The organism is Priestia sp. YIM B13551, assembly GCF_042787905.1.
Taxonomy (GTDB): domain Bacteria; phylum Bacillota; class Bacilli; order Bacillales; family Bacillaceae_H; genus Priestia.
On the sequence record NZ_JBHZOX010000003.1, the window covers coordinates 1 to 115343 of the forward strand.

Consider the following 115343-nt stretch of genomic DNA (forward strand, 5'->3'; position numbering starts at 1 on the left):
CCCGTGGTGTAGCGGTTAACATGCCTGCCTGTCACGCAGGAGATCGCGGGTTCGATTCCCGTCGGGACCGCCATTTTAAGAAAACGTGCGGGTGTAGTTTAATGGTAAAACCTCAGCCTTCCAAGCTGATGTCGTGAGTTCGATTCTCATCACCCGCTCCAAATGAAGGGCCTATAGCTCAGCTGGTTAGAGCGCACGCCTGATAAGCGTGAGGTCGGTGGTTCGAGTCCACTTAGGCCCACCATATTCCACAGTAGCTCAGTGGTAGAGCTATCGGCTGTTAACCGATCGGTCGTAGGTTCGAGTCCTACCTGTGGAGCCATACTGGCCCGTTGGTCAAGCGGTTAAGACACCGCCCTTTCACGGCGGTAACACGGGTTCGAATCCCGTACGGGTCATCTTAAAAGCAGTTTGCATATGCAAACTGCTTTTTTTGTTTGGAAACAGAGTTTATTCTTTTGTCTAAACTCTATTTTTCGTTTTTCTATGATTTCCTCGCCCTAAATTGCATTTCTTATAGCACATCTATAAACGCTTGTTCTAAATTTCGAAAAAAAACCTACAATAGTAATAACGGCATACTGTTTGTACAAAAGGAGGGGAATGCGTGAAAAAAATTGTTTGGTGGTCCATCGGAGTTTTTCTTGTGTATGGAGCGTGTATTTGGGTGTATTTATTCTATATAAGCGATACCTCTATTCCACAATCATTAAAAGGCACCAGCGTAGACCCGGCTACGTTTATGAATGCACGAGAACTTATGTTAACCGAAAAATATTCAAAAATTAGAGATGCGCTCTTTTTTATCCGAATTCCATATGAGTGGCTAGGGTTTATTTTAATTTTAGTGTTAGGTGTGTCTAAGAAAGTTAATAAGTGGTCTAAAGACGTCAGCCGTTTCAGTCTTCTCCAAACTGCTATTTATGTATTTTGGTTATCCGTTCTGCTGCTGATCTATTCTTTTCCTATGGACTGGATTAGCTATAAGCTTTCAAAGGCTTACCATATTACGACGCAACCTTTCCAAGGATGGATGAAAGATCTTTTTACAGATTTTTGGGTGAACTATGCCACCATGTTTTTAGTGATTGCTGTGTTATATGCATTCATTCGTAAGTTTTCAAAAAGATGGTGGCTGTATGCGTGGCTAGTATCTATTCCATTTACGCTATTTTTGACGTTTATTCAACCAGTGGTTATCGATCCGTTATATAACGATTTTTATCCATTAAAGAATAAAGAGCTGGAGACGAAAATTTTACATTTAGCAGACGAAGCTCACATACCTGCTAAGCATGTATATGAAGTAAACATGTCTGAAAAAACGAACTCCCTTAATGCATATGTGACGGGAATAGGTTCTAATTCAAGAATTGTGTTATGGGATACTACTCTTAATAAATTAACGGAACGTGAAATTTTGTTTATCATGGCGCATGAAATGGGTCATTATGTAAAGAAACATATTTATGTGGGGATTGCTTCAGCATTAGTTTTATCGATCGTAGGCTTATGGCTAACGAAACATTTAGCTCGCTTTGTGATTAAGAGATGGGGGAAAGCATTAAAAATTACTTCTCTTAGTGATTTAAATTCTTTACCGCTTATTCTACTTATTTTTTCTATTCTTACATTTGCTGTGAGTCCGTTAACAAATATGCAGTCGCGTCATCATGAACTTCAATCTGACACGTACGCCATGGACCTAACAGGAGATAAGCAAGCTGCTATTAAAACGTTTCAGGACTTAACGAAATCAGGACTGTCTCAGGTAAATCCGCCGTATTTAGTGAAGATTTTTCGATATGGTCACCCAACAATACTGGAAAGAATTTCATTTGTTGAGAAGTATGAAAGAAATGAATAAGTGATATAAGAAAAAGTAAAGGATATATGAAGCCTTTTATACGTAGGTATTAATAGAAAAGCCTCCTTGCGAGTAGGAAAAAAATTCTAAAAGGAGGTTTCATTTTCGAAAGTACTGTTATATAATAACGTATGTAAAATAAAAACTGTTTTATAACAATAGGGAGGAATAGTTATTTGTGATTGAAAAGATAGCAGCCTAAATTCTCAGCGTATATTCACCTCAGCTAAGTCTTACTACATGTCCTTCAACTACTTACTTATTTCATCTACGTTCTTGCTAATATTATGGCAAGCTGCTAATTTACTTCATCATGAAACAGACATATTCTAACTGCTGCGTTTTATATTTTTATGAATATAGAATTTTAAATTCATTAGGGGGTATAAAGAATGAAAGACATTCGTGTAAAAAACCTTGAAGAGAACTGGAAAAGCGATGAGCGTTGGAAAGGAATTGAACGTCCATATTCTGCAGAAAAAGTCATTGGGCTAAGAGGGTCCATTGATATTGAACATACGCTTGCTAGAAGAGGAGCCGAAAAGTTCTGGAACTTATTAAAAACAGAGCCATACGTTCATGCCTTAGGAGCTTTAACAGGAAATCAAGCAGTACAACAGGTAAAAGCAGGGTTAAAAGCAATTTACTTAAGCGGGTGGCAAGTAGCTGCAGATGCAAATCTTTCAGGAAACATGTATCCTGATCAAAGTTTATACCCGGCAAACAGCGTGCCGCATGTTGTGAAACGAATCAATCAAGCGCTGCAGCGTGCCGATCAAATTCAGCATTTAGAAGGAGAAGGGAATATCGATTACTTTGCTCCAATTGTAGCAGATGCAGAAGCAGGGTTTGGAGGACAGTTAAACGTATTTGAACTCATGAAAGGAATGATTGAGTCGGGAGCATCTGCCGTACACTTTGAAGATCAATTATCCTCTGAGAAAAAGTGTGGTCATCTCGGCGGCAAGGTATTGCTTCCAACTCAAACCGCTGTGAAAAACTTGATTGCTGCTCGTTTAGCTGCTGATGTAATGGGTGTTCCAACACTTCTGATTGCTCGTACCGATGCTGATGCTGCTGATTTAATTACAAGTGATGTTGATCCTGTAGATCGCCAGTTTATTACAGGTGAACGCACTGCTGAAGGTTTTTATCGCACGAGAGCCGGAATCGATCAAGCTATTGCTCGCGGCTTAGCATATGCGCCATATGCGGATCTAGTATGGTGTGAGACGTCTGAACCAAACTTGGAACAAGCACAAAAATTTGCAGATGCTATTCATGAAAAATTCCCAGGTAAAATGCTTGCTTATAACTGTTCACCATCTTTCAACTGGAAGAAAAAATTAGATAAGAAAACGATTGAAAAATTCCAAAGAGAAATCGCAAAAATGGGCTACAAATTCCAATTCGTTACGCTTGCTGGCTTCCACGCTTTAAATCACAGCATGTTTGAGCTGGCACGAGGATATAAAACAAGAGGAATGGCAGCTTATTCAGAGTTACAAGAAAGAGAGTTTGCTAGTGAAATAAATGGATATACTGCTACAAGACATCAGCGTGAAGTAGGCACGGGTTATTTTGATGAAGTGGCGCAAGTAGTTTCTGGTGGGACTTCCTCTACAACAGCTTTAAAAGGTTCAACGGAAGAAGAGCAGTTTCAAGCCCATAAATAACAAAAAACCTATGAGTGGAACGGTTGGTTACTTCCACTCATAGGAAAAATCCTAACAAAAAAGATTCTTACAGATGTAAGAATCTTTTTTTATGTAGTAAACACGATTTAACAGACAGCTGTTCTTCCTGAGAAGAAAGGATCTGCCTGTTAAACGTACATATAAATCATTAACATGAATTAAGTTCTTAAAATATTAAGTAGATGTTTGAAGCAGGGATTGGTACTGGGCTGATAGCTCATAAAAAGCAATTTCATCACGTTGATCTAATGCCGTGTTAATGTTTGTTTCTAACAGTTCTTTTTGACGCTTAAAAAGCGATTCATCAATTACCATTTCGATATAAACATCCAACATACTCACAGTATCAATTACTTTTTTCTTGCGAGCGAGGGACTTCATCATTTCCGTGTACGATTTTTCATTGTTCATACCTCATCACCTCTGCACCCTTTTTATTATTATATAGATTAAAAGAAGAAAAAACAACTAATTTTCTAAATTTTTAGATTTTTATTTTTGGAAATGATAAAGTAAGAGGGAAACACTACTTTCGTTTTTATCGATTGACTATTTGATTTAAAAATGAATCCTTGGGGGCGAAGAAATTGAATGATTTAAAAAAGCGTACGGTAATGATAGAGGATTTGTATGAATTGAAGTCTGTTTATAATCCTCAGATTTCTCCAGATAGAAAAAGTGTAGTTTATACGGTTCGAGAAACGAAGAAAATAGAAAACGCGTATGAAACGCAGCTGTTTATGTTAGATCTTGAAACGAAAGAAACTAAGCAATTAACGTACTACAAAGGAAATAATCATTCTCCAGTATGGTCTCCTGATGGCAAGTGGATTGCTTTTTTATCCGATCGCAGTCAAGCCGTTCAGCTCTACCTATTAGCAGCGACAGGCGGGGAAGCAGAAGCACTCACAGATCTTGAAAAAGGCGTTAGTAATCCGGTGTGGTCTCCTTATAGTGACGAAATTATGTTTTCTACAAAAGTAGGAGAAAAAGCTGTAAGAGTTGAACAAAATCATGAACATCCCCAGCCGTATGAAGTGGAACGTTTACTTTACAAATCCGATGTTAGCGGTTATTTAAAAGGTGAATATACTCACGTTGCTGTCGTTAAACTTAAAAATAAAGAAGTGACGTTTTTAACGGATGGACCTTATCATCACTCTGTTGGGTGCTGGTCCCCTGATGCAAACTCAATTGTATTTTGCAGCAGCCGAGGAGAGAATCCGGATTTATCATTAACTATGGACGTGTTTATTTTGCATCGCGATACTAAAAAAGTAACATCTATTACAGCAGAAACAGGATATTTTCATCAAGTTTCGTGGTCACCGGATGGGTCATACATAGCATACATTGGAAATGAACGTACATATGGATCAGCTTCAATGAATGACATATACATTTATCAGATCTCTAACCAAAAAACAGCTTGTATCACTGCTGGCATAGACTTAGAAGTAGGAGATATGGTAGCAGGAGATTTTCACTTTGGCAGAACCGCAGCGGGAATTATGTGGGGCAGTAATGAAGAATTTTATTTTGTCGTAAGTGAAAAGGGGTCTGTAGGCATATATAAAGGAAATGTGAATGGAAAGTTAGACCCTGTATTTATGGATAATGCTCACGTATACGGGGTATCTGTTCTTCCAAATTGTGAGAAAGCTATCGTGGCAATCAGTACATTTACACATCCCGGAGATCTTTATTCTCTAAATTTAAAAACAGAGGAATTAGTGAAGCTGACAAACGTTAATGACTCATTTTTAAAGCATGTGCAGCTCACACAAGCAGAATCTTTTTACGCGACTTCTACGGACGGTATACATATCCACAGTTGGGTAGTAAAAGCTGCTGCCACAAACCATGGATCTCCAACCATTTTAGAAATCCACGGAGGTCCGCATCTTATGTATGGTCATACATTTATGCTTGAATTCCAAGTACTTGCATCAAAAGGGTTCAATATCCTCTTTTCTAATCCAAGAGGCGGCAGAGGATATGGTCAAGTATTTACAGATGCGGTTCGAGGGGATTACGGAGGCATGGATTATACGGATTTGATGGCAGTGACCGACGAAGCAGTTAAGCGCTACTCTTATATTAATGAAGATAAGCTTGGCGTAACAGGAGGAAGCTACGGAGGGTTTATGACAAACTGGATTGTAGGAAGTACAAATCGATTTAAAGCAGCGGTAACGCAACGGTCTATTTCAAATTGGACAAGTTTTTACGGCGTTAGTGATATTGGCTATTATTTTACCGAATGGGAATTAAAAGCTGATATTTATGAAAATCCGGAAAAACTTTGGAACCACTCGCCGCTTCGTTTAGCGGAGAACGTTAAAACACCGCTGTTAATCTTGCATAGCGAACAGGATTATAGATGTCCAATTGAACAAGCTGAACAGCTTTATGTGGCACTGAAAAGAAAAAATAAGGAAGTAGAATTTATTCGTTTTCCCCAGTCTAATCATGAACTTTCTAGAAGCGGTAAGCCTAATTTACGAACGGCAAGACTAAAATATTTAACAAGCTGGTTTAAACGTTATTTAAAACAGTCTCAGTAAAAAGTGCATGGCTGTTCAACCAAATATGTGTGCGTAAATAAAGGCTGTATGACAAACGTAAAAGGACAGGAAAGGTAAAACGCTGTAAAACTTTTGTTTGGTAAAGGAAAGTAGTACAATAAGTGAAAAGTAGCACAGTTGTTTAAATAAGGAGAACATTCGATGGATTTTGAAACATTAAAGCATTATTTGACATTAGACGGCGTCCTCGAGTTATTAAAACAATATCAATCATTTGGAATCATTCCAGGGCTGCTGTTTCCTATTTTAGAAGCGTTCATCCCCATCTTGCCGCTTTTTGCGTTTGTAATGGCCAATGCTGCCGCTTTTGGCTTATGGTTAGGTTTTTTAATTTCATGGGTTGGCAGCTGCGTTGGATCACTGCTTGTCTTTTTGATTTTTAGAAAATATGGACAGGCGAGGTTTTTACATTTCATCAGCCGGCATGCGCAAATTCGAAAGATTATGATTTGGGTAGAAAGACACGGGTTCGGACCGCTGTTTATTATGCTTTGTTTCCCTTTTACCCCGTCTTCGGCGATTAATGTAGTAGCAGGGCTATCACGTGTTAGTATGGCTCAGTTTATGCTTGCTGTATTAGCCGGTAAAATGGTGATGATATTTATGATGAGCTTTATTGGGGCCGATTTTGTTTCATTTGTGAAACAGCCTCTAAAAGCAGTACTTGTTTTAGTCATCATTTTTGTTCTATGGCTTGTTGGAAAACAAATTGAACGAAGATTAAATGAAAAATCTAAAGTGAAACAGTATGACAAATAGTTTGTTTATATATAACAAATAGTGATGGAAGACTGCTTTTTAATAGGCAGTCTTTTGTTATACATACAGCCAAAAGGGGTATTGTAAACTATAGAAAAACCTTTTCTTATAGGGATACAACAGCATTTTTGAAAGGATCTTAAAATTTTTCTTAAAGAAGTTATTTGTCTGTTTATTCGGTTGGCAGAACAATGCACATGCAGAGTATCTGTCCAGTAATGAACAAGTTTTTTGTTTATCAATTATGAAAAATATGCTAAAATAAAAGAAAAAACTGGGAATAAATTAGACGTCTATTCCTAGTTGCACCTAAGTAATGAACCCTTTGTTTTCTAGAGATATACATGTTTTTTCTCAACATGTATTATCACCTCATGTATTTCAAAACGTTTTCTTAAAAATTATATGAATGATTTTTGAGCTTGACTACTAAGATGTAAGTAGAGGGATCATTACTAGAAAAGCACCGAATGATCATTAAGACGTGCTTGGCGTCGTTTTGAGGAGGGGAATGCGCTACTAAGATTCAAGCGACTTGCTGATTAATCGTTGTTAGTAAGCATCTTATAGCGCGGGTGACATGAGATTAAAAGATAAAGTGGCAATTATTACGGGTGCAGCAAATGGATTAGGGTTCGAAGCTTCTCGAATATTCGCACAAGAGGGTGCAAAGGTCGCTATGGTTGACTACGATGCAAAAACGGGAGAAGAACGAGCAGCTCAGCTAAAAGAAGAAGGCGGAGATGTAGCATTTTTTCAAGTGAACGTAGCGGATCGAGACAGTGTAGATGCAATGGTAGAAGAAGTAGTGAAACGCTACTCTAAAATAGATATTTTAATTAACAATGCAGGTATCACCAGAGATGGAATGCTAACCAAATTATCAGTTGAAAATTTTCAAGCAGTAATCAACGTAAACCTTACAGGCGTTTTTCACTGTACACAAGCAGTGGTACCGCATATGATTGCTCAAGGTAAAGGGAAAATTATTAGCACATCTTCGGTATCTGGCGTATATGGAAATGTTGGTCAAACAAACTATGCGGCGACAAAGGCAGGCGTAGTAGGAATGACAAAAACATGGGCTAAAGAGTTGGGGCGAAAAGGAATTAATGTAAACGCTGTAGCTCCCGGGTTTATTGAGACGGATATGGTGAAGGCGATGCCAGACAAAATCATTGATCAAATGAAATCCACTATTCCTTTACAAAGATTAGGTCAGCCTTCTGACATTGGTTATGCGTATCTGTATTTAGCATCTGATGAATCCAACTATATTAACGGTACAACACTTCATGTAGATGGTGGAATCATGATGTAAAAGTAGAAAATAATTCGCTTTTCTAAAACTTTTCAGTGGTCTTTTGACTACTGAAAAGTTTTTTTGTTGCATCCAGCATTTCACATATCGGCAAAGTGGAATTTTGTCTGCAAGTTCAGTAAAATAATAAGGAGAGAGATAGAGAGATTTAGATGATTATCACTATAAAATTTTGACGACTGCGTCACGTGTTTACGTGGCGTTTATCCATTTTGTACTTAAACAAATGAAAACATAGAGAAAAAAATGAAGGGGTGAAAACGTGGGGCTACAGTTTTTATTAGGACGTTCAGGAAGCGGGAAAACGGAATATCTTTTAAATAGCATGCGCCAAGAGCTGTTAAATGCTCCGCTTGGGCATCCACTTATTTATATTGTACCTGAACAGATGACATTTCAGTCGGAGTATGCGCTTGTTCAAACACCTGGGTTAGAAGGCATGATGCGTGCTCAAGTTTATAGTTTTACACGTCTTGCATGGCGTATCCTGCAAGAAGTGGGAGGTATTAGCCGCTATCATGTGGATCAAACAGGTATTCATATGATGCTTAAAAAAATTATCGAACATCAAAAAGAAGAGCTTCGACTGTTTGCGAATTCTTCAGAACAAGCAGGGTTTATTGAAGAACTAGAAAAAATGGTTAAAGAATTTAAACAGTACACAGTAGATGCCCCGTCTCTCGAAGAGATGAAGAAAAAGCTTCAAGCAGAAGATGAGAAAGTCCTTGCTGATAAATTACATGATTTACATCTCATTTACGGAGAATTAGAAAAACAGCTGATGACGAAATATGTAGATGGAGAAGATTATTTGAAGCTGCTGAGTGAAAAAGTAGCATCTTCTGCCTACCTTGCTCAAGCAATGATTTATGTAGATGGATTTCATCACTATACTCCTCAAGAATTAACCGTATTAGTAGAGCTGATGAAAGTTTGTAGAGAAGTAAAAATAGCGGTGACTTCTGATTATTCATATCAAGATTTTATTCCAAATGACTTGCACTTGTTTCGATTAACGAGCGAAACGTACCAAGAACTAATGGGCCTGGCGGCTGAAAACGGGATAGAGATTCAAGAGCCAATCGTATTTAACGAACAAAAAAGGCATCAAAACAGTCCAGAGCTTGCCTATTTAGAACGATATTATGATGAACGGCCAACGCCGGAATTTCAGTCAGAGCCCGAGAACATTCAGCTGCTGCCGGCTGTTAGCCGAAGAGCAGAAGTTGAAGGGATTGCAAGAGAAGTGCTTTCACTTGTGCGCGATCGCGGCTATCGCTACCGTGATATCGCCTTGATTGTTAGAAATGCAGAAGACTACCATGACTTGCTTCAAACCATTTTTCGAGATTATGAAATTCCGTACTTTATTGACCAAAAGCGAGCGATGTTTCACCATCCACTCGTTGAATTTGTTCGCTCAGTCTTAGAGGTGGTAAGCGGGTCATGGCGATATGAAACCATCTTTCGAGCAGTGAAAACAGATCTTTTATTTCCTTTGTCATCTGATGTGCACCAGCTTCGCGAAGAGATGGATGAATTAGAAAATTATGTACTTGCTTACGGTATTCAAGGATCTAAGTGGACGAGCAAGGAACCATTTACCTACAGAAAATATCGTTCACTTGAAGACATGAACCTTGGGAAAACGGACGAAGAGCTTGCTTTTGAGCAAAAAATAAATGAATTAAAAAATATGATTGTTCCTCCTATTTATTCGCTTCAGCAAAAATTAAAACAAGGGAAAATAGGAAAAGAAAAAGCAGAAGCGCTCTATCGTTTTTTAACGAATTTAGATATTCCACAAAAGATAGAAGCGCTGCGCAATCGATGTGAAGAAGAAGGAAAGCTTCAAGAAGCAAGAGAGCACGAGCAGGTATGGAAAGCAATTCTTCACTTATTTGATCAGTTTGTTGAAATGATGGGAGAAGAGAAAGTATCGATTTCTTTGTTCGCAGATCTATTTGAGACAGGGCTTGACAGCATGCAGTTTGCACTTGTTCCGCCTGCGCTGGATCAAGTGGTTGTGGCAAGTTTTGAGCGTTCGCGTTTATCCGATATCAAAGCAAGCTTTGTGTTAGGTGTAAATGACGGTGTGATTCCAGCTAAACCAAAAAGCGATGGCCTGTTATCTGAGAAGGAGAGAGAGCAACTGCTTGAATCAGGTTTATTACTTGCGCCAACCGGAAGACAAAAGCTGTTTGACGAACAATTTCTCATTTATTTAGCACTTTCCAGCTCTTCGGAAAAACTTTATGTTTCGTATCCTCTTGCCAATGAGGAAGGGAAGACCCTGCTGCCTTCACTCGTTATTAATCGAGTAAAAGAGCTATTTCCGCTCCTGCAGGAAAAGCTGTTAATGACGGAACCTACAGATTTAGAAGAAGAAAAGCAAGTTGATTATATAACAAATCCTTTAACGAGCATCGCGCATTTAGCCAGCCAGCTGCAAGGATGGAAACGCCATTATCCGATGAGTTCCGCTTGGTGGGATGTGTATAATTTTTATGTGAAAAATCCAGATTGGAACTCATACAGTGAGAAAGTACTAAGCAGCTTATTTTATCAAAATGAAGCAAAACGGTTAACAAAGAAAACTAGTCAGCGTCTGTATGGAAAGCATATTCAAGCAAGCGTATCCAGAATGGAAAAATTTGAAGCCTGTCCATATGCGCATTTTGCTTCTCACGGGCTCAAGCTTAAAGAACGAAAAGTTTTCAAATTGGCGGCTCCTGACATAGGCGAGTTATTTCACGCGGCGTTGAAAATGATTTCAGACGAACTTCGCGGCGGTCAAAAAGAATGGAAGAACTTAACGAGAAAAGACTGTCAGCAGCTTTCTACGGCTGCGGTGCATGAACTTGCTCCGCGCTTGCAAAATGAGATTTTATTGAGCTCGAATCGCCACCACTATTTAACACATAAGCTGCAGCAAATTATTGAACGTGCGTCGTTTGTGTTAAGTGAGCACGCTAAGATGAGCGGCTTTGTTCCTGTTGGATTGGAGCTTGGATTTGGACCTAGCGCAGAGCTGCCTTCTATGCAGTTCACACTGCCAAATGGCCATACGATGGAACTCGTTGGCCGAATTGACAGGGTAGATAAAGCGGAAAGCTCAAAAGGACTTTTACTGCGTATTGTCGACTATAAATCAAGCGATAAAGCATTAAACTTAGTGGAAGTGTACTACGGTTTATCTCTTCAAATTTTAGCTTATTTAGACATAGTCGTGACGTATGCTGAACAGCTTCTTCATGATAATAGAGGAGCATTGCCTGCTGGCGTTCTTTATTTCCACGTTCATAACCCAATGATCAACAGTACTAAAGCATTACAGCCTGATCAAATTGAAGCTGAAATCTTCAAGAAGTTTAAAATGAAAGGACTGCTTGTAGGAGACGAGGAAGCAGTAAGGTTAATGGACGAAACGTTAGAATCAGGGCACTCACAGGTTATATCAGCTGGCATTAAAAAGACAGGGGGCTTTTATTCCAATTCTTCGGTTGCGAGCGAAGAAGATTTTACACATCTCCGTCAGTATGTGCGAGGTAAATTTGTGGAGGCAGGTACAGAGATTACAAATGGGAAAATTGATATTTCGCCTTATAAACTAAAAGATAAAACACCATGTGCGTTTTGTGAATACCGCTCAATTTGTCAGTTCGATGAATCAATGGAAAACAACGAATATCGTCAGCTTAGTACAGAGAGTCAAAGTGTTATTTTAGATAAAATTCGAGAGGAGGCCAAACGAGATGAGTGAAGATATACACGTAAAACCGGCCGACTCCCAGTGGACGGATGATCAGTGGAACGCCATTGTTTCATCCGGTCAAGATATATTAGTAGCCGCGGCGGCTGGCTCAGGAAAAACAGCGGTTTTAGTTGAACGTATTATTAAAAAGATTACGATGGGTGATGAGCCAATCGATGTTGATAGATTACTCGTTGCTACGTTCACAAATGCTTCTGCAGCCGAAATGAGAAATCGAATTGGAGAAGCATTGGAAAAAGAGTTAAAAAAGAATCCATCTTCTTTGCACTTGCGCAGACAGCTTAATTTATTAAACCGTGCGTCGATTTCTACGCTCCATTCTTTTTGTTTAGAAGTCATTCGAACGTATTATTATTTGATCGATGTAGACCCTGGTTTTCGGATTGCAGATGATACGGAAGCGGATCTTCTGCGTGAAGAAGTATTAGAAGAATTGTTTGAAGAACAGTACAGTATTGAACAGAACGAGCGATTCTTTGATTTAATTGATCGTTATACAAGTGACAGAAATGACTTAGATATTCAGCTTATGGTAAGAAAGCTGTATGACTTTGCAAGATCTAACCCTGACCCAAACGGCTGGCTTGAAATGATCGTGAGTCAATATGATGTGACAGAAGACTCTTCTATTGATTCACTTCCGTTTCTATCTTTTCTTCTACAAGAAGTAACAACGCAGCTGATGGGCATTGAGTCGATTTTAAAACAGGGCTTAGAGTTAACAAAGCTGCCAGGAGGGCCTGCTCCTCGCGCCGTTAATGCAGAGGAAGACCTGGCTCAAATTCATCGGCTGATCAGCGCTTCTAAGCATTCTTTTGCTGATTTGCATGAGGAAATGCAGAATTTGAATTTTACTCGTTTAAAGCCATGTAAAGGAGAAGCATACGACTCGCAGCTTTTAGATGATTTCGGAGAGCTTCGCAAAAAAGCTAAAACAAGTCTTGAAAAACTTCATGCTGATTTGTTTTCTAGGCCTTTGCACGGCTACATGGCTGATTTTGAGAAAATGAAGCCCGTTATTGAAACGCTAATCTTTTTAGTTCAGCGCTTCGGTGAACGATATGAACATATGAAAAAAGAGAAAGGGTTAGTGGACTTTTCTGATTTAGAACATTATTGCCTGCAAATCTTGAGTGTAAAAGAAGATGGAGTGCTTAAGCCTTCGTCCATTGCCCAAAAATATCGCACTCAGTTTGAAGAGGTGCTTGTTGACGAATATCAAGATACAAATATGGTTCAAGAAACACTGATTAAATTAGTGACGAGAGATAGTGAAGAACAAGGGAATTTATTTATGGTTGGAGATGTAAAACAATCCATTTACCGCTTTCGTTTAGCGGAGCCATTTTTGTTTTTAACAAAGTACAAGCGCTTTACACAAGATGGTCGCCAGTTCGGAAAACGTATCGATTTGAATAAAAACTTCCGCAGTCGTTCTCAAGTGCTTGATGCTACAAACTTTATTTTTAATCAGCTGATGGATGAAGAAGTAGGAGAAATTGCATATGACGATGATGCTTCTTTAAAATTAGGAGCATCGTATCCAAAAGTGGAAGGAATGGAAACGGAGCTTCTGCTCATTGCAAAAGAAAATGCAGAAGAAGGAGGGGAAGAAGAATCGGATTCTTCTCTCGTCGCTTTTTCAGAAGCAGAGCTTGAAACGGCTCAGTTAGAGGCAAGAGCAATGGCGCGTAAAATCAAAGAACTCGTTCAAAACCGCTTTCAAATATATGATCGCAAGCTCGATATCATGAGAAATGTGACGTATCGTGACTTTGTTATTTTGCTTCGTTCCATGCCTTGGGCTGCGCAGATTATGGATGAATTTAAGCAAGAAGGCGTGCCCATTTATGCCAATTTATCAACAGGTTATTTTGATGCTACTGAAGTGATGATTATGATGTCTTTATTAAAAGTAGTAGATAACCCGCATCAAGACATTCCGTTAGCTTCTGTTCTTCGCTCACCGGTAGTAGGGCTTTCAGATGAAGAGTTAGCTACACTGAGAGCAGAGCAAAAGAAAGGAACGTATTACGATGCGTTAAAAACGTACTTAGCGGTTTCAGATGATGAAGAACTTCGCGATAAAGTAAAGTATTTCTATGAGCAGTTAAAAGCATGGAGAACACAAGCTAGACAAAGCTCTTTGTCAGAACTGGTATGGCAAATTTACCGCGATACGGGTTTCTTTGAATTTGTTGGCGGACTTCCTGGCGGGAAACAGCGTCAAGCCAATTTACGTGCTCTTTACGATCGCGCTCGCCAGTACGAGGCAACTTCATTTAGAGGTCTGTTTCGATTTTTACGCTTTATTGAACGCATGCAGGACCGAGGCAACGATTTAGGAGCTGCTCGAGCACTGGGAGAACAAGAAGATGTGGTGCGTTTGATGACGATCCACAGCAGTAAAGGTCTTGAGTTTCCTGTTGTTTTTGTAGCTGGTCTTGCTCGCCAGTTTAACTTAATGGACTTGAATAAAGCATATTTACTCGATAAAGAACTAGGTTTTGGATCTAAATATATTGATCCAAAACTGCGTATTACGTACCCTACTCTTCTTCAGCAGACCATGAAGAAAAAAATGAAAAAAGAAAGCATGGCAGAGGAAATGCGGGTATTATACGTAGCTTTGACGCGTGCGAAAGAAAAACTTATTTTAGTTGGAACAGTAAAAGATGCACCAGAAAAGCTCAGACAATGGAGCTCCGTTATGGCACATGAAGATTGGACGCTTCCAGCTCACGTGAGAAGAGATGCAAAATGTTATTTAGACTGGATTGGACCTTCTTTAATTCGTCACCAAAATGTTAGTCATATGGTTGAAGGAGAGGTCCAGCCGGCTGAGATGATTCATCAGCATGCTTCAAGCTGGAAACTTTCAACGTTATTAGCAGGTGATTTAGCCGAACAGCCTCTTGAAGAGCAGCAGCATCATGAAGAGCTTTTAAACGCTCTTCAAAAGCATGAGCCAGTTTCAGAATCGAGCGATTATAAAGACGAAGTGTATAGACGCTTAAATTGGTCTTATGATTATCGTGTAGCTTCCGTTCATCGTTCGAAGCAATCTGTTTCTGAATTAAAAAGGCAGCAGCAGCTGACGGATGCAGGTGGAAGCGACGATCTCGTTCGGGGATCTAAAGCACCTCTTGAAAATCGTCCGCTGTTTCTTCAAGAGAAATCTCTCACAGGAGCTGAAAGAGGAACAGCTACACATGCCGTTATGCAGCAGCTTCCATTAAATAAAGCTTATACCCTTGAAATGGTTCAAGACTTTATTCAATCAATGGTTACCAAAGAATTATTGACGCAAGAACAAGCGGATGCTGTTGATGCAAATGATGTAGCAGACTTTCTAGACAGTGACATTGCACAAGGTATTCGAACGGCTCGCACGGTTTATAGAGAGATGCCTTTTAGTTTAGGTGTCTCCGCTAAAGAAATCTATGATCACTGGGAGCAGGAAGACGAAACAATTTTAGTGCAAGGTATTATTGATTGTTTGTATGAAACGGAAGAAGGCCTCGTTTTACTTGATTTTAAAACGGATAATATTTCGGATCGTTTTCAAGGGGATTTTGAACGAGCAAAACCATTTCTAATTGACAGATACCGCAGTCAGTTAGAGCTTTACGCAAAGGCCATTGAGCGGATTGTAAAACAACCTGTGCAGCATCGCTATCTGTACTTTTTAGATGGTGGACATGCTGTTGAAATATAAAAAAAGAAGAAGGCCCTAGTCTTCTTCTTTTTCAACAATAAGGAGAGAGTAACATGCGTTTATTACATACAGCGGATTGGCATTTGGGGCGAACGTTAGAAGGGCGAAGCCGTCTGGCTGAGCAAGCACAGTTTTTAGATGAACTGGCAGACATTGTGGAAGAAGAAAAGATAGATGCTATTCTCATGGCGGGAGATGCCTTTGATACGGTTAACCCTCCAGCAGCGGCAGAGCAGCTTTTTTACGAAAGTATGTCTAGGTTGAGCAACAATGGAAGACGTCCGATTATTGTTATTGCAGGTAATCATGATAACCCAGATCGGCTGTCGGCGGCTTCTCCATTAGCTGTTCATCAAAATATTACGCTTCTTGGTTTGCCTACTACCGATGTAGAAAGCATTCACATTCCTACATCAGATGAAATGTTAAAGGTTGCGGCTCTTCCTTACCCATCTGAATCAAGGTTAAAGGAACTGTTAGCAGAAGAAAATGATGAGCAGGTTCTTCGAAACTCATATGATGCCAGAGTAAAAGGTATTTTCGATAAAATGAGTGAGCAGTTCACAACAGATAGCGTTAATATTGCCATGAGTCATATTTACGTAGCAGGCGGAAGTTCAACGGACTCAGAACGTCCAATTGAAGTAGGAGGAGCTTATACGGTGGCGGCAACTAGTTTACCTGCTAATGCTCAATATGTAGCTCTAGGACATTTGCATCGCCCGCAAATGATCAATCGCGCCAGCACCCTTGCAAGATATTCCGGTTCACCTCTTGCCTATAGTTTTTCAGAGTCAGGATATGCAAAGTCCGTTACCATTTTAGACGCTAAGCCAGGAAAAGAGATTGAGATGACTGAAATTCCATTATCTAGTGGAAAGCCTTTGGCACGTTGGAAAGCGAAAAACGGATTGGCAGAAGTATATACGTGGCTTGATGAGCAAAAAGATACGCAGGCATGGGTTGATTTAGAAGTTCACGTAGAAGATGCACTTTCACTAGAAGAAATCCATCGCCTTCGCAAGCTTCATCCAGGCTTTATTCATATTCGTCCGGTATTCAAAGCAGAAGAACTAGCACTTGAAACACGTTCACAGCGCGAAGTGCCGATCGAAGAACTGTTTACAAAGTTCTACAGCAGGCAAACCGGCGGAGGGGCACCAGATACTGAATTAGTCAAACTGTTTTTAACCTTGATTAACGATGAAGAAGTATCGGGAAAGGAGGATGAAAAATGAAACCTATTAACTTGACCGTTTCGGGGCTTCACAGTTTTAGAGAAAAACAAACTGTCGATTTTGAAGCGCTGTGTTCAGGCGGTGTGTTTGGAATATTTGGTCCTACAGGAAGCGGGAAATCTTCCATTTTGGATGCCATTACACTAGCTTTATACGGAAAAGTAGAGCGTGCAGCCAATAATACACAAGGAATTTTAAATCACGGGGAAAATGAACTGAAAGTATCGTTTACGTTCGAGCTGGAAAACGCTAGTCATAAAAAACGCTATACTGTTGAACGAAGCTTTAAACGGACGGATGAGCTTCGTGTAAAATCAGCTTCAAGTCGATTGATTGAAATCGAAGATGAAACGTACGTATTAGCAGATAAAACAAATGATGTAAACCAGCAGGTACAGGAGCTTCTTGGTTTAACAATTGATGATTTTACAAGAGCTGTTGTATTACCGCAAGGAAAATTTGCGGAGTTTTTATCGTTAAAAGGAACGGAGCGGCGTCAAATGCTGCAGCGTCTTTTTAATCTCGAGCAGTACGGAGATCAGCTTAGTAAGAAAATACGCTATCAAGTTCAGCAGCTAAAGACAGACCTAGATAAAATCACGGCAGAACAAACGGGATTAGGTGAAGCTTCAACAGAGAAAGTAACGGAAGCGGAGCAGCTTGTAAGTGATAGCATTGTACTTTTGGAAAAACGAGAAAAAGAAGCGTCTGATTTGCAGGAAAGATACGATCAGCAGGCGTCTCTTTGGAAAGCGCAGCAGGAAAAAGCACTGATAGAAGAAAAACTAGTGCATGCTTCTAAGCAGGAAGAGGAGATTAGACAAAAGCAAGATGTGCTGACGAAAGCTCAGCAGGCAGAACGTCTTTTTCCCTATTTAGAAACATTTGAACAAGCTGAAAAACAGCAGAAGCTTTACGAAGATAAAGTAGAAAAATTAAAAGCACAAATTGTTCAAAAAAGTGAGGAATATAAGCGATCGAATAGTTTATATGAGCAGGCTCGCTTACAAAAAAATGAACAGCAGCCCAAATTAGTTGTTCAAAAAGAACAGCTTCAACAAGCATCTGATCTTCAAAAACAAATTAAAGAAGGACAGCAAGAAATAAAAGAAGGGGAAGTTTCTCTTCAGCAAAAGCAACAGGCACTTCAAGCGAAAAATGATGAATTAATGGAAGCAGATAAGCGGTATCAGCAAGGCTTGACTCTTCAAAAAGAGTTAAAAGAAGCATTAACAAAAGTGGAGATTCAACCTGATTATCGGCAGGCTGTTCAGCAAGCATTTTACCGTTATCAAGTATGGAATAACGATAAAAAAAACCTAGATGAAGGTCAAAAAACGTATAAAGAAAAAGCCGAACAGCTTAAGCATTTGCACACACAAAAACAAACACACCAAGAGAGATATCAGCAAGCAGTAGAACAAAGTAAAGGGTTATTTTCAGATATTCAAGGCTTGTATCACACTGTATGTGAGCGGGAAAAAGAATTTCAGCAGCTTTTTCAACAAGCAGATCGTTTAATGAGCGATCTAAAAAGACGCAAAGAAAAAGAATGGTCACGCCGTCTGGCTCATCAATTAGCTGAGCAGCTGACCCAAGGTGAGCCTTGTCCAGTTTGTGGCTCTGAGCATCACCCTAACCCCGTGTTACACCAACAAGAAGATGACATCACAACTGAATCAGCGGATCAGTTCGAAGATCAAGTTAATCAATTGCGTGAACAGCGATTTAGTTATTCGTCGCTCAAAATGCAGCTTGAACAGCTAGCTAAACCTCTTGTTGAAAAAATACCTGAGTTAGCTGAGTTTATGAACGAAGCTGGCGAAGTTCCTGCTTTAGGAGAAATGGATACAGATGCCTTTGGCCATTATGCTAAGAAAATAGAAGTTGAAATCAAATCTCTTGAGCAGGATTATTTGCAGGTAAGTGAAAAACAGCGAGCAATTCTCGGGCAGATACAAAAGGTCCAGCAAAGTCTTGAAAAGATTGAATTAGAGCTTGCTCATTATCAAAAAGAACAAGCTGAATTAGAAGGAAAAGTAAATCAGCAAAAACAGGCGCTACAAGCGGGAAAAGAAGCTTTTCAACAAGACTATTCTTCCTTTGTATTTGAAGAGATGGAAAAAATTAATGAAAGGCTGACTGAAAGAGAAAAAGAAGAGCAGACAATAAAGGCTCGAATTGAAAAAAGCAGCGTATTTTTTGAAAATCAGCAAAAGAAAATCGAACGTCTAAAAGAAGAGAAATATGCGGGTGAAAAAGAATTTACAGAATTAAAAGCAATGCTGTCTCATAAACAATCTCTTGTTCACTCGCAAATTGAACGCTTGCGTACGCTTACAGGTCAAGAAGATATTGAACAGGCGCTGCAAAAAACAGTTCTTTTACTTGCGGAGTTAGAGACGAATGAACAGCAGGCATATCAACATTGGCAGACTGTTCAAAAAGCGTATCAAACGCTGCAAATGGATGAAAAAGCAGCGAGCGAATCTCTAGAAACAGCTCATATGCAGTATAAAAAAGCAGCTGAAAAATGGGAAGAAGCTATAGGGAATTCTTTATTCAGCGAAGGAAAAGAAGTTCAGCAAGCTTTGTTATCACATGATGAGATGAAATTGTTGGATGAAACTGTTCAGGCTTATTGGGACAACATAAAACAGATGAAGTCATCAATTGAACAGTTAAATATCCAGCTGAATCACCAGTCCATAGAAGAGCAGCAATTTGAAGAAACTCAGCAGCTGCTTCATGATATAAAAGCGGCTGTGAAAGAAGCCGTTCAGCTCAAGGGAGCAGCTGAGCAAACGTTAAAAAGCGTCAAAGAACGACATGAGCGATTTTTAGTGCTTGAACAAGACCGTGAAGAAAAACAAGCCTTATTTGAACAGTATCAAAAGCTTCAAACAGTATTTAAAGGAAATGCTTTCGTGGAATACATTGCTGAAGAACAGCTGATGTCCGTTAGCCGAGATGCTTCAGAGCGTCTGGGTATATTAACACGTCAGCGCTATGCGATTGAAGTTGATTCCCAAGGCGGCTTTATTATGAGAGATGATGCAAATGGAGGCGTAAAACGTCCGGTTTCAACTTTATCTGGTGGAGAGACGTTTTTAACTTCGCTGGCTTTAGCCCTTTCATTATCTGCACAAATTCAGCTAAGAGGAGAATATCCACTGCAGTTTTTCTTTTTAGATGAAGGATTTGGAACGCTTGATGGAGAGCTTCTTGATACGGTTGTTACAGCGCTTGAAAAGCTTCAATCAAATAATTTATCAATTGGAGTCATCAGTCACGTTCAAGAACTTCGCGCTCGTCTGCCAAAACGTTTGATTGTTGAGCCATCCGAGCCTTCTGGCAAAGGAACTAGTGTAAGAGTAGAAACTTTATAGGGAAGGAAATCTATATGAAGAAAAAAGACAGGCGGATAGGAACATGCGAATTATGCGGAAGGCAGGATGTCTTGACGACCGTACATCATTTAACGCCAAAGGAAATGGGCGGAGCGTTTGAATCAACGGCAAACTTATGTATTCCGTGTCATAAGCAAATTCATGCATTATACACAAATGATGAATTAGCCATTCGTCTTAACACGATTTCTTTATTACAAGCTGATTCTAAAATTAGCTCTTTTATTAAATGGATTCGTAAACAGCCTTCTTCTAAATTACCTAAAACCAAGAAATCAAACAGCCGAAAATCCAAGTGAATAAAAAACCCCTTATCCGCTTTAGTAGCAAAGATAAGGGGTTTTTTTAAGCATTTGCTGCTATATTTTGATCGAATAAATCTGGATCTAACGTATTTGTTCCGGAAATGCCGTTATTTGTATTAACAAAGTTACCTGTATTTAAAGAACCAGAGCCTGACGCTGTTTTAGCAGCGCTTTTTGGAGAAACATAAAACGTATCTCCAAACGTTACGACACCGCCTCCGACGCTCGTGATACTAACGGGTCCAATTATTGCTGGCATGAGATTCACACCCTTTTTTCGTGATATTAATTTAGTATATGAGCCGCTTTTTAAAAGGTTCACTCACTGCTGCTAGCTTGTGAAGAAGCACTACTTGATGTTCCTGCTTCAGCTTCCTTTGAAGGTTCATCGTTGATCAGTTCGCGAATATGCTTAATGCGAGCTTCTGCATAAACATTGCACGTTGAGCCAACATGAATAACTGATGAGAATGAGCATCCCTTTATATCAATTCTGTTAACACGGATCAAAGGTATTTCATTCCATGTTTGAACAGGAATAGGTTCGTAATCGCCATGAGGAATAGGCTCATTAAAGATAGCGTAATCATCAAAGTTTCCTTCTCGACCGTAGAAAAACGGATACTGTCTCCGATCAGCTAAAGCTTTATTAAGTAGATGAATTTCTGTTGAATCTCCAATTTGGCAAAAGGAGCTCGCCGACAAGGAATTAATTTCTATATAATTAACAGAAGATGTGCGTGAAAGCATAGGTAAGCTCCTTTATGATAACGATAATGGAACATAAGGGCCGATAATCAAAGATTCAGCCGGCGTATCAAATGTTGAGGATAGAGAGATGTAATTGGCATCACCAATTAAAAAAAGAGAAGAAGAAGATACGCCTGTAATACTAACGTCTCCAACAAGCAATTCGCGGTTTACAACGTTAAAGTTCATGAAGGGGGTCCACCTTTCTTTAAAGATTCAGGTAAATACGTTAAAAATGCGTCAATTCCTTTTTTCATATCTTCATAAAGTTTACCGATAATTTGAGGTTTGATTTGTTCAAAATTTCGTTCCATTTCTTCCGGCTGAACTTGCTGTATATAAAAAGTAATCCGCTGCTGCAGCTGCTTTTTAATATCTTCTAAAATAAACTCGTAGTACGATTCATCAATCATCATCGAGCGCTCATCAAGCACATGTTGAACCATAGAAAATCCATATTGATTAAGTTCAGCTAAAATCGTTTCGTGGATATCAGAGACCCACTGTTTTTCTAGCTGGCGGTCCAATGGTTTTAAGCTAGGATTTTGCGGTCCAGGACCTCCGGGTTGTCCCGGCTGCTCACCTTGAGGCTGCTGCCCTTGCGAAAACGTTACTTCTGGTTTCTCATTGATAATGATATCTTCTAAATTATCAGGCGTAAGAGGATTTAATCCAATATTTAATGTTCCATCTAATGAATCAATTTTTAACTGTTCAAATTTATATTCAATTTTATCAATTTTAATAGGTGGCTGTTCACCTAACTCTTTTATTTTTTGCTGAAGTTCTTGTACGTTTTTTTCAAGCTGAGCAATGCGTCCTTCTTGCTGTTGAATATACGAAGACATTTGCTGAACATACTGATGTACTTGCTGAATATAGTTCATGTTATCCACCTTCAATCACCTCGATTCCCTTATCTTCTGATAAAGAAAATAGTTATATATATACATATGGTGATGAAGGTTGTAACATGTCAGTCGTTGTCTCGAGCTGGAGGAGTTAACGACTGTGAAAAAGGAGCTGGGGCAGTGCCTGCGCCGGTTCCGGGAGTAAAGGTAGAAGGAGAAACAGATCCAAGAATGCCTTTTTTTGTTTCAGTAGGTGCGGCGCCTGTAAATCCTCCTGTATTAAAGAGATTTGAGTTTGGTTTAATGACACCGACGCTTCCAATTTGAAGTACCGAAGAGTTACTTACAGCACTGATTTTCATACTTTGAATACAGATACTTTGATTCACATAAAAGTTCATAAGCATCCTCCTGTATGAGCTTCATTTCTATTATAGATTTCCAGCGACATTTTGATCATTTACGTCATTGTCTGACGTATTGGTTGAGCTCTGCTGATTCACAACATATAATCCGTCACCTGTATTAAACGAACCTGCGCCAGCAAATGTTTTAGCAGTGGAAATAGGGGCTATTGTATAAACATCTCCAATATGAAAGACGCTGGCTGAACCAACACTGTTAAGATTAACAACACCAACAATGGCAGGCATAGGCAAACACCCTTTTAATTTAGTCTAGTAACAGCATATGAAGCCTAGACAAAAAGGTGATTAATGCTTTTTCTTTATCTATATGCCGAGAGTAAGCAAAACATTAAAGAGAGGAATGGAAATAGTAAACATTGAAGAAAAACTTTTGCGTTCGATATAATGTGAAAGCAATAATGAAATAATGTAAGGTGTGAAAGAATGAAACGTTTCAAAATGAACGCAGCTGATAAAGAACAGCGTATTGAGGCAGCGGATGTATTAAAAGGAATCGCGCTTATTGGTATTTTGCTCATGAACATGCCGAATTTTTATTCACCTGCTTCCTATTACGACCATAATTTGTTGGACGGTTCAAGAATGAATTATGTTGCTAATGGATTAGTTGATGTAGTTGTAGGGCAGACAGGCTACGCGCTGCTCGCTATTTTGTTTGGATTTGGTTTTATGAAAATGTTCCAGCGTACATACGAAAGGCAAGTAAGCTTTACTCCTTTTTATGTACGAAGAATCACGGCTTTGCTTCTCATTGGGGCTATTCATGCTTTATTTATTTGGCACGGTGATATGATTGTGATGTACAGCTTCTTTGCTTTGATCATGCTATTTTTTCAAGAAGCAAAGAAAGAAGTGTTATTAGCGTGGGGAACCGGAATATTTAGCATTTATGCTGTGATTATGATTGTTATTTTAACAGCAGCGGCTTTGGTTAATGAAGGAGATACAGCAGCGGGAATTCACCAGCCTATTATTGACCAAGCGCTTCAAGCATATGGACACGGAAGTTTTGCGTCAATCTTTCATCAGCGCTTGCTTGATTGGTACTACGCGTATAATTTAAATACGGTTCCTTTTCTGTTTTTATCGCTATTTCCACTGTTTTTATTAGGCGGTTTTATGGCAAAAAGCGAGTGGTTCGAAGAAATAGAAAAATATATAGTGGAGACAAAGTGGCTTTGTCTTATTTCATTCATCGTGTATGCAGCATCATCTGTATTGCCGTATGTTTTAGATCACAATGTAGCGACATCTTATATTCACGATACAATCGGAGGAACGGCAGGAGCAATTTTTATTGTAACGTTGGTCACATTAGCTATGCGAAGTGTATCTATTCAAAAAGTCATGCAGCCATTTGCCTTTTTGGGGAGAATGATTTTAACTAATTATATTGTCCAGTCCATTGTATGTACATTTCTTTTTTACTCATATGGGTTAGGATACTATGGACATATTTCAATTGTAGAAGGCTTGGCTATTGCGGGGATTATCATTTTTGTTCAACTGCTGGGAAGCTGGATATGGATGAGCCTATTTTCAGATGGACCCCTTGAAAAACTCATTCGGTATGCTACTTATGGACGCAGCCGCTAAAAATCCTTTTCCTTCCTTATATCATTGGTGAAGGAAAGGTTTTCATGATATGATATTTTCAGAAAGGACGTGAGATAAATGGCTCCACTACATATTCATGTAACGCTTTGGACATTATTAATTATCTCGTTTGTGGTTTCGTTGATTTTACATCGAGCAGGTAAAGCTAAAGGTCAAAAAATCCTACATATGGTGGCGAGACTCCTATACTTATTAGTATTAGTATCAGGTCTGCATATGTTAGCAGCTTGGTACCATTTTCAAGGCGCAGCGCTCATTAAAGGGATTGCAGGCGTGTTAGTGCTTGTGGGAATGGAAATGGTACTTGTTCGTACTGAAAAAAGAAAGCGTACAGGCGTTGCTTGGGCAGTTCTTGTAATTGCGCTTATCTTAGTATTCTATTACGGATATGTCGTACTAGGATAAGAAAAAAGCTATCTTGGATAAGATAGCTTTTTTCTTTTGCTTTAATCTAAAAAAAGATTCATTGAACGTTCTCCATCATTAACGGTATATTCAAATCGATCTAGGTGATGCGTGCCTCGTTCGAATAAATGCTGAACGGCACAAATTTTTTCCTCATTGTCATAAATGATAAAATTAGCACCTTTTGTATCACCGTCTGTCGGTAAAAAACATAATGTGTTGTGACAGTAAATACAATCATAAAGAGAGAATTTTAATGAATTTAAGTGCTGAGTGAATGATAAAAAGGTCTCTTTCGGTAGTGATTGAAGAAGCTGTTCGTATGCATAAGGTAGCTTTTTAGACAGTCTTAGCTTATCCCCATTTCGCAATAAATACGTTCCATCGTGAAGCTTTATTTGACGGTCATCAACCATAATGGCTTTTTCCCAGCGTGTATCAATAAGAAGTTCTAATGTATCATCCATTACTTCATGGAGCATGGAAGCTTCGTCACTTTCATCTTCAAAGAAAATCCACTGTGAATCAACACATTCAACCGTACCAATCACGAAGGAACGCGGCTGATTGTTCAGAGCTTGTTGTTTAGAATAATGATTCATAATCAAACCTCCGTGTGAAATTTATCCATATTTTTTTATTGCCTAAAAAAGCTCTCTTTATAACTCGAAAGTGAAAATAAAATATAAGGACAATTCAACTGTAACTATTGCGTGCATACAATGGCATTATTTCATTCATAAACAAGAGCGTGAAAGAAAGGATGATAAACGATGTGTGGTATAACGGGTTGGGTCGACTTAAAGCGATCGCTTTTAAATGAAACAGCAACAATAACAAAAATGGCTGACACTTTATCGAAAAGAGGTCCTGATGACACCAACGTATGGACACAGCAGCATGTTGCTTTTGGGCACAAACGCTTAGTTGTAGTAGATCCTCAAGGCGGAAGACAGCCGATGACAAGAGAAAAAAATGAACAGCGCTATACGCTTTGCTATAATGGAGAGCTTTACAACACGGAAGATATTCGGAAAGAATTACTAAAAAGAGGTTATCAATTTCAGGGACATTCAGATACGGAAGTACTTCTAACATCTTATATAGAATGGAAAGAATCATGCGTAGATCATTTTAACGGTATCTTTGCTTTTTCAATCTGGGACGAAGCCAATGAAAAGTTATTTATAGCACGCGACAGAATGGGAGTGAAGCCCTTATTCTATCGATCTTATGAAGGTGGAATTCAATTTGCATCGGAATTAAAAGCGATATTAGCTCATCCTGAGGTGAAAGCCGAAGTAGGATTAGATGGATTAGCAGAAGTGTTTGGCTTAGGACCTTCTCGTTCTCCCGGCCACGGCGTATTTAAAGAAATAAATGAATTGCGCCCGGCTCACGCCCTCACGCTTACGCGTAACGGGTTGAAGATTTGGCGATACTGGAACGTAAAAAGTGAGCAGCATACAGATGATTTAGGTGAAACTACAGAAAAAGTTAAATTTTTAGTGCAAGACGCGATTGTAAGACAGCTAGTGTCCGATGTCCCGGTTTGTACATTTTTATCAGGTGGAGTAGATTCAAGCGCCATTACAGCAATTGCTGCAAATGCGTTCAAAGAAAGCGGCAAGGGCTCTCTTCATACGTATTCTATCGATTATGAAGACAATGATAAATTTTTTAAAGCAAATGAGTTTCAGCCAAATTCTGATGGAACTTATATCAAGCTCATGTCGGATACGTTTCAAACAAATCATCACCGCTGCATTATTTCAACGGAGGACCTTGTGCAGCATTTAACAGAGGCTGTAGAGGTGAGAGACCTTCCTGGAATGGCTGATGTAGATTCATCGCTGCTTTGGTTTTGCCGTGAAATCAAACAAGATTTTGTTGTGAGCTTATCAGGAGAATGTGCGGATGAAATTTTTGGAGGATATCCGTGGTTTCACCGAAAACATGATTTGTCTTCGGATACCTTCCCATGGATGCGTTCATTAGATGCTCGAATTGATTTGCTGCAAAGTTCATGGAGAAAGAAATTACAGTTAGAAGATTATGTGCGTGCAAGATATGAAGAAACATTAAAGGAAGTGCCTGAATTAGAAGGTGAATCGTTAGAAGATGCGCAGCGAAGAAAGCTGTTTTATTTAAATCAGATTTGGTTTATGACAACTTTATTAGATCGTAAAGATCGTATGAGCATGGGCGCGAGCTTAGAAGTACGCGTACCTTTTGCAGATCATCGCCTTGTGGAATATGCATGGAATATTCCGTGGGAGATGAAAATGACGGGCAATAAAGAGAAGGGGATTTTACGAAAAGCGCTTGAAGGAATTTTGCCTCATGATGTTCTTTATCGCAAGAAAAGCCCTTATCCTAAAACGCATAACCCAGCTTATACAAAAGCTGTAACTGTATGGCTTCAATCTCTTTTACAAGATAAACAGTCACCTCTTCATGAATTTTTTGATAAGCAGCAGTTAAAGCATATTATTGATACAGGCGGAGAAGGATTTAAAGCACCTTGGTTTGGTCAATTAATGACAGGACCTCAGCTGCTAGCTCATCTAGCTCAAATTCACGTCTGGTTTACTCACAATAATATTCAAATTGTTGAATGACAGGACCCTCTCAGTACAGAGGGTTTTTTTTATGAAATAAGTCATCTGTTTCTCTTTTTTGTACGTTTAACTAGAGAAGAAGACCGCAGTCTATTTTTGTATAACTTTACATAGATATAAAATAAAAGCTTGAAAGCACCGAATAAAGGGAAAGTGTACTGAAACCCTGGAAAAATGGTACAAACGTCATGTTTTAATGGTTTAGTTATTGGTAATTTTATGATTCGAATAAAGACAAGCAGTTTATCGTTGTATTTAATAATAAAGATTTGTATAATGTTTGTATAACTATTGTATAGGATTAGGAGTGTATGTATGCAAAAAAACGTAATCGTGATTGGAGCAGGTCCAGGAGGACTAGCGGCAGCGATGCTGTTAGCAAGTCATGGCTATAAAGTAGATGTATATGAAAAGCAAGGATACGTGGGCGGGCGAAATTCAGCGATTAAAATGTCAGGTTATACGTTTGATATGGGTCCTACATTTTTGAGCATGCCACAGATTTTTGAAGAATTATTTCAAGCTGCTAATCGCAATGCGCATGATTATATGGACTTAAAACGTCTAAATCTCATGTATGAGCTTATTTTCGATGATGCGCAGATTCAGATGACGGATAACCATAAAAAGATGAAAGAAGAAATCGAACGTTTATACCCAGGAAACGGAGAAGGCTATGAGCGCTTTATGAAAGACACCGAAGCAAAGATGGCGGCTTTGCTGCCTTTATTGCAGGGCGAGATGGATCGTTTTCATCACTATTTAAAGCCTGAAGCAATTCGAGCACTGCCGCATTTATCCTTAGGTAAAACGCTCTATGATGTACTTGGCAAGTATTTCACTGATGAGAAATTGAAATTAGCTTTTACTTTTCAATCTAAGTACTTGGGAATGTCCCCTTGGGAATGTCCAGGAGCCTTTTCTATTTTATCGTTTATGGAACACGCTTACGGTATCTTCCATCCAATAGGAGGAGTAAACCAACTATCTCAAGCAATGGCAAAAGTAGTGGAAGAACATCAAGGGCACATCCACTTAAACCAAGGTGTCCAAAAACTATGGATTGAAAATAAGAGAGTAAAAGGAATTATTCTAGAAAATGGAGAGCGAATAGGGGCAGACGACGTCATTATCAATGGAGATTTTGCTCATGCCATGACGAATTTAATAGATGAAGGTACCCTTAAAAAATATGCAGTTAAAAAACTTGAAAAGAAAAAATACTCTTGTTCTACTTTCATGATTTATCTAGGCATAGACAAACAGTACAAAGATCTGCCTCATCACACGATTGTGTTCGCTGAAGATTATAAAAAAAATGTAGAAGAGATCACAAAAACGCTAGCTCTTTCAGAGGACCCTTCTATCTACATCCAAAACCCAGGTGTAACAGACCCAACTTTAGCACCAGAAGGAAAGTCTGCTCTTTATATTTTAGCGCCGGTTCCAAATAATTTCAGCGGTGTAAACTGGGATGAAAAACAAAAAGATTTTCGGGATGCAGTATTAAAAATTGTAGAAAAGAAAACGGGTTTCAAAGATTTAGAGAGTCATATTGAAGTTGAAAAAATCATTTCACCAAAGCAGTGGGAAGAAGACGTGCTGGTCTATAAAGGAGCGACATTTAACCTTGGACATCAGCTCACTCAAATGATGGTGCTGCGTCCGCATAATAAATTTGAAGAATTAGAAAACTGCTGGCTAGTTGGAGGAGGAACTCATCCAGGAAGCGGTCTACCAACTATTCTCGAATCATCTCGCATTACGACAAAGCTCATCTTAAAAAGAGACGGACAATTACTGAATGAGCCGTTTAAAACCATGAAGGAAATGGAGAGTGCATTATGAGAACAGCAATTGTTGGAGGCGGCATAGGCGGTTTAATTACCGCTTTGTTATTAAGCAAACGAGGATTTTCTGTTGATATTTTCGAAAAAGAAAACAAGCTTGGCGGCCGGTTGGCGTTTGTAGAAAAAGACGGTTATAAAATTGATGAAGGTCCCACGATTGTCTTACTGCCTTTAATGCTTGAACGTATTTTAGATGAAGCAGGCATTTCTGCTTCTCAATATGAACTAATACGCTGTGATCCACTTTATGATATTCATTTTCCAGACGGTACGACCTATACAAAAAAAGCGACTGAAAAAGATCAGTTAGAGGAGATTAGCCGTTTGTTTCCAGGCGAAGAGCAAAACTACCGGCGTTTTATGACTGAATTAAAAAAGCGATTTGAATTAGGAAGTAAGGCATTTTTGGAAAAAACATTTGTAAATAAACGAGATTTTTGGACATGGCAAAACATCAAGGCATTAAAAAAAATGAATGCAAATAAATCAATGAGAAAATTTGTTTCAACGTATTTCCATGATGAACGTCTAGTAGATGCCTATTCCCTGCAATCTCTCTATATTGGAGGAAATCCTTATTCGGCGCCAGCTATTTATTCCCTTGTTCCTTACAGTGAGCATGCTCATGGCATCTATTACGTAAAAGGCGGATACGCAAGTCTTGTGCCACTTCTTGAAAAGGCGCTGATAGAGCAAGGTGTAAACATTCATTTGAATAAGGCGGTTCAAGAGCTTTCTATATCAGGAGACAAGACGGAAGGGGTTATTGTTGACGAAAAACTTTATCCGTTTGATCAAGTTGTTTTAAATGGCGACTTTCCTAATATGGCGAAAATTGCTCAAAAAAAAGAAAAGAAGTATGTGCCTTCGTCCAGCTGTCTGCTGCTTTATCTTGGTTTGAAGAGAAAATATGATCATCACAATGTGCATCAATACTTTATGGGCAATGATTTAGCTAAACATATGGAAGCAGTGTTTAAGTATAAAACGATTCCTGAAGATCCCGCTATTTATACATTTAATCCCTCTGTTATTGATCCATCGTTAGCCCCTGAAGGGAAAAGTGTGCTATATGCACTTGTACCGGTTCCATCAGGTGGCCACATTGATTGGAGCAATCAGCAAGATTTTGTTGATGGAATCATTCGAACTTTAGAAGAAAAAGGGTTTGAAGAGCTTCGTAAAGAAATAGAGTGGGTAAAAGTACGCACGCCAAATGATGCTCAAGCATTTGGACTTTACGAAGGAGGAAGCTTTGGTATTGCTCCTGAGCTGTTTCAATCGGGCGTATTCAGACCCCAGTACCAGCCGTACGAATATAAAAATGTTTTTGCGATCGGAGCATCTATTCATCCAGGCGGAGGCGTGCCAATTGTTATGCAAGGAGCAAAAATGTTAGCTGATCATCTTATTGAACAATCATCTGTTCAAACGGTTGCAAAGCTTTCTTAAGATCTTGTAAGCCATAAGGAAATGATGGTTTATCCTTTAATAGAGAAAGGGGTCCTATATGATGAACATTTCGTTAGACAAAGCGTACAATCAGTGTGAAGAAATTATTAAAGAAAACTCAAAAACGTTTTACAAAGCTTTTTCCATGCTGCCGTCAAAACAAAGAAAGGCAGTATGGGCAGTATATGCATTTTGCCGTCAAGTCGATGATATTGTAGATGAAGGATGCAACCCTGAAATAGAGCTGCAGCAATTCGAATCAGAATTTGCCCGATTTAAAAATGGAGAACTATTAAACGAAAGCGCCATGTGGGTAGCTCTGCGCAATGTATTTGAACAATATGAGATGAATGTTCAAGCGTTTGATGATATGATTACCGGCCAGAGAATGGATTTAGTAAAAAAAGAATACGATACGCTTGATGAAGTGAAAACATACTCTTATCACGTAGCGAGTACGGTAGGGTTAATGCTTTTACCGATTTTAGCTCCAACTACTCATAAAGAATTAGAAGAAGAAGCAGTTGCATTAGGCATTGCGATGCAGCTGACCAACATTTTAAGAGACGTTGGGGAAGACTTAGAGCGAGGGCGCATTTATTTACCGAAAGACCTTATGAATTCTTACGGATATATGCGCATGCTATTAGAGAACCGGTGGGTCACTTCTGAATTCATAGAGATGTGGGAGCACCTGGCCAAAGAAGCGGAAATGTATTATATAAAAGGACTTCAGTCGATTCATAAATATCCGGTGGCTTCTCGTTTGCCTCTTACAGGAGCGGCGCATTTATACCGAGCGATTCTTGATAAAATTCGAAAAGAAAATTATGACGTATTTACAGAAAAGCACTTTGTCACAAGTCAAGTGAAAAAGAAAATTATGACATCTATTTCTACGGGGTAACGCAAAGGAATTACTTTTCCTTTGCGTTACTTTTTTTTGAAAAGATATGAAAGCGTTAACTATTATGTAAATAAGAAAAAAGTCTCATTTTTATCACATATTAACTTGAATATTCAGAAAATTATCTATATGATAATATACATAACATTAAATGTTAATAAAACTAACATGGAAGAGGGGTTACGATGAAAAAAGTAGAAGCCGTCATTCGTCCAGAAAAATTTCAAGCACTGCGCGTAAAATTAGAGGAAGTAGGAATAAACGGATTAACGGTCTCAGAAGTAGCAGGATGCGGTCAGCAAAAAGGAGAGCAGGGACTGTTCAGGGGACAAAGTTTTGAAATCAAACTAGTACCTAAAGTCAAGGTAGAAATGATTTTAGAAACAGAACAAGTTGATGAAGTCATTAAGATCATTCAATCAATTTGTTCTACGAATCAAATAGGCGACGGAAAGATTTTTGTATATCCGGTAGAGGATGCTGTACGAATTAGAACAGGAGAAGCAGGTGTAGAGGCTATTTTATAAAAAGAGAGTGTTATTTTAATAGAGGGGGAGTTAAGCGTCGAAAAAGAAAATTAGTGCGGCTTTGTTTATTAGTTTGTTGGCAGCACACGCGTTAATGCGGCTGACCCAACTGTTGAATCAGTCAGCGCATCAATTGACATGATGTGGGTAATGTTTGGGGCAGTACTTGTGTTTTTAATGCGCGCAGGGTTTGCGATGGTTGAAACAGGCTTCACTCGTTCGAAAAATTCGCTTAATATCTTAATGAAAAATATGCTAACGCTAGCTGTGTCTTCCGTCTTGTATTTTGTAGTTGGTTTTGCGCTTATGTTTGGAAGTACTAAAGGAGGATTTATCGGTTCGAGCGGTTTCTTTTTAAATGGAGAAAGCGATCAAATGAGCTTTTTTGTCTTTCAAATTGTTTTCGCAGCAACGTGCGCTACGATTATTTCAGGAGCGGTAGCAGAACGTATGAAATTATCGAGCTATATGATGCTCACAATTGCTATGGTAGCTGTTATTTATCCAGTTGTAGGTCACTGGGTGTGGGGAGGAGGATGGTTGTCTAAACTAGGCTTCGTAGATTTTGCAGGGTCGACAGTTGTTCATTTGACTGGAGCTCTTGGTGCGGCTGTAGCAGTTATTTTTCTAGAAGCACGTCTTGGAAAGTATGGAAGCGATGGAAAAGTCAATGCTATTCAAGGACATAATATTCTACTTGGCGCATTAGGTGTATTTATCCTCTGGTTTGGATGGTTTGGATTTAATGGAGGAAGTACATTAGCAGCGGATCCTGCCCTTGTACCAGGAATCATCGCAACTACATTAATGTCTGGGTCATGCGGAGTCCTGTCTTCTGCTTTATATACAAAGTTTCGCTACAAACGTATTGACGCTAACTTAACATTAAACGGTGCCTTAGCTGGACTTGTAGGGATTACAGCTGGAACAGCAAACGTATCGATTCCAGGTGCGATCGTCATTGGGCTAATTGCAGGAATTATTCTAGTAGAAGCTGTGCATTTTATCGATAGCAAAATGAAGTTAGATGATCCAGTTGGTGCTATTACTGTTCATGGAATTTGCGGTATTTGGGGGACGTTAGCAGTGGGACTGTTTGATACAGCTAATGGTTTATTTTATGGCGGTGGCGTACAGCTATTAGGTATTCAAGCTCTTGGAATTATAGCTGTGATGGGCTGGACAATTGGAACGGTTGGGTTATTCTTATTTGTTCTCACGCGTTTTTCTTCTATTCGAGTATCAAGCGAAGAAGAAATTGCTGGTTTAGATTTTGCTGAACACGGTTCATCCGCATACGAATTTCTTGAAAGTTTCGTAGCGACAGGAGATGGTAACCTTCATCCTGAATTTGGTGTTGGATTGATTGATCGATTAAATAAAGTTGGTAAAGTATCGGATAAACCTCATATATCGAACGTAAATGAGACGGTATAGCAGTATATAGATAGAAAAAAGTGATTAAAAGTAAAAACTTTTAATCACTTTTTTTGTTTTTATCAACTTATTTAACAATAATGTAAGCGTTAACGTTATAATGGAAACAAAAGTGAGTTTGAAACAGTTCGTCTATAGGAGGGGAATAGATGAAATGGAAAAGGACAAGTATGCTACTTATACTATTATTGCTTTTTGGAAGCAGTGCCTCAGCGCAAGATCATAAAGATATACGTGATGAGGTAATATACTCATTGATGATCAACCGTTTTTATAACGGAAGTGAACAGAATGATCGAAATGTTAACTATGAACGCTCAGATGCCTATTATGGAGGCGATTTACAGGGAATAGCACAAAAGTTAGACTATATTCAAGAGATGGGATTTACCGCTGTTTTATTAACTCCTTTTATGGAAAATGATGAGACAGGCTATCATGGATATGCGGTGACCAACCATTATAAAATAGACGATCATTTTGGAACGTTAAAAGACTTACAAAATCTTGTGAAGAAAGCACATGAGCGCAATATAAAAATTATGGTCGAATTTCCTTTGACAATCAGTAACAATCATACCTGGGTAGCAGATAAAGGAAAACAAACATGGATAAGTAATGAATCCGGTACAGATAACGAAGTAATTAAAGCATTGCCTCACCTTAATTTAAAAGAAAGTGCTGTGCAGAAATACCTTATTAAAAATGCTGCTTGGTGGAGCAAACAAGCAGATATTGACGGATATTACGTTAAAGATATCGATCAAGCTCCTTCTGCATTTATTTCATCCTTTTCTAAGACGCTAAAAAGCATGGATCCTTCTTTTCTATTAATAGGAGAAATAAACGGGCAACCATTAAAAAAAAATGAGCAGGCTGATTCGTTAGGAGTAGATTTGCTTGTAGATAGAACGCTAGCCGAAGCCACTGCTGCTACGTTTAGCGGTACTAATCGTCCGCAGAAAATGTTGTATGACAAGTGGGGGAAAAGAAGTAATCAGCCTTTAGCCAATTTTTTAGATGATGTTCATAGCACACGTTTTACAGCACAAGCATTAAAGAGTGAAAATCATCCTGGAGCCCGAACAAAGCAAGGGCTTTCCTACCTTTATACTTCGCCGAGTGTACCAATCGTTTTTTATGGAACGGAAATTGCGCTGAATGGGGGAAAGGGAGCAGAAAATTATGGCATGATGAATTTTTTAGCTAATCCCGATATTATAGATCATTTAAAAAAACTGGCTGAACTTAGAGCAAAGTCGCCTTCTCTTCGAAAAGGAAGCTTTACCCTTGTGTCTGAGCAAAAAGGTGTGGCTGTATACAAGAGAAGGTATAAGGACGAAACGACGTTTGTTGTGATTAATAATACAAAGGAAACGTCGGTCATTAATGTCCCGCTTAAAAAAGTTGGAAAAGAAAATGAACTAAGAGGGTTAATAACGGAAGGAATTATACGACCTGTTGACGATGTATACAACATTTCATCGGAGCCTGAGACCACAAATGTATATAAAGTAGTGAAAAAGTCAGGGTTTAATATTGGATATATCGCAGCGGTTGCTGCTGTTTATACGGGATTTGGCATCTTTTTGTACAAAGCATCTTCAAAAAGAAGAAAAGAAAAGAAAATTTCTCAATCTCGTAAAAAGGACAGCGCGTCGTAGTTGTCAAATTATATTGGATAAGTATTAATGAAGAAAACATAATTAAGAGGTGGAATTATGGGTGTAACAATAAAAGATGTGGCAAATTTAGCAAATGTAGCCCCTTCGACGGTATCTCGCGTCATTGCAGACAGCTCAAGAATTAGTGAAAAAACAAAACAGCGCGTGCGATCGGCTATGAAAGAACTTGGTTATCACCCAAATATTATTGCGCGAAGTCTAGCAAATCAAACGACAGAGGCAGTCGGCCTAGTGATGCCGAGCTCAGCAGACAAGGTGTTTCAAAATCCATTCTTTCCCGAAGTGCTAAGAGGAATCAGCACCGGAGCTCACGAAAACAAAAGAGCGATTTATATGTCCACTGGAGAAACGGAAGAAGAGATTTTTGCAGAAGTTGTTCAAATGGTACAGGGGAGACGAGTGGATGGATTAATTTTGCTGTACTCCAAAGTTGATGATCAAGTACTTTCTTATTTGCAAGAACAGAGCGTGCCGTTTGTAGTTATTGGAAAGCCGTTTAAACATAGTGAAAGCATCACGTTTGTTGATAATGATAATTTTAAAGCTGGAAAAGAAGCGACGGAATATTTAATTGAATCTGGGCATGAGCGTATTGCTTTTATTGGCGGAAGTCTTGAATTAGTCGTTACCATTGACCGTTTAACAGGCTATGATAAAGCGATTCAAAAAGCAAACATTCCTTACCGGGACGAGTATGTGATTCATGAAGAATTTCTACAGAAGGGAGGAAAAGAAGCTGTTTGCGAACTTTTATCTCTAAAAGAACGTCCAACGGCTCTGGTAGTAGCAGACGATCTAATGGCATTAGGCGTTTTAAATACATTGGATGAAATGGGGATTTCAGTTCCTGAAGACATTTCGATTGTCAGTTTTAATAATGTTCTGATCGCCGAAATGGCTAGACCTGCTCTCACATCTATTGATATTAATATTTTTGAACTTGGTTATCAGGCTGTACGCTGCTTGATTAAGCAGATTGAAACGCCGTATGCTGTTGCAGAACAAGTGCGCGTTCCTCACAAAATGATTAAAAGACAGTCCTGTAAAACTATTCAAATGACGAAGAGATAACTTTATATACAAATAGAAAAGAGGCTGGAACAAAAGTATTGTAGTTGAAGGAAGATCCGAACGAGTTTGATTCTTGATGGAGAATCAAACTTGTTCGGATTTTTTCGTTGGGAGGGTAAACGTAGGTAGCTGCTTCTTAGCTGTTGATTGGGTTGATTTAGGTATGTCTCAATATATTCTTTATGCCAAAGATATTGGCATTTGAAGTGCAAAAAAATATACACATGCCAATTATTTTTTCCTTTGTCGAAAAGAAAGAATGATATAAGTGGTGAAAACCTTGATGACAAATAGGCTGTAAAGTTTTATTAAAAGTTGGCACGCTATTTGCATAACTATAAAGTAAACAAAGATTTGCATACTAGGAGGTATATATCATGGTAGTTTCTTATTCTCATGAACCATTTACAAATTTTAAGGAAGAAAACAATAAAAAGGCATTTCAAGAAGCATTAACATATGTAAATACACAGCTTGGCAAAACGTACCCACTTGTGATCGACGGTGAAAAAGTGGAAACTGAAGAGAAAATTACGTCTGTTAACCCAGCGAATATAAAAGAAGTGATTGGATATGTCTCTACAGTAAATAAAGATCTAGCAGAGCAAGCGATGCAGTCAGCTTTAAAAGCTTTTGAAACGTGGAAAAAATGGAAAGTAGAACATCGAGCAGATATTCTTTTCCGTGCAGCGGCCATCATCCGTCGCAGAAAGCATGAATTTTCTAGCTATCTTGTAAAAGAAGCAGGAAAGCCTTGGAACGAAGCAGATGCTGATACAGCAGAAGCAATTGATTTTTTAGAGTACTATGCACGTCAAGTCCTGACGTTAAAAGATGGTTCTCCAGTACAGAGTCGAGACGGTGAGTATAATCAGTACAATTATATTCCGCTTGGCGTAGGTATTATCATTTCACCATTTAACTTCCCGTTAGCTATCATGGCTGGAACAGCAGTAGCAGCTATCGTAACAGGCAACACGATTTTATTAAAGCCAGCTGATGCCACTCCTGTAGTAGCAGCGAAATTTGTAGAAGTAATGGAAGAAGCAGGTTTACCGAAAGGCGTATTAAACTTTATTCCTGGTGCTACACCTGAAATCGGTGACTACTTAGTTGAACATCCAAAAACACGCTTTGTTTCATTTACCGGCTCGCGCGCAGTAGGTTGCCGCATTTACGAAAGAGCAGCAAAAGTACAGCCGGGCCAAAAATGGCTAAAACGCGTTATTGCTGAAATGGGGGGAAAAGATACGGTGGTTGTAGACAAAGATGCGGATCTTGATTTAGCTGCTTCTTCAATCGTATACTCTGCATTTGGTTTTGCAGGGCAAAAGTGCTCCGCTGGTTCTCGTGCTGTTGTGCATCAAGATGTGTATGATGAAGTGCTTGAAAAAGCAGTTGCGCTAACAAAAACATTAACTGTTGGAACCCCGGAAGAAGTTTCAACTTATATGGGACCTGTTATTCACGAGGCGTCGTATAACAAAGTATTATCGTATATTGAAATTGGAAAAGAAGAAGGACGGCTTGTTGCGGGAGGAGAAGCAGACAATTCAACTGGATACTTTATTCAGCCAACTATTTTTGCGGATGTAGATGAAAAAGCTCGTCTCATGCAAGAAGAAATTTTTGGTCCGGTAGTAGCATTCTCTAAAGCGCGAGATTTTGATCATATGATGGAGATTGCAAACAATACAGAATATGCATTAACAGGCGCTTTATTATCAAACAACCGCGAGCATATTGAGCGCGCTCGTGAAGAGTTCCATGTTGGAAATCTGTATTTTAACAGAGGATGTACGGGAGCGATTGTTGGTTACCAGCCTTTTGGCGGATTTAATATGTCAGGAACGGATTCAAAAGCAGGCGGACCGGATTATCTTGTTCTTCACATGCAAGCAAAAACAACATCTGAAACATTCTAATTGGAAAATAAGGAGGAGTAAATATGACAACTGAAACACAAAAAACGGTGAAAATCATTGAGCAAACAGAAAAATTTGGGGCACACAACTATCATCCGCTGCCGATTGTAATTGAAAAGGCAGAAGGCGTATGGGTACATGATCCAGAAAATAATAAATATATGGATATGCTAAGTGCTTATTCCGCTGTTAACCAAGGACATCGTCATCCAAAAATTATTGAAGCATTAAAACGTCAAGCTGATAAAGTAACGTTAACGTCACGAGCGTTTCATAATGATCAGCTTGGTCCATGGTATGAAAAGATTTGTAAATTAACAAATAAAAATATGGCTCTTCCAATGAATACGGGAGCAGAAGCGGTGGAAACAGCCATTAAAGCTGCACGCCGCTGGGCTTACGATGTGAAAGGCGTTGCTGAAAATCAAGCACAAATCATCGCATGTGTGGGCAACTTCCACGGTCGTACAATGACAGCTGTTTCCTTATCGTCTGAAGCAGAATATCAACGTGGTTTTGGACCGATGCTTCCAGGGCTTCAAACCATTCCTTATGGTGATTTAGAAGCGTTAAAAGCTGCTATTACACCAAATACAGCCGCATTTTTAATTGAGCCAATTCAAGGTGAAGCAGGTATCGTTTTACCTCCAGAAGGCTTCTTAAAAGCTGCAGCTGATTTATGTAAAGAACATAATGTGCTATTTATTGCTGATGAAATCCAAGTTGGCTTAGCGCGTACAGGCAAAATGTTTGCTTGTGATTGGGAAGGCGTAGAACCAGATATGCTGATTTTAGGTAAAGCGCTTGGAGGAGGAGTTTTCCCTATTTCTTGCGTAGTCGCTAACGAAGACATTTTAAGTGTCTTTAACCCTGGCTCTCATGGTTCAACATTTGGAGGAAACCCGCTTGCTTGTGCCGTATCATTAGCTGCTTTGGAAGTAATTGAAGATGAAGAACTTCCAGCGCGTTCATTAGAATTAGGTTCTTATTTCAAGCAGAAGCTCCAAAGCTTAAGCAATCCAGTTATTAAAGAAGTGCGCGGCCGAGGTCTATTCATCGGGGTAGAATTACACGAAGAAGCTCGTCCTTATTGTGAAAAATTAAAAGACCAAGGTTTGCTTTGTAAAGAAACGCACAGTACGGTTATTCGTTTTGCTCCGCCGCTAACGATTTCAAAAGAAGAGTTAGACTGGGCAATTGAACGAATTGAAAAAGTATTTGCTGAGTAATCGGTTTAAAATAAATAAAAATAGTACGATATGTATATATCGTACTATTTTTATTCATATGCAGCTAAATGACGTTTTTATTTGATAGGCAGGAGGAATAGAAGTGTATATCCAACTCTCACAGCTAAGCATGGAAGAGCAAGTTGAATGTTTAACAAAAGCGTTAGTGAAAATCAAAAGTATCAATGGGACAAGCGGCGAAGTAAAGATTGCTGATTTCATTAAAAACACGCTTCAAAGTTTTCCTTATTTCAAAGAAAATCCCCTTCACGTTTGGGAACAGAAAATTAATGGCGATACGCTAGGTAGAAAAAATGTATTTGCTTTTATTCAAGGCAGCAAAAAAAATGCTCAAACAATGATTTATCACGCTCACTTAGATACGGTTGGCATTGAAGATTTTGGTCCATTAAAAGACATAGCATTAGACCCAGAAGAACTTCAGCGCTATTTCTCTATGCATAACATTAATGAAGATGTACAGCGAGATGCTCGCTCAGGTGAATGGATGTTTGGAAGAGGAGCCGTTGATATGCAAAGTGGAATTGCTGTACATTTAGCCAATGTGCTGCATTTTACTAAGCATCCAAATAAATTAGAAGGAAACGTCCTTTTTATGGTCAACCCAGATGAGGAAAGTCAGCATGCTGGAATTATTTCTGCTGTTTCTGAACTGAACCGTTTGAAAAAAGAAAAAAATCTTTCATATGTAGCAGCGATTAATACCGACTTTATTACACCTCTTTACGATGGAGATTCCACGCGCTATATTTATACAGGAGCCGCTGGGAAACTGCTTCCATGTTTTTATATTTACGGAAGGGAGGTACACGTAGGAGATACGCTTGCTGGTATAGATCCTAATTTGATTGCATCTGAGATTACGGGAAGCATCCATAACAATATTAATCTAGCTGAAAATATTGAAGGAGAGCTGGTACTGCCACCTTCCTGTCTGTATCAACGAGATAATAAAGAGGCTTATAATGTGCAAACTGCTGTAAGCAGTCATTTGTATTTTAACTATTTCATCTATGAACGAACGGCAAAAGAAGTGATGAGTCAATTAATTGGATTATCAATCGAAGTATGTGAAAAAGTGGAGAAAAAACTTTCTGATTATTACGAACTTTTTGTTCGGAGAACGAATTTACCAAAGCGAAACTTGTCTTGGAAAGTGGATGTTGTGAGTTTGGAAGATTACCTGGAAGAATTGGATCAAAAAGGGATAAATGCTCAGGCTTGTATTGAACGAGCTTTCGAACAGTATGCGCATTTAGAACTTAGAACAAGGTGCTTTAAAGTAATTGAAGAACTTCAAAAGTTAGATCCGCATCAAAGTCCGCGCGTAATTGTCTTTTTTGCACCGCCTTACTTGCCTCATAATCACTTGAAGAAAGACGAAAGCAGAGATCAGCAGCTTCTTTATCCCTTGCAAGCAGCTGTGGAGAAGGTTGGAAAACAGACGGGAGAGACGTTTCAGTTTAAAAAATTTTTTCCCTACCTAGCAGATGGCAGCTTTTTATCTCTTCATGAGACAGATGAGGAAATCGATGCTTTTACACGTAACTTTCCGGGGTGGGGGATTGCAGGGGCGATTCCTTTCCGTGAAATTCGAGAGTTAAATATTCCGTCCATCAATATAGGAGTATATGGGAAAGACGGACATAAGTGGACAGAGCGAGTGTATAAGCCTTATTCGTTCGGAGTTCTTCCTAAGTTGATTCAAGAAACAACTGTTCAGATGCTAAAAAGTAGGCATGCTTGTACAAACCACATATAAGAAAATGAAGAACGGAGGTACCGATGAATAGACATACAGAACAAAACCAATTACAGAGAACAATGAAAAGCAGACATTTATTTATGATTGCGTTAGGAGGCGTGATTGGAACAGGCCTATTTTTAGGTTCGGGTTTTACTATTAGCCAGGCAGGGCCGGGAGGAGCCATTCTTGCATATATAATAGGCGGCTTCCTCATGTACTTAGTTATGCTTTGTTTAGGAGAGCTAGCGGTAGCAATGCCGGTTTCAGGTTCCTTTCAAGAATACGCTACAAGGTTTTTAGGACCTTCTACAGGCTTTATGATTGGATGGCTGTACTGGTTCAGCTGGGCAAATACGACAGGACTTGAATTTACGTCAGCAGGAATTTTAATGCAGAGATGGTTTCCTGATGTACCTGTATGGTCTTGGTGCTTGATTTTTGGCGTCATTACATTTTTAATTAACGCTCTTTCTGCTCGAAGCTATGCTGAAACTGAGTTTTGGTTTTCGAGTATTAAAGTTACGGCTATTATTCTATTTATTTTAATTGGAGGAGCTGCTGTCTTTGGTTTTATCGACTTCAAGGGAGGAGAACCCGCACCGTTTCTTTCGCATTTCACGCAAGGTGCAGGTCTTTTTCCAAATGGAATACTGGCAGTTCTATTGACTTTAGTAACGGTTAACTTTTCGTTTCAAGGAACGGAGCTTGTCGGCATTGCAGCAGGAGAAAGTGAAAGTCCTGAGAAAACGTTGCCGAGATCTATTCGAAACGTCATTTGGAGAACGCTGTTTTTCTTTGTGTTAGCTATGTTTGTTTTAGTCTCTATTCTGCCATACAAAACAGCAGGCGTCATTGAAAGTCCGTTTGTTGCCGTATTAGATCAAATTGGCATTCCATACGCAGCGGATATCATGAACTTTGTCATTTTAACAGCCGTTCTATCAGTGGCGAACTCCGGCGTTTATGCTGCTTCTCGTATGCTTTGGTCACTGTCAAACAGCAATATGGGGCCAAAATCTTTGAAGAAATTATCTTCAAAAGGTGTTCCAATTAACGCATTAATTGTGACAATGATTATTTCAGGGTGCTCGTTGATTACAAGCATCGTGGCTGCTGAAACCGTATATCTTTGGTTTATTTCGATTTCAGGAATGGTGACCATTATTGTTTGGATGTCCATTTGTGCCTCTCAATTTATGTTCCGCCGTCGTTTTTTAGCGGAAGGAGGAGACATAAAGGAACTGAAATTTAAAACGCCGCTTTATCCGTTCGTTCCTATTCTAGGTTTTTGTTTGTATGGACTTGTATTAATCAGCTTAATTTTTATTCCGGATCAACGAATTGGTCTTTACTGTGGTGTCCCTTTAATCATTGTACTCTACGTGTATTATCACGTAGGAATCAAGAAAAATATTGATCAAAAACAATCGGATTCACCGGTTTATAAAGCAAAATAAAAAAGAAGTGCACTGTGCACTTCTTTTTTATTTAGAGCGGATGTTTAATCGTTTCATACGATACTGCAAGCTTTGTCTGGTCAGCCCTAGTATCTTAGCACTTTTTGAGATGTTGTGTCTGTGTTGTTCAAGCGTTTGTTTAATACATTCTGCTTCGAACGCTAACAGCTGTTCCTTTAAAGGAAGAGAAGGGTGAAAAGCGCTTGGATAAGAAGGTGCGTCACTGCTTGCTTTATTTTCAAAATGTTCATGCTGCTTTAGCTGGAACTTCGTTCTGTATTGGAAAGGAAGGTGAGAATAGTGAATAACATCTTCGTCCATTACCAAGTTCATTGCACCTTCAATAATGTGTTCTAATTCCCGTACGTTCCCTGGCCAGTCATAAGAGAGAAAAGAAGACATGACTTGGTGATCTACGGTTTTTACATTCATCTGAAACAAATCATTGTATTTTTTGATGAAAAACTTTGTCAATTCAATAATATCTTCTTTTCGTTCACGAAGAGGAGGAATAAAAAGCGTCACGACGCCAAGTCGATAATATAAGTCTTTGCGTAATCGGTTTTCTGCAATTGCATCGATTGGATCTTCATTCATGTTCGCAATCACTCGAACGTTAACCGGTTTGTCCACTGTATCCCCAATTCTTCGTACGGTTTTTTCCTGCAGCACTCGAAGAAGCTTAGCCTGAAGATTTGGGTTTAACGAGTTGATTTCATCTAGCAGTAATGTGCCTCCTTGCGCTTGTTCGAAAAGACCAGGATTATCCATTGCACCTGTAAAAGCTCCGCGTTTCGTACCGAACAAAAGGCTTTCAATTAAATTATCCGGTAGCGCAGCACAGTTTTGTGAAATAAAAGGAGCAGAAGAGCGGCTGCTGCCATTATGTATGCTCTGAGCAAACAGTTCTTTCCCTGTTCCTGTTTCTCCAATAATTAAGACATAAGAAGGAGTTCTAGTTGCACGCTTGGCATCTTCAATCACATCGTGAACCGCTTGACTGCTTCCGATGATGCTATCAAACGTAAAGCGTGTGTTTCCTTTTTGCCTAATGTTTTGCCGGATTAGACGCTCTAGTTTCGTCACGTCCTGAGCAATTTCAACCGCTCCTTGAATGACCCCGTCTTTTAAAATAGGGAAGGTATTATTAATCGTCGTGATTTCTTGTCCTTGATTGTTGAAATACGTTTGCTTGACGTTAACCGTTTCTTTTCCTTTTTGCAGCGCCTGTACAAGTGTGCTTTGCTGATTTTCTTTGAACATAAACACATCTAACAAGTTTTTATGTAAAACGTCTTGTTCATCCATCAGCTCCATCTTTGTCATCTTTTCATTATAAATAATAGTTTTTCCTGTTTCATCGACCGCATGGATACCGGCATCGACTTTATTTAAAATGGTTTCATATATATGTTTAAGAGTGCTTAATGTATCGGTCATTCAAATACTCTCCTTTAGCGGTGTTCATATCTCTATTTAAACAAAAATAACTGAATTCTGATAGTGTTTCCACATAAAAATAAATGAATGACCGAAGACAAATGTTATCCGTTTACAATGGATCCCCCATTAATGTGCAGAACTTGCCCGGACATATAAGAAGAATCAGAGCTTGCCAAGTATACATAGGCCGGTCCGAGCTCAGAAGGCTGTCCTGCCCGTTTCATAGGTGTATTAGACCCAAATGTCGCAACTTGCTGTTCGTCGAACGTAGACGGAATAAGAGGTGTCCAAATGGGTCCCGGAGCTACGCCGTTTACGCGAATGCCTTTTGTTGCGAGCGAAGCTGATAAAGAACGTGTAAAAGCAACGATAGCACCTTTGGTTGAAGAGTAATCAATCAGCTGATCATGCCCATGGTAAGCTGTCACAGACGTTGTATTAATAATAGCGCTTCCTTGTTTTAAATGAGGCAATGCAGCTTTGGTGAGATGAAAAATTGAAAAAATATTCGTTTGAAACGTACGAGTAAGCTGTTCAGTCGTAATATCCGTAATACTTTTTTGAGGATGCTGTTCAGCTGCATTATTGACTAAGATGTCTATTTTTCCGAAAGTCTGAATGGCCTTTGAGACGACTTCTTGACAAAAATGCTCATCTCCTATATCACCAGCAAGCAATAAACAAGAAGCTTCCATTCGTTCAACTTGTTTTTTGGTTTCATTTGCATCATCATGTTCATTAAGATAGGTTATGACAACATTTGCGCCTTCTTTAGCGTAATGATAAGCGACGGAACGTCCAATGCCGCTGTCTCCTCCGGTGATAATGGCTACTTTGTTCTGTAATTTTCCGCTTGCCTTATAGTCTGGAGCGATAGAGGTAGGGATTGGATGCATATCTTTCTCAATACCTGGCTGAGTTTGCTGATGCTGAGGAGGGAAGTTTTGTTTTTGATTTTGATTCATTGGTATACACTCCTTAATTAATATGAGTATGTAAGCGTATACTAGTATTTGTTAAGAAAGTGTATCTATGCATAGGAATAAGCCTGAACGAATAAAAAAAGGCTTTAAAAGAAAAAATGAATGCCGGGGCATCCATTTTTTTAGCGGTAATTAATAAATTGTACGTCAATAGGTAAATCAGCGCTGCGAATAGCTGAAATAATTTGCTGCAGGTCATCACGATTTTTACCGCTTACGCGAAGCTGATCATCTTGGATCTGGCTTTTTACTTTTAAACCAGTATTTTTAATAATTGTATTTAGCTTTTTAGCGTTGTCTTTGTCGATACCTTGAATTAGCTTGGCGCGTTGTCTAACCGTTCCTCCAGAGGCGTTCTCAATTTTTCCATATGAGATATTGCGTGTAGGTACGCCTCGTTTAATAAGCTTAGAGATCAATACGTCTTTTAACTGTTCAAGCTTAAATTCATCATCAGAAATAAGAACAAGCTCTTCGTTTTCAAGCGAGATTTCGCTTTTACTGCCTTTAAAATCGTAGCGGGTTTTAATTTCTTTTGTTGCCATGGTAATGCCGTTTGTTACCTCTGATAAATCGACTTGTGACACAATGTCAAATGAACTATCTTTAGCCATAATAACCTCCATATGTAAAGAGTTTGTTCTTTTATTATAAATAAAACACAAACTGTATACAACTGATATTGAATAGAGAGCCGGTAATTGATACAATACAAGTTATGCTTTTTGTTGTAAGCTATAGAAGCAGCTTTTTTAAACAATGCATGCATTTAAGTTGATTTGAAATTTAAAATGCTGTTCGATGCAAAGTGAGAAGGTATGTGGTGACGGAATAGTCACTACTAATTTATATAAAGGATGGATAGAACGATGAATGTAGAAGCTGGGATGAAAGCGTATTTAACAGTAAACCGGGAAACGCCGATTGGTTATATGTTAGCAGAAGGTGAAGAAGAAATTTTGCTACATAAAAATGAAACAACAAGAGAACTTGCTGAAGGAGAAGAAGTAGAAGTTTTTCTATACCTTGATCAGCATGACCGTTTAACGGCAACGATGCACTTACCTCTTGTTGAAGAAGGTGTTTATGAGTGGGTCGAGGTCGTAGATGTTAATCCAGGTTTGGGCGTGTTTGTAAATATCGGCATGAACAAAGATATGTTAATTGGTTCAACAGACTTACCTGCGCTAGAAGATCTGTGGCCAGAAGTCGGAAACAAGGTTTACTGTACAATGAAGATTTCAAAGCGCGGTAAGATGTACGGAAAAATTGCTACAGACGATGTGATGAAAGCAATGGCATTAGATGCTCCGCCCGAACTTTTTAATCGTGAAGTGAGCGGATACATCTATCGCGTACTGCGCGTAGGTTCATTTATTATGACAGATGAAGGATATGTCGGATTTATTCATGAAAGCGAGAGACGCAAAGAACCAAAGCTTGGTACGTATGTAACAGGCCGCGTAATTAATGTAAAAGAAGACGGAACGCTAAACGTATCGCTTCTTCCGCGCAAGCAAGAAAGCATGGATGAAGATGCACAAGTACTATATGATTACATGGAAAGCCGCGGTGGCGTTATGCCATTTTGGGATAAAAGCTATCCGGAAGATATTCGCGAGCGCTTTAATATGAGTAAAGCTGCGTTCAAACGTGCGCTTGGTAAACTGATGAAAGAAGGAAAAGTTTATCAAGAAGAAGGATGGACATATTTTAAAAAAGAAGAAAACTAAAAGGAGAAGCCGCTGAAAATTCAGCGGCTTCTTTTTATAAGTGATCAGTTTTTTTAGAAAATGAATGTTTTCCAAGCTCACGGTTATGCTTAGCTTGCAGATTCTTTTCGTGAAGCTTTGCGTTATTATCTTTTGCTTTTTTATCGTTATCGCTCGTTTTTGGCATTGTGATACACCCCTTTTTGATCGTACCTTTAGAATGCCCTGACCTCTTTAAATTATTCGATGGTTTCGTTCAAAAAGAAGACTGCAATCGTCCCTGGGCCAGAGTGAGAACCTATGGCTGCACCAATAATATTAATAATAAAATGTTTGGTTCCAAAACGTTCTTGAATCATCTCTTTCAGCTGAAGAGCTGTTTCTAAATCATCTCCATGGCTAATTCCAATGATTTGAGAAGAGAGGTTTTTTCCTCGCTCTTCCATTACATCAAGCATGCGCTTAAATACTTTTTTACGGCCGCGGATTTTTTCGATTGGAATCAATTTTCCATCTTCCACATGAAGCAGCGGCTTAATATTAAGCAGACCTCCTACAAAAGCAGAAGCTTTGCTCACGCGTCCTCCTTGAGCAAGAAAATCTAAGTCATCGACCGTAAAAATATGTTCCATATGCAGCGCGTATTGTTTTATTTTTTCTGTCATCTCTACTAGTGAGAGGTTTTGTTGTAGTAATTGTGCTGCATAATAAGTAACTACTCCCTGGCCAAGAGATGCACATTTCGTATCGATTATCTCTAATTGGAAATCAGGATACTTTTCTAGGAGTTCTTCTCGAATCATCATTGCTGTTTGATATGTACCGGATAATTCTGAAGAAAAAGCTAAATAAACGCAAGAATCACCTGATTTAGCTATGTCCTCAAAGACTTCATACATAGTAGTTGGAGCCGCTTGAGATGTTTTTGGCATCTTGCCTTTACGGATGGCTTCGTAGACAGAAGCTGGCTCAATCGTTTGTAGATCTAAAAATTCTTGATTATCCAGGCTTACGCGAAGCGGTAAAAAGCCAACGTTATTTTCTTGAAAAAAGGATAAAGGCAAATCGCTTGCACTATCGGTTAAAAGTTTAATTGACATAAATGTCACCTTCCTAATTGCATTTATAAAATATTAAATGAATTTGATGTATAAACATTGAGAAGCGTTATATACGACATAGTATTAGTGTATAAGCACTTTGAGGAAAATACAATTTTTGAATAAGTTTTTTTAATTCTGCCAAATCGTACATACTATATGTACTAACTATTTTAAAGATGCTGACTTTATTCATTTTATAAATGGGTATAGGAGAGTAAGAAGTTTTAAAAAAGCGGAGGTCGGTCATTTGAATATGTGGCTTGAAACAAAAAAAACGATAGTCGTCTTGGTAGGAGCATTATTGAATGCGCTTGCGCTCAACTTGTTTTTGATACCTGCTAATGTATATTCGAGCGGCTTTACAGGAGTAGCGCAGCTTGTTTCGAGTATCGTGACAGATTACACCCCTTTTACTATTTCCACGGGAGTGCTGCTGTTGTTGTTAAATATTCCTGTAACTATTTTAGGGTGGAAAAAAGTTGGGAAGTCATTTACTGTTTACAGCTTTATCAGCGTTGCTGCAACAACTTTGTTTCTTGGAATTATTCCTATTCAAGCACTTTCTAAAGACATCATCCTTAACGCAGTTTTTGGAGGCGTTATTTTAGCGGTAGGGGTAGGAATTACGTTAAAATTTGGAGCTTCAACTGGTGGGCTCGATATTATTGCCCTGATTTTGTCTCGAGTAAAAGACCGACCAATTGGCACTTATATGTTCATATTAAACGCAATTATTATCGTGCTAGCAGGTCTTTTATATGGGGCTGAGAAGTCACTCTATACGCTTGTGACGCTTTATACAACTACTCGCGTCATTGATGTTATTCATACGCGTCATGTCAAACTCACAGCAATGATCGTAACGAAAAAAGGAGTGGAGCTAAGAAAGGCGATTCACGCCAAACTCGTGCGAGGGATTACGGCGGTGCCGGCTAAAGGCGGCTTTACAAACGAAGATAAAGAAATGCTAATGATTGTTTTGACCAGATATGAATTATTTGACTTGGAACGAGTGATTAAAGAGGTAGATCCTAAAGCATTTACCAATATCGTTCAGACAACGGGAATCTTTGGTTTGTTTCGCAAGGATTAAAAAAGGGTCCAGGTATTAATTACCTGGACCCTTTGTATTAATGTGTACCTTTTAAGTCATTAGAAAGTTCTTGAAGCTGAGCTTGTTCTTCAGGAGAAGCATTTTGCTGCGCATGAGACAGCATATCAGCTGCAATGTTTTCATCAGAAGCTGCAGACGTATGAGCCTGAGACGTTTGATGATTTTGACCAGCAGCTCCCAATGTATTCTGAAGCTGCTGAAGCTGAGCTTGTTCTTCAGGAGAAGCGCTTTGCTGTGCATGAGACAGCATATCAGCTGCTACGTTTTCACTAGACGTGTGAGCTTCACCGTGAGCATGAGGCTGACCGCCTTCTAAAGTGCTTTGAAGCTGTTCAAGCTGGCTCTTTTCTTCAGGAGAAGCATTTTGCTGTGCATGAGATAATATATCAGCTGCCACGCTTTCACTGGACGTGTGAGCTTTACCGTGAGCGTGAGACTGACCGCCTTCTAAAGTGTTTTGAAGCTGTTCAAGCTGTGCCTTCTCTTCTGGAGAAGCATTCTGAACGATATGAGACAGCGTATCAGACGTAATGTCTGCGCTTTTCTCTTGTGAATGTGATTCTCCATCTGTATCATACGCTTGATGCAATGAGTTTTGGAATTGCTTCAGCTGCTCTTGCTCCTCAGGAGAAGCGTTAGAAGCAATACTATTTAATACGCCTTCTGAAATATCAAGCTCACCATTGCCGTGCTTTTGACGGTGAAGCTGATCTTCTGAATGGCCGGATACTGCATTTCGAATCGCGTCTTTTACTTGACCAAAAAGTGAATTTTTCATAAGTTACTGTCCTCCATGAGGAGTTTGGCGCTGCTGAGCTTGAAATGCTTCTGCCTCTGCCATAGTCATATGATAAGGAATTCGTTCATCATGTTTTTGAACTGCGTCTGCACCTTGTTTCACAAAACGTTTTGATCGATTGCCTCTGCCCATCATAAATTCCTCCTCGTAATATAAATAAAACCGACACCTTAAGAAGTGTCGGTTATAGTGTGTGCTAAATAAAAAAAATGATAGCGATAAAAATTTACCTTGCTTTTCAAAAAAAGCTAAGTTATAAATTTAACGTTTTTTCCAAATAATAAGCAATACCATCATTTTCATTCGATTTTGTTACTTCACGCGCTAGCTGTTTTAATTCGCTAATACCATTTTCCATGGCGATACCGTGTCCTGCAAATTTAATCATTTCAAAATCATTGTCTTCATCTCCAAACGCAATAATTCGTTCGCGTGGAATTTGATAATGATTAGCTACGCGCTCAAGACCTACAGCTTTATTAAGTCCTTTTTTTACAATTTCAACGACATGCCAAGGTGCTCCCCAGCGTCTGTGTTCTAGTACTTCTGCATGAACATCTGAAAGGTGAGAGCGTATATCTTGTACATGTTCTTCATCTGCGTGAATTAAAATAGACGTTGGATCGTGCTGCAGCGTATGACGCAAATCACCCGTTTGTAATTTAGGATCCCCTAGGCTAAGTACATCCATTAATTTTCGATCTTCAAAATGAAGATACACATCATCTTGTACTTCTGCCATGATATTGTTGATGCGATAGTCTTGCATAGCTGTCACAATGTCATGGACAGTGCGGCGGTTTAAAGGTTCGTGATGCGTGCCGAAATCAGGCTGAAGGGGGTGATGGACAAGCGCTCCGTTAAAGTTTACGATAGGCGTGGATAAATCTAATTCGCTGTAATACATAGCACTGGAACGATAAGGTCTACCAGTTGCAATCATTACAATATGTCCTTCTTGTTTGGCTTTTTCTAATACCCGTTTTGTTGTAGGTGAAATGGTTTTTTCATTCGTTAACAATGTTCCATCCAGATCTAAGGCGATTAAGTGTTGATCGTTTCTCATATAGGGCTCCTTTTAAATTGAAGTAGTTATACGATTATATTGAATTCTACTAATATTCATGCTTGTATTCCCATATTTTACACAACTTTTCCTTAGGAGCAAAGCAGAACGATTGACATGCAAAAGCTGTCTTGTTACGGTGTAAGACATAGTTATTGATTGCTTACGATAAATTGTTTAAGGGTATATTTAATACGTGAAGATAATTACGGAAGTAAAAGAAAGGAGAATGAATATGGATAAACAGTTAGAAGATAAAATCATGGAATCACTAGAAGAAGTAATTGATCCAGAGCTTGGCGTTGATATCGTAAATTTAGGCTTAGTGTATGGTGTAGAAATGGAAGAAAACAACACGGTTATCGTGACGATGACGTTAACTTCTATCGGCTGCCCGCTAGCTGGTGTGATTGGCGAACAAGTGAAAAAACAATTAATTTCGCTTGAAGAAGTAGAAAATGTAGAAGTGAATATCACATTTAATCCGCCATGGGATAAAGATCGCATGACGCGCTACGCTAAAATTGCATTAGGTGTTCAATAAGAAAAAAAGCCATCAACGATGGCTTTTTTTCTTATTCAATTCTGCACAATTCCACAGGGCAGTCCTCACAGTCTATTTCTTTCTTTAAAAAAGAAAGCTTATGAATGATAATTTTTCCATCTGCCATTGAAATCACTTCGTTTTTTCGCAACTCAGCGAGCATGCGGTTGACCACTTCTCGAGATGTCCCGCATAGATTGGCGATTTCTTGATTTGTCAACGTTACGTTTAATAAAATACCATTTGGCTTCATTACTCCAAAGCTATTAGACATGCGGATCAGAGTAGAATAGAGAGCACCTTTTTTTCCATTTAGAATTAAGTCTCTAAATTTTGTCTGCATTCGCTTAATTTGTAGTCCCATCCACTTCATATACTCCATAGAAAGAGCAGGGTATTGTGCTAGTTCGTTTTCTAACACCCGTTTTTGAATACTGATTGCCGTACAAGGTTCAATAGCTTTTGCTTGAAGCATATGGGGAGTAGATCCGCAAAATAGCATGACTTCCCCGACTAAGTCTCCTGAACTCGCCAGCTGAAGCGTCAGCTCGCGTCCTTCCGGTGTCACTTTACCTACTTGCACGGCCCCTGACGTAATAAAAAATAAATGAGTTGAAGTCGAACCTTCTTGAAAGAGAAAGTCACCTTTTTTAAACGAAATTTTATGATCAAAGTTCATAAAAAATTGCTGCAGCTCATTCGAAAAAGAATCCGTTGTGATGTTCATCATGTTATCACCTTTTAATTAAAATTTTTTCGACTGCTACTTATTAATCTATTAAGTTAGAACAGTCTGTATATGCTGTACGTCCACTAGCCGTATAAAAAATATCATACGGATGATTTTTATCGATATTCTTATTATACACAAAAACAACCAGTGTTTTCCAAAACTATCTGTGAACAATTTCTAAACAAAAATAGAAAGGTGGTTATAAAAATAAAAAATTATGAATAAATAAAAATGTTTAAAAATATAGAATAAAGTGTTGGATTTTTTAAATATTCATTTGATTTTATTTTTATACGGTATTATAATGATAAATAATTCAAATAGATACGTGGAAAAAGGAGTTTTAAAATGAAAGAATACAAGGTAGGAATTGTTGGAGCAACAGGGTATGGAGGAGTAGAACTGATTCGTTTGTTAGCGAATCACCCACATTTTCATGTTTATGCAGTTTATTCATCATCTCAGGATGGGACAGAACTAGCAGAAGTTTATCCTCACCTTTCTAATACTGTATATACACTGCAAGATATAAACCCTAAGAATATGGCTGAAGAATTAGATTTAGTGTTTACAGCAACTCCGTCCGGTGTTTCTAGCAAACTTGTACCTCAATTAATAGAAGAAGGAATAAAAGTGGTAGATCTATCTGGAGATTTTAGATTAAAAACAGAAGCGCTTTATGAAAAATGGTACAAAAAGCCTGCTGCAGCCGAAGCGTTTTTACAACAGTCTGTGTATGGATTATCAGAATGGTTTGCAGATGAAGTCGAAAGCAGTACATTCGTTGCGAACCCGGGTTGTTATCCAACAGCTACACTGCTTGGGCTAGCTCCCCTCGTTAGTAAACAAATGGTGAAATCAAACTCTATTATCATTGATGCAAAGTCCGGAATCTCAGGAGCAGGACGCGGTCTTTCGCAAATGGCTCATTATGCTGAAATCAATGAAAATATGAAAATATACAAAGTTAATCAACATCAGCATATCCCAGAAATCGAATCTATTTTAGAAAAGTGGGATGAGGAAATTGGCCACGTTACGTTCAGTACGCACTTAGTTCCAATGACGCGAGGGATTATGAGTACAATATACGCTGAACTTTCTGAAGAAAGCTCAGTACAAGAACTTCATCAGCTATATGTAGATACATATCAAAACTCCCCGTTCGTTCGCGTTCGAAAAGCTGGTGAATTTCCGTCTACTAAAGAAGTAAGTGCATCAAATTATTGCGATATCGGTGTTGCATTTGACGAACGAACAAAGCGTATCACGATTGTTTCTGTCATTGATAACTTAGTTAAAGGGGCAGCCGGTCAGGCCATTCAAAATGCCAATATCATGATGGGATTTGAACAGCAAGCGGGTATCGGGCTACTGCCTGTCTTCCCATAAAGACACAGCATCACTAATCACGATAAAAGCAGGAGGGAACGTATAGTGATTACGGTTAAACAAACGAAAGAAAAGATAAAGAAAATAGAGAACGGTACAATTGTAACGCCTCTAGGTTTTTCAGCAGATGGCGTTCACGCTGGTTTACGTTATGCTAAAAAAGATTTAGGAGTTATTGTAAGCGACGTGCCAGCTAATTGCGCAGCTGTTTACACGCTTAATGCCTTTCAAGCAGCGCCTTTAGCTGTTACAAAAGAAAGTGTAGCGGTGGAGCAGAAGCTGCAAGCGATCGTTGTGAACAGCGCATGTGCAAATGCATGTACTGGAGAACAAGGATTAAAAGATGCATACCAAATGCGAAATACATGTGCAGAAAAGCTTAATATCCTACCTCATCATGTAGCGGTAGCTTCTACAGGCGTAATTGGAGAGCTTCTAGATATGGAAAAAATTGTTAAAGGTATTGGGTTATTAAGTCCTTCGTCGAACAAAGAAAAAGCAGAAGAATTTCAAACGGCTATTTTAACAACAGATACAGTGATGAAGTCAGCTTGCTATGAAACAAAAATTGACGGCAAAGTAGTTACCATTGGCGGCACAGCGAAAGGATCAGGCATGATTCATCCAAATATGGCTACGATGCTTAGCTTTATCACAACGGATGCTAAGGTTGAAGCTTCAGTGCTACAAGATGCGCTAGGTTCTATTACAAATAAAAGCTTTAATCAAATTACAGTAGATGGTGATACGTCAACCAACGATATGGTTGTTGTTTTAGCAAATGGAAAAGCTGGTCACCAGTCGCTTACACCAGATCATCCTGAATGGAATTCGTTTTATGAAGCACTGCGCTTGACGTGTGAAGATTTAGCCAAACAAATTGCACGCGACGGTGAAGGAGCAACAAAACTAATTGAAGTAAACGTATCTGGTGCTCATACAAACGAAGAAGCAAATGTGATTGCTAAACAAATTGTGGGCTCGAACCTAGTGAAAACGGCCATGTATGGAGCCGATGCTAATTGGGGACGAATTATTTGTTCAGTTGGGTACAGCGGAGTAGCGCTTAATCCAGAAACAGTGAATGTTTCGTTAGGCAATATCCAGATGTTAGAAAACAGTCAGCCTGTTTCATTTAGTGAAGAAGAAGCAAAGGCTTATCTAGAAAATGATACGGTCGAAGTCTATGTTGACTTACAGCAGGGAAATGGAATTGGCAAGGCGTGGGGCTGCGATTTGACTTACGATTATGTCAAAATCAACGCCAGTTATCGAACGTAAGGAGAGAGTGAAATGAGCAGTGAAAAAATCGTCGTTGTAAAATGCGGAGGCAGCATTGTCAATCAGTTAACAAGCGCTTTTTTTGAAAGTATTCAGCAGTTAAAAGCGAGTGGATATCAAATCATTGTTGTGCACGGAGGCGGGCCTGATATTCAAGATACGCTTACCAAACTTCACATTGAAACGGAATTTGTAGATGGGCTTCGAAAAACGTCCAAAGAAGCATTAGAAGTTGTGACGATGGTATTAGCAGGCAAGGTTAATAAGCAGCTTGTAAAAGAACTACAAAAAGCGAACTTAAAAGCGGTAGGACTATCAGGAATTGATGGATTATTGCTTAAAGCAGAGGCTATCGATGTTGAACGTCTAGGTTACGTTGGAGAAGTAAAAGGCGTAAATGATACATTATTAAAACAACTAACTGACAGTCAGTATATTCCAGTTATTTCTTCCATTGGAGCCGATGAAGAAGGCAATAGCTATAATATTAATGCTGACGTGGCAGCCGGAGCCGTTGCACAAGCAGTAAATGCTGAAAAGCTGATGTTTGTAACGGATGTAAAAGGTGTGTTAAAGGATGGAGCATTGCTTCCTGAGCTTACAAAGTCAGAGATTGATGCACTTATTGAAGAAAAAGTAATTTACGGCGGAATGATTCCGAAAGTAACATCAGCGGTAAATGCGTTATCTCCTTTGCTTGAAGAAGTTCATATTATTAGCGGAACTGATGGATTTTTAGATAAGGAAGGAAAGCTGATTGGTACAGCAATTAAATATAGTGGAAAAGGTGGAGAAGATAGCGATGAGTTCATTGTTTCCAACATATCAACGGTTTGATATCCATGTGGAAGAGGCGCAAGGAACAAAATTAATAGATAACAAAGGAAATGAGTATTTAGATTTTATTTCAGGTATCGCTGTTTGTAACGTAGGTCATCGTCATCCTGATGTTCAAAAAGCGGTCGAAGAGCAGTTAAATAAAGTGTGGCACGTGTCAAATTTATTTCATCAATCGATTCAAGAAGACGTAGCAGGTAAGCTTGTGGAACACTCAAACGGTGATGCAGTATTTTTCTGTAACAGCGGTGCAGAAGCCAACGAAGCGGCGATTAAATTAGCGCGCAAGTACACGCAAAAACACAAAATTATTACGTTTACAAAATCATTTCATGGACGTACATTTGCTACAATGGCAGCTACAGGGCAGGCAAAAATTCATGATGGCTTCGGTCCTCTTGTTAATGAGTTTGTTTACGTGCCATACAATGATGAAGAAGCATTAAAACAGGAAATGGACGATAGCGTAGCAGCAATTATGGTTGAAGTCATTCAAGGAGAAGGCGGAGTGGTTCCAGGAACCGAAGCATTTTTATTAACCATTCAAGAGCTGTGTAAAAAGCACGAAGCACTGTTTATAGTCGATGAAGTGCAAACTGGAATCGGCAGAACAGGAAAACCGTTCGCTTATCAGCATTTTAACGTGTCACCAGACATTATTACAGCAGCCAAAGGGTTAGGAAGCGGAATGCCGGTTGGTGCGATGATTGGAAAAGGCTATCTCAAAGATGCATTTGGACCTGGTACTCACGGAACAACCTTTGGAGGAAACCCAATTGCACTAGCTTCAGCCAAAGCAACCTTAAACATTATTTTTAATGAAGCATTTTTGGCAGAGGTTACAGAAAAAAGCCTTTATTTTACCAATGCTTTGAAAAATAGCATAGCAGATTATTCATTTGTAACCGATGTTCGTGGAAAAGGTTTTATGATTGGAATTGAATGCGGAGAACATCAGTCAGCATTGCTTGCAGCTATGCGTGAAAAAGGATTGCTAGCACTGGGAGCAGGACCGCACGTAGTACGATTGCTGCCGCCTTTAACTGTAACAAAAGAAGAGTTGGACCAAGCGATTCATATCATTGAAGAAGCGTTTAGCCAAACAAAAATTACTTCATAATACAAATTTTTTTGAATATGTTTGTATAAAAATTCTGTTTTATAAATAATTATTCGAAGAGGGATGCACAATGAACGGATATTTACACTTAGCAAACGGCGATTCGTTCGCCGGACACATTGAACATACAGCAACGCACCAGGCAGAAGGAGAAATTGTTTTCTTTACTGGAATGACTGGTTATCAAGAAGTTGTGACTGATCCATCTTACAAAGATCAAATTATCGTCTTTACGTACCCTTTGATTGGGAACTATGGTATCAATGAAAAAGATTATGAAAGCAAAAAGCCTCATGTAGCAGGCGTTGTCGTATACGAATGTTCAGATGAAGGGTTCCATTACGAAGCGATGTACAGCTTTAAACAATATTTAAAGAAATGGAACATTCCGCTTATTACACATGTGGATACGAGAGCGGTCGTAAAACGAATTCGAAAAGAAGGTACGATGCAATCTGCCTTTTCGACATCTGCTGAGCCGCCAGCATTTACTGCTGAATGCGATGGATATGTAGTAAAAGAAGTATCAACAAAAGAGCCTGTTACTTACGGAAACGGTGAAAAACACGTTGTATTAATGGACTTTGGTTATAAAAAATCAATTTTACAAGAGCTGTTAAATCGAGAGTGCAAAGTAACAGTTGTTCCTTATTCTACAAGTTCTTCAAAAGTAAAAGAACTGCAGCCGGATGGCATTGTCTTATCAAACGGACCTGGAGATCCAACTCAAGTGAGCAGTCAGCTGGATGAATTAAAAGAAATTATTTCATCTTATCCAACTTTGGGAATTTGCTTTGGACATCAGTTAATTGGGCTTGCTTTTGGGGCACAAACCAAAAAGCTGGCGTTCGGTCACCGAGGAGCTAATCAGCCTGTAATTGATTTAACGAATAACAAAGTGTGTATGACGTCTCAAAACCATAGCTATGTCGTAGACGAACAGACGATTACGTCTACGCCATTAAACGTTCGATTTAAAAATGTGAATGACGGATCGGTTGAAGGTTTAATGCATAAAGACCTTCCTGTTATGTCGGTTCAATACCATCCAGAAGCACATCCTGGACCAAGTGACAGCACGTATATCTTTGATGAATTTATGACGAAAGTACAGCAAGTAGGGAGCGGAAAAGTATATGCCTAAAGACCAAACGTTAAAAAAGATTTTAGTAATCGGATCAGGACCAATCGTAATCGGGCAAGCAGCAGAATTTGATTATTCAGGAACTCAGGCATGCTTGTCATTAAAAGAAGAAGGTTATGAAGTTATCTTAATCAATAATAATCCAGCTACAATTATGACGGACACTCACGTAGCAGATCGAATCTATTTTGAACCATTAACAGTAGACTGCGTGGAGAAAATTATTGCAAAAGAAAAGCCGGATGGTTTGTTAGCCACATTAGGCGGACAGACGGGTTTAAACTTAGCCCTTGAGCTTCATGAACAAAACATTTTGCCGAAATACGATGTGAAACTTTTAGGAACACCGATTGAATCAATCAAAAAAGGTGAAAGCCGTGAAGAGTTCCGTGCATTGATGAATGAACTGAATGAACCGGTGCCGGAAAGTGAAGTTGTCACAAAAGTAGAAGAAGCGTTAGCTTTTGCCGAGAAAATTGGTTTTCCTGTTATTGTACGTCCTGCTTATACGTTAGGCGGAACGGGCGGAGGAATTGCTCATTCTATGGAAGAGCTTGAAAAGCTTTCAGCGTCAGGTTTGCGTGAAAGTGCTATTACTCAATGCTTAATTGAAAAAAGCATCGCTGGATTTAAAGAGGTTGAGTACGAGGTTATGCGTGACGTGAACAATACGTGCATCACAATTTGTAATATGGAAAACATCGATCCCGTAGGCGTCCATACTGGAGATTCGGTAGTCGTTGCTCCTTCTCAAACGTTAACAGACGTGGAATATCAAATGCTTCGCTCTGCTTCAGTTAAAATTATTTCATCGCTTGGCATTATTGGGGGCTGCAACATCCAGTTTGCGCTTGATCCAAAAAGCAAGCAGTATTATCTAATTGAAGTAAATCCGCGTGTGAGCCGTTCGTCTGCTCTTGCATCAAAAGCAACGGGCTATCCGATTGCCAAAATTGCTGCAAAGCTATCGGTAGGCTACACGCTTCATGAGTTATTAAATCCTGTCACAGGAGACACGTATGCAAGCTTTGAACCTGCTCTTGACTACGTAGTAGTCAAATTTCCAAGATGGCCGTTTGACAAGTTTTTCTACGCTGAAAGAACGCTTGGTACGCAAATGAAAGCAACTGGAGAAGTAATGGCTATTGACCGTAACTTTACACGTAGCTTCCAAAAAGCATTGTCTTCTTTAGAAATTGACTTACAAGGATTAGAAGTAGAAGAACTGCAAGAACTTTCAACGGATGAATTAAAAAGCAAGCTTAGCGAACAAAGCGATGAACGTATTTTTGTTATCTTAGAGCTTTTACGCCGTGGCACAACGCCTGAGTATATCCATGAAGTAACGCAAATTGATTATTTCTATTTAACACACTTTGCACAGCTGATTAAAATGGAAGCCTCTTTAAAGGAAGTGCGTTTTGATTCGATTACAGCTGAACACTTCAAGCAAGTGAAAGAGCATGGATTTACAGATGCGTATCTAGCAAACGTATGGAATGTGCCTGAGCTTGACGTAAGAGCGAAGCGTAAAGCACTACATATTACGCCGAGTTATAAAATGGTGGATACATGTGCAGCGGAGTTTGAATCTTCAACGGCTTATTTCTATTCCAGTTATTACGGGGAGAGCGAAATTGAACCATCAACGAATAAAAAAGTTGCGATTATCGGTTCTGGACCAATTCGTATCGGGCAAGGAGTAGAGTTCGACTACAGCTCTGTACATGGTGTGCTAGCTCTTGAAAAAGAAGGATACGAAACGATTTTAATTAACAATAATCCAGAAACGGTAAGTACGGATTTTGAAGTAGCAGATCGCTTATATTTTGAACCTGTAACAGTAGAAGACGTATTAAATGTTCTTGATGCTGAAAATGTGAAGGATGTAATTGTTCAATACGGAGGTCAAACAGCTATTTCGCTTGTTAAAGGGCTAGAAGAAGCTGGCGTCAATTTACTAGGGATTACAAATGATGTCATTGATGCACTTGAAGATCGTGACCTGTTTTACAAGCTTTTAGATGAGTGTGATATCCCTCATATCCCAGGTGAAATGGCGAAAGATGAGCAAGAGCTTGTCCAAAAAGCAAAAGATATGGGATTCCCATTACTTATTCGTCCTTCTTACGTAATTGGCGGAAAAGGGATGCTGACAATTCAAAACGAAACAGAGCTTCAGGCTTGTTTACCGGCTATTAAAGCGTCTCATTTCCCAATGCTTATTGATGCTTACTTCCCTGGAAAAGAAGCAGAAGTTGATGTGGTAGCAGACGGAAAAGATGTGTTGATTCCGACAATCGTTGAACATATTGAAAAAGCCGGGGTTCATTCAGGAGACAGCTATGCGCTTTTACCAGCCAAAACAGTAGAAGCAGCACATAAAGAAAAAATGGTGAGCTACGCTCAAAAAATTGTAAACAAACTCCAATATAGAGGGATTATGAATATCCAATATGTTATTTACAACGATGAAGTCTACATGCTGGAAGTTAATCCGCGTGCCAGCCGTACAGTGCCTGTAGTAAGCAAAGTATGCAACACGCCGCTTGTTTCGCTATCAACTCAAATATTGCTTGGGAAATCATTGTCGGAAATTAGTGAAAAGCTAGGTTTATTGCCGGATCCGGCTTACACAACTATCAAGTTTCCAGTGTTTTCGACAAGTAAATTATCAGGAGTTGATCCACTTGTTGGACCGGAAATGAAGTCAACTGGTGAAGGAATTGCGATTTCTTCAACGATTGAAGAAGCAGCAAAAAAAGTATTCCATCAGTATGTGTTAAGTAAAAACGGTGCTGCGGAAGTATATATCAACGGAGAAGCGCAAGGTCTTGAAGCACTTGTGCAAAGCGCGGGCTTAACTCTTGTTAAAGATAAAGAAGTTAGTGAATGGGTGAAAACGAAAGAAGCTTTATTATACGTAAGCTTACAGCCTGAAGATAAAGAAAGCCGTATGTCAGCATTAAAACACGGTTTGATGGTCATGACGGAGGCAGAAACGGCATCGCTATTTTTCCAATCGTTCCAAGTCGATGAATATCAGGTTTCATCACTACAAGAATGGTTTCAAAAAACTAAAAAGGAAGTGACAGTATCATGAGTACAGTATCGGTAAATACCAATTTAAAAGGAAAAGATTTGCTTACGCTTAAAGATTTATCATCAGACGATATTATGTCACTTTTGGAAAGCGCCATTGAGCTGAAACAAAAGCATAAAAATGGTGAAATCGTAACATCGTTAAAAGGAAAAACGCTGGGGCTCATTTTTGAAAAATCTTCAACAAGAACAAGAGTTTCATTTGAAGCGGGAATGATGCAGCTTGGAGGAAACGCCCTCTTTTTAAGCAGCCAAGATTTACAGATTGGACGCGGAGAAACGATTGCTGATACAGCACGCGTACTATCTGAATTCATCGATGCTATAATGATTCGTACGTTTGAACACAGCAAGATCGAAGAGCTTGCAGATTACGCATCCATTCCCGTTATTAATGGTTTGACAGATGATTATCATCCTTGTCAGGCTCTAGCTGATTTATTAACGATTTACGAGCACAAGAAATCATTTGAAGGGCTAAAAGTAGCTTATGTTGGAGACGGAAATAATGTAGCGCATTCGTTAATGATTGCATGTGCAAAAATGGGGATAGATATTTCAATTGGATGCCCTGATGGTTATGAGCCAAAAGACTTTGTAACAGCTTATGTTAATGAAATAGCTGCTACAACAGGTGCGAAGGTTACGATTACAAAAGATCCTGTAGAGGCTGTGAAAAATGCCGATGCTATTTATGCAGACGTATGGACAAGTATGGGACAGGAAGAAGAAGCACAGCAGCGCTTGAAAATATTTGCTCCTTATCAAGTAAATGAAGAACTAGCTGCCTATGCTAAGTCAGACTATTTATTTCTGCACTGTTTGCCTGCGCATCGTGAAGAAGAAGTAACAGCAAGCATTATTGACGGACCAAATTCTGTTGTCTTTCAGCAGGCTGGAAATCGTATGCATGTACAAAAAGCTTTGCTACAAGCCATTTTAGCTTAAGAGAAAAACCCTTTCTGAGAATATCAGAAGGGGTTTTTTGTTTAAAGGGAATTAATTGAGGGAACACCCATTGTATACTAAACAGAACGAAAGGTGATTTATGATGAAAGTATTAGTTGTTGGAGCAAACGGAACAACGGGAAAACAAGTGGTAGAAAAAGTTGCAAACAGCAAGCAGCACGAAGCTTATGCGATGATTCGCGACGAAAAGCAAGCAGACGCGTTAAAGAAGCTAGGTGCCAATGTTGTGCTTGCTGACTTGGAGCAAGATGTTTCAGATGCTTTAAGAGGTATGGACGCTGTCATATTTGCAGCAGGTTCTGGAGGACATACCGGAGACAAAAAGACAATCGCTGTAGATCAAAACGGTGCTAAAAATATCATTGATGAAGCAAAAAATCAAGGTGTAAAGCGCTTTGTTATGTTAAGTTCAATGGGAACAGACGCACCTGAGCAAGGACCAGAAGGCTTACAGCTTTACCTGCGTGCTAAAGCGATAGCGGATGAATACCTAAAGCAGTCTAATCTACAGTATACAATTGTACGACCAGGAACTTTATCGAATGATCAAGCTACTGGGAAAATTGATATCAATAATGATATTGAAGATAAATCTCAGACGATTCCCCGAGCAGATGTAGCAACCGTGCTTGTAGAATGCCTAAACGAAGAAGCTACGATAGGAAAAACGTTTGAAATGCTAGCTGGAGAAACTGAAATCGAAAAAGCTATTAAATTTACTCATTAATATAAAAGAGCGGATCTAAAGGTCTGCTCTTTTTCTCTTCCTAATATGAAAACATCTCCATTATGAAACAGAAATCTTAAGGGAATAGTATAGGAGAACATTTCATTTCAGGAATGAGGAGGCAGGACAATGGGACAAAATCGTCATTTTACACCGGGTCAAAAAGCTCCTAATAACGGAGTGTATATTGAAATTGGTGAAACAGGAAGCAACGTAAATAATCCTCAAAAGGTTAAATTAAAAGCAGGAGAGCGTTTTCCAGAGACGGCCAACGATGATCGCCACTGGACGTACATGCGCAAGCCTTAAATAGTAAAAAATAAAGAAGCCATTCTAAATTGAATGGCTTTACTTGTTTTCCTATTGCTGGGTATAATGAAATAAAGGTCAATAAAGGTCAAATGTATCGAAGGAGGATGTTCAATGGATATAAATAAAATGACCCAAAAATTGCAAGAAGGCGTGATGGAAGCACAGTCCGAAGCTATTAAACGAAATCAGCAGGAAGTGGATATTGCTCATTTGCTTTATACGCTCATTCATCAGCAAGATGGTATTGCTCCTCGCATATTAGATCATTTACATATAGATCATCAATCTTTTCAGCAGCAGGTAAATCAATTGCTTGCGAAAAAACCAGCCGTTACAGGAAGTGGTGCTGAAGCAGGGAAGGTTTATATTACGAATAAACTTCAGCAGCTGTTTGTTAAAGCTCAAGAAGAAGCATCTCGTTTGCAAGATGATTATGTTTCAGTTGAGCACATCTTTTTAGCATTAGCACAGGAACCGTCTTCTAGTGAATATGGCAAGTTATTTTCAAGTCACGGTATAACAAAAAAAGCTCTGCAAGATGTGCTTACCAGCCTTCGAGGAAATCAGCGAATTACAAGTCAAAATCCCGAAGTCACATATGAAGCGTTAGCTAAATATGGAAGAGACTTAGTAGCAGAGGTACGAGCAGGGAACATTGATCCAGTCATTGGACGAGACGGAGAAATTCGCCGCGTTATTCGCATTTTATCGCGAAAAACAAAAAACAATCCAGTTTTGATCGGAGAACCTGGCGTTGGTAAAACAGCGATTGTTGAAGGTCTAGCACAGCGTATTGTTCGCCGAGATGTACCTGAAGGATTAAAAGATAAAACCATCTTTTCATTAGATATGGGAGCTTTAGTAGCAGGAGCGAAATTCAGGGGAGAATTTGAAGAGCGTTTAAAAGCTGTTCTTCAAGAAGTTAAGAAAAGCAACGGTCAAATTCTTTTATTCATTGACGAGCTTCATACAATCGTTGGAGCAGGCCGTACGGATGGAGCGATGGATGCAGGGAATATTTTAAAACCAATGCTTGCTAGAGGAGAACTTCACTGTATAGGAGCTACAACTCTTGATGAGTACCGTCAGTATATTGAAAAAGATCCAGCGCTTGAAAGACGCTTTCAACAGGTGCTGGTTGAAGAACCTTCAGTAGAAGATACAATCTCTATTTTGCGTGGTTTAAAAGAACGATTTGAAATTCATCACGGCGTGAATATTCACGACCGAGCGATTGTTTCAGCAGCGGTTATGTCTGATCGTTATATCTCAGATCGCTTTTTACCTGATAAAGCAATTGATTTAATTGATGAAGCATGCGCAACCATTCGAACAGAAATAGATTCGATGCCATCAGAATTAGATGAAGTAACACGACGTGTCATGCAGCTTGAAATTGAAGAAGCGGCATTAAGTAAAGAAACAGATCAAGCAAGCATCACAAGGTTAGAGGCAATTCGAAAAGAAGTCTCTGATTTAAAAGAACGTGCAGATACAATGAAGCTGCAGTGGGAAAAAGAAAAGCAGTCGATTCAAACGGTGCAAGATGTCCGGGAGCAGCTTGAGAAAGCGAAGCGAGACCTAGAAGAAGCTGAAGGGAAATATGATTTAAATAAAGCAGCTGAACTTCGCCACGGACGCATTCCAGCTCTTGAAAAAGAACTAAAACAGCTGGAAGAAACAGCTGCTGAAAAAGCACAAGAAAACCGTTTGTTAAGAGAAGAAGTAACAGAAGAAGAAATTGCTGAAATTGTAGGAAGATGGACGGGAATTCCAGTATCAAAACTAGTTGAAGGGGAAAGAGAAAAGCTGTTGAAGCTTGAGTCAATTTTACAGCAGCGTGTAATTGGACAAGACGAAGCCGTATCCTTAGTGACGGATGCTGTGATTCGTGCACGGGCAGGCATTAAAGACCCGAACCGTCCGATTGGATCATTTATTTTCCTAGGACCTACCGGAGTAGGAAAAACGGAGCTAGCCAAAACGTTGGCACATTCTTTATTTGACAGTGAAGAACAAATGGTTCGTATTGATATGTCTGAGTACATGGAAAAGCATGCGGTCTCTAGGCTTATAGGAGCGCCTCCTGGCTATGTAGGATACGAAGAAGGCGGCCAGCTAACGGAAGCGGTGAGACGCAAGCCTTATTCAGTCGTTTTGTTGGATGAAATTGAAAAAGCCCATCCCGAAGTATTTAATGTGCTCCTTCAAATACTAGATGATGGAAGAGCAACAGATTCAAAAGGAAAAGTCATTGATTTTAAAAATACAGTCATTATTATGACGTCGAATATCGGTTCTCAATTTTTATTAGACGGTTTAACAAGTGAAGGCGAGATTACTGAAAAAGCCAGAGAGCAAGTGATGGCTCAATTAAGACAGCATTTTCGTCCAGAATTCTTAAATCGAGTAGACGACACGATTTTATTCAAACCGCTAACTGTTCATGAAGTAAAAGGGATTATTGATAAGCTATTGCTTCAGCTTGAAAAGCGTTTATCCGATCGTCATATTTCGTTAACGTTAACAGAAGAAGCAAAAAATTATATTGCAGCCTCCGGGTTTGATCCGGTATACGGAGCTCGCCCTTTAAAAAGGTTTATTCAAAAATATATTGAAACAAAAATTGCCAGAGAATTAATTGCAGGGAAAATTGAAGATTATAGTCAAGTGACAGTTGATGTAAAAGATGATGAGTTTGTTGTCAGCGTATAAGTTTTCTAAAAAGGCCATTCATGATAAATTGAATGGTCTTTTTTTGCTATTAAAAGCAGCTCTCTTTTTAAAAAAATAAAAAGAAATAAAAGAAAAATACATGAGAGCTAAGCGTAAAAACTTATTCAGTTTTAGGTTGTAGAATATATCTAATTCATTTATGATAATACAAAATGGGCAAAGGAGCATGAATGAGCACATGAAGGACCGTATAGAGCTTATATATGACGAAGCATACGATTTTATAGATCAGGCATTAACTAAAATAAGAGCGCTGGATAAAAATGATCTTCAAGCTGAAAATGAAGAAGTGCAGGAAAAGGCAGAACGGACAGAGTTTGCACTTCAAGCTGCACGAGATATTTTAGAAAATATGATTATCCCGGGTAAAAAATTGACTTTTATTTACGAAAAAGGTTCTGTGGTAGTAGAAATTCCCGATAAAAAATAAAAACGACTTCCTTTTATGGAAGTCGTTTTTATTTTGGCAATGCAAAGTGCTCATCAATGGATGCATCACTTTTTCGATATTGTCCGGGTGTCATATTGGTTGTTTTGCGAAATACTTTTGTTAAATAATTGGCATTTGCATAGCCGACGTTTTCAGCAATTTCTTCGATTGAATACTTGGTTTGATGCAATAGCTCGGCCGCTTTTTGAATGCGAAGCTTCGTTAAATATTGAATCGGCGTAATTCCAGTTGTTTGTTTGAATAACCGGCTAAAATGATAGCGAGATAAATGAGCTGCATCTGCCATTTCATCCGGACCGATTTCTTCATGATAATGATTACGGGCAAATAAAATAGAGCTAATGATACTTTCAGGCCAATCTTCTGTAAAACTGTCCATGCTTTTAATATATTGGTACAGCTCCATTACAAAGCGGTAAGATAAGCTTGAGGCATGAAATGGATCTGCTATATGTTTTTCACTTGCCCGCTTATATATTTGAGCAAGCAGCTGAACAGGTGCTGATTCAGGATGAAACCTAATTACAGGGGAGTGGGTTGACTGAATATAATCCCAGCATTTTTGTACTTCATCTCCGTATAATGTAAGAAAAATAAACTCCCAGTTTTCACTTTCCTTTGGTAAGTAATAGCGATAATTTCCAGGTATATTGACGATGAATGCTTTCCCAGCATCCACTTTATATTCTTGTCCATCTATTTCAATCATCCCGTACCCAGAAACCGTGTATTGAAAAATATATTTCCCTACGTCTTTTCGCTGATTTCCGCTCCAGTTATAAAGGGGAGAGAAAACTTCATCCCACCCAACCGACCATAGCTGCGCAACTTCATTTGTGCGGGATTCTAAAAACCTGTATGCGTACGTTGAATATTCTTGAGTTTGGAAATGTGAGAGCAAATTTTCACCTTCTTTTTGAAATAAAGTAGTACTTAATTCTTACTTTAACGTAATCGCTTTCATTTTTCTATAATTTTTTGAAAATATCGTGATTATTTTTAGGGAATGTCTCTAAATCTATTATTTTCTTATCATTTGCAAGTCAAGGCTCACATAAAGATAACACCTTTTTGGCGTAAGAGTAGTTCATCGTCAATTCAAAAGAATCATTTTTAAAGTGATAAGCAAAAAAGTACCGATTATCGATAGTAATTTTACCATTGAGGCAAGGAAAATTGGACTTTACAATGTACATATGAATCCGTTTCCAAAAAACTACTTAAAATAGGTGATAATAAATGCTGGAAAAATTAATCGAAGAGTTCAAACAAATATTTCATTCGTCAGAAGCTATTCGCTGCTTTTTTGCGCCAGGACGTGTCAATTTAATTGGAGAACATACTGATTATAATGGAGGGCATGTTTTTCCTTGTTCATTGAGTATAGGAACGTATGCGGTAGTACAAAAACGTCATGATCGAAAAATACGTATGTACTCTAAAAACTTCTCTGAAGCAGGCGTTATTGAATCCTCTTTAGAGCAATTAACGTACAAAACCGAAGATGATTGGGCTAATTATCCAAAAGGAGTAATGGACACCTTTAAAAAGCACGGATATGATCTTCCTTTTGGTTTTGATATCTTGTTTTTCGGCAACATTCCTAACGGAGCAGGGCTTTCATCGTCGGCATCAATTGAGTTAGTCACATGCGTACTTTTAAATAAAATTCTTGAATTGAATATTGATATGATGGACCTTGTAAAAATGGCGCAGCAAGCTGAAAATGAATTTATCGGCGTAAGCTGCGGGATTATGGATCAGTTTGCAATTGGAATGGGAAAGGAAAATCAAGCCGTATTGTTAAACTGTCAAACTCTTGAATACCAGTATAGCCCGCTGCAATTAACAGATGCTGTGCTCGTTATTTCTAATACAAATAAGCGAAGAGGGCTGGCAGACTCAAAATATAATGAACGCCGCATGGAGTGTGAAAGAGCGCTGTCAGACTTGCAAACTTCACTTTCCATTAATTCGCTTGGAGATTTAACCAAAGAGCAATTTGAAAAGCACAAATCTTTGATACAAAACGAAGTAGATTGTAAGCGCGCTAAACATGCGGTATATGAAAATGAACGCACAAAAGAAGCGGTTGCTAAATTGCAAAACGGTGATTTAAAAGGGTTTGGCCAATTGATGAATGAATCGCACTGCTCACTGCGAGATGACTATGAAGTAAGTGGGAAAGAACTAGATGCTCTTGTAGAAGCAGCTTGGCTGCAAGAAGGCGTGATTGGATCACGCATGACAGGTGCAGGTTTTGGCGGCTGTACAATTAGCATCGTACAAAAAGCACAGGTTGATAGGTTTGTTGAAAAAGTAAGGAATACCTATTATGAGAAAACGAGTTTAGAAGCTGAATTTTATGTGGTGACGGTTGGAGAAGGAGCGCGTGAACTCACATTAGAAGCAGTATAAGAGAAAACAGATAGAGAAAGGAACGAGTGTATGTCAGTCAACATTCATGAAGAAATCACCCGACTTATTCAATATGGTTTACAAAAGAATCTATTAACAAAATGGGATATAGATGTGGTGAGAAATAAACTGCTGGAAGTGTTAAGGCTCGACGAATGTATTATAGTAGAAGTCAATGAAGAACGTCTGGAACATCCAGCTGCTATTTTAGACAACATGCTTGATTGGGCTGCAGAAAACAATCGAATCGCCGAGAATTCTATCACGTATAGAGATTTATTCGATACCAAAATAATGGGATGCTTTGCAAGCATGCCTTCAGAGGTTAATCGGACATTTTATGATCACTATCAGCAAAGCCCTCAAAAAGCCACAAGCTATTATTATAAGCTGTCAAAAGACATTCACTATATTCGCAGAGATCGAATTGCTAAAAACGAAAGATGGGTAACAAACACTGACTTTGGAGAACTTGAAATTACCATCAACTTATCAAAGCCGGAAAAAGATCCAAAAGCTATTGCAGCAAGCAAATCATTGAAGGAAAGCAACTATCCGCTGTGCCTTCTCTGTAAAGAAAATGCTGGTTATGCAGGTCGCATTAACCACCCAGCTCGTCAAAATCACCGGATTATTCCTGTGGAATTGCAGGAAGAGCTGTGGTACATGCAGTTTTCACCTTATGTTTATTATAATGAACATGCCATTGTTTTTGCGAGTGAACATACACCCATGCATATTTCAAAGCAAACGTTTAAGCGGCTGCTTGCCTTCGTTGAACAATTTCCACATTATTTTTTAGGATCAAATGCAGATCTACCCATCGTAGGAGGATCTATTTTAACTCATGACCACTTTCAAGGCGGCTATCATGATTTTCCTATGGCTAAAGCAAAAATAAATAAATTGTTCTCTCTTAAAGCATATCCAGACGTGAAAGCTGGAATTGTTCATTGGCCGATGTCGGTCGTTCGTCTTCAAAGTTCGCACCTTGCACCATTAGTGGAAGCAGCGGATTTCATTTTGAAGAAATGGAAATCATATAGTGATCAAAGTGCTGATATTTTAGCTTTTACAGATCAAACTCCTCACAACACGGTCACGCCTATTGCTCGAAAAAGGGGAGATTTGTATGAATTAGATTTAGTACTGCGAAACAATCGAACACACGGCAAACATCCAGATGGCATTTATCATCCGCATGCAGAAGTTCATCATATCAAAAAAGAGAACATAGGTTTAATTGAAGTAATGGGGCTTGCGGTTTTACCCGGTCGTTTGAAAGACGAAATGAGTCTAGTGGCCAAAGGGTTAGTTCAGAATAACCTGAGCGAATTAGCCAGCAGACATGATCAAGTGAAAAAACACGTGAAGTGGGCCGAACAAATCAAGAAAAAATATCCACATATTGAAGCAGAAAATGTCCAAAGCATTCTCCAACAAGAGCTCGGTTTGGTCTTTGTAACTATTTTAGAACATGCAGGTGTATTTAAACAAACTGCTGAAGGGCAGCTCGCTTTCAGTCGCTTTATGAATTCGTTAAATGAAAAGTAAATCATTAATAAAAATGAGGGTGGAATAAAAGTAGTTTCGTTGATGGAAAATCCGAACGATGAATTGAGATTCTTGATGGAGAATCAAACTCGTTCGGTTTTTTTATTGGTAGGATGGACGTAGGTTTCATGTATGTAGCTGCTTTTAGCTGTTGATGGGAGAGCAAGACGAAGACTCCTGCGGGAAAAGCGGAACAGGTGAGACCCCGCAGGAGCGTAAGCAACGAGGAGGCTCACCGGCCGCCCGCGGAAAGCGACGTCTTGCACGGACATCAACAGCGGGGTAATAAGTAATTCATACTAAAGCATCTATCCAATTGGTTCTTTATGTCTGAATCTCGTTTTTTATACAGTTAATGCATGCTGTTTCAAAAGGATATACAGAGCCTGTGTTCCTTTATTATCATCGCCTTGTTTTTCGAGCTGTTCATAAAGCGATTTTGCTAATTTTAGCCCTGGTGTATACAGCTCCATTTCTTCAGCTGATTCAATGGCAATCTTCATATCTTTAAGGAAGTGTTTAATATAAAAACCTGGTTCGAAGTCTCCTTTAATCATGCGAGGAGCTAAATTACTTAACGACCAGCTTCCCGCTGCGCCTGTTTCAATACTTTTTAGAACAGTATTCGGATCTAATCCGGCTTTTTCAGCATAAAGTATAGCTTCGCATACACCCATCATATTAGAGGCAATAGCGATTTGATTGCACATTTTTGTATGTTGACCAGCACCAGCGCTTCCTTGAAGAACGATATTTGTCCCCATTTTTTCAAGTATAGGCGTAACGGCAGAGAATGCTTCAGAATCGCCTCCTACCATAATCGCTAATGTTGCTTTCTGAGCCCCAATATCGCCTCCTGAAACAGGAGCGTCAAGCGCATGAATGTGCTTCTCTTTTGCTGCTTGATAAATCTCACGAGCAAGTATAGGGCTCGATGTCGTCATATCAATTGTATAGCAGCCTTTCTTTGCATTATGTATAATGCCGTCTTTGCATAAATAAATCTCTTTTACATCGTGAGGGTAGCCTACCATGGTGATAATAACATCAGATTGTTCGGCCACTTCTCGAACGGTTTCTTTCCATTTGGCCCCTTTTTCAAGTAATGCTTGAGCACGAGTTTTTGTTCGTGTATAAACAAGGACTTCATATCCTGCGTCAATTAAATGCCCGGCCATGCTTTGACCCATAACGCCTGTTCCGATAAAACCAATTTTTTCTTTAGTCACAGCAGTATTCACTCCTAAAGTTAATAGTTTGATTATTCTAAAATTATATAGTTAAAGTTTGGGATAATCAATGATTCCGACTATATACAAATCTAGAAAAGTACTCTCAGTCCTGTGTCTTGAATACGAGGTAAGGAAAGAAAGTACTGAGAAGAGCCTATGCCAAAAGATAAAAAAAGCGCTGGCTTTACAGCCAACACTTTTTAGTGGTGATTATTTGCTGGTTTATTCGGTACACCCAGTTCTCCAATCAAAATTACAACTAGCGTGAAAACTACTCCAAGGATGGAAGCGGTTGCGAAACTGTAAGTACCGCCCGTCATTGCAGAGATTACGTACACTGCCATATTCATTAGTAAAAAGCCCCAAACAAAAGCCATTACGACACGCATTCTATTCACCTCGTTTACAGTACAGTTTGATTTCATTTTAGCATATAGCAGTCAAATAAGAAATTGAATTTTTTATGAATAAATAAGGGGCGTGTTCCCACATAGAAACAAAAGAGCAATAAGTCAGAAATAGGCATTATTCTAGTGCGCTTTTTGATGGTTCTATCATACACTGTATGGAACAACTAGTAAGTTACGGAGGAAGAGCTATGATACATCGACGCTTTTTTAGCTTAGATACGCAATGGAATGTCGTACATGTCCCTGAACGACCGAATGGTTTCGGTGTGTTAGTATTGGGTGATAAAGATCATTTTGTTGAAAGTTCAACTAGCTTATGGATTCAGCACGGCGGAAGGTCACAGCTGTTGCAATGTTTACAAGATGAAGGATACACAGTATTTTATTCCAATTTATATGGCCGGCATTGGGGGTCCCCTGAAGCATATCACCTTGCAAAACAACTTTATCATTTAGTAATGAAACAAGAAATTTTAAATAAACGAATTCATATTTTAGCTGAAGGAATGGGGGCTCTGTTAGCGCTGCAGCTAATGGAAAATGACGGGAATACGTTCATTCGATCAGCTGGTTTACTAAATCCATGTATTGATCTTCATACGCATGCAGAACATGAAAAAAACAATAAATTCTTTTATAAACAATTCACGAAGGACTTGACTCAAGCTTATAAAGTGGAGCGGAAGCAAGTATCAAAGCTAATTAAGGAGTACCCTTCTGTTACAGAATTAAAATCAACGCTGCCCGTGAAGATATGGACCGCGCCTAATGCCTCTACTCATTATCCAATTGCACACAGTAAAAAATATGAACTACATCGTGAAGAACTTCACTCTCCGATTATGCTTTCACTTTATTTGCCGGAAAAAAACTATTTGTTTGAACGGTCCCTTCTCCAATTTTATAAACAGCATGAAAAAGTGTTATAAGCAAAGCTTCTATGATTATACATATCATAGGGGCTTTTTGTATAAGAGATAAAAGGAAAAAAAGAGTTCGTGATGCTTTTACAGATGAACTTCTTTGAAATAAGGAATGAGTACTCTCTATAACTATAGGGCTTTAAGCTTTTTGTTGAATAAATGATGAATGAAGAATTGGAGGAAGCGATATGGGAAATGTAGTAGTAATAGGGGCAAACCGCTTTATTGGTTTTCATTTATGTATGGCTTTTTTAGACGAAGGTACAGAAGTAAAAGGATATACACATTCTGCTCATAAAGAAGAAGATGATTTGCAGGAAGAGATGAAATTTTTCTTAGGGCGAAACGCTAATTATGCATCGACTGAAGTAGGAGAGTCATTAGATATGATTACCTCAGAAACGGATATTGTCTACTTCACGTATTTCGATGGAGGAGATTTTTATCATCCTGCTTTTTTAAGACAAGAAATGCAAAAAGCCCAGCAAGTGCTCATTCAAGCACTTAACAAATGCCGTCAATTCAACATTCGATTTGTGTTTGTTTCTACCATGCGCGTATTTGGAGACCAGCAGCGAAAGATTGAAGAAACAACGATTCCAGAACCGGACAGTAGTGAAGGAAGGCTATACGTTCATTTTGAGCGAATGATAGAAAAATATAAAGATGATGGATGGCCCATTATAATTGTCAGAACGCCGACTCTTTACGGACCTTGGCAGCCTTTGTCAATGTGCTATTCTAAAAATATTGCCGGGTACGAAGAAGCTTTTAACATTATGGAAGGCACGGATTTTATTATTTATATTGAAGATGCCGTCAGTGCACTTAGACTCTGTAAAACTGCTGCATATTCATATGAAGTGGTTCATTTAGTTGAAGAAAAGTTACAGCCTTGGAGCGCAGGAGCAAACATTACTCATATGGAGGTGAAGGAAGAAGCGGCTCAAGAAAAATATGAAATCAGCAGGAAAGCGAAAGAACTGCTGCATTTTTCTTCAAGAGTAACGGCTAAAGAAGGCATTTATCTGCAAAAAAAACATATGAGAACATTCTTTTTACCTCTTCATTAAAAGGAGAAAGTTGTACTTATAGAATAGATTCGCTAATATAAGGAGGAATAAATGTTTTTTAATAAAGGAGATTTCACTATGGAAGAGCAAAATATGCAATTCATGCAAATTGCAATGAAGTACTTGCCAGAAGCAAAGCAGATCTTAGATGAAACAGGCGTTGAGTTATCAATGGAACACGTGCAGCCGGTATTGACATTACTAACAAAAGTAATGAGCGACGCCTATGAGCTTGGCAAGCAAGATGCATTAGCTGAAAATGAAAACAACTAAAGAAAACAGCTCGGTAGAATCCGAGCTGTTATTTTTGTTTGGAAAATAAATCGACTAAAGGGGCAAACTGTTTAAGAAGAGGAGCTAGTTCTTCGACGGCGAGTACAATTTCATCGATTTGTTTAAATAATCTTTCCCACTCCTCTCGCTCTCTTTCTTCTCTTGATTTTCTGCCCCCAGCTCCAAACATAAAATCAGAAAAAGCTTCATTTCTTTGTCTTCTTGCCATGATACTCATTCCTTTCACTATTTTAATGGTGGGTAAGTTCTTATCTAATGTCCCATACTAGAGTAAGAGGGTCCCGTATGATTACTATATGTAGCATGATAGATACCTGAGTAGGACGAACACCTATATGGACAAAAAATAAAAAATGAAGTAAAATTAGTACCAACTCATAATAATTGATTATATAATCGATAAATGAAATGACGGATATAGGTTTTATAGGAATATAAGCCTTTTATTTAAAGGAGAGGTTGATATGAACGCTGGTGTTCTAGGAATTGGACGTTATGTACCAGAGAAAGTTGTAACAAATTTAGATCTTGAAAAAGTAATGGATACATCAGATGAGTGGATTCGTACGCGCACAGGTATTCAAGAGCGCCGAATTGCAGCCGATAACGAGGACACATCTGATTTAGCTTATAAAGCAGCAGTTGAAGCTTTACATAAAGCTAACGTCGAGGCAGAAGATATTGACATGATCATTGTTGCTACGGTAACGCCAGATCAACCGTTTCCTACAGTATCATGTATGCTACAAGAAAAATTGGGAGCAAAAAAAGCAGCTTCTTTTGATGTGAGTGCCGCATGTGCAGGGTTTATGTACGGCATGATTACAGCTAAGCAATTTATTGAAACCAATGCTTACAAGCATATATTAGTGGTCGGTGTAGAAAAGCTTTCTAAGATTACAGATTGGGACGACCGTAACACGGCTGTTTTATTCGGAGACGGAGCAGGTGCAGTTGTAATGGGACCTGTATCAGAAGGACGAGGTATTTTATCCTTTGAACTAGGGTCCGACGGTACGGGAGGCAAGCACTTGTATCAAAACGAGCTTGATCATATTGTCATGAACGGACGTGAAGTATTTAAGTTTGCTGTTCGACAAATGGGGGAATCTGCTGTTAATGTAATTGAAAAAGCAGGTTTAACAAAAGAGGATGTTGATTTTCTTGTACCTCATCAAGCGAATATTCGTATTATGGAAGCTGCAAGACAGCGATTAGACTTGCCTGAAGAAAAAATGTCTAAAACAATCCAATACTACGGCAATACATCAGCAGCATCGATTCCAATTTCAATTGTTCATGAGCTTGAAGCAGGGAAAATTCAAGATGATGATTTAATTGTAATGGTTGGCTTCGGAGGCGGCTTAACATGGGGAGCTATTGCTATTAGATGGGGAAAATAACACTACATTTTTAAAGCAACTGAAGGAGATGAATGTACGATGAATAAAAAACGTGTAGTTGTAACAGGACTTGGTGGGCTTACACCAATTGGAAATGATGTAGAAACAGCTTGGAAAAACGCAGTAGCAGGCGTGTCTGGCGTTGGTCCTTTAACAAGACTAGATGCAGATGAATTCCCGGCTAAAGTAGCGGCTGAAGTAAAAGATTTTAACGTGGAAGATTTTATTGACCGCAAAGAGGCTCGTAAGATGGATCGCTTTACTCAATATGCAATGGTAGCTGCATTGGCGGCTGTTAAAGATGCGGATTTGACTATTACAGAAGAAATTGCTCCAAACGTTGGCGTTTGGATTGGTTCTGGAATTGGCGGTATGGAAACGTTTGAAAACCAATATTCAACGTTATTAGAAAAAGGTGCCCGCCGTGTAAGTCCATTCTTCATTCCGATGATGATTCCTGATATGGCAACAGGACAAGTTTCTATTGCTTTAGGGGCGAAAGGCGTGAACTCTTGTACGGTAACGGCATGTGCAACAGGTACAAACTCTATTGGTGATGCGTTTAAAGTAATTCAACGCGGAGATGCAGACGTGATGGTGACGGGCGGTACGGAAGCGCCAATCACGCGTTTATCTATTGCTGGTTTCTGTGCGAATAAAGCACTTTCTACAAATCCAGATCCTGCAACAGCATCTCGTCCGTTTGATAAAGACCGCGACGGCTTCGTTATGGGAGAAGGTGCGGGTGTTATTGTGCTTGAGGAGCTTGAACATGCACTAGCGCGCGGCGCACGTATTTATGCTGAAATTGTGGGCTATGGTTCGACAGGAGATGCTCACCATATCACAGCGCCAGCTCCAGGAGGAGAAGGCGGCGTTCGTGCAATGCGTCATGCGATTGAAGATGCAGGCCTACAGCCAAGTGATATTGATTACATCAATGCTCACGGTACAAGTACAGGATACAATGATAAATTTGAAACAATGGCTATTAAAGAAGTATTTGGTGACCACGCTCAAAAAGTAGCAATTAGTTCAACAAAGTCAATGACTGGCCACTTGTTAGGAGCTGCTGGTGGAGTAGAAGCTATTTTTAGTGTGAAAGCAATTCAAGACGGTATTCTTCCTCCAACAATTAACTATCAAACACCTGATGAAGAGTGCGATTTAGACTACATTCCAAACAAAGCGCGTAAGCAGGAAGTAAAAGCGGTGCTAAGCAACTCACTTGGATTTGGCGGTCACAATGCAACAATCATCTTTAAAAAATACGAAGCATAATGAAAAATTCTAGGCTGATGCCTAGAATTTTTTTATTTTTAATAACCAAAAGAGTAGCAGTGAACATATCATGAAACAAAAGGATGAAGAAAGTGAGGGGAAAACATGCCGATTGTTTCAACTTCTACTTGGACGGAGCCGAAAGAAATAAGCCGTTATCTTGCGCGCTATTTTAAGAAATTAAAAGAAAAAGAATATATGGAATTACTTTTTAACTATGGAATGTGTCCGCCTTCTTTAATGTTTATAAAAGAACTAGAAGAAATGAAGAAAAGACAGGTTTGGAAGAAAGTTAAAGCACATTACGAGATGCTTAAAAAAGCATGGAATGGGCCCGATGTAGCGGTGTTAGTGCTTCCAAGCAATCCTAGAAATCGAAAAATGCAGCGTGAATTTAACGGAAGAGCAGGTGTCGCTTTTACCGATAAATTATTTGTGTTTATGACAAGTCATACATCCGATGAAGAAATGTTAGCGGTACTTACCCATGAATACCATCACGTTTGCAGGCTAAAAGCCATTAATAAATCTGATGAAACGATTACTTTGTTAGACGCTATGATGATGGAAGGGTTAGCTGAAAGAGCTGTAGAGGAGTATTGTGGTAAAAAATATTTAGCTCCTTGGACAAATTATTATACCATTGAAGAAGCTAAAAAAATGTGGGAAAAGCATGTTAAACCTTATTACAATCTGCACGCTGACGAAAAGAAATATGATCAACTGTTATTCGGTCAAAATTGGTATCCAGAAATGATGGGCTACAATATTGGTTATCATCTTGTTACTTCATGTATGAAGCCTCACACTTTAACTACTACCCAGCTGCTTCCTCTTAGCACCAATACTATCTTAAAAAAATCTGCGTTCCAACTGTAAAAAAACAAGTTCTATATACCTGAAGTTAAAAATAGTAAATTTTATCCTATTTCCAACAAAAAATTAGGAGGTTTATGCGTTAAAGTGCCGAAGAGATATTCAGAAATCATTATTTTAAAAATAAAAAATATAATTAATTTTCAAAATATATTGATTTTGTAATAAAATTGTAATAATATCTTATTCAAATATAACAATTTTTAGAAAAATGAGGTGTGCACTATAAATGGATAAAAAGCCCGTCGAATCAACACCTTTACTAGAAGTGAAAAATTTACAAACTGCTTTTTCCATTAATGATTCCTGGCATAATGCTGTGGACGACGTGTCGTTTCAAGTCGGACGAAAGCGAATTGTAGGAGTTGTAGGAGAATCTGGCTGTGGAAAAAGCGTATTGTCTTTATCCGTTATTGGGCTATTACCTAAAGTGAATAGTCAAATTAGAAGCGGAAGCGTTTTATTTAAAGGAAAGAATCTTACGCACTTATCAGAAGATGAGATGAATGATGTGCGGGGGAAAGACATCTCAATGATTTTCCAAGAACCGATGACATCCCTTAATCCTGTGTTAACCATTGGGTATCAGCTGCAGGAAGTATTGTTTAACCATATGAATATATCGAAAGCGGAAGCGCGTGAAAAAAGCATTGCGCTTTTAAAAAGCGTTGGTATTTCGAGATCTGAAAAGCTCGTCGATGAATATCCGCATCAGCTGTCAGGAGGAATGAGGCAGCGTGTCATGATTGCCATGGCGGTAGCTTGTCAGCCTAAACTTTTAATTGCTGATGAGCCGACAACAGCCCTAGATGTTACGGTTCAAGCTCAAATTTTAGAATTGCTAAAAGAGATTCAAGAAAGCAATGATATGTCTATTATTATGATTACACATGATTTAGGAGTAGTTGCTGAGATGTGTGATGAAGTGATTGTCATGTATGGCGGAAAAATTGTTGAGCATACAGATGTTGATACGTTATTTTATGCCCCAAAACATCCGTACACGAAAGCGCTTCTTCACTCAATTCCACGCATGGAAGATGATGTAGAAGTATTAAATACGATCAAAGGAATTGTGCCTTCTCTTGTAAACATGCCGCGGACAGGCTGTCGTTTCGTTAACCGATGTCCTCATGCAATGGAAGACTGCAGTTCCGTTACGCCTGTTCTTCGCCAGGATTCACAGGGGCATGATGTCGCATGTCTGCTGTATAAAAATAGCTATCCGTCAAAAGGAGTGAAGACAAGCTAATGACTAAAGCGGTGAAAGATGTATTGCTAGAAGTTCAGCATTTAAAAACCTACTATCCTATTTACGGCGGATTTTTTCGAAAGAAAATTGGTGATGTAAAAGCAGTTGACGGTATTTCTTTTGCTATTCGAAAAGGAGAAACGCTCGGTCTAGTAGGAGAATCTGGCTGTGGAAAATCCACGGCAGGAAGAACGATTCTAAGACTGTTAGAACCAACTAGCGGAAAAATTATTTTCGATGGTAAAGATATCACAGAAGTAAAAGGAACTTCTCTCCGTAAAATTAGACAAGATTTTCAAATGGTTTTTCAAGATCCCTATGCTTCCCTCAATCCAATGCAAATGGTTGGAGATGTTATTTCTGAACCAATTCGGAATTTTACAGGAAAATCAACCAATCAATTAAAATCAGAAGTTATGAATCTACTTACAAAAGTAGGGTTACCGGAAGATGCATACTATAAATATCCTCACGAATTTTCCGGTGGACAGCGTCAGCGGATTGGAATTGCACGTGCACTTGCACTTCGTCCAAAACTTATTATTGCTGATGAACCGGTATCGGCACTCGACGTTTCTGTCCAATCACAAGTTTTAAACCTTCTTAAAGAACTTCAACAAGAATTCGACCTAACCTTTTTATTTATTGCCCATGATTTGAGTGTTGTTAAACATATGAGTGACCGTATCGGTGTTATGTACCTAGGCGGTTTAGTGGAAATTGCTGATAAGAAAAGTCTATACGCAGAGCCATTGCACCCTTATACGCAAGCGCTTGTATCGGCTATACCTGAACCAGATCCGCGAAAGAAAAAACAGCGTATTATTTTACAGGGAGATGTCCCAAGTCCAATTGATCCGCCAAAAGGCTGTGCGTTTCATCCTCGCTGTATACATGCCATGGCAGAGTGCAGCCAAACGAAACCTGCCTTAAAGGAGGTGAGACCTGGCCATCAAGTAGCTTGCCATTTATATAACTCGTAAAAGCTACATACGAACAGATTATTAGTTAAATAGGGGGAACGTCATGATGAAAAAGAAATCGTTTTTATCACTTGTTTCCATTTTGCTTGTGCTATCGCTTTTTCTAGCGGCATGCAGCGGTGGAAGCAGTTCTTCATCTTCTAGTAATAAAGAAGGCGGAGAAACAAAAACTGAAGGTGCGAAAACAGACAAGCCAAAAGATGGGGGAACGATTACGTATGGGATTGACGGAGCGCCGGAAGGGCTTTTTGAGTACGCATTGTATGGTAGTGCATATGATAGCCAAATCTTAGAATTTATCAATGAAGGTCTCTTTACTTATGATAAGAAATTAAAGATTAAATCTGACTTAGCTACTTGGGACGTGAGTGGTGATAAATTAACTTACACGTTTAAATTAAAGAAGGGCATTAAGTGGCATAACGGAGATCCATTAACTGCAGATGATTTTAAATATACGTATGAAACGATTGCCGATAAAGACTATACAGGTCCACGCTATGTAAACGTTGAGCATATTAAAGGCGCTCAAGAATATCACGACGGCAAAGCGGATTCTATTTCTGGAGTTGAAGTAGTAGATCCGCAAACATTTAAAGTAACGTTTAAAGAAGTTCGTGTAAATAACTTAGACAATCTGTGGCCGTATCCAATGCCGAAAAAGTACTATGAAGGAATTGCTGTAAAAGATCTTGCAGAGTCCAAACAAGTTCGTAAAGAGCCTATTGGTGTTGGACCGTTTAAAGTGAAAAAAGTGGTAGCAAGTGAATATGTCCAAATGGAACGTAATGATGATTATTGGAAAGGTAAACCTCACCTTGATGGTGTTGTTGTAAAAGTACTGGATCCATCTGTTTCCGCCGGAGCATTGAAAAAAGGCGATGTCGACATTATGGATGTTCGCCCAGCTGATCTAGGGCAAGTTGAAAAAGCAGAAAACTTAGACTTTTTGGAAGGGAAATCAACTAGTTATTCGTATATTGGTCTACGATTTGGACATCGTGATCAAAAAGCTGGTAAAAACGTAGATGATTACGAAAAGTTCAAAGATCTAAAACTTCGTCAAGCATTGCTTTATGCAATAGATAGAAAAGCAATGGTAAAAGCATTTATGAACGACAAAGCGGTTGTTTCTAACACAGTTATTCCGTCTGTATTCTGGATTGCTGCTGACCAAAAAGATTTAACAAAGTACAAGTATAGTCCTGAAAAAGCTAAAAAATTATTAGCTGAAGCTGGTTATAAAGACAAGAATAATGACGGTTTTGTAGAAGATCCAAACGGAAAACCATTTACGATCTCATTCGGTCACTATGCTGGTCCAGCCAACTTCGAGGGTCGTGCGAAGGCTATTATGCAAGCATGGAATGATATTGGTATTAAAACAAAATTAGCAACGGGTTCACTTGTTGAATTTAACTTGTACAATGAAATGAAAGATAACGACGATAAGGCGTTAGAAGCGTTCTTTGGTTCTTGGGACACTGGTTCAGATCCAGATCCTACAGGATTATGGAGCTCTGATGCTGAATGGAACTATGGCCGTTGGGTAAATAAGGAATCTGATGAAATGCTTAAAGACGGTTTGAGTGAAAAATCATTTGATGATAAATACCGTAAAGATGTATATGTAAAATGGCAAAAATTCTTTAATGAGCAGCTGCCAGCACTTCCTTTATGGGAAAATATCAATATTTATGCTGTGAATAAGCGTGTGAAAAACGTAACTCTAGATCCATCAACGGTAGTTGTAGATCCGGAGAAATGGTCTGTAACGGAATAAGTATTTTACATGTAAAGGAGAGTCAACGATGCTGCAATACTCACTAAGACGTATTTTAGGGATGATTCCAATGTTGATTCTGATCTCCTTTGTTGTGTTTTCCCTGGCAAAAATGATGCCAGGGGACCCTTTTGGGGGAGAAATCAACCCTAGTAATACAGATCCAAAATACATTGAGGAAATGCGTGATAAGCTAGGATATAACGATCCTATCTACGTTCAATATTGGAACTGGGTAAAGGGAGTGGCACAAGGAGATTTAGGAAAGTCAACAACTCATAAGTTACCGACATTAGATATTATTTTAGAGCGTATGCCTAATACTATCTTTTTAGCTTTGACTTCGCTTTTGATTACGTATGTGTTTGCATTTATTTTAGGTATGTATGCAGGAAGAAAACCGTATACCTTAGCAGATAACTTTATTGCAGGATATAATTACTTTGCATTAGCGGTTCCATCGTTTATCGCAGGAATCGTAGGCATTTATTTATTTTCCTTTCAGTTAGGTTGGTTTCCATTTAGCGGTTCTGTTGAAGTAGGATTGAAAGAGGGATCATGGGAATTTATTCAAAGTAGAATTCATCACGTTATATTACCCGCGCTGATTCTTGGCTTGATGTCGACCGCGCAGTATACCCAATTTTTGCGCAATGATATTATTGAAAACAGTCGCAAAGATTTTGTACGCACAGCTAGAGCAAAAGGGACAAAAGAATCTAAAATTTATAATGTTCATATCTTACGCAACTCAATGATTCCGCTTATTACGTTTTTAGGGTTTGATCTTGTAACAATCATTAGCGGTTCTATCATTACAGAAACGATCTTTACGTATCCAGGAATCGGAAAGTTGTTTGTTGACTCTGTAGCAACTCGTGACTACTCAGTTATGATGTCGCTTACAATGTTGTTTTCAATTTTAACACTGGTTGGGAATCTGGTTGCTGATTTGTTATACGGCGTAGCAGATCCGCGTATTCGTTTGGATTAGGAGGAGAAAGTATGGAAATTGTAACGAAAAAAGATGTACAGCCAGAAGTGAATATGAAAGCTCCTAAAAACCTTTCTCCATGGGCGATTGCGCGAAAGAAGTTTGTTAAAAATAAACTAGCCATGATAAGTTTAGCTTTTATGATTGTGATTACGCTTCTTGCCATTTTTGCACCGCTGCTTACAAAAGCAGATATTACACGTATCGACTATATGGCGATGAATGCAGCGCCTTCTAGTGAGCATTGGTTTGGAACGGATACTAATGGGCGAGACGTATTTGCACGTACATTGTATGGAGGAAGAACTTCGTTACTGATTGGAGTTGCTTGTACAACACTCGTTATTTTAATCGGAACTCTTATTGGTTCGATTGCGGGTTATTACGGAGGCAAAGTGGATCAATTCTTAATGCGTTTTACAGACTTTGTATTAAACTTTCCGCTAATTGTTTTCGTTGTAGTGTTAAATACAATCCTAATTGGAAAGATCTCAGGCGTTTGGACGCTTATCCTAGTTGTTAGTTTCCTAAGCTGGGGAAGTACGGCCCGGTTGGTTCGAAGCAAAATCTTGGCTGAAAAAGAAAATGAATATGTGCTTTCAGCTGTTTCCATTGGGTGCAGCCCGTTTAAAATCATCTTTAAACATTTGCTGCCAAATGTATTTTCAACGATTGTGGTTCAAGCCAGTTTGCAAATGGCGATCCTCATTGTGTTTGAGTCAGCGATTAGCTTTATCGGTTTTGGCGTGCCGGCTGATACGCCAAGCTGGGGGAATATGCTGACAGAAGCAAGGGAATCAGATGTGCTGCAGAATAAGCCTTGGATGTGGGTTCCGCCAGGTTTAGCTATTACATTTACGATCCTAGCTATCAACTTCATTGGTGAAGGATTAAAAGATGCTTTGAATCCCAAATCTCTTCGTTAAAAATCTATCACAAAAGTGTGATAGATTTTTTTAGGTTTGTCAGACCTCCTGACAAACCTATTACTATAGAAGAAACTCGGATTTTTTTCTGCTTATAGGGGTGGATATAGCTCATGAAGCCTTTAGTAATCATTAGCACTGGCGTTATATCTGAGCTTCGAAATAAGTGCATTTGAATAATAGCCAAAAACGAAGGCATTTTACAATTGATTTTTAGAAAAATAACATCATTTGGAATAAAAATTCCTTTCTCTGCCTATACTGATGGATAACAAACAGATAGTAAGTGAGGGGTAAATTATGCTATATCTTCATGATGTATGGGTTAATTGGTTTGAAGGCGAAGAAAACGGTTATAATGTGTGTCATTTCCATGAGTGGAGAAAAGACGATTGTGTAGAACTGCTCGATCAAGCACCGTTATTAAAAGTAAATCCGCTTTTATTTCATTACATTGAAAATGATCTTTCCGAGCTACCTCAACAACTACTACAAGATGTCTATCAGAAAGCATACATTCGGAAAAATCATGAACGCACGCAGGTTGAATATTGTTTTATCGTTACAGATGGAACGAATATTTTAGCAATTGATACGATGGGATATCATATTCCGATTCGAAAAAGCCGCTTAATTCCAAGACAAGAACAGTTAGTCTATGAGATGATTGCGGATCAAGAAGAGCTAGAATATAAGTTCAGTGAAGACGAGCTGAATAAAAAAGAGCATCATATTCTTTCGCCGTCTCCTGAAACGATGAGAGGACTAACACGTAAAGAACGTCAGCTAAAACAGCTGTTATTTATGGCACTTGATCAGCTACATACAACAAAAAATACTGCTCAAATCCGCTACTGGTACACAGAGTGGAATCCAACGAAGTACGAAGACATTCAAGAGATGTCGTTTCAAGACGTATGGAATCAGCTATACGATGAAACGAAGTCAGGGTGGTCACCGAAGCATAAATTATTATGCGAGCGCTTAGTAAAAGGACAACCTTTCTTTGAAAAACTTTGGGAAATTGAACAAGAGCCAAAAGTTAATTAAAAAAACGACTGCATAGCAGTCGTTTTTTTAACGTTTACGGCCAATTCCCATTGCGTTTCGCATTTTGCGAAGCATTTTATTAGCCGTTGCATTTGCTTTATCGGCACCTTGATCTAAAATATCATCTAGCTCGCTAGAATCAACTAATTCATAATATCTTTCTTGAATTGGAGCGAGTGCTTCAGCTACTACTTTAGCTGTGTCAGCTTTAAAGTCACCATAACCTTTGCCTTCGTACATTGCTTCAATGTCTTCGATCGATTTATTGGCTAGGATTGAATAAATACTTAATAAGTTTGAAATACCTGGCTTATTTTCTTTATCATAGCGAACAATACCTTCTGAATCCGTTACGGCACTTTTGATTTTCTTTTCAATTGTTTTTGCGTCATCCAAGAGCGTAATGAAAGCTTTTTGGTTTGGATCGGACTTGCTCATTTTTTTCGTAGGATCTTGAAGAGACATGACGCGTGCGCCCACTTTTGGAATACGTACTTCAGGAATAGTGAAGATATCATTGTATTTTTTGTTAAAGCGCTCAGCTAAGTCACGCGTTAATTCTAAATGCTGTTTTTGATCTTCACCAACTGGAACCAAATCGGTGTTGTATAAAAGAATATCAGCTGCCATTAATGGAGGATAAGTTAGTAATCCTGCTGATACTGCCTCTTTTCCAGCAGACTTATCTTTAAACTGAGTCATACGTTCAAGTTCACCGATATACGCTACGCACTGTAGCATCCATCCCGCTTCTGTGTGGGCGGGCACTTCCGATTGAATAAATAAAGTCGATTTTGCTGGATCAATTCCTACTGCTACATACAGAGCAGCGAGGCTGCGAATGTTTTTACGAAGTGCTAAACGATCTTGAGGCGTTGTAATCGCATGCTGATCTACAATACAAAAATGACAGTTATAGTCATGTTGAAGTTCAACAAATTGCTTCATCGCTCCAATGTAGTTACCTAAAGTGATTGTACCGCTTGGTTGAATACCTGAAAAAATTGTTTTCATCAAATCTTCCTTTCATCTGCACATATATGATGCTAATTTACGGATACAACATAAAAAGGCCCATCCGCTCCTAGCATAAGCTAGGGGCGAATGGACCGCGTTGCCACCCTAATTAGCACAAATAATTGTGAACTATCTTTATTCATATAACGTTGAGGTCAACGTTCAAGCTTTGCACTTGAAAGCTCCAAAGTCCATTCTGCAGGTTTCAATGTTTGTTCTCACCAGCCACAAACTCTCTAAAAATGAAAATTCTGCATACTACTCTTTTTCACAGCTTTAATTATATAGTTATTCGTTATTATAACGCGAAAAAGCAGGAATTTAAACATCTTATCGCTAAAAAGTTTTATAAGACAATTTACTGGAATTTTTCAGCGGCAAAAAAAGACAAGAACCTTTTAATTAAAGCATTTCTTAATGAAAATTTGGTGGAGGATTTGGTAAAAATCTTTTATTTAGTATTTCTAATGGCTTTGTAATACTATTGTAATACCTATACTACAAAAAAGATTTTGGACGTCTGACAAGTAGGCACAATCCTTATAAGATAAGGTTTTTTCTCTCGTGACAAAAAAATACCATTAAATAATAGTATTGCAATAAATTTTTAAAATATTTATAATAGGCGTAACAAACATATTTTTTACAAAGGTATTACAATTTCTTAATTTTTCAGAAAACACAAAATAGACAATGTTTTGTTTCAATTAGCGAATTTTGTAATGAATGAGTCTTCTACATATTAAGCGCATACATTGGATTTACAGCATGTAAACAATTGATGACAGTTTCATAGGGTAGAAGAATAATTTTGCAGTGAGGTCTTTAATGCTCTACTACGCGAAAAAATAACTGATTATTTTGTATTGAAAGAGGATTAAGAAATTAGTACATATCAAAAAAATATGGTTGCCACACAAACAAAATTTAATAGGGGGTAACACGCAATGAAGAAAAGGTTGTCGATTCTTTTCAGTTTGCTGCTTGTAATGAGCTTGTTTTTAGCTGCATGTGGATTTAACAAAGAATCTGGTGGCAGTGAAAATGCTAGCAGTGATGGCGGCGACAAGAAGAAAGAGCAAGAGCTTCGCGTAAACATTAAAACTGAGCCTTTTTCACTGAACCCAGGCTTAGCTAATGATTCAACGTCATCAAACGTATTATTACAAACATTTGAAGGTTTAACTCGTATCGGTAAAGATGGAAAACCTGAAAATGCAATGGCGAAAGATGTGAAGGTCAGCGATGATCAAACTAAATATACGTTTACTATTCGCGACGATGCAAAATGGTCAAATGGTGACCCTGTAACAGCAAAAGATTTCGAATATGCATGGAAATGGGCGTTAGATCCTAAAAACGAATCTCAATATGCATATCAATTATACTATGTTAAAAATGCACAAGCTGCCAATGAAGGAAAAGGTTCATTAGATGATGTTGCCGTTAAAGCAACAGATGATAAAACGCTTGAGGTAACATTAGAAAACCCAACGCCATATTTCTTAGAATTAACAGCTTTCTATACGTACTTCCCAGTGAATACGAAAATTGCTGAATCAAATGAAAAATGGTACACAAATGCAGGCGAAAACTATACGTCAAACGGTCCTTTCAAGCTTAAAACTTGGAAACATAATGACAAAATCGAGTTAGTTCCTAATGAAAACTATTGGGATAAAGATGCTGTAAAACTTAAAAAAGTTGAAATGTACATGATCAATGATAACAACACTGAACTTTCAATGTTCAAAAACGGTGAATTAGACTGGGCGGGTATGCCTACTGGTCAATTACCGGCTGATGCACTTCCTGAATTAAAGAAAGACGGTTCATTAAACATTCAAGAGATTGCAGGTACTTACTGGTACAAGTTTAATACAGAACAAAAACCTTTAGACAATGTGAACATTCGTAAAGCATTAGCTTATGCAATTGATCGTAAAGGTATTACAGAACAAATTACAAAAGACGGTTCAGTTCCAGCGATGGCGGCTGTACCACCAACAATGTTTGAAGATAACAAAAAAGGCTACTTCAAAGACAATGATGTGAAAAAAGCAAAAGAATATTTAGAAAAAGGCTTGAAAGAAATGGGCCTTAAAGATGCTTCAGAACTACCAGCAATTAAGGTTTCATACAACACGGATGAAAAACATGCAAAAATTGCACAAGCTGTTCAAGATATGTGGAAGAAAAACCTTGGCATTAAAGTACAGTTAGACAACTCTGAGTGGGCTGTTTACATTGAAAAGTTACACCAAGGAGATTATCAAGTTGGACGTATGGGCTGGTTAGGAGATTTTAACGATCCAATCAACTTCTTAGAATTGTTCCGTGATAAAAAAGGCGGAAACAATGATACAAACTGGGAAAACCCAGAATATAAAAAGTTATTAATTGACTCTCAAAAAGAAACAGATCCTAAAAAACGTCTGGAAATGTTGAAAAAAGCAGAAGGTATCTTCATGGATGAAATGCCAGTGGCACCAATCTACTTCTACACAAACGCTTGGGTACAAGACAAGCAGCTGAAAGATGTTGTGATGTCTGGACTTGGAGACATTCAGATTAAGTGGGCTCATTTTGAGTAAGTAACATCAATTGTGACAAAGGGTATATGGGGCCTGGTGCTCCATATACTTTTCTTTCTTGTGCGCGAATTTTGTAAAAATATGGAGGTGTGTCAGGGTGTTCAAATATATAGGAAAACGACTTATTTATATGTTTCTATCATTATGGCTGATCGTAACAGCGACCTTTTTCTTAATGCGTGCTGTTCCAGGAGGTCCATTCACATCAGAAAAGCAGCTTCCCCCTGAAATTCAAAAAAATCTAAATCAGTATTACGGTTTAGACCAGCCTTGGTACCATCAGTACTTTGATTATTTAACATCAATTTTAAAGTGGGATTTTGGTCCATCTTTCAAATATAAAGGCCAAACGGTAAATGATTTGATTAACGGAGGATTCCCTGTTTCATTCATGCTAGGGATGGAAGCTATTTTAATAGCAATTGCTATTGGTGTAGTACTTGGTGTTATTGCTGCTTTAAAACATAATAAGTGGCAAGATTACACGGCGATGGTTATTGCAGTTCTAGGAATCTCAGTTCCGAGTTTTATTATGGCAGCGGTATTACAATACGTTCTGGCTATGAAACTACAAATTTTTCCGGTTGCACGCTGGGAATCTTGGGCACACACGGTGTTACCAGCTCTCGCGCTCGCTTCAACCCCTATGGCGTTTATCGCACGGTTAACTCGTTCGAGTATGCTTGAAGTATTAAGCAATGATTATATTCGTACAGCGAAAGCAAAAGGTTTAAGCAGAGGCGTTATTACAGTTAAGCACGCCATGCGAAATGCGATGCTTCCAGTCGTATCCTATATGGGACCTTTAGTAGCAGGGATTTTAACGGGTAGCTTTGTTATTGAAAAAATATTTGGCATCCCGGGATTAGGTTCACACTTTGTACTCAGTATCTCAAACCGAGATTACACAACGATTATGGGCGTAACGGTGTTCTACAGTATTTTACTACTTTTTTGTATCTTGCTTGTAGATATTGCATACGGCTTCATTGACCCTCGAATTAAACTTACAGGTGCTAAGAAAGGAGAGTAACTATGCAGCAACTTCCGAAAATTCCTAAAGAAATGTTTGAAACAGCAGGGATTGACCGCGCTCAGGCAGAAAAGATTGAAAAACCGAGTCTTTCATTCTGGCAAGATGTTTTTATTCGTTTTCGCAAAAACAAGCTTGCTATGTTTGGTGTAGTACTAATGGTTCTCCTTGTTTTTATGGCTATATTTGGTCCATTGATGGTGAAATATGATTATGCAACCAATGATTTACTGAATGCTAATCAGGCTCCATCTTCTGAGCACTGGTTCGGTACAGATGAATTAGGGCGTGATGTTTTTGCTCGTACGTGGGAAGGCGCTCGTATTTCATTATTTATCGGGTTAGCAGCAGCTTTAATTGATTTATTCATCGGCGTAGTTTGGGGAAGCATCTCTGGATACCGCGGCGGCCGTACGGATGAAACAATGATGCGTGTTGCGGATATCTTATATGGTGTTCCTTACCTTTTACTGGTTATTATTTTAATGGTTATGCTTGGCCAAGGGTTAGGCACGATGATTTTAGCGATGACCATTACCGGCTGGATTAACATGGCCCGTATTGTGCGTGGACAGGTATTGCAGTTGAAAAACCAAGAGTACGTAATGGCTTCACAAACATTAGGAGCAACAACAAAACGTATTTTATTTAAACATCTTATTCCTAACGCAACAGGTCCAATTTTAGTAACAATGACACTAACGATTCCTTCAGCAATCTTTACAGAAGCATTTTTAAGCTACTTGGGACTAGGCGTTCCGGCACCGCTTGCAAGCTGGGGAACAATGGCTTCAGAAGGCTTACCTGCTTTGGAATACTATCCTTGGCGCTTATTTTTCCCAGGTTTGTTTATCTGTTTAACAATCTTAGCGTTCAACGTAATTGGTGATGGATTACGAGATGCGTTAGATCCAAAACTACGTAAGTAAGGAAGTGAACTCATATGTCACGTTTATTAGAAGTAAAAAATTTAGCTGTATCATTTAAAACATATGGCGGAGAAGTTCAAGCTGTTCGCGGCGTTAACTTCCACTTAAATAAAGGTGAAACTTTAGCAATTGTTGGTGAATCAGGATCTGGTAAAAGTGTAACTTCACAAACGATCATGCGCCTTATTCCGATGCCTCCTGGCCGAATCAAAAGCGGCGAAGTGCTGTTTGACGGCATTGATTTAGCTAAGAAAACGGATAAAGAAATGGAAGCTATTCGCGGTAAAGATATCGGTATGATCTTCCAAGATCCGATGACTTCCTTAAATCCAACGATGAAAGTTGGGGCTCAAATTGGTGAAGTCGTAATCAAGCATTCCAAAGTGTCTAAAGCAGAAGCAAAAAAACGGGCAGTCGAGTTATTAACGCTTGTAGGAATTCCTTTTCCAGAACAACGTGTGAATCAATATCCGCATGAATTCAGCGGCGGGATGAGACAGCGTGTTGTCATTGCGATGGCTCTTGCTTCTAATCCGAAGCTATTGATCGCTGATGAACCAACAACGGCGCTTGATGTAACAATTCAAGCTCAAATTTTAGAATTGATGAAAGACATTCAGAAAAAAACGGATACATCTATTATCTTTATTACCCATGATCTTGGTGTAGTAGCAAATGTAGCAGATCGAGTAGCCGTTATGTATGCTGGTCAAATTGTTGAAATGGGCACAGTGGATGAAGTGTTTTACGATCCAAAACATCCGTATACGTGGGGACTGCTAGCTTCTATGCCAAGCTTAGATAACGAGGCAGAAGAAGAGCTGGCTGCTATTCCTGGAACGCCGCCAGATTTAACGAATCCTCCAAAAGGAGATGCATTTGCAGCGCGAAATCCATACGCAATGAAAATTGATTTTGAGCAAGAACCTCCAATGTTCAAAATATCTGATACGCACTATGCGAAAACATGGCTGTTACATCCCGATGCACCAAAAGTAGAGCCGCCTGCTTCAGTTCAGCGCCGCATGCGTAAAGTTGATAATGTATACAGGACACCTGTACTCGTAGCGAAGGATGGTGAATAACATGACAGATAAATTATTAGAGATTAAAGGCTTAAAGCAACATTTTTTCACAAGTAAAGGAACAATTAAAGCAGTTGATGGTCTGACGTTTGACATCTTCCGCGGAGAAACATTAGGGCTTGTAGGTGAATCCGGTTGCGGAAAGTCAACGACAGGCAGAACGATTATTCGTTTATATGACGCTACTAGCGGCGAGGTGCTATTTAATGGCGAAAATGTACATGGTCGCAAATCTCGCTCAGAGCTTAAAAAATTCAATCGTAAAATGCAAATGATTTTCCAAGATCCATATGCGTCGCTTAACCCTCGTATGACCGTAGCAGATATCATAGCAGAAGGCATTGATATTCACGGTTTAGCTAAGACGAGAAAGGAGCGTATGGCAAAGGTTCACGAGCTTCTTGAAACAGTGGGGCTTAACAAAGAACATGCAAATCGCTATCCACATGAGTTTAGTGGCGGCCAGCGTCAGCGTATCGGTATCGCAAGAGCACTGGCAGTAGAACCTGATTTTATCATCGCAGATGAACCAATCTCAGCTTTGGACGTGTCTATACAAGCTCAAGTTGTTAACTTAATGAAGAAGTTACAGCGTGAACGTGGACTAACATATTTATTTATCGCCCATGATTTGTCAATGGTAAAATACATCAGTGACCGCATCGGCGTTATGTACAGAGGTAAGATTGTAGAGCTTGCACCAAGTGATGAACTTTATCGAAACCCTGTTCATCCATATACAAAAGCGTTGCTTTCAGCTATTCCGCTTCCCGATCCTGACAGTGAAAAAACGCGTCAGCGCAAAATTTATGATCCAAGTATCCATGACTATAACGGTGAAGAACCAGAGCTTAGAGAAGTATCTCCAGGTCACTACGTGTCTTGTTCTCAAGCAGAGTTTGCCACATATACAACATAACAAAAACGATCTCACAACGAGGTCGTTTTTTTATTTAGTTATCAAAGAACACTAAGCTTCAAGTTGCAAAAAACATGTAAGAACAAGTAACATTAGCGCTTTACAGGTATTATACAGTAAAGGATTGAAAAATACTATTAAAAATTTTCAGAATTTTATATTTAAGACAAAATATCTATGTATAAACCTTATAACTAAAGGAATATAAGTGATTAATAATGTTTTATTTTGAATAATAATTCAAAAAATATAAAAAGAAGGTAGACGCATGTCTACCTTCTTTTTATAAATCTGCTAAGATATCGCCATCTTTACGATTTTTGTCAATTTTTAACACTTGATCTGCCGGCTGATAAGACGCACCATATATTTCTTTGTCTTTGTACGTATGAATTAACTCGTACGTTTTTTTCATTTTATTTAAAATGCTTTCCTCTGTTTCAGAGGTAGGAGACCAGTATAGAATTTCCATCTGGTTAATTTCATTTGTAGCTAATGACCGGCGGTTATAGCCAATTGTTTGAGCATGCTTAAAGTCTGCACGTTTATAAAAATGCAGTCGTTTTGCTGAGTCTGAATCTTTATAGTCTACAGGCTCTACTTCTAAAATAATTGGTTTGTTATGCTGTTTTAACTCATCAATTAATTTACCGCCAAGCCCTTGACCTCGAGCGTCTTTTGAAACAAAGAGGTAATCAATAAAGATAAATTGGTCTGTTTCCACGTACATTAATACGTGGTGAGGTCCTTCATTTTTATGATAAATATCGCTGCGTTCTTGTAAAAGCGTTTCGATATGCTTCTTTGATTTCATTTCTTCAATGGGAAAATATTGACTTAGTTTTTCATACCAATTCATAGCACCCTCCTACTGATCGTTTCATGATGATGTTCATAATAGTGTTTAAACAGTTATCTTATCTTTACCCTTTTTAGGGAAAAGTAAGCATCTATAATTGAAAATATAGAAGAATAATCGATTGATTATTCTTAATAGTCAGATAATTATAGTGAGATAAGAACATATAATGTAAAAAAATGGTTTTTATTATATTTCGATCGTAAGTTTATTTGTGAAAATCACAAAAAACTATCGCATTTTTTGTGATTTTTGATAAAATGAACAAAGTGAAGTTTTTTTAATATTGTATTTTATAGATGTGATAGCGGTAAAAGTGAAGGTGTGAAACTTGCAATATCAGATTATTAGTACATACACTGCCTAGAATTATTTGGCTGAAAAATAAGTTAATACTATACAAGTAGCCGCTATCGCTATTAAATGAAATGGATATGTTAGGAGAGAGAATTATGCAAGGGAACACGCAAGAAAAAGAATTAAGCCGTGGACTTGAGGAAAGACATATTAGCTTAATGTCTTTAGGTGCAGCTATCGGAGTTGGACTGTTTTTAGGTTCTGCATCCGCTATTCGGTTAGCGGGTCCTGGTATTCTTATCATGTATGGAATCAGTGGTCTTATTATGTTTTTTATTATGAGAGCGTTAGGTGAAATGGCAGTACAAAATCCAGTAGCCGGTTCTTTTAGTAAGTATGCTAACGATTATTTAGGGCCACTTGCTGGTTATTTAACAGGCTGGAACTACTGGTTTATGTGGATTATTACATGTATGGCTGAAATTACAGCTGTTGGAGTATATATGGAGTTTTGGTTCCCAGGTGTACCTCAGTGGATATGGGCACTTGCAGCACTCGTTATCATGACAGGGGTTAACTTTTTAGCTGTAAAAGCATATGGCGAACTAGAGTTTTGGTTTTCTCTTATTAAAGTAGTAACGATTATCCTTATGATTGTGCTGGGACTGGGCATGATTATCTTTGGAATTGGAAATGGCGGTATTGCAACAGGAATCAGTAATTTATGGAGTCACGGGGGCTTTTTCCCGAATGGTATGAAAGGTGTTCTTTTATCACTTCAAATGGTTATGTTTGCTTACCTTGGTATTGAAATGATTGGGGTAACAGCAGGAGAGGTGAAAAATCCGGAAAAAACACTAACAAAAGCAATTGATAATGTACTGTGGAGAATTTTGATTTTTTACATCGGAGCTTTGTTTGTTATTATGTCTATTTATCCTTGGCCAGAGATTGGAACACAAGGAAGTCCATTTGTTTTAACATTTGATAAAGCTGGAATACCCGCTGCAGCAGGGATTATAAACTTTGTAGTGTTAACAGCGGCTTTATCTTCTTGTAACAGTGGAATTTTTAGTACGGGCCGTATGTTATTTAATTTAGCTCAGCACGGAGAAGCTCCAAAACGCTATGCCAACTTAACAAAAGGCGGCGTGCCTGGTGCAGCAGTTATTGCTTCAGCTGTTGTACTGCTAATCGGAGTTGGCTTAAACTATGTTGTTCCTGATAAGGTGTTCACGTGGGTGACGAGTATTGCCACTATTGGAGCAATTTGGACATGGGGAATTATTTTACTTTCTCAAATTCGCTTCCGCAAGGGATTAAGCGATCAGCAAGTAAGTGATTTAAAATATAAGCTTCCGTTCTTCCCGTATACGTCATATCTCTCTCTTGCTTTCTTAGCGGGAGTAGTAGTGGTGATGGGTTTTTCTTCTGATACAAGAATAGCCCTTATTGTAGGTCCGATATGGTTTATTTTATTGGTTGTTGTCTACTATTCAAAAGGTTTTCATAAAAGATAAAAAATGAGGCTCGGACAAAAGTAGTTTCGTTGAAGAAAGATCCGAACGAGTTGAATTCTTGATTAAGAATCCAACTCGTTCGGATTTTTTTATGGTGATGGTGAACGTAGGTTTACTGTATGTAGGGCTTCTAGCTGTTGATTGGAGGGCAAGGCGAAGACTCCTGCGGGAAAAGCGAGACCCCGCAGGAGCGGAAGCAACGAGAAGGCTCACCGCCCGCCCGCGGAAAGCGAAGTCTTGCACGGAAATCAGCAGCGGTGTAACAAGCGGGATCCATACGAACTCATATATCCCATTTGTTCACCTTTAGATTGATGTAGTTGTGTCCCAGCCGCATTTTTTTCCAAAAGAAAATGAAGGATTTATTATTTCACTTTTTGCTTTAGTGTGCTAATATATTATATTGTTAAACAAATGAAGAGATGAATGAAGAAACAAATAATTTTTACGTGTTAATAGATTAGCATCGAGCTTTCTATCTCAAAAGTTTAAGCTTTTAGAAAGCAAAAGGAGACAGAGCAAATGAAAGATAAAAAATGGGGACTTTGGTTTTTAACAGCCTTTGTAGTTGGTAATATGGTAGGCGGCGGAGTATTTATGCTTCCTTCTAATTTAGCAAACGTATCAAGTCCAATCGGTTCAACACTTGCTTGGATTGCAACAGGTCTTGGCGTATTCATGATTGCTCTTGTATTCGGGAATTTAGTCATGAGAAAGCCCGAATTAAAAGGAGGGCCTCAAAGTTATGCAGCGAATCTTTTTTCATCGCCTAAAGCAGGTAAAGTAGCAGGGTATAGCATGGCTTGGGGCTATTGGGCAGCTAACTGGGCTGCAACAGCATCTGTCATCATATCGTTTGCGGGATATTTAACAACGTTCTTTCCAGTAATGGAGAGTAAGGATATTTTATTTTCAGTCGGAAATTTTCAATTAGAAGCTGGAAAATTCATTACGTTTTTAGTATGTTCTATTGTCCTATGGGGAATTCAAGCTATTTTGCAGCGAGATATTAATAGCGCCGGTAATATTAACTTTATCACAACGGCAGCTAAAATTATTGGATTCGGTTTATTTATTGTTGTAGCGCTATCGCTATTTAGCGCATCCAACCTGGTCAGTACAGAATTTGTTAATTCAAAGGGTATAAATGTAGGATTGGGAAGTCAGGTCAATGGGGCAGCCATTGCTACGCTGTGGGCGTTTATCGGAATTGAATCGGCTGTACTGTTATCTAACCGTGCAAAATCACAAAAAGTAGTGAAGAAAGCAACGCTGCTTGGATTATTGATTTCAATGGTTATCTATGTGGGGATTACGCTTCTAGCTATGGGGATTCTTTCAACAGCTCAGCTTCAGCAGTCTCAAAAACCTTTGGTAGATACGTTAGAAATGGTGATTGGACATAAAGGTGCTTACGTAATGGCCATTTTAGCACTTATTTCTTTATTAGGTTCTACTGTTGGATGGATTGTTGTTAGTGCAGAAGTTCCTTATCAAGCAGCAAAATCAGGGTTGTTTCCACAGTGGTTTGCTAAAACAAATCAGAACAATAGTCCAGCCCGCTCACTAACATTAACAAATGGCTTAACACAGTTGTTTTTGTTTGCGACTATTTCAGGTACAGTTTCGCAAGCCTATAATTTCGCTATTGTTGTAGCTACTCTCGCTTATTTAGTTCCTTATTTCGTGACGACAGTTTATCAATTAAAGCTTATTGTGACGGGTGAGACGTACGATATCATTAAAGGATCGCGAGTAAAAGACGGAATCATTGCCTCGTTAGCACTTATTTATTCACTTTGGGTGATTAAGACAGGGACAGCTGATTTAAAAACATTTTTCTTAGGTATTGGCTTATTTGTAATCGGGCTGTTACTGTATCCTATCTTAATGAGACGAGGAAAAAGCAGCACATCAGCTATTAAATAAATAAGAGGTTATCTCAAAAGCTTTGCAGAAAAGTCAGTTCTTCTGCAAGGCTTTTTTAGTGACTGAAAAATTTGAGGAATTTGTAAAAGAAAAAAATAATAAAAAAATGAAACTAATCTACAGGTTTATTCGTAATAGTAGTGTGGTAAATAAATAATGAAGAAAATCGGCAATGAAAATAATGACAGTGAAGGAACGAACTAATGTACTAGTTCACTTCAAAAAGTATATCATTCCGATGAAGTTTATAGTATAATGCAAATAGATATTATTTTTTAAAAGTAATTATAAAGTAGTATCGATTTTCATTATCAGTCATTAAATATTTACACTCGTTGAAGTTTGTATAAAACAACATGATTTACAGTTCATGTTTTAAATGTTATGACCGATTATGATAGAAGGAGTGAAGGAGTAAATGGTTACATTATATACATCACCAAGTTGTACATCTTGTCGTAAAGCGAAAGCTTGGTTAGAGGAAAATGATATTGGATATACAGAGCGTAATATCTTTTCAGAGCCGTTATCAATCGACGAGATTAAAGAAATTTTACGTATGACAGAAGATGGAACAGATGAAATCATTTCAACACGTTCGAAAACTTTCCAAAAACTAGACGTTCAGGTAGACGCTATGCCTTTGCAAGATTTGTATGAATTAATTCAGCAAAATCCTGGCTTATTGCGCCGTCCGATTATCATTGATGAAAAACGTCTACAAGTTGGTTATAATGAAGACGAGATCCGTCGTTTCTTACCACGTAAAGTGCGTACTTTCCAACTTCGCGAAGCTCAAAGACTTGTGAATGGTTAATTTTTATATTTGTCTGTTTAAGATTTAAATAAGAAACCAACCAAGTAACGTTTGCTTGAAGTTGGTATATAAAAAATAAGCAGCAGGGAGCCAAATGGCCTCTGCTGCTTATTTTTTGTCGAAATAGCAGGGGAAATGAAGTATATATGTAATTAGTAAAGAAAGAGAGTATTTAAACATATAAAAGTGGTGGTGAACGGATTGGAGCTTTTACAGCTAAAATATTTCCAAGTAGTTGCTAGACTAGAACATATCAGTAAAGCGGCCGAAGAGCTATACGTATCTCAGCCTGCACTCAGCAAAACGATTTCACAGTTAGAAAAAGAGCTAGGCATTCGTTTGTTTGATCGAAACGGTAAATACATTAAATTAAATCGGTATGGTAAAGCATTCTGTGCCAAAGTAGAACTTGCTTTAAAAACATTGGAAGACGCAAAGCACGAGCTAAAGGATATGTCGAACGATCCATGTGAAGAAATTCGCCTTGTTGTATTAGCTAGTTCACATTTACTTCCAGAGCTATTAAGCAGATTTCGTGAGCAATATCCTCAGGTGCGTTTTCGACTGATGCAGCATTTGACTAATTCTAATTCACAGCCTGATTTTGATTTATGTATTTCAGCTTTTCCATTAACAACCCGTCAGATCGAACATACTCCTTTGCTTCGTGAATCGATTTTGCTTGCAGTGCCTCTTGATCATCCTTTGGCCAAGCAATCACGTGTAAAGTTAAATGAACTTAAAAATGAGAAATTCATTGTGCTAAAGAAAGGAAAAGAGCTAAGGAAAATAACGGATGTAATTTGTAAGGAACAGAATTTTGTACCTCAAATTACGTTTGAAAGCGATGATCCAGCAACAGTAAGAGGTTTGATTAGAGCGAAGCAAGGAATAGGTTTTATTCCTGAAGTAACTTGGGGAGGTTCTACAGGCAAAGATGTAAAACTGCTGAAAATTGAAGAGGGAACATTTGAACGTACTATCTTTTTAGCTTGGAACAACGGGGGCTACGTGACGGATTTACAACAAATCTTCAGGCAGTTTGTGATTGATTATTTTAAACATTTACCCTCCGGTATGCCTCATGAATACATATAAGAATCATGACTAAATGTCATGATTTTTATTTCTTTTTCGAATAAACCTAAAGTGAACAGTAGAGAAAAACTGCATTATGTCATTTTTGATATAAGTATATAACTAAAAATGCATAGGTTATTCAACTTTTTTCCTTTACACTATTTTTAAACCATAAAGTAAACGCTTTCAATAATGGAGTGGGGAGGAAGTAATATGATAATCTTCGGTGTAGCGCTGCTGTCTATTTGCATGTTGATAGGGGTAATTGTAGGGGACGCATTAGGAGGGCTGATGGGAGTCGAAGCCAACGTTGGAGGAGTAGGGGTATCCATGCTTCTTCTTGTACTAGCGGTGGATTATTTAAAGAAGAAAAATAAGCTCCAAGTAAAATCCGAAGAAGGCATTGCTTTTTGGGGAGGTATTTATATTCCTATCGTGGTAGCAATGTCTGCACAGCAAAATGTTGTAGCTGCTCTTGATGGAGGAGGCATGGCGCTTCTTGCAGGGGTGGTAGTAGTCGTAGTAGGCTTTTTATCCATACCATTTATCAGCAGAATAGGAGAGAAAGCGAAGGTGAAAGAACAAGAAATAGAGCTTTCTATTTTACCTAAGGAGCAAATCAAATGATGAATATGATCAAAGAAGGATTAGAAAATAACGGGCTGATTACGGCATTTGCTATTATTGGGATTGTCATGTATATTGCTTATTTTTTATCAGATAAATTAACAAAAGGAAGAGTTCACGGATCTGCTATTGCTATTATGTTTGGATTAATCCTTGCTTATATCGGTGGAGTGAACACAGGAGGAGAGAAAGGAATTTCTGATATACAGTTATTTTCAGGAATTGGTTTAATGGGCGGAGGGATGCTGCGAGATTTTGCCATTATTGCTACTGCGTTCGGCGCCAATTTTAGCGAAGTCAAAAAAACGGGAATCAGCGGGATTACGGCCTTGTTTTTTGGGGTTTTCTATTCCTTTGTAATAGGTGTAATTATTGCTCTTTGTTTTGGATATAGAGATCCCGTTGCTTTGACCACAATCGGAGGAGGAGCCGTGACCTATATTGTGGGGCCGGTTTCTGGAACTGCGATTGGAGCCTCTTCTGATATTATCGCGTTAAGTATAGCTGTAGGATTAATTAAATCCATTTCAGTTATGATTTTGACACCGATATTTGCTAAGAAAATCAAATTAAACAACCCTCGTACAGCAATGATCTATGGAGGAGTTATGGGGACGACGAGCGGTGTAGCAGCTGGTTTAGCCGCGACAGATGTAAAACTTGTACCTTATGGAGCCATGACAGCTACATTTTATACAGGTCTTGGTTGCTTACTCGTACCATCTATTCTTTTTTTACTCACAGAGATTATTTTTTAAGTGTACAAAGTGTTTTATGAATAAAAGACTGCTGTGCTCATTAAACTAAAGAAAAGGCCATACTAAATAAAAATGTTTAGTATGGCCTTTTCTTTATCATTTAGTTGAACGAAAGCTATTAACAACCATGCCGCTTATCAGCACAACAGCAATTGTTATAAACGGAATAAATGTTCCTAGAGATGTATGGTCTGCAAAGAATGAATGTAAGTTCTTTTCATGTCCAATCATATTTCCAGCAGTATAAGCTAAAATAGCTGCCCCCCCATAAACGAGCAGGGGAAATCGTTCCATCAAATACAAAATGAGCTTGCTTCCCCAAACAATAATGGGGACGGATACGAGTAATCCGGTGACAACCAAGATAATATTTCCATGAGCTGCGCCTGCTACAGCTATTACATTATCTAGTCCCATTACAATATCAGCAAATACAATTGTTCTTACAGCGGCGCCTAATGTCACACCTGCACGGATTGAAGATGCATCATCACCTTCTGATACAAGAAGCTTAAAGGCAATGATCACTAATAAAAAACCGCCTATGAGCTGCAAGTAAGGAATAGTTAGTAAATAAACAGCTAAAATAGTAAGTACAATGCGAACTATCACAGCTAAGCCAGTCCCTAAAAAAATAGCTTTATTTCGCTGATATTCAGGTAAGTTGCGGCTTGCTAAGGCAATAACAATAGCGTTGTCTCCACCTAATACAATATCGATACCGATAATAAGAAGAATGGAGGTTATTAATTCTAAATCCAATAGTCTTCCCTCCCAATATGTAAGGATAAGTAGCTCATATTGCTTTATCTGTGTTCATTTTTAACAAAAAGCGTTCATAGGGTAAAGAGATTATGTATATAACAAAGTAAGGTGTAAGGTGGCTATGAGTTGTCAGAGTATTTTTTATTTCCTTTCTTTCGCATTTTGTCATAAAATAGATATACAAGGTTCACTCAAATAGTGTATGCTTGTATATCCCAAGTTAGAATGCTTTACAAAGTGAGAAAGTACATGTAATATTGCTTTAACACGGGGGTAAAATAGTCCCTTCATCGTTTAGGGGTAATGTTCGAAATGGCCGGATTACCTTCACTGATTTTTCCGAAGGGAGAGATGATAATGGAAATCGAACGCATTAATGAAAACACAGTAAAATTCTTTGTCACTTACGTAGATATTGAAGAACGTGGATTTGATCGCAATGAAATTTGGTTTAGCCGAGAGCGCAGTGAAGAGCTATTCTGGGAGATGATGGACGAAATTCATCAAGAAGAAGAGTTTGTAGCAGAAGGTCCTCTTTGGATTCAAGTACATGCGCTTGAGAAGGGGCTAGAGGTTATTGTAACAAGAGCACAAGTTTCAAAAGACGGTCAAAAGTTCGAAGTACCTGTTGGTGAAAATGATAAAATCGATATCCCTGTAGATGGAAAAATTGAAGCGTTGCTTGATCATCAAGCGAATCAAAATAAAAAAGCTGATTTTGAAGAAGAAATTATAGAAGACGAAGGGCTACAGTTCGTCGCACGCTTTCAAGACTTAGAACATTTAATTTCCTTAAGTCACCATTTAGAGTTAGATGATATTATCAACAGCATGTACGTGTTTGAAGGAAAATATTATTTATACGTTGAGTTTACAGATGATGAAGACTTTGTAGCTGAAATTGATAACATTTTAAGTATCATTTTAGAATATGCAAATGAATCAAATGTAACCGTTCATCGTTTAATGGAATATGGAAAAGAATTAATCAGTGAAAATGCACTTGAACAAGTAAAGCAGTATTTTCCTTTACGATAATAGCAGCCGATTTCATGTATATGAAATCGGTCTTTGTTTTGCCCTCTTTTTTGGAAATGCTCTCCGCTCATATCGAACAATATAGGTGGAAAAAGCAGGCGGCTGCTTCCTACACGGGAAAGTGTAGTGTTAAAACAACAAGTTTGAGGATAATAACGGCATAGAGACCTGTTATTAATGATGAAAGATTGGTTTTAGGATAGGTGAAAACAAGTTGAAAAATAGATTACAGCTTTTAATTTTTGTTATTGGTATTATTGCTTTGCTTTATTTTACAAAAGGGTATTGGGACGGTAAATTTATTGGCGTGCTAAGTATCTTAATTACGATTAGTGTTGTTTTCATCGGTCTTGTTATTTCATTAGAAAACCGTCATCCAACTCAAACGCTAACGTGGCTCGTAGTATTAGGCGGTTTCCCGGTAATAGGGTTCTTTTTTTATTTGTTATTTGGACGCAATACGCGAAAACGGCGTTTATTTGCTAAAAAAGCAAAGCTGGATGAACAGGTGCTTTTAAAGATGGAAAGAGATTCCGGTATATTAGAAAATCACTTTGAACAGTTGGGCACCAGTAGAAAGCAAATGCTGAAGCTAGCCGTCAGGCTTAGCAAGAGTCCAATTTCTTTTTCATCAGATACGCGCGCATTGACGAATGGAAAAGAGACGTTTCACGAAATTATGGAATCATTAAAGCATGCAAGGCATCATATCCACTTAGAGTATTACATCGTACGACATGATCACTTAGGAGAACAAATTAAAGATATTTTAATTCAGAAGGTACAAGAAGGAGTTTATGTACGTTTCTTGTATGATGCCGTGGGCAGTTTTCAGCTTTCACCGCATTATATTCACGAGTTAAGAAACGCGGGCGTAGAAATGATTCCGTTCTTGCCGGTCAGACTTCCATTTCTCAATAATAAAATCAACTTCCGTAATCATCGTAAAATTGTAGTCATTGATGGAACAATTGGATTTGTAGGAGGTTTGAACATTGGTGATGAATATCTCGGGAAAAGTCGGCATTTTGGCTTTTGGAGAGATACCCATTTGATGGTGAAGGGTGAGGCAGTCCGTTCATTGCAGCTTATTTTCTTGCAAGACTGGTATTATATGACAGGTCAGACGATGCTTACTCAAACGTATCTATCGCCGGATTTAATTGACATTGATATGGAAAAGTGCGGCGGTGTTCAAATGATTGCTGGCGGACCAGACCGTGAGTGGGAAATTATCAAACACTTATTTTTTTCGATGATTACGTCTGCGAAAGAGTCCATTTGGATTGCTTCTCCTTACTTCATACCTGATGAAGATATTTTTACTTCCCTCAAAGTAGCTGCTCTAAGCGGTATAGATGTAAGGCTTCTTGTACCTCAGAAGCCCGATAAAAAAATTGTTTTTCATGCATCACGCTCTTATTTTCCGGAGCTGCTAGAAGCAGGTGTGAAAATTTACGAGTATAAAAAAGGATTTATGCACAGCAAGATTGTGATTGTTGATAGAGAAATTGCCTCTATTGGAACAGCTAACATGGACATGAGAAGCTTTCATTTGAATTTTGAAGTAAATGCTTTTTTATATCGCACAGCTAGTACTCAAAAGCTCGTATATGAATATATGCAAGATTTAGAAGAAACGAATGAGCTTCACTTTAAAGACTTTGAAAAGCGGCCATTTATACAGCGGCTATTTGAATCAACAGCCCGTTTGCTTTCACCGCTATTATAATCGCTGTAAACCACATTGCGTATGCTGTAATGTGGTTTTTTTCTGAAAGAAAAGGGTTTAGTAGAAAGGTGTCGAATACAAGGATATAGCTCGCTACTATAGGAAGGAGAAATGTACGATTGTTAGTTGCACAAACAGAAGAAGGCCTCATTTCACTAGCTCAGCGCTTTTCGCTTGAACAGCTTAAGCTGTGGAAAAAAGAAAAGCAGTTCTACTGTCCCTCTTGTCAATCCCCTGTACAGTTAAAGGCAGGTACAAAAAAAATCCCTCATTTTGCTCACCTGAAAAAAACATGCGTCGCTCAGCATGAAGGTGAAACAGATTATCATCTCGACGGAAAACGAAAGCTGTTTCACTGGTTTAGTTCTCATCTTGAAGTCGAGTTAGAAAGTTATCTTCCTGACATTATGCAGCGTCCAGATCTTCTTGTAGATACGCCCTCGCAAAAATATGCAATCGAATTTCAATGTGCTTCCTTATCTTCCTCAGCGCTAACCAAACGTTCTATTCATTATGAGAAAGGAAATTATATGCCCCTTTGGATTATGGGGGCAAAAAGAATGAAGCGCTTATCCACTTATATGTATCAACTTTCTTTTCAAGAGTGGCAGTTTCTTACTCTTTCCGATTATACGCCCACACTTCTTTATTTTTCACCTTCTACTAATCAACTGTTGAAACTTGAACATCTTATTCCTTTTTCATCTCAGATTTGTTATGCACAGCTTGTCGTGCTCTCTCCTCACGAGCATACCTTTCATGATCTTTTTTCTACACATACACAGCCTCAATTTTTCTCTTCATGGATAAAGAAAAAGAAGGCATGGAGAACGCATTATATCCTCTATCCTAATCAGAAGCTGCAGCCTTTTTTACACGCTCTTTATGAAAATAATATTCCTCCCTCCCATATTCCAGCAGAAGCAGGCATGCCGCTGCCTTCTTTATACATGGTTGAAACGTCTGCTACTATATGGCAAACGTGGCTGCTTCTCGATTTAATGCAGCAGAAGCAAGTAGGGGATTTAGTTACAGAAAAAGAGTTAGGCCGGCTATGGCTCTACAGAATTCGTAAGAGGCATATTGTATTTCGGTCTTTGCCGATGGCCCCTGTTGCTGTGGAACAGCCCCTGTTTGAGTATATAGAGGTATTATGCCGGCTAGGGATGCTAACGTATATAACTTCTGGGGTATACAAAATCAGAAGGCCCTACACGATTCCAAAGCAAACATCTGATGCTTTTTTAGAAGATGGACAAATGATGAAAAGGTGGTTAAATCAAGCAAAAGAAGTGACATAATCACTGAAAATCAGTACGCTTAAGAAAGAATCCTTTTTTCAAAAGCGTACTGACTTTTGATTAATTCTTTTAAAACAACATACAATAACGAAAGAAATAAAAAGGATTCGCCTTAGAAAAAGCGAACAGTTATAGACAGGTAGAAAAAGATGGAGGGATGACCATGAGTGAACAATCAAAAGTAAAAAAGTTACCAAGTAGAAGCGAGATAAAAGTAGAAGATACGTGGAAACTAGAGGATATTTTTGCTTCAGATGACGCATGGGAAAAAGAATTTGAAGAAGTAAAAGCTCTTATTCCGCAAATGGAAAAATTCAAAGGGAAACTTGGAGAGTCCGCTCAAACTTTATACGACGCTCTTCAAGAGCAAGACGAGCTCACAATGCGCGTTAGTAAACTTTATACATATGCTCATATGCGCTACGATCAAGATACCACTAACTCTTTTTATCAAGGGTTAAATGATCGTATCAAAACACTTTATACCCAAATTGCAAGTGCACTATCGTATGTAACACCAGAAATTTTGTCTATTGAAGAATCAAAAATTAAACAATACATGGCGGAACATAAAGAGCTAAAGTTATATGCTCATGCATTAGATGAAATTACTCGCGAGCGTCCGCACATTTTATCAGAAAGCGAAGAAGCGCTTCTTGCTCAGGCTTCTGAAGTGCTAGGATCTTCAAGCAACACGTTTGGAATGTTAAATAACGCAGATTTAGAATTTCCTTCCATTAAAGATGAAAATGGAGAAGAAGTAGAAATTACGCACGGGCGCTATATTCGTTTCCTAGAAAGCAGCGATCGCCGCGTACGAAAAGAAGCGTTTAAAGCGGTGTACGAAACGTACGGTAAATTTAAAAATACGTTTGCAAGTACGTTAAGCGGCACGGTGAAGAAAGATAATTTTAGCGCCCGCGTTCGTCACTATAATTCAGCTCGTCACTCAGCTCTTAGCACAAATAACATTCCAGAAGAAGTATACGATAACTTAGTTAAAACAGTGAACGATAATTTGCATTTATTGCATCGATATATTGATTTACGTAAGAAAGTATTGGGAATTGAAGAGCTTCATATGTATGATCTCTATACGCCTTTAGTAAAAGACGTAAAAATGGAAGTAGCCTATGAAGAAGCAAAAGATTATATTTTAAAAGGCCTGAAACCACTAGGTGAAGACTACCTTAACGTGTTAAAAGAAGGATTTGAAAACCGTTGGGTAGACGTTCATGAGAACAAAGGCAAGCGAAGCGGTGCTTATTCTTCAGGAACGTACGGCACCAATCCTTATATCTTAATGAACTGGCAGGATAATGTAAATAACTTGTTTACACTAGCCCATGAATTTGGCCATTCTGTACACAGTTATTACACAAGAAAAACGCAGCCATATCCTTACGGAGATTATTCAATCTTTGTGGCAGAAGTAGCTTCAACGTGTAATGAAGCGCTTCTAAACGATTATTTACTAAAAACGATTGATGATGAAAAGCAGCGCTTGTACTTGCTTAACCATTATCTAGAAGGATTCCGCGGTACGGTATTCCGTCAAACGATGTTTGCTGAATTTGAGCACGATGTGCACGTGCGTGCTCAAAACGGAGAGCCGCTTACACCTGAATTATTAACAAAATTATATTATGACTTAAATAAAAAGTATTTTGGAGACAACTTAGTAATTGACGAAGAGATTGGATTAGAATGGGCTCGTATTCCGCATTTCTACTACAATTACTACGTTTATCAATATGCTACAGGGTTCAGTGCAGCAGCGGCATTAAGCAAGCAAATCCTTGAAGAAGAAGATGCAGCTGTTGAGCGCTATGTAGGTTTCTTAAAGTCAGGAAGCTCTGATTATCCAATTGAAGTGTTGAAAAAAGCAGGAGTAGACATGACAACGTCTCAGCCTATTGAAGAAGCGCTAGCTGTATTTGAAGAGAAATTAACGGAAATGGAACGTTTATTAAATCAATAAAATTAAAATGAAGCAGGAGCTGTATCCTGCTTCATTTTTTAAATCCTCGAAATTTGTTGTGATTGTTAAGCAATGTAAAAATAATAAGAATAGCTAAAAATAAGAGAGGGCCTGCGATAATGAGAGGAACAAGCTGCATAAGAGATAAAATATAGAATAAAAAAGAAACCAAAAGAATAACAACCCCTAGAGTAATTCCAGCAATTTTCATAGTTAACACCTCTATTAAAAGCATAATTGGTTGTACTATATGAGTGAATCTGGCTGTTTATGAAGTTTTTTTATAAAAAAGTGAATAAAATTGAAAAAAGGGGTTGCCAAAAGTCGACATAATTTGCTATAGTATTAATCGTGAAGTTTATCACAAAACAAACATATACCCCTTTGTTTGACCGTGAAAAATTTCTCCCATCCCCTTGTTGTCTTAAGACAAACGAAAAGACTTGGCGAAAGCCAAGTCTTTTTTGTTTAGTTGATGCTTAGGATAAGCATCAACATTTAATGATTAACAGCTCTTTTCAGTACTTCTCCAAAAGGTGCCGTATTTGACAGGAACTCTCTCAACCACTTGCTGAAGCTGAAGTTTTTTCAATTCTTTTTCAGCCTCTTCTAATGATAAACCATACACAACCGCAACTTCTTTTGAAGCAACAAATTGAAAATAGCTTAAAAATGAACGAAGAGGCGGAAGACAAGCTGGATCTGGGTCAATTTCTAACATCTCTTTAATGATGTGTACATATGTTTCGTACGAATAGTATCCTGATATCTTAATGCCTTCTTCTTCAACTTTTTCGTTGAAGAACACAAGAGTTGGAATTTCATCGACATCCATTTCCGACGTGATTTTTAAATCACATTGAAAGGCCTTCGCAGCGTAATCTGAATGCAAATCTTTTACAAATTCATTAACATCTAGCCCCACATGTTTTGCACATTGTATTAAGACAGATTCTTCTGTAACATTTTGTTTTTCTAAAAATACTACTTCTTGAAGTCTTCTCAAAAAGCGAATGCCCTGTTTCTTTCCTTGCAGACCGGCCGCTTTAATCGCAATTGATGCAGCGTAAGGAGTATCGATTGGGTTTTCAAGCCACAGATTGCCGTCACATGACATACCGGAGCGGCTTCCAGTTTTCTCCCACGATTTTGCAATATGTTCAAATTTCTGCTGTGCTCCAATATTTAATTGCTGTAAGTTTCCGCCAAGCACATGCTTGAGGGATAACAGCTGACCATATTCTATTTGTAACTTCTTTAGAATAGGCTCGAGTGCCCAGCATTCCGGGCAAAGAGGGTCAACAAATACATAGATTTCAAGCGGTTTTTTATTTGAACCTTGACAAAGCTGATGCAAGGATGGGTATTGGCTATTTAGATTACTCAATGTGAAAATCCTTTCTCATCTGTCTGTTCCGGTGAATTAATCATGTGTTGGGCAGTTAAAATAAGACGATGATAAAGTTCATCTCTCTCAGGGCCTTCTAAATTAATTTCGTCCATTGCTTCATGCATACATGTCAGCCAGGCTTTGGCTCTTGACGGTGTAATTTCAAAAGGAAGATGCCTAGCTCTCAGCATAGGGTGACCATGCTCTTCAGTGTATAACGAAGGCCCGCCTAAATATTGTGTCAGAAATTGCTTTTGCTTTCGTGCTGTTTCTGTTAAATCATCAGGAAAAATTGGCGCGAGCTCAGGATGTTGTCCAACGCGTGTATAAAAAGCATCAACAAGTTTTGAAATCGTATGTTCACCGCCTAATAATTCGTAAGGGGAGTGGATTTTTTCTCTCATGTTGATAACTCCTTTGTTATAAGAAATATACGTCTTAACTCTTTGGTGTTTTTTACTTTCCTTAATTTTAGCAGTGTCATTTCGTTAACTCAAACTATCCGCTTACTTCTTCTACTGGAAAAGAGATAAAGTCGAATTTTACATAAGAAAAGTCTATGATGCTGTGGCGAATCACTAATTATGAGAAACAAAGGAATACTTTCACAAACGTTTCCTTCTATTTATATAGTGTAACCTCGACAAACTACAGCCATTCCATGTTCGAGTGGCGAATGCTTTGGCTCATTTACACAAGATAAGAAGACATAATTTTATTTACATATTTTTGCGTTTCCTGAAAAGGGGGTACTCCGCCGTATTTATCAACGTTACCTGGTCCAGCATTATAGGCCGCCAATGCTAATTTCACGTTTCCGTTGTATTTATCTAACATTTGTCGAAGATATTTGGCTCCTCCAAACACATTTTGCTTGGAGTCATACGGATCTTCTACACCAAGAGCTTTAGCGGTTGCTGGCATTAGCTGCATAAGCCCAGCCGCTCCTACAGAACTTTTGGCAGATGGATTAAAGTTTGATTCTTGTTTAATAACAGAACGAATAAGTTTAGGATCCAGCTGGTAGCGTGCAGCTGCTTCTGTAATTATCGTTTGTACATCCTGAGAATTGGCCTTTGCCGTTTCATTTTTTTGTACAGGTAAGGCAGCATTTGAAGCCGCTGCCTTACTTGAGGAAGAAATAGATGGCTCGGACTGCATTTGAACCGCCGTAGATGGAAACATCTGCGCTGCCTTCAAGTAAAGATTGGTACTCATTTGAGGCTCTTGATTGACGTAGTCTTGAAAAAGCTGAGCAAATACAGAGAGTAAAGTTGTACCAAGCATCACGTTAGCTGTTGGCATCTGGTTGTTAACTGAAAATGGCTGAGTTCCAGGAAATTGAACGGAAGACATGTAATTGTTAATATTCATGCTCATGAATTTATTCTCCATCCATTAACGTATACTTTCGCTTGTAAAACCGTCGAATTTTATTTTCCGTTGGTTTCTTTTTAATATCAAGCTCCGTAAGCAATTGCTCAAAATATTTTGCTCCTTCATTGGCATCGGTTACTTCGTATTCAAGTTCATAATCCTCAGCACCTAGATAAAAGCTATGATCGAGTACAAGTAACCCGTTTTTATATGGAATTTCTGCTCGACTTGTACGCAAAGTGCCAAAATAAGTTAGCGCATGGCTATCGACTTGTAAATCAGTAATAAGCTGTTGAATTGTTGACGGAATCTTGGCGCTGCCATCTCGCAATTCTTTAGCTTGTTCATTTGTTAATGCTTCATGTGTTTCTAAAAGACCCTCTTGATGAGGCTGTTTGAGCGTGAGAACGGACTTATCTTTTTTGCTTCTAATTCGCAGGGCAGCCCCGCAGTCTTTTAATGAGAAAGCAGGTGTATCAAAATAGTGGTTTTCTTGAGAAACAAACTGATCTTCAGTTAGTTGAAAGTGTGAGCGGAGACGATCAAACTCTTCTTTCGTTACTATATTTTTAAATTCAATTTCAATTTCTTGTTTCAATGAAATCATCCTTTTAATTTAGGTCTTTTGGTAAGGCACTTTCCATCTTAATTTATCACACTTTTTGAGACAGTAAAACTACATTTCCTAACAGGAATAACCATATGGGGAACTTGGAAAATGAAGAAATACGGATTGTTTAGGTTTTACCTTTATTAAACGTTCCTGGAATGTGTTAAAATAGTAACGAATTGTATAGTTGGAAGGAGTTTATTTATGCACAATCGAATTGACATCACTACCTGTGTGATGAAATCAAATGAATTACATTTAAAAGCAGACCCTATTGAGACGGAAATTGAACAATTGGAAGATACAAAACAAATGCTTGTTGACTCAGATAACATGTCATTTGTATATGTTGTAGATATTAATGATCAATTTATGTATGTTGGCCTTAGTGATAATATTTGGGCAAATTTAAAGCACGTCTTACATAAAGATATGAAAGTATTTTTAGAAATTAATAAGAAAGTAATTGAGCTATCAGCCGTTAAAGAAGAGCTATCTTATCTCATCAGTAACATCGAAGGAAATGTGAATTATGGAGACGAGATGGTAGCAAGAGTAGAGGAAGTTTTTTTAGATAAAGAAAATAAGTAATAGAGAGAAAAAAGGGGGGTGTTATTAATGATCAGGCATTGGGATTTATTTTTAGCACCGTATAAACAAGCCGTTGAAGAACTTAAGGTGAAATTAAAGGGAATTCGTTCACAGTATGATATGAAGTCTACACATTCACCTATTGAATTCGTGACGGGACGAGTAAAGCCTATCGCCAGTATTTTGGATAAAGCGACTCGAAAAGGAATTTCTCTCGATCGCTTAGAGGAAGAGATGCAGGACATTGCGGGACTCCGTATGATGTGTCAATTTACGGACGATATTAAAGCGGTCGTAGAGCTCCTTCGTCAGCGAACAGACTTTGAATTGATTGAAGAAAGAGATTATATTCTTCATAAAAAAGAAAGCGGCTATCGTTCATATCATGTGGTCGTATGTTATCCTGTTCAAACAATTAAAGGTGAAAAGAAAATTTTAGTGGAAATTCAAATTCGTACACTGGCTATGAATTTTTGGGCTACAATTGAGCATTCTTTAAATTATAAGTACAGCGGGAAATTTCCTGAGAATATCAAAAAACGACTTCAGCGTGCTTCTGAAGCGGCTACTCAGCTCGATGAAGAAATGTCTCAAATACGAGGTGAGATTCAAGAAGCTCAGGCTATTTTCTCACGAAAAAAAGAATCGGCGGAAGAATCTTAGGTATGACTCAGCAACAGCTTTGTACATTGGATGGATAGGGGGAGAGAATTAGGTGGAGAAAATAAAATTTGCTATTACATCAAAAGGCAACCAAATATCAAATACGCTTATGCAAAAAATGAAAACGTATTTATTAGATTTTCATTTAGAATATGATGAAAACCAGCCTGATATTGTAGTGTCAGTAGGAGGGGATGGAACGCTTCTCTACGCGTTTCACCGCTATCGAAACCGACTTGACAAGACGGCTTTTATTGGGGTTCATACCGGCCATTTAGGCTTTTACGCAGATTGGACACCTGATGAGATTGAGAAGCTGGTGATTGCTATTGCAAAGACACCCTATCAGACTGTAGAGTATCCACTGCTCGAAGTGATTATTCGCTACACAAACGGTGGACGCGAAGCTCGATACTTAGCTCTGAATGAATGTACGGTAAAAAGTGTAGAAGGTTCTTTAGTAATGGATGTGGAAATTAAAGGGCAGCGATTTGAGACATTCCGAGGAGACGGCCTTTGCGTATCCACTCCCTCGGGAAGTACAGCTTACAACAAATCCCTTGGAGGCGCGATTTTACATCCTTCGCTTCAAGCTATTCAAATTGCTGAAATGGCTTCTATTAACAATCGAGTGTTCCGTACGATAGGTTCTCCATTGGTTCTTCCTGGACATCATACAGCGCTGTTAAAGCCTGTCAACGACGCAGACTTTCAAATTACCATTGATCATTTAACTCTTTTACATAAAGATGTAAAGTCGATTCAATTTCGGGTAGCAAGCGAAAAAATTCGATTTGCTCGCTTTCGTGCGTTTCCTTTCTGGCAGCGTGTCAGAGACTCTTTTGTATGTGATGATTAAAGGCAGGGAAGAGAATGAAACAAGTTTTTACGTTGAGTTGGACCGTAGATAATTCTTTCGAGGGTGTAGCGGTTCGTGAATTTTTAAAAGAACATGATATTTCCAAAGCTTCTCTGACGGACATTAAGTTCAGAGGAGGAGCAATTGAAGTAAATGGAAAGCATGCAACGGTTCGATATATTCTGCAAAAAGGTGACGAAATCAAGGTGGCGTTTCCACCAGAAAAAGCAAGTGAAAGTCTTCTTCCTAGAGCTATACCTTTGGATATTGTATACGAAGATGAGTATATATTAGTTTTGAATAAGCAGCCAAAGATGCCAAGTATACCTTCTCGAGAACATCTAACGTGGTCACTAAGTAATGCTGTGCTCTATTATTATGAGGAAAATAACATTAACTCAACTGTTCATCTTGTGAATAGGTTGGACCGAGACACATCTGGGCTGCTTATTGTCGCTAAGCATAGGCACGTTCATTACTTATTCTCTAAAGCACAAAAAGAACATGAAATTAAACGCGTGTACCGAGCTTTTGTTCATGGTAAGCTTGTTGGCAAAGAAACGATAGAGGCACCGATTGGCCGAAAAGAGTCAAGTATCATTGAACGGGAAGTAAGAGAAGATGGGCAGTTTGCTATTACACACTATACGGCGCTTCGTCAGTATTCTTCTTTTACAGAAGTTGCTCTTTCGCTTGAGACGGGGAGAACTCACCAAATTCGTGTTCATATGGCTTATAAAGGATATCCACTGCTTGGAGATACCTTATATGGCGGAACGAATCATCTTATTTCTCGTCAAGCTCTTCACAGCTATGAGCTCACTTTTTTTCATCCTTTTTCACAAAAAACTTTGTCTTTTACAGCACCTTTGCCGCCAGATATGCAGAAACTTCAAATCGTAAAAGAAAGTCGCTTTTTTTAATGAAAAGCGACTTTCTTTTTACACGAAGTGATTAAATTTTTCCTCTACGTAAGGCATAGATGAAGGCACCGATATAATATTCCTTTCAGGATACTGAAACGCCGTTAAAGCCCCTCCAAAAACTGCGCCTGTATCAATATTAATGGTATTATGAATTTTTCTGGCTTTTACTACGGGTGTATGCCCATACACGATAAAAGGTTTTCCATTATAATGTTGGGCCCAATCCCGTCGGACAGGCATGCCGTTTAGATGTTTTTCACCCGTAATGTCTCCGTATAGCACAAAGGTTTTTACTTTTTTATCCGTTCTGCCGATGTATTCAGCTTTAAGACCGGCGTGAGCAATAATTAATTGGTTTTGATCAAGCTGCACATATAGAGGCGATTGCTCATAAAGCTCAATGAACTTTTTCTTAATGAATTTCTGTTCTCTTGAAGGTAAAGCTTCGTACTCAGCAACGGTCGTTTCTAACCCATGAGTAATTTGCACTTTGTTACCGCAAAAGAAGCGATATAGCTTATTGCAGTGATTGCCTGGACAGTAGTAAGCTTGCTGATGCTTTATTACAAGTGACCATACGAGCTCAATCACTTTTAGTGAATGAGGTCCTCGGTCTGTTAAATCACCTACAAATCCAAGGCGCCGTCCGTCAGAGTGGACAGGAATCCCGTCTTGCCACTCATACCCAAGTTTTTCTGTTAACGCTTTTAATTCATCATAGCACCCATGGATATCGCCTATTATATCTACTTTCATCTTTTATCCACATCCTTAAAAGGTTTTTCCTTTGACGATATAAAATTACCCTTATATGGAGCAAACTATGTGTAGAACTTATATATTATTGGGAAAAGAGTAAAGAGCTGTGAGTTGAAAAAAAACAAAATTCATCATAAAGTTAAATGAGTTTTGTGCGACAGGGAGGTTGAAGACATGACAGATTCAATTGAAAAAGAAGAAAAGGCATGGTTCGCCGAACATTTATTATCACTTTTAGAAAAAAATGAAATCGATGCATTTCGTGAAGAATTTTTACATATGCATACGTATGACCAAGCTCAATTTTTTGAAGAATTAGATGAGCGTTCTAGATTTGCGCTGTACGAGATGTTATCTCCGGAAGAAATGGCGGATATCTTTGAAAATGTAGAGATACGAGAAGAAGATTATCAAGAAATTCTCTCAGAGATGCATCCCAATTTTGCAGCAGACATGCTGTCGGAAATGTCGGCGGATGATGCCGTTGACGTATTAAATGAATTGGATAAAGAACAAGTGGCGAGCTATTTAACGATTATGGATGAAGAAGCAGCCGATGAAATTAAAGAGCTGCTTCATTACGAGGAATATACCGCTGGAAGTATTATGACGACTGAGTTTGTGTCCATTCGTGAAAATCAAACCGTACATTCAGCCATGCACATTCTACGCAGGGAAGCTCCAGAAGCGGAAACGATTTACTATGTATTTGTTATTGATGAACAAAAGCATCTAGCAGGTGTTATTTCTCTTCGTGATTTAATTATAGCAGATGAAGATACGATGATAAGCGAAGTTATGAATGAACGAGTCGTATCTGTGTCAGTAGCAGAAGACCAAGAAGAAGTTGCGCGTATTATGCGCGATTACAACTTTCTTGCGCTTCCAGTTGTTGATTTTCAGCAGCATCTTCTCGGGATCATTACGGTTGATGATGTGATGGACGTTCTTGATGAAGAGGCATCGGATGACTATTCTAAATTAGCGGGTATTAGTGATGTAGATGATACGATTGACCACAATCCTTTAGTAGCGGCCAAAAAGAGGCTGCCTTGGCTTATCATTTTGCTGTTTTTAGGAATGATGACAGCGAGTTTAATTGGACGTTTTGAAGATACGTTGAATCAAGTAGCTATTTTAGCTGTATTTATACCTTTGATTGGCGGTATGGCTGGTAATACAGGAACACAGGCACTAGCCGTTGCGGTT

104 protein-coding genes, 4 tRNA genes and 1 other annotated feature (1 of these 109 running past the window's edge) are annotated in these 115343 nt (G+C 38.6%); of the genes, 78 read left to right on the plus strand and 30 right to left on the minus strand.

Going from position 1 to position 115343, the window contains the following annotated elements; translation table 11 throughout:
• The first annotated feature begins 87 nt into the window (after window positions 1-87).
• The 6 genes from ACFX4N_RS17080 (at window position 88) to aceA (ending at window position 3543) form a co-directional block, all read left to right on the plus strand.
• A tRNA-Gly gene (locus tag ACFX4N_RS17080) sits at window positions 88-161 on the plus strand.
• 6 nt (window positions 162-167) lie between these two features.
• Window positions 168-244: transfer RNA gene (locus ACFX4N_RS17085), tRNA-Ile, on the plus strand.
• Window positions 245-247: 3 nt separating this feature from the next.
• Window positions 248-322, plus strand: a tRNA-Asn gene (locus ACFX4N_RS17090).
• 4 nt (window positions 323-326) lie between these two features.
• Window positions 327-398, plus strand: a tRNA-Glu gene (locus ACFX4N_RS17095).
• A 209-nt stretch (window positions 399-607) separates the two neighbouring features.
• Window positions 608-1867, plus strand: coding sequence for a M48 family metallopeptidase (locus tag ACFX4N_RS17100; protein WP_057274270.1), 1260 nt, complete (start codon window positions 608-610; stop codon window positions 1865-1867).
• A gap of 392 nt (window positions 1868-2259) precedes the next feature.
• On the plus strand, window positions 2260-3543 hold the full coding sequence (gene aceA, locus ACFX4N_RS17105) for an isocitrate lyase (protein ID WP_013055343.1): 1284 nt from the start codon (window positions 2260-2262) through the stop codon (window positions 3541-3543).
• A 195-nt stretch (window positions 3544-3738) separates the two neighbouring features.
• On the opposite strand, the gene ACFX4N_RS17110 is transcribed toward aceA, so the two are convergent.
• On the minus strand, window positions 3739-3975 hold the full coding sequence (locus tag ACFX4N_RS17110) for an IDEAL domain-containing protein (protein WP_013055344.1): 237 nt from the start codon (window positions 3973-3975) through the stop codon (window positions 3739-3741).
• A 176-nt stretch (window positions 3976-4151) separates the two neighbouring features.
• Between ACFX4N_RS17110 and ACFX4N_RS17115 the strand changes: the two genes are divergently transcribed.
• The 8 genes from ACFX4N_RS17115 (at window position 4152) to ACFX4N_RS17150 (ending at window position 20672) form a co-directional block, all read left to right on the plus strand.
• Entirely contained in the window at window positions 4152-6131 is a 1980-nt protein-coding gene (locus ACFX4N_RS17115) for a S9 family peptidase (RefSeq protein ID WP_192100491.1), read from the plus strand.
• Between the two features lie 162 nt (window positions 6132-6293).
• A complete protein-coding gene (locus ACFX4N_RS17120) occupies window positions 6294-6911 on the plus strand; it encodes a TVP38/TMEM64 family protein (RefSeq protein WP_013055346.1) in 618 nt (205 codons plus the stop codon).
• Window positions 6912-7491: 580 nt separating this feature from the next.
• A complete protein-coding gene (fabG, locus tag ACFX4N_RS17125; protein ID WP_013055347.1) occupies window positions 7492-8232 on the plus strand; it encodes a 3-oxoacyl-ACP reductase FabG in 741 nt (246 codons plus the stop codon).
• A gap of 262 nt (window positions 8233-8494) precedes the next feature.
• Window positions 8495-11995: a helicase-exonuclease AddAB subunit AddB gene (gene addB / locus ACFX4N_RS17130; protein WP_377261854.1), complete on the plus strand. Its 3501-nt coding sequence runs from the start codon at window positions 8495-8497 to the stop codon at window positions 11993-11995.
• Window positions 11988-15725, plus strand: a complete 3738-nt coding sequence (gene addA, locus ACFX4N_RS17135; protein WP_098278221.1) for a helicase-exonuclease AddAB subunit AddA — start codon at window positions 11988-11990, stop codon at window positions 15723-15725. Before addB ends, addA begins: the two co-directional genes overlap by 8 nt.
• Window positions 15726-15778: 53 nt before the next feature.
• Window positions 15779-16963, plus strand: a complete 1185-nt coding sequence (locus ACFX4N_RS17140) for an exonuclease SbcCD subunit D (protein WP_063670531.1) — start codon at window positions 15779-15781, stop codon at window positions 16961-16963.
• Window positions 16960-20352, plus strand: a complete 3393-nt coding sequence (locus ACFX4N_RS17145; protein WP_192100493.1) for an AAA family ATPase — start codon at window positions 16960-16962, stop codon at window positions 20350-20352. The genes ACFX4N_RS17140 and ACFX4N_RS17145 overlap by 4 nt, the downstream gene beginning before the upstream one ends.
• 14 nt (window positions 20353-20366) lie before the next feature.
• A complete protein-coding gene (locus ACFX4N_RS17150) occupies window positions 20367-20672 on the plus strand; it encodes an HNH endonuclease (protein WP_192100494.1) in 306 nt (101 codons plus the stop codon).
• Between the two features lie 46 nt (window positions 20673-20718).
• Here ACFX4N_RS17150 and ACFX4N_RS17155 read toward each other — a convergent pair whose 3' ends face one another.
• The 6 genes from ACFX4N_RS17155 to ACFX4N_RS17180 form a co-directional block, all read right to left on the minus strand.
• A complete protein-coding gene (locus ACFX4N_RS17155; RefSeq protein WP_013055353.1) occupies window positions 20719-20937 on the minus strand; it encodes a spore germination protein in 219 nt (72 codons plus the stop codon).
• 59 nt (window positions 20938-20996) lie between these two features.
• On the minus strand, window positions 20997-21428 hold the full coding sequence (locus ACFX4N_RS17160; RefSeq protein ID WP_013055354.1) for a spore germination protein GerPE: 432 nt from the start codon (window positions 21426-21428) through the stop codon (window positions 20997-20999).
• A gap of 12 nt (window positions 21429-21440) precedes the next feature.
• A complete protein-coding gene (locus ACFX4N_RS17165) occupies window positions 21441-21617 on the minus strand; it encodes a hypothetical protein (protein WP_013055355.1) in 177 nt (58 codons plus the stop codon).
• On the minus strand, window positions 21614-22315 hold the full coding sequence (gene gerPC / locus ACFX4N_RS17170) for a spore germination protein GerPC (protein ID WP_029324684.1): 702 nt from the start codon (window positions 22313-22315) through the stop codon (window positions 21614-21616). Before gerPC ends, ACFX4N_RS17165 begins: the two co-directional genes overlap by 4 nt.
• An 89-nt stretch (window positions 22316-22404) precedes the next feature.
• Window positions 22405-22680, minus strand: coding sequence for a spore germination protein GerPB (locus ACFX4N_RS17175; RefSeq protein WP_029324687.1), 276 nt, complete (start codon window positions 22678-22680; stop codon window positions 22405-22407).
• 30 nt (window positions 22681-22710) lie between these two features.
• The gene (locus ACFX4N_RS17180) at window positions 22711-22932 is read right to left on the minus strand and encodes a spore germination protein (RefSeq protein ID WP_013055358.1); all 222 of its coding nucleotides are present in this window, start codon (window positions 22930-22932) and stop codon (window positions 22711-22713) included.
• A gap of 198 nt (window positions 22933-23130) precedes the next feature.
• On the opposite strand from ACFX4N_RS17180, the gene ACFX4N_RS17185 reads away from it, so the two are divergent.
• Both ACFX4N_RS17185 and ACFX4N_RS17190 read left to right on the plus strand, forming a co-directional pair.
• A complete protein-coding gene (locus ACFX4N_RS17185) occupies window positions 23131-24303 on the plus strand; it encodes a DUF418 domain-containing protein (RefSeq protein ID WP_377261858.1) in 1173 nt (390 codons plus the stop codon).
• A gap of 78 nt (window positions 24304-24381) precedes the next feature.
• Window positions 24382-24729: a DUF1516 family protein gene (locus ACFX4N_RS17190; protein WP_013055360.1), complete on the plus strand. Its 348-nt coding sequence runs from the start codon at window positions 24382-24384 to the stop codon at window positions 24727-24729.
• Between the two features lie 41 nt (window positions 24730-24770).
• On the opposite strand, the gene ACFX4N_RS17195 is transcribed toward ACFX4N_RS17190, so the two are convergent.
• A complete protein-coding gene (locus tag ACFX4N_RS17195; RefSeq protein ID WP_098448901.1) occupies window positions 24771-25331 on the minus strand; it encodes a DUF2777 domain-containing protein in 561 nt (186 codons plus the stop codon).
• 171 nt (window positions 25332-25502) lie between these two features.
• Here ACFX4N_RS17195 and asnB point away from each other — a divergent pair, with 171 nt between their 5' ends.
• The 12 genes from asnB to ACFX4N_RS17255 all read left to right on the plus strand — a co-directional run bounded on the left by asnB (window position 25503) and on the right by ACFX4N_RS17255 (window position 42658).
• Window positions 25503-27350, plus strand: coding sequence for an asparagine synthase (glutamine-hydrolyzing) (gene asnB, locus ACFX4N_RS17200; RefSeq protein WP_013055362.1), 1848 nt, complete (start codon window positions 25503-25505; stop codon window positions 27348-27350).
• A 315-nt stretch (window positions 27351-27665) separates the two neighbouring features.
• A complete protein-coding gene (locus ACFX4N_RS17205) occupies window positions 27666-29198 on the plus strand; it encodes a phytoene desaturase family protein (protein WP_029324694.1) in 1533 nt (510 codons plus the stop codon).
• On the plus strand, window positions 29195-30652 hold the full coding sequence (locus ACFX4N_RS17210) for a phytoene desaturase family protein (protein WP_192100495.1): 1458 nt from the start codon (window positions 29195-29197) through the stop codon (window positions 30650-30652). The genes ACFX4N_RS17205 and ACFX4N_RS17210 overlap by 4 nt, the downstream gene beginning before the upstream one ends.
• A 58-nt stretch (window positions 30653-30710) precedes the next feature.
• Entirely contained in the window at window positions 30711-31559 is an 849-nt protein-coding gene (locus ACFX4N_RS17215) for a phytoene/squalene synthase family protein (RefSeq protein WP_053486816.1), read from the plus strand.
• Window positions 31560-31744: 185 nt separating this feature from the next.
• Window positions 31745-32086 carry a P-II family nitrogen regulator gene (locus ACFX4N_RS17220; protein ID WP_013055366.1) on the plus strand — a complete coding sequence of 114 codons (342 nt, stop codon included), beginning with the start codon at window positions 31745-31747 and terminating at the stop codon, window positions 32084-32086.
• A 138-nt stretch (window positions 32087-32224) separates the two neighbouring features.
• Window positions 32225-33523: an ammonium transporter gene (locus ACFX4N_RS17225; protein ID WP_377261862.1), complete on the plus strand. Its 1299-nt coding sequence runs from the start codon at window positions 32225-32227 to the stop codon at window positions 33521-33523.
• Window positions 33524-33672: 149 nt separating this feature from the next.
• Complete coding sequence (locus ACFX4N_RS17230) at window positions 33673-35187, plus strand: alpha-amylase family glycosyl hydrolase (RefSeq protein WP_013055368.1); 1515 nt, start codon at window positions 33673-33675, stop codon at window positions 35185-35187.
• A gap of 57 nt (window positions 35188-35244) precedes the next feature.
• A complete protein-coding gene (locus tag ACFX4N_RS17235) occupies window positions 35245-36279 on the plus strand; it encodes a LacI family DNA-binding transcriptional regulator (protein WP_013055369.1) in 1035 nt (344 codons plus the stop codon).
• Window positions 36280-36656: 377 nt separating this feature from the next.
• Window positions 36657-38204 (plus strand): L-glutamate gamma-semialdehyde dehydrogenase, encoded by a 1548-nt coding sequence (gene pruA / locus ACFX4N_RS17240; RefSeq protein ID WP_013055370.1) that lies wholly within the window; start codon window positions 36657-36659, stop codon window positions 38202-38204.
• A 23-nt stretch (window positions 38205-38227) separates the two neighbouring features.
• The gene (locus ACFX4N_RS17245) at window positions 38228-39433 is read left to right on the plus strand and encodes an ornithine--oxo-acid transaminase (protein WP_013055371.1); all 1206 of its coding nucleotides are present in this window, start codon (window positions 38228-38230) and stop codon (window positions 39431-39433) included.
• Between the two features lie 103 nt (window positions 39434-39536).
• On the plus strand, window positions 39537-41216 hold the full coding sequence (locus ACFX4N_RS17250; RefSeq protein WP_192100497.1) for a M20/M25/M40 family metallo-hydrolase: 1680 nt from the start codon (window positions 39537-39539) through the stop codon (window positions 41214-41216).
• Between the two features lie 23 nt (window positions 41217-41239).
• Window positions 41240-42658, plus strand: a complete 1419-nt coding sequence (locus tag ACFX4N_RS17255; RefSeq protein WP_013055373.1) for an amino acid permease — start codon at window positions 41240-41242, stop codon at window positions 42656-42658.
• Between the two features lie 27 nt (window positions 42659-42685).
• Here the strand turns inward: ACFX4N_RS17255 and ACFX4N_RS17260 are convergent, their stop codons facing one another.
• The 3 genes from ACFX4N_RS17260 to ACFX4N_RS17270 all read right to left on the minus strand — a co-directional run bounded on the left by ACFX4N_RS17260 (window position 42686) and on the right by ACFX4N_RS17270 (window position 45698).
• Window positions 42686-44098 (minus strand): sigma-54 interaction domain-containing protein, encoded by a 1413-nt coding sequence (locus tag ACFX4N_RS17260; protein ID WP_029324706.1) that lies wholly within the window; start codon window positions 44096-44098, stop codon window positions 42686-42688.
• Window positions 44099-44202: 104 nt separating this feature from the next.
• Window positions 44203-45066, minus strand: coding sequence for an SDR family oxidoreductase (locus ACFX4N_RS17265; RefSeq protein WP_013055375.1), 864 nt, complete (start codon window positions 45064-45066; stop codon window positions 44203-44205).
• A 140-nt stretch (window positions 45067-45206) separates the two neighbouring features.
• Complete coding sequence (locus ACFX4N_RS17270; protein WP_013055376.1) at window positions 45207-45698, minus strand: YajQ family cyclic di-GMP-binding protein; 492 nt, start codon at window positions 45696-45698, stop codon at window positions 45207-45209.
• 255 nt (window positions 45699-45953) lie between these two features.
• Here ACFX4N_RS17270 and ACFX4N_RS17275 point away from each other — a divergent pair, with 255 nt between their 5' ends.
• The gene (locus ACFX4N_RS17275) at window positions 45954-46817 is read left to right on the plus strand and encodes a CvfB family protein (protein WP_013055377.1); all 864 of its coding nucleotides are present in this window, start codon (window positions 45954-45956) and stop codon (window positions 46815-46817) included.
• Between the two features lie 34 nt (window positions 46818-46851).
• On the opposite strand, the gene ACFX4N_RS17280 is transcribed toward ACFX4N_RS17275, so the two are convergent.
• Together ACFX4N_RS17280 and ACFX4N_RS17285 are read right to left on the minus strand one after the other, a co-directional pair.
• On the minus strand, window positions 46852-46983 hold the full coding sequence (locus ACFX4N_RS17280) for a DUF3941 domain-containing protein (protein WP_013055378.1): 132 nt from the start codon (window positions 46981-46983) through the stop codon (window positions 46852-46854).
• 52 nt (window positions 46984-47035) lie between these two features.
• Entirely contained in the window at window positions 47036-47896 is an 861-nt protein-coding gene (locus tag ACFX4N_RS17285) for a DegV family protein (protein ID WP_029324708.1), read from the minus strand.
• A gap of 256 nt (window positions 47897-48152) precedes the next feature.
• Here ACFX4N_RS17285 and ACFX4N_RS17290 point away from each other — a divergent pair, with 256 nt between their 5' ends.
• Complete coding sequence (locus tag ACFX4N_RS17290; protein WP_192100719.1) at window positions 48153-48992, plus strand: YitT family protein; 840 nt, start codon at window positions 48153-48155, stop codon at window positions 48990-48992.
• A 37-nt stretch (window positions 48993-49029) separates the two neighbouring features.
• On the opposite strand, the gene ACFX4N_RS17295 is transcribed toward ACFX4N_RS17290, so the two are convergent.
• The 3 genes from ACFX4N_RS17295 to ACFX4N_RS17305 all read right to left on the minus strand — a co-directional run bounded on the left by ACFX4N_RS17295 (window position 49030) and on the right by ACFX4N_RS17305 (window position 50878).
• Window positions 49030-49791, minus strand: coding sequence for a DUF3813 family protein (locus ACFX4N_RS17295; RefSeq protein WP_013055381.1), 762 nt, complete (start codon window positions 49789-49791; stop codon window positions 49030-49032).
• A gap of 3 nt (window positions 49792-49794) precedes the next feature.
• A complete protein-coding gene (locus tag ACFX4N_RS17300; RefSeq protein ID WP_013081728.1) occupies window positions 49795-49944 on the minus strand; it encodes a hypothetical protein in 150 nt (49 codons plus the stop codon).
• A gap of 121 nt (window positions 49945-50065) precedes the next feature.
• On the minus strand, window positions 50066-50878 hold the full coding sequence (locus tag ACFX4N_RS17305) for a Cof-type HAD-IIB family hydrolase (protein ID WP_013055383.1): 813 nt from the start codon (window positions 50876-50878) through the stop codon (window positions 50066-50068).
• Between the two features lie 235 nt (window positions 50879-51113).
• Between ACFX4N_RS17305 and ACFX4N_RS17310 the strand changes: the two genes are divergently transcribed.
• Window positions 51114-51422: a metal-sulfur cluster assembly factor gene (locus ACFX4N_RS17310; RefSeq protein WP_013055384.1), complete on the plus strand. Its 309-nt coding sequence runs from the start codon at window positions 51114-51116 to the stop codon at window positions 51420-51422.
• A gap of 31 nt (window positions 51423-51453) precedes the next feature.
• On the opposite strand, the gene ACFX4N_RS17315 is transcribed toward ACFX4N_RS17310, so the two are convergent.
• Window positions 51454-52152, minus strand: a complete 699-nt coding sequence (locus tag ACFX4N_RS17315) for a Crp/Fnr family transcriptional regulator (protein WP_053486823.1) — start codon at window positions 52150-52152, stop codon at window positions 51454-51456.
• Between the two features lie 351 nt (window positions 52153-52503).
• Here ACFX4N_RS17315 and argC point away from each other — a divergent pair, with 351 nt between their 5' ends.
• From argC to ACFX4N_RS17370, 11 genes are all read left to right on the plus strand, one after another.
• On the plus strand, window positions 52504-53547 hold the full coding sequence (gene argC, locus ACFX4N_RS17320) for an N-acetyl-gamma-glutamyl-phosphate reductase (RefSeq protein ID WP_057274284.1): 1044 nt from the start codon (window positions 52504-52506) through the stop codon (window positions 53545-53547).
• Window positions 53548-53595: 48 nt separating this feature from the next.
• Window positions 53596-54828 (plus strand): bifunctional ornithine acetyltransferase/N-acetylglutamate synthase, encoded by a 1233-nt coding sequence (gene argJ / locus ACFX4N_RS17325; protein ID WP_371410265.1) that lies wholly within the window; start codon window positions 53596-53598, stop codon window positions 54826-54828.
• 12 nt (window positions 54829-54840) lie between these two features.
• Entirely contained in the window at window positions 54841-55665 is an 825-nt protein-coding gene (gene argB / locus ACFX4N_RS17330; RefSeq protein ID WP_013055388.1) for an acetylglutamate kinase, read from the plus strand.
• The gene (locus tag ACFX4N_RS17335) at window positions 55631-56785 is read left to right on the plus strand and encodes an acetylornithine transaminase (RefSeq protein WP_377261872.1); all 1155 of its coding nucleotides are present in this window, start codon (window positions 55631-55633) and stop codon (window positions 56783-56785) included. The genes argB and ACFX4N_RS17335 overlap by 35 nt, the downstream gene beginning before the upstream one ends.
• A gap of 70 nt (window positions 56786-56855) precedes the next feature.
• Window positions 56856-57929 carry a carbamoyl phosphate synthase small subunit gene (locus ACFX4N_RS17340; protein WP_013055390.1) on the plus strand — a complete coding sequence of 358 codons (1074 nt, stop codon included), beginning with the start codon at window positions 56856-56858 and terminating at the stop codon, window positions 57927-57929.
• On the plus strand, window positions 57922-61032 hold the full coding sequence (locus tag ACFX4N_RS17345) for a carbamoyl-phosphate synthase (glutamine-hydrolyzing) large subunit (RefSeq protein ID WP_057274287.1): 3111 nt from the start codon (window positions 57922-57924) through the stop codon (window positions 61030-61032). The genes ACFX4N_RS17340 and ACFX4N_RS17345 overlap by 8 nt, the downstream gene beginning before the upstream one ends.
• Window positions 61029-61979: an ornithine carbamoyltransferase gene (gene argF / locus ACFX4N_RS17350; RefSeq protein ID WP_013055392.1), complete on the plus strand. Its 951-nt coding sequence runs from the start codon at window positions 61029-61031 to the stop codon at window positions 61977-61979. The genes ACFX4N_RS17345 and argF overlap by 4 nt, the downstream gene beginning before the upstream one ends.
• Before the next feature lie 103 nt (window positions 61980-62082).
• Window positions 62083-62727 carry an SDR family oxidoreductase gene (locus ACFX4N_RS17355; protein WP_013055393.1) on the plus strand — a complete coding sequence of 215 codons (645 nt, stop codon included), beginning with the start codon at window positions 62083-62085 and terminating at the stop codon, window positions 62725-62727.
• Window positions 62728-62856: 129 nt separating this feature from the next.
• Complete coding sequence (locus tag ACFX4N_RS17360; protein WP_013055394.1) at window positions 62857-63036, plus strand: YjzC family protein; 180 nt, start codon at window positions 62857-62859, stop codon at window positions 63034-63036.
• Between the two features lie 114 nt (window positions 63037-63150).
• The gene (gene clpB, locus ACFX4N_RS17365) at window positions 63151-65754 is read left to right on the plus strand and encodes an ATP-dependent chaperone ClpB (protein WP_053486826.1); all 2604 of its coding nucleotides are present in this window, start codon (window positions 63151-63153) and stop codon (window positions 65752-65754) included.
• Between the two features lie 199 nt (window positions 65755-65953).
• Window positions 65954-66205 carry a hypothetical protein gene (locus tag ACFX4N_RS17370; protein ID WP_014461601.1) on the plus strand — a complete coding sequence of 84 codons (252 nt, stop codon included), beginning with the start codon at window positions 65954-65956 and terminating at the stop codon, window positions 66203-66205.
• A 28-nt stretch (window positions 66206-66233) separates the two neighbouring features.
• Here ACFX4N_RS17370 and ACFX4N_RS17375 read toward each other — a convergent pair whose 3' ends face one another.
• Window positions 66234-67127, minus strand: coding sequence for a helix-turn-helix domain-containing protein (locus tag ACFX4N_RS17375; RefSeq protein ID WP_013055396.1), 894 nt, complete (start codon window positions 67125-67127; stop codon window positions 66234-66236).
• A gap of 338 nt (window positions 67128-67465) precedes the next feature.
• Between ACFX4N_RS17375 and ACFX4N_RS17380 the strand changes: the two genes are divergently transcribed.
• From ACFX4N_RS17380 to ACFX4N_RS17390, 3 genes are all read left to right on the plus strand, one after another.
• Window positions 67466-68644, plus strand: coding sequence for a galactokinase (locus ACFX4N_RS17380; protein WP_013055397.1), 1179 nt, complete (start codon window positions 67466-67468; stop codon window positions 68642-68644).
• Window positions 68645-68674: 30 nt separating this feature from the next.
• Window positions 68675-70198 (plus strand): UDP-glucose--hexose-1-phosphate uridylyltransferase, encoded by a 1524-nt coding sequence (gene galT / locus ACFX4N_RS17385; protein WP_192100499.1) that lies wholly within the window; start codon window positions 68675-68677, stop codon window positions 70196-70198.
• Between the two features lie 151 nt (window positions 70199-70349).
• The gene (locus tag ACFX4N_RS17390; RefSeq protein ID WP_257128769.1) at window positions 70350-70484 is read left to right on the plus strand and encodes a hypothetical protein; all 135 of its coding nucleotides are present in this window, start codon (window positions 70350-70352) and stop codon (window positions 70482-70484) included.
• A gap of 58 nt (window positions 70485-70542) precedes the next feature.
• Here ACFX4N_RS17390 and ACFX4N_RS17395 read toward each other — a convergent pair whose 3' ends face one another.
• Window positions 70543-71427: an NAD(P)-dependent oxidoreductase gene (locus ACFX4N_RS17395; protein WP_192100500.1), complete on the minus strand. Its 885-nt coding sequence runs from the start codon at window positions 71425-71427 to the stop codon at window positions 70543-70545.
• 203 nt (window positions 71428-71630) lie between these two features.
• On the minus strand, window positions 71631-71819 hold the full coding sequence (locus tag ACFX4N_RS17400) for a YjzD family protein (RefSeq protein WP_013055400.1): 189 nt from the start codon (window positions 71817-71819) through the stop codon (window positions 71631-71633).
• Between the two features lie 176 nt (window positions 71820-71995).
• Here ACFX4N_RS17400 and ACFX4N_RS17405 point away from each other — a divergent pair, with 176 nt between their 5' ends.
• The 3 genes from ACFX4N_RS17405 to ACFX4N_RS17415 all read left to right on the plus strand — a co-directional run bounded on the left by ACFX4N_RS17405 (window position 71996) and on the right by ACFX4N_RS17415 (window position 74109).
• Window positions 71996-72769: an alpha/beta hydrolase gene (locus tag ACFX4N_RS17405; protein ID WP_225519197.1), complete on the plus strand. Its 774-nt coding sequence runs from the start codon at window positions 71996-71998 to the stop codon at window positions 72767-72769.
• Window positions 72770-72951: 182 nt separating this feature from the next.
• Entirely contained in the window at window positions 72952-73836 is an 885-nt protein-coding gene (locus ACFX4N_RS17410) for an NAD-dependent epimerase/dehydratase family protein (protein ID WP_013055402.1), read from the plus strand.
• Between the two features lie 78 nt (window positions 73837-73914).
• Window positions 73915-74109: a ComZ family protein gene (locus ACFX4N_RS17415; protein WP_029324748.1), complete on the plus strand. Its 195-nt coding sequence runs from the start codon at window positions 73915-73917 to the stop codon at window positions 74107-74109.
• A 28-nt stretch (window positions 74110-74137) separates the two neighbouring features.
• On the opposite strand, the gene ACFX4N_RS17420 is transcribed toward ACFX4N_RS17415, so the two are convergent.
• A complete protein-coding gene (locus ACFX4N_RS17420) occupies window positions 74138-74338 on the minus strand; it encodes a hypothetical protein (protein WP_057274291.1) in 201 nt (66 codons plus the stop codon).
• Between the two features lie 256 nt (window positions 74339-74594).
• On the opposite strand from ACFX4N_RS17420, the gene ACFX4N_RS17425 reads away from it, so the two are divergent.
• From ACFX4N_RS17425 to ACFX4N_RS17465, 9 genes are all read left to right on the plus strand, one after another.
• The gene (locus ACFX4N_RS17425; protein ID WP_013055404.1) at window positions 74595-75533 is read left to right on the plus strand and encodes a beta-ketoacyl-ACP synthase III; all 939 of its coding nucleotides are present in this window, start codon (window positions 74595-74597) and stop codon (window positions 75531-75533) included.
• Between the two features lie 39 nt (window positions 75534-75572).
• Window positions 75573-76814, plus strand: coding sequence for a beta-ketoacyl-ACP synthase II (fabF, locus tag ACFX4N_RS17430; protein ID WP_013055405.1), 1242 nt, complete (start codon window positions 75573-75575; stop codon window positions 76812-76814).
• A 105-nt stretch (window positions 76815-76919) separates the two neighbouring features.
• A complete protein-coding gene (locus ACFX4N_RS17435; RefSeq protein WP_057274292.1) occupies window positions 76920-77693 on the plus strand; it encodes a DUF2268 domain-containing putative Zn-dependent protease in 774 nt (257 codons plus the stop codon).
• 226 nt (window positions 77694-77919) lie between these two features.
• Complete coding sequence (locus ACFX4N_RS17440) at window positions 77920-78942, plus strand: ABC transporter ATP-binding protein (protein WP_013055407.1); 1023 nt, start codon at window positions 77920-77922, stop codon at window positions 78940-78942.
• Window positions 78942-79925: an ABC transporter ATP-binding protein gene (locus tag ACFX4N_RS17445; protein ID WP_192100501.1), complete on the plus strand. Its 984-nt coding sequence runs from the start codon at window positions 78942-78944 to the stop codon at window positions 79923-79925. Before ACFX4N_RS17440 ends, ACFX4N_RS17445 begins: the two co-directional genes overlap by 1 nt.
• Window positions 79926-79968: 43 nt before the next feature.
• Complete coding sequence (opp4A, locus tag ACFX4N_RS17450) at window positions 79969-81708, plus strand: oligopeptide ABC transporter substrate-binding protein (RefSeq protein ID WP_013055409.1); 1740 nt, start codon at window positions 79969-79971, stop codon at window positions 81706-81708.
• Between the two features lie 28 nt (window positions 81709-81736).
• Window positions 81737-82702: an oligopeptide ABC transporter permease gene (gene opp4B / locus ACFX4N_RS17455; protein WP_013055410.1), complete on the plus strand. Its 966-nt coding sequence runs from the start codon at window positions 81737-81739 to the stop codon at window positions 82700-82702.
• A gap of 11 nt (window positions 82703-82713) precedes the next feature.
• Window positions 82714-83628 (plus strand): oligopeptide ABC transporter permease, encoded by a 915-nt coding sequence (opp4C, locus tag ACFX4N_RS17460; RefSeq protein ID WP_013055411.1) that lies wholly within the window; start codon window positions 82714-82716, stop codon window positions 83626-83628.
• Between the two features lie 300 nt (window positions 83629-83928).
• Window positions 83929-84678, plus strand: a complete 750-nt coding sequence (locus ACFX4N_RS17465) for a YjbA family protein (RefSeq protein ID WP_013055412.1) — start codon at window positions 83929-83931, stop codon at window positions 84676-84678.
• Window positions 84679-84705: 27 nt separating this feature from the next.
• Here ACFX4N_RS17465 and trpS read toward each other — a convergent pair whose 3' ends face one another.
• Window positions 84706-85695 (minus strand): tryptophan--tRNA ligase, encoded by a 990-nt coding sequence (gene trpS / locus ACFX4N_RS17470; RefSeq protein WP_029324755.1) that lies wholly within the window; start codon window positions 85693-85695, stop codon window positions 84706-84708.
• 76 nt (window positions 85696-85771) lie between these two features.
• Window positions 85772-85976 (minus strand) — a binding site (T-box leader).
• 666 nt (window positions 85977-86642) lie between these two features.
• On the opposite strand from trpS, the gene ACFX4N_RS17475 reads away from it, so the two are divergent.
• The 5 genes from ACFX4N_RS17475 to ACFX4N_RS17495 all read left to right on the plus strand — a co-directional run bounded on the left by ACFX4N_RS17475 (window position 86643) and on the right by ACFX4N_RS17495 (window position 92255).
• Window positions 86643-88289, plus strand: coding sequence for a peptide ABC transporter substrate-binding protein (locus tag ACFX4N_RS17475; protein WP_013055414.1), 1647 nt, complete (start codon window positions 86643-86645; stop codon window positions 88287-88289).
• Window positions 88290-88386: 97 nt separating this feature from the next.
• Window positions 88387-89322 (plus strand): ABC transporter permease, encoded by a 936-nt coding sequence (locus tag ACFX4N_RS17480; RefSeq protein WP_013055415.1) that lies wholly within the window; start codon window positions 88387-88389, stop codon window positions 89320-89322.
• A gap of 2 nt (window positions 89323-89324) precedes the next feature.
• On the plus strand, window positions 89325-90251 hold the full coding sequence (locus ACFX4N_RS17485) for an ABC transporter permease (RefSeq protein ID WP_013055416.1): 927 nt from the start codon (window positions 89325-89327) through the stop codon (window positions 90249-90251).
• 14 nt (window positions 90252-90265) lie between these two features.
• Window positions 90266-91336, plus strand: coding sequence for an ABC transporter ATP-binding protein (locus ACFX4N_RS17490; RefSeq protein ID WP_192100502.1), 1071 nt, complete (start codon window positions 90266-90268; stop codon window positions 91334-91336).
• 1 nt (window position 91337) lies between these two features.
• Window positions 91338-92255, plus strand: coding sequence for an ABC transporter ATP-binding protein (locus tag ACFX4N_RS17495; protein ID WP_029324759.1), 918 nt, complete (start codon window positions 91338-91340; stop codon window positions 92253-92255).
• 283 nt (window positions 92256-92538) lie between these two features.
• On the opposite strand, the gene ACFX4N_RS17500 is transcribed toward ACFX4N_RS17495, so the two are convergent.
• On the minus strand, window positions 92539-93114 hold the full coding sequence (locus ACFX4N_RS17500) for a GNAT family N-acetyltransferase (RefSeq protein ID WP_013055419.1): 576 nt from the start codon (window positions 93112-93114) through the stop codon (window positions 92539-92541).
• 452 nt (window positions 93115-93566) lie between these two features.
• On the opposite strand from ACFX4N_RS17500, the gene ACFX4N_RS17505 reads away from it, so the two are divergent.
• The 7 genes from ACFX4N_RS17505 (at window position 93567) to madM (ending at window position 100142) form a co-directional block, all read left to right on the plus strand.
• Complete coding sequence (locus ACFX4N_RS17505; RefSeq protein WP_013055420.1) at window positions 93567-94931, plus strand: amino acid permease; 1365 nt, start codon at window positions 93567-93569, stop codon at window positions 94929-94931.
• Between the two features lie 137 nt (window positions 94932-95068).
• Window positions 95069-95194 carry a hypothetical protein gene (locus ACFX4N_RS17510; protein ID WP_255260804.1) on the plus strand — a complete coding sequence of 42 codons (126 nt, stop codon included), beginning with the start codon at window positions 95069-95071 and terminating at the stop codon, window positions 95192-95194.
• Between the two features lie 259 nt (window positions 95195-95453).
• Window positions 95454-96860 (plus strand): amino acid permease, encoded by a 1407-nt coding sequence (locus tag ACFX4N_RS17515; RefSeq protein ID WP_013055421.1) that lies wholly within the window; start codon window positions 95454-95456, stop codon window positions 96858-96860.
• 418 nt (window positions 96861-97278) lie between these two features.
• The gene (gene spxA, locus ACFX4N_RS17520) at window positions 97279-97677 is read left to right on the plus strand and encodes a transcriptional regulator SpxA (protein ID WP_013055422.1); all 399 of its coding nucleotides are present in this window, start codon (window positions 97279-97281) and stop codon (window positions 97675-97677) included.
• Window positions 97678-97878: 201 nt separating this feature from the next.
• Entirely contained in the window at window positions 97879-98775 is an 897-nt protein-coding gene (locus ACFX4N_RS17525; protein ID WP_029324765.1) for a LysR family transcriptional regulator, read from the plus strand.
• 195 nt (window positions 98776-98970) lie between these two features.
• Window positions 98971-99384, plus strand: coding sequence for a malonate transporter subunit MadL (madL, locus tag ACFX4N_RS17530; protein ID WP_013055424.1), 414 nt, complete (start codon window positions 98971-98973; stop codon window positions 99382-99384).
• Complete coding sequence (gene madM, locus ACFX4N_RS17535) at window positions 99381-100142, plus strand: malonate transporter subunit MadM (protein WP_029324768.1); 762 nt, start codon at window positions 99381-99383, stop codon at window positions 100140-100142. Before madL ends, madM begins: the two co-directional genes overlap by 4 nt.
• 96 nt (window positions 100143-100238) lie before the next feature.
• Here the strand turns inward: madM and ACFX4N_RS17540 are convergent, their stop codons facing one another.
• Complete coding sequence (locus tag ACFX4N_RS17540; protein ID WP_013055426.1) at window positions 100239-100904, minus strand: TerC family protein; 666 nt, start codon at window positions 100902-100904, stop codon at window positions 100239-100241.
• A 360-nt stretch (window positions 100905-101264) separates the two neighbouring features.
• Between ACFX4N_RS17540 and mecA the strand changes: the two genes are divergently transcribed.
• The 4 genes from mecA to pepF all read left to right on the plus strand — a co-directional run bounded on the left by mecA (window position 101265) and on the right by pepF (window position 106959).
• Complete coding sequence (gene mecA, locus ACFX4N_RS17545; RefSeq protein ID WP_013055427.1) at window positions 101265-101945, plus strand: adaptor protein MecA; 681 nt, start codon at window positions 101265-101267, stop codon at window positions 101943-101945.
• A gap of 214 nt (window positions 101946-102159) precedes the next feature.
• Complete coding sequence (gene cls, locus ACFX4N_RS17550; protein WP_057274293.1) at window positions 102160-103677, plus strand: cardiolipin synthase; 1518 nt, start codon at window positions 102160-102162, stop codon at window positions 103675-103677.
• Between the two features lie 119 nt (window positions 103678-103796).
• Window positions 103797-104978 (plus strand): competence protein CoiA, encoded by a 1182-nt coding sequence (locus tag ACFX4N_RS17555; protein ID WP_029324772.1) that lies wholly within the window; start codon window positions 103797-103799, stop codon window positions 104976-104978.
• A gap of 163 nt (window positions 104979-105141) precedes the next feature.
• A complete protein-coding gene (pepF, locus tag ACFX4N_RS17560; protein WP_192100504.1) occupies window positions 105142-106959 on the plus strand; it encodes an oligoendopeptidase F in 1818 nt (605 codons plus the stop codon).
• A gap of 31 nt (window positions 106960-106990) precedes the next feature.
• On the opposite strand, the gene ACFX4N_RS17565 is transcribed toward pepF, so the two are convergent.
• From ACFX4N_RS17565 to ACFX4N_RS17585, 5 genes are all read right to left on the minus strand, one after another.
• Window positions 106991-107170 (minus strand): hypothetical protein, encoded by a 180-nt coding sequence (locus ACFX4N_RS17565; protein WP_013055431.1) that lies wholly within the window; start codon window positions 107168-107170, stop codon window positions 106991-106993.
• Window positions 107171-107464: 294 nt separating this feature from the next.
• Complete coding sequence (locus tag ACFX4N_RS17570) at window positions 107465-108316, minus strand: ClpXP adapter SpxH family protein (RefSeq protein ID WP_013055432.1); 852 nt, start codon at window positions 108314-108316, stop codon at window positions 107465-107467.
• Between the two features lie 26 nt (window positions 108317-108342).
• Window positions 108343-108753, minus strand: a complete 411-nt coding sequence (locus ACFX4N_RS17575) for a globin domain-containing protein (RefSeq protein WP_013055433.1) — start codon at window positions 108751-108753, stop codon at window positions 108343-108345.
• Between the two features lie 286 nt (window positions 108754-109039).
• Window positions 109040-109729, minus strand: a complete 690-nt coding sequence (locus ACFX4N_RS17580; RefSeq protein WP_192100505.1) for a lytic transglycosylase domain-containing protein — start codon at window positions 109727-109729, stop codon at window positions 109040-109042.
• A 4-nt stretch (window positions 109730-109733) separates the two neighbouring features.
• The gene (locus ACFX4N_RS17585; RefSeq protein WP_029324774.1) at window positions 109734-110324 is read right to left on the minus strand and encodes a CYTH domain-containing protein; all 591 of its coding nucleotides are present in this window, start codon (window positions 110322-110324) and stop codon (window positions 109734-109736) included.
• A gap of 216 nt (window positions 110325-110540) precedes the next feature.
• On the opposite strand from ACFX4N_RS17585, the gene ACFX4N_RS17590 reads away from it, so the two are divergent.
• The 4 genes from ACFX4N_RS17590 (at window position 110541) to ACFX4N_RS17605 (ending at window position 113372) form a co-directional block, all read left to right on the plus strand.
• The gene (locus ACFX4N_RS17590) at window positions 110541-110927 is read left to right on the plus strand and encodes a UPF0738 family protein (RefSeq protein ID WP_013055436.1); all 387 of its coding nucleotides are present in this window, start codon (window positions 110541-110543) and stop codon (window positions 110925-110927) included.
• A gap of 27 nt (window positions 110928-110954) precedes the next feature.
• Window positions 110955-111590: a GTP diphosphokinase gene (yjbM, locus tag ACFX4N_RS17595; protein ID WP_014461566.1), complete on the plus strand. Its 636-nt coding sequence runs from the start codon at window positions 110955-110957 to the stop codon at window positions 111588-111590.
• 61 nt (window positions 111591-111651) lie between these two features.
• Complete coding sequence (locus tag ACFX4N_RS17600) at window positions 111652-112449, plus strand: NAD kinase (RefSeq protein ID WP_025749877.1); 798 nt, start codon at window positions 111652-111654, stop codon at window positions 112447-112449.
• A 14-nt stretch (window positions 112450-112463) separates the two neighbouring features.
• Window positions 112464-113372: an RluA family pseudouridine synthase gene (locus ACFX4N_RS17605; RefSeq protein ID WP_192100506.1), complete on the plus strand. Its 909-nt coding sequence runs from the start codon at window positions 112464-112466 to the stop codon at window positions 113370-113372.
• An 18-nt stretch (window positions 113373-113390) separates the two neighbouring features.
• Here ACFX4N_RS17605 and prpE read toward each other — a convergent pair whose 3' ends face one another.
• Window positions 113391-114131, minus strand: a complete 741-nt coding sequence (prpE, locus tag ACFX4N_RS17610) for a bis(5'-nucleosyl)-tetraphosphatase PrpE (RefSeq protein WP_025749875.1) — start codon at window positions 114129-114131, stop codon at window positions 113391-113393.
• A 177-nt stretch (window positions 114132-114308) separates the two neighbouring features.
• Here prpE and mgtE point away from each other — a divergent pair, with 177 nt between their 5' ends.
• On the plus strand, window positions 114309-115343 hold the 5' portion of the coding sequence (gene mgtE, locus ACFX4N_RS17615; protein ID WP_057274299.1) for a magnesium transporter. The gene runs 342 nt beyond the window's last position; the window shows 1035 of its 1377 coding nt (coding positions 1-1035); its start codon is at window positions 114309-114311; its stop codon lies beyond the right edge, outside the window.

Bases quoted from the DNA above. Each gene is read 5' to 3' on its own strand.
- ACFX4N_RS17110 (WP_013055344.1), bottom strand. From the start codon at position 3,975: ATGAACAATGAAAAATCGTACACGGAAATGATGAAGTCCCTCGCTCGC.
- ACFX4N_RS17340 (WP_013055390.1), top strand. From the start codon at position 56,856: ATGAACGGATATTTACACTTAGCAAACGGCGATTCGTTCGCCGGACAC.
- pepF (WP_192100504.1), top strand. From the start codon at position 105,142: ATGAGTGAACAATCAAAAGTAAAAAAGTTACCAAGTAGAAGCGAGATA.
- opp4A (WP_013055409.1), top strand. From the start codon at position 79,969: ATGATGAAAAAGAAATCGTTTTTATCACTTGTTTCCATTTTGCTTGTG.
- ACFX4N_RS17300 (WP_013081728.1), bottom strand. From the start codon at position 49,944: ATGGGCAGAGGCAATCGATCAAAACGTTTTGTGAAACAAGGTGCAGAC.
- asnB (WP_013055362.1), top strand. From the start codon at position 25,503: ATGTGTGGTATAACGGGTTGGGTCGACTTAAAGCGATCGCTTTTAAAT.
- ACFX4N_RS17145 (WP_192100493.1), top strand. From the start codon at position 16,960: ATGAAACCTATTAACTTGACCGTTTCGGGGCTTCACAGTTTTAGAGAA.
- ACFX4N_RS17410 (WP_013055402.1), top strand. From the start codon at position 72,952: ATGGGAAATGTAGTAGTAATAGGGGCAAACCGCTTTATTGGTTTTCAT.
- ACFX4N_RS17440 (WP_013055407.1), top strand. From the start codon at position 77,920: ATGGATAAAAAGCCCGTCGAATCAACACCTTTACTAGAAGTGAAAAAT.
- ACFX4N_RS17370 (WP_014461601.1), top strand. From the start codon at position 65,954: ATGAAGGACCGTATAGAGCTTATATATGACGAAGCATACGATTTTATA.
- ACFX4N_RS17580 (WP_192100505.1), bottom strand. From the start codon at position 109,729: ATGAGCATGAATATTAACAATTACATGTCTTCCGTTCAATTTCCTGGA.
- mecA (WP_013055427.1), top strand. From the start codon at position 101,265: ATGGAAATCGAACGCATTAATGAAAACACAGTAAAATTCTTTGTCACT.
- ACFX4N_RS17400 (WP_013055400.1), bottom strand. From the start codon at position 71,819: ATGCGTGTCGTAATGGCTTTTGTTTGGGGCTTTTTACTAATGAATATG.
- ACFX4N_RS17150 (WP_192100494.1), top strand. From the start codon at position 20,367: ATGAAGAAAAAAGACAGGCGGATAGGAACATGCGAATTATGCGGAAGG.
- ACFX4N_RS17225 (WP_377261862.1), top strand. From the start codon at position 32,225: ATGATGTGGGTAATGTTTGGGGCAGTACTTGTGTTTTTAATGCGCGCA.
- madL (WP_013055424.1), top strand. From the start codon at position 98,971: ATGATAATCTTCGGTGTAGCGCTGCTGTCTATTTGCATGTTGATAGGG.
- ACFX4N_RS17265 (WP_013055375.1), bottom strand. From the start codon at position 45,066: ATGAATCAAAATCAAAAACAAAACTTCCCTCCTCAGCATCAGCAAACT.
- ACFX4N_RS17425 (WP_013055404.1), top strand. From the start codon at position 74,595: ATGAACGCTGGTGTTCTAGGAATTGGACGTTATGTACCAGAGAAAGTT.
- ACFX4N_RS17420 (WP_057274291.1), bottom strand. From the start codon at position 74,338: ATGGCAAGAAGACAAAGAAATGAAGCTTTTTCTGATTTTATGTTTGGA.
- pruA (WP_013055370.1), top strand. From the start codon at position 36,657: ATGGTAGTTTCTTATTCTCATGAACCATTTACAAATTTTAAGGAAGAA.
- ACFX4N_RS17185 (WP_377261858.1), top strand. From the start codon at position 23,131: ATGAAACGTTTCAAAATGAACGCAGCTGATAAAGAACAGCGTATTGAG.
- ACFX4N_RS17590 (WP_013055436.1), top strand. From the start codon at position 110,541: ATGCACAATCGAATTGACATCACTACCTGTGTGATGAAATCAAATGAA.
- ACFX4N_RS17120 (WP_013055346.1), top strand. From the start codon at position 6,294: ATGGATTTTGAAACATTAAAGCATTATTTGACATTAGACGGCGTCCTC.
- ACFX4N_RS17295 (WP_013055381.1), bottom strand. From the start codon at position 49,791: ATGAAAAATTCACTTTTTGGTCAAGTAAAAGACGCGATTCGAAATGCA.
- ACFX4N_RS17500 (WP_013055419.1), bottom strand. From the start codon at position 93,114: ATGAATTGGTATGAAAAACTAAGTCAATATTTTCCCATTGAAGAAATG.
- prpE (WP_025749875.1), bottom strand. From the start codon at position 114,131: ATGAAAGTAGATATAATAGGCGATATCCATGGGTGCTATGATGAATTA.
- ACFX4N_RS17270 (WP_013055376.1), bottom strand. From the start codon at position 45,698: ATGGCTAAAGATAGTTCATTTGACATTGTGTCACAAGTCGATTTATCA.
- ACFX4N_RS17505 (WP_013055420.1), top strand. From the start codon at position 93,567: ATGCAAGGGAACACGCAAGAAAAAGAATTAAGCCGTGGACTTGAGGAA.
- ACFX4N_RS17490 (WP_192100502.1), top strand. From the start codon at position 90,266: ATGTCACGTTTATTAGAAGTAAAAAATTTAGCTGTATCATTTAAAACA.
- ACFX4N_RS17485 (WP_013055416.1), top strand. From the start codon at position 89,325: ATGCAGCAACTTCCGAAAATTCCTAAAGAAATGTTTGAAACAGCAGGG.
- ACFX4N_RS17140 (WP_063670531.1), top strand. From the start codon at position 15,779: ATGCGTTTATTACATACAGCGGATTGGCATTTGGGGCGAACGTTAGAA.
- ACFX4N_RS17475 (WP_013055414.1), top strand. From the start codon at position 86,643: ATGAAGAAAAGGTTGTCGATTCTTTTCAGTTTGCTGCTTGTAATGAGC.
- ACFX4N_RS17160 (WP_013055354.1), bottom strand. From the start codon at position 21,428: ATGCTTTCACGCACATCTTCTGTTAATTATATAGAAATTAATTCCTTG.
- ACFX4N_RS17465 (WP_013055412.1), top strand. From the start codon at position 83,929: ATGCTATATCTTCATGATGTATGGGTTAATTGGTTTGAAGGCGAAGAA.
- fabG (WP_013055347.1), top strand. From the start codon at position 7,492: ATGAGATTAAAAGATAAAGTGGCAATTATTACGGGTGCAGCAAATGGA.
- madM (WP_029324768.1), top strand. From the start codon at position 99,381: ATGATGAATATGATCAAAGAAGGATTAGAAAATAACGGGCTGATTACG.
- ACFX4N_RS17315 (WP_053486823.1), bottom strand. From the start codon at position 52,152: ATGATGAACATCACAACGGATTCTTTTTCGAATGAGCTGCAGCAATTT.
- ACFX4N_RS17220 (WP_013055366.1), top strand. From the start codon at position 31,745: ATGAAAAAAGTAGAAGCCGTCATTCGTCCAGAAAAATTTCAAGCACTG.
- ACFX4N_RS17155 (WP_013055353.1), bottom strand. From the start codon at position 20,937: ATGCCAGCAATAATTGGACCCGTTAGTATCACGAGCGTCGGAGGCGGT.
- ACFX4N_RS17175 (WP_029324687.1), bottom strand. From the start codon at position 22,680: ATGAACTTTTATGTGAATCAAAGTATCTGTATTCAAAGTATGAAAATC.
- ACFX4N_RS17165 (WP_013055355.1), bottom strand. From the start codon at position 21,617: ATGAACTTTAACGTTGTAAACCGCGAATTGCTTGTTGGAGACGTTAGT.
- ACFX4N_RS17290 (WP_192100719.1), top strand. From the start codon at position 48,153: ATGTGGCTTGAAACAAAAAAAACGATAGTCGTCTTGGTAGGAGCATTA.
- ACFX4N_RS17515 (WP_013055421.1), top strand. From the start codon at position 95,454: ATGAAAGATAAAAAATGGGGACTTTGGTTTTTAACAGCCTTTGTAGTT.
- clpB (WP_053486826.1), top strand. From the start codon at position 63,151: ATGGATATAAATAAAATGACCCAAAAATTGCAAGAAGGCGTGATGGAA.
- ACFX4N_RS17405 (WP_225519197.1), top strand. From the start codon at position 71,996: ATGGAACAACTAGTAAGTTACGGAGGAAGAGCTATGATACATCGACGC.
- ACFX4N_RS17445 (WP_192100501.1), top strand. From the start codon at position 78,942: ATGACTAAAGCGGTGAAAGATGTATTGCTAGAAGTTCAGCATTTAAAA.
- ACFX4N_RS17280 (WP_013055378.1), bottom strand. From the start codon at position 46,983: ATGCCAAAAACGAGCGATAACGATAAAAAAGCAAAAGATAATAACGCA.
- gerPC (WP_029324684.1), bottom strand. From the start codon at position 22,315: ATGAACTATATTCAGCAAGTACATCAGTATGTTCAGCAAATGTCTTCG.
- ACFX4N_RS17605 (WP_192100506.1), top strand. From the start codon at position 112,464: ATGAAACAAGTTTTTACGTTGAGTTGGACCGTAGATAATTCTTTCGAG.
- addA (WP_098278221.1), top strand. From the start codon at position 11,988: ATGAGTGAAGATATACACGTAAAACCGGCCGACTCCCAGTGGACGGAT.
- ACFX4N_RS17255 (WP_013055373.1), top strand. From the start codon at position 41,240: ATGAATAGACATACAGAACAAAACCAATTACAGAGAACAATGAAAAGC.
- ACFX4N_RS17210 (WP_192100495.1), top strand. From the start codon at position 29,195: ATGAGAACAGCAATTGTTGGAGGCGGCATAGGCGGTTTAATTACCGCT.
- ACFX4N_RS17260 (WP_029324706.1), bottom strand. From the start codon at position 44,098: ATGACCGATACATTAAGCACTCTTAAACATATATATGAAACCATTTTA.
- ACFX4N_RS17575 (WP_013055433.1), bottom strand. From the start codon at position 108,753: ATGAGAGAAAAAATCCACTCCCCTTACGAATTATTAGGCGGTGAACAT.
- ACFX4N_RS17360 (WP_013055394.1), top strand. From the start codon at position 62,857: ATGGGACAAAATCGTCATTTTACACCGGGTCAAAAAGCTCCTAATAAC.
- ACFX4N_RS17245 (WP_013055371.1), top strand. From the start codon at position 38,228: ATGACAACTGAAACACAAAAAACGGTGAAAATCATTGAGCAAACAGAA.
- argF (WP_013055392.1), top strand. From the start codon at position 61,029: ATGAGTACAGTATCGGTAAATACCAATTTAAAAGGAAAAGATTTGCTT.
- ACFX4N_RS17380 (WP_013055397.1), top strand. From the start codon at position 67,466: ATGCTGGAAAAATTAATCGAAGAGTTCAAACAAATATTTCATTCGTCA.
- ACFX4N_RS17435 (WP_057274292.1), top strand. From the start codon at position 76,920: ATGCCGATTGTTTCAACTTCTACTTGGACGGAGCCGAAAGAAATAAGC.
- ACFX4N_RS17180 (WP_013055358.1), bottom strand. From the start codon at position 22,932: ATGCCTGCCATTGTTGGTGTTGTTAATCTTAACAGTGTTGGTTCAGCC.
- argC (WP_057274284.1), top strand. From the start codon at position 52,504: ATGAAAGAATACAAGGTAGGAATTGTTGGAGCAACAGGGTATGGAGGA.
- ACFX4N_RS17495 (WP_029324759.1), top strand. From the start codon at position 91,338: ATGACAGATAAATTATTAGAGATTAAAGGCTTAAAGCAACATTTTTTC.
- ACFX4N_RS17355 (WP_013055393.1), top strand. From the start codon at position 62,083: ATGAAAGTATTAGTTGTTGGAGCAAACGGAACAACGGGAAAACAAGTG.
- ACFX4N_RS17415 (WP_029324748.1), top strand. From the start codon at position 73,915: ATGGAAGAGCAAAATATGCAATTCATGCAAATTGCAATGAAGTACTTG.
- galT (WP_192100499.1), top strand. From the start codon at position 68,675: ATGTCAGTCAACATTCATGAAGAAATCACCCGACTTATTCAATATGGT.
- ACFX4N_RS17275 (WP_013055377.1), top strand. From the start codon at position 45,954: ATGAATGTAGAAGCTGGGATGAAAGCGTATTTAACAGTAAACCGGGAA.
- ACFX4N_RS17215 (WP_053486816.1), top strand. From the start codon at position 30,711: ATGATGAACATTTCGTTAGACAAAGCGTACAATCAGTGTGAAGAAATT.
- fabF (WP_013055405.1), top strand. From the start codon at position 75,573: ATGAATAAAAAACGTGTAGTTGTAACAGGACTTGGTGGGCTTACACCA.
- aceA (WP_013055343.1), top strand. From the start codon at position 2,260: ATGAAAGACATTCGTGTAAAAAACCTTGAAGAGAACTGGAAAAGCGAT.
- ACFX4N_RS17285 (WP_029324708.1), bottom strand. From the start codon at position 47,896: ATGTCAATTAAACTTTTAACCGATAGTGCAAGCGATTTGCCTTTATCC.
- spxA (WP_013055422.1), top strand. From the start codon at position 97,279: ATGGTTACATTATATACATCACCAAGTTGTACATCTTGTCGTAAAGCG.
- ACFX4N_RS17195 (WP_098448901.1), bottom strand. From the start codon at position 25,331: ATGAATCATTATTCTAAACAACAAGCTCTGAACAATCAGCCGCGTTCC.
- yjbM (WP_014461566.1), top strand. From the start codon at position 110,955: ATGATCAGGCATTGGGATTTATTTTTAGCACCGTATAAACAAGCCGTT.
- ACFX4N_RS17235 (WP_013055369.1), top strand. From the start codon at position 35,245: ATGGGTGTAACAATAAAAGATGTGGCAAATTTAGCAAATGTAGCCCCT.
- ACFX4N_RS17310 (WP_013055384.1), top strand. From the start codon at position 51,114: ATGGATAAACAGTTAGAAGATAAAATCATGGAATCACTAGAAGAAGTA.
- ACFX4N_RS17190 (WP_013055360.1), top strand. From the start codon at position 24,382: ATGGCTCCACTACATATTCATGTAACGCTTTGGACATTATTAATTATC.
- ACFX4N_RS17345 (WP_057274287.1), top strand. From the start codon at position 57,922: ATGCCTAAAGACCAAACGTTAAAAAAGATTTTAGTAATCGGATCAGGA.
- ACFX4N_RS17305 (WP_013055383.1), bottom strand. From the start codon at position 50,878: ATGAGAAACGATCAACACTTAATCGCCTTAGATCTGGATGGAACATTG.
- opp4B (WP_013055410.1), top strand. From the start codon at position 81,737: ATGCTGCAATACTCACTAAGACGTATTTTAGGGATGATTCCAATGTTG.
- ACFX4N_RS17565 (WP_013055431.1), bottom strand. From the start codon at position 107,170: ATGAAAATTGCTGGAATTACTCTAGGGGTTGTTATTCTTTTGGTTTCT.
- ACFX4N_RS17230 (WP_013055368.1), top strand. From the start codon at position 33,673: ATGAAATGGAAAAGGACAAGTATGCTACTTATACTATTATTGCTTTTT.
- ACFX4N_RS17335 (WP_377261872.1), top strand. From the start codon at position 55,631: ATGAGTTCATTGTTTCCAACATATCAACGGTTTGATATCCATGTGGAA.
- ACFX4N_RS17205 (WP_029324694.1), top strand. From the start codon at position 27,666: ATGCAAAAAAACGTAATCGTGATTGGAGCAGGTCCAGGAGGACTAGCG.
- argB (WP_013055388.1), top strand. From the start codon at position 54,841: ATGAGCAGTGAAAAAATCGTCGTTGTAAAATGCGGAGGCAGCATTGTC.
- opp4C (WP_013055411.1), top strand. From the start codon at position 82,714: ATGGAAATTGTAACGAAAAAAGATGTACAGCCAGAAGTGAATATGAAA.